This is a genomic window from Epilithonimonas mollis, assembly GCF_900142325.1.
GTDB lineage: Bacteria > Bacteroidota > Bacteroidia > Flavobacteriales > Weeksellaceae > Epilithonimonas > Epilithonimonas mollis.
In genome coordinates this window covers 173,015-288,357 of the sequence record NZ_FRAM01000001.1, presented here as the reverse complement: position 1 = coordinate 288,357, position 115,343 = coordinate 173,015, and the positions used below count along the sequence as shown (strand labels likewise).

General features: G+C 38.7%; 89 protein-coding genes and 2 pseudogenes (1 of these 91 cut by a window edge). 80 read left to right on the top strand and 11 right to left on the bottom strand.

Annotated features, from left to right (window positions below; translation table 11 throughout):
- The 12 genes and pseudogenes from BUA97_RS01215 to BUA97_RS01165 form a co-directional block, all read left to right on the top strand.
- A protein-coding gene (locus BUA97_RS01215) for an AraC family transcriptional regulator (RefSeq protein WP_072996023.1) crosses the window boundary here: on the top strand, positions 1–40 show its final stretch. Its footprint begins 800 nt before the window's first position; the window shows 40 of its 840 coding nt (coding positions 801–840); the start codon falls outside the window, past its left edge; its stop codon occupies positions 38–40.
- A 170-nt stretch (positions 41–210) separates the two neighbouring features.
- Positions 211–327 (top strand): annotated as a pseudogene (locus BUA97_RS17460) (hypothetical protein); the annotation flags it as partial.
- A complete protein-coding gene (locus BUA97_RS01210; protein ID WP_072996021.1) occupies positions 293–763 on the top strand; it encodes a hypothetical protein in 471 nt (156 codons plus the stop codon). The pseudogene BUA97_RS17460 and the gene BUA97_RS01210, both read left to right, overlap by 35 nt.
- Positions 764–914: 151 nt before the next feature.
- On the top strand, positions 915–1,895 hold the full coding sequence (locus BUA97_RS01205; RefSeq protein ID WP_072996019.1) for an L-histidine N(alpha)-methyltransferase: 981 nt from the start codon (positions 915–917) through the stop codon (positions 1,893–1,895).
- Positions 1,896–1,906: 11 nt separating this feature from the next.
- Positions 1,907–3,310, top strand: coding sequence for a mercuric reductase (locus BUA97_RS01200; RefSeq protein WP_072996017.1), 1,404 nt, complete (start codon positions 1,907–1,909; stop codon positions 3,308–3,310).
- Entirely contained in the window at positions 3,307–4,281 is a 975-nt protein-coding gene (locus tag BUA97_RS01195) for an ABC transporter ATP-binding protein (protein ID WP_072996015.1), read from the top strand. The genes BUA97_RS01200 and BUA97_RS01195 overlap by 4 nt, the downstream gene beginning before the upstream one ends.
- The gene (locus tag BUA97_RS01190) at positions 4,278–5,846 is read left to right on the top strand and encodes an ABC transporter permease/substrate-binding protein (protein ID WP_072996013.1); all 1,569 of its coding nucleotides are present in this window, start codon (positions 4,278–4,280) and stop codon (positions 5,844–5,846) included. Before BUA97_RS01195 ends, BUA97_RS01190 begins: the two co-directional genes overlap by 4 nt.
- Positions 5,843–7,015 carry an ergothioneine biosynthesis protein EgtB gene (gene egtB / locus BUA97_RS01185; RefSeq protein WP_072996011.1) on the top strand — a complete coding sequence of 391 codons (1,173 nt, stop codon included), beginning with the start codon at positions 5,843–5,845 and terminating at the stop codon, positions 7,013–7,015. The genes BUA97_RS01190 and egtB overlap by 4 nt, the downstream gene beginning before the upstream one ends.
- Positions 7,016–7,255: 240 nt before the next feature.
- On the top strand, positions 7,256–8,224 hold the full coding sequence (locus BUA97_RS01180; protein ID WP_070562114.1) for a bifunctional methionine sulfoxide reductase B/A protein: 969 nt from the start codon (positions 7,256–7,258) through the stop codon (positions 8,222–8,224).
- Positions 8,225–8,251: 27 nt separating this feature from the next.
- Complete coding sequence (gene trxB, locus BUA97_RS01175; protein WP_072996009.1) at positions 8,252–9,211, top strand: thioredoxin-disulfide reductase; 960 nt, start codon at positions 8,252–8,254, stop codon at positions 9,209–9,211.
- A 40-nt stretch (positions 9,212–9,251) separates the two neighbouring features.
- Entirely contained in the window at positions 9,252–10,904 is a 1,653-nt protein-coding gene (locus tag BUA97_RS01170; RefSeq protein ID WP_072996007.1) for a glutamine--tRNA ligase/YqeY domain fusion protein, read from the top strand.
- Between the two features lie 67 nt (positions 10,905–10,971).
- Positions 10,972–11,265: a GNAT family N-acetyltransferase gene (locus BUA97_RS01165; protein WP_070562108.1), complete on the top strand. Its 294-nt coding sequence runs from the start codon at positions 10,972–10,974 to the stop codon at positions 11,263–11,265.
- 69 nt (positions 11,266–11,334) lie between these two features.
- Here the strand turns inward: BUA97_RS01165 and BUA97_RS17075 are convergent, their stop codons facing one another.
- Positions 11,335–11,511: a hypothetical protein gene (locus BUA97_RS17075; RefSeq protein WP_175546161.1), complete on the bottom strand. Its 177-nt coding sequence runs from the start codon at positions 11,509–11,511 to the stop codon at positions 11,335–11,337.
- A 516-nt stretch (positions 11,512–12,027) separates the two neighbouring features.
- On the opposite strand from BUA97_RS17075, the gene BUA97_RS01155 reads away from it, so the two are divergent.
- From BUA97_RS01155 to BUA97_RS01100, 13 genes and pseudogenes are all read left to right on the top strand, one after another.
- Positions 12,028–12,513: a peptide-methionine (S)-S-oxide reductase gene (locus BUA97_RS01155; protein ID WP_070562102.1), complete on the top strand. Its 486-nt coding sequence runs from the start codon at positions 12,028–12,030 to the stop codon at positions 12,511–12,513.
- 100 nt (positions 12,514–12,613) lie between these two features.
- On the top strand, positions 12,614–12,940 hold the full coding sequence (gene trxA / locus BUA97_RS01150) for a thioredoxin (RefSeq protein ID WP_070562100.1): 327 nt from the start codon (positions 12,614–12,616) through the stop codon (positions 12,938–12,940).
- Positions 12,941–12,961: 21 nt separating this feature from the next.
- Positions 12,962–13,408 (top strand): peptide-methionine (R)-S-oxide reductase MsrB, encoded by a 447-nt coding sequence (gene msrB, locus BUA97_RS01145; protein WP_070562098.1) that lies wholly within the window; start codon positions 12,962–12,964, stop codon positions 13,406–13,408.
- A gap of 63 nt (positions 13,409–13,471) precedes the next feature.
- A complete protein-coding gene (msrA, locus tag BUA97_RS01140) occupies positions 13,472–13,963 on the top strand; it encodes a peptide-methionine (S)-S-oxide reductase MsrA (RefSeq protein ID WP_070562096.1) in 492 nt (163 codons plus the stop codon).
- A 4-nt stretch (positions 13,964–13,967) separates the two neighbouring features.
- Positions 13,968–14,177, top strand: coding sequence for a hypothetical protein (locus BUA97_RS01135; protein WP_070562094.1), 210 nt, complete (start codon positions 13,968–13,970; stop codon positions 14,175–14,177).
- 149 nt (positions 14,178–14,326) lie between these two features.
- Positions 14,327–14,815: pseudogene (msrA, locus tag BUA97_RS01130) on the top strand (peptide-methionine (S)-S-oxide reductase MsrA); the annotation flags it as partial.
- 46 nt (positions 14,816–14,861) lie between these two features.
- On the top strand, positions 14,862–15,857 hold the full coding sequence (locus tag BUA97_RS01125) for a type I glyceraldehyde-3-phosphate dehydrogenase (protein ID WP_070562090.1): 996 nt from the start codon (positions 14,862–14,864) through the stop codon (positions 15,855–15,857).
- A 90-nt stretch (positions 15,858–15,947) separates the two neighbouring features.
- A complete protein-coding gene (locus BUA97_RS01120; RefSeq protein WP_165689906.1) occupies positions 15,948–16,394 on the top strand; it encodes a TlpA disulfide reductase family protein in 447 nt (148 codons plus the stop codon).
- 44 nt (positions 16,395–16,438) lie between these two features.
- Positions 16,439–17,920, top strand: a complete 1,482-nt coding sequence (gene cysS / locus BUA97_RS01115) for a cysteine--tRNA ligase (RefSeq protein ID WP_070562085.1) — start codon at positions 16,439–16,441, stop codon at positions 17,918–17,920.
- A 93-nt stretch (positions 17,921–18,013) separates the two neighbouring features.
- The gene (locus tag BUA97_RS01110; protein ID WP_072996003.1) at positions 18,014–18,835 is read left to right on the top strand and encodes a helix-turn-helix domain-containing protein; all 822 of its coding nucleotides are present in this window, start codon (positions 18,014–18,016) and stop codon (positions 18,833–18,835) included.
- Positions 18,836–19,457: 622 nt separating this feature from the next.
- Positions 19,458–19,796: a HopJ type III effector protein gene (locus BUA97_RS01105; RefSeq protein ID WP_072996001.1), complete on the top strand. Its 339-nt coding sequence runs from the start codon at positions 19,458–19,460 to the stop codon at positions 19,794–19,796.
- 38 nt (positions 19,797–19,834) lie between these two features.
- Positions 19,835–19,957 carry a hypothetical protein gene (locus tag BUA97_RS17380; RefSeq protein ID WP_262494330.1) on the top strand — a complete coding sequence of 41 codons (123 nt, stop codon included), beginning with the start codon at positions 19,835–19,837 and terminating at the stop codon, positions 19,955–19,957.
- A gap of 107 nt (positions 19,958–20,064) precedes the next feature.
- A complete protein-coding gene (locus BUA97_RS01100) occupies positions 20,065–20,229 on the top strand; it encodes a phosphatidate cytidylyltransferase (RefSeq protein ID WP_072995999.1) in 165 nt (54 codons plus the stop codon).
- A 44-nt stretch (positions 20,230–20,273) separates the two neighbouring features.
- Here BUA97_RS01100 and BUA97_RS01095 read toward each other — a convergent pair whose 3' ends face one another.
- Positions 20,274–20,561 (bottom strand): rhodanese-like domain-containing protein, encoded by a 288-nt coding sequence (locus BUA97_RS01095; protein ID WP_072995997.1) that lies wholly within the window; start codon positions 20,559–20,561, stop codon positions 20,274–20,276.
- A gap of 145 nt (positions 20,562–20,706) precedes the next feature.
- Between BUA97_RS01095 and queG the strand changes: the two genes are divergently transcribed.
- Positions 20,707–21,630 carry a tRNA epoxyqueuosine(34) reductase QueG gene (queG, locus tag BUA97_RS01090; protein WP_072995995.1) on the top strand — a complete coding sequence of 308 codons (924 nt, stop codon included), beginning with the start codon at positions 20,707–20,709 and terminating at the stop codon, positions 21,628–21,630.
- A 217-nt stretch (positions 21,631–21,847) separates the two neighbouring features.
- Complete coding sequence (locus BUA97_RS01085; RefSeq protein ID WP_072995993.1) at positions 21,848–22,525, top strand: TIGR02117 family protein; 678 nt, start codon at positions 21,848–21,850, stop codon at positions 22,523–22,525.
- Positions 22,526–22,550: 25 nt separating this feature from the next.
- Here BUA97_RS01085 and BUA97_RS17070 read toward each other — a convergent pair whose 3' ends face one another.
- On the bottom strand, positions 22,551–22,709 hold the full coding sequence (locus BUA97_RS17070; protein WP_175546160.1) for a hypothetical protein: 159 nt from the start codon (positions 22,707–22,709) through the stop codon (positions 22,551–22,553).
- A gap of 67 nt (positions 22,710–22,776) precedes the next feature.
- Here BUA97_RS17070 and alaS point away from each other — a divergent pair, with 67 nt between their 5' ends.
- The gene (gene alaS / locus BUA97_RS01080; RefSeq protein ID WP_072997168.1) at positions 22,777–25,380 is read left to right on the top strand and encodes an alanine--tRNA ligase; all 2,604 of its coding nucleotides are present in this window, start codon (positions 22,777–22,779) and stop codon (positions 25,378–25,380) included.
- A 57-nt stretch (positions 25,381–25,437) separates the two neighbouring features.
- Here the strand turns inward: alaS and BUA97_RS01075 are convergent, their stop codons facing one another.
- Positions 25,438–25,920 carry a SixA phosphatase family protein gene (locus tag BUA97_RS01075; protein WP_072995991.1) on the bottom strand — a complete coding sequence of 161 codons (483 nt, stop codon included), beginning with the start codon at positions 25,918–25,920 and terminating at the stop codon, positions 25,438–25,440.
- Between the two features lie 593 nt (positions 25,921–26,513).
- On the opposite strand from BUA97_RS01075, the gene BUA97_RS01070 reads away from it, so the two are divergent.
- The 34 genes from BUA97_RS01070 (at position 26,514) to BUA97_RS00905 (ending at position 82,912) form a co-directional block, all read left to right on the top strand.
- Complete coding sequence (locus tag BUA97_RS01070; protein WP_072995989.1) at positions 26,514–27,239, top strand: NUDIX hydrolase; 726 nt, start codon at positions 26,514–26,516, stop codon at positions 27,237–27,239.
- A 16-nt stretch (positions 27,240–27,255) separates the two neighbouring features.
- The gene (locus BUA97_RS01065; RefSeq protein ID WP_072995987.1) at positions 27,256–28,740 is read left to right on the top strand and encodes a xylulokinase; all 1,485 of its coding nucleotides are present in this window, start codon (positions 27,256–27,258) and stop codon (positions 28,738–28,740) included.
- A gap of 112 nt (positions 28,741–28,852) precedes the next feature.
- Entirely contained in the window at positions 28,853–30,181 is a 1,329-nt protein-coding gene (gene xylA, locus BUA97_RS01060) for a xylose isomerase (protein ID WP_072995985.1), read from the top strand.
- A gap of 86 nt (positions 30,182–30,267) precedes the next feature.
- Positions 30,268–33,177 carry a SusC/RagA family TonB-linked outer membrane protein gene (locus BUA97_RS01055; protein WP_072995983.1) on the top strand — a complete coding sequence of 970 codons (2,910 nt, stop codon included), beginning with the start codon at positions 30,268–30,270 and terminating at the stop codon, positions 33,175–33,177.
- 12 nt (positions 33,178–33,189) lie between these two features.
- Entirely contained in the window at positions 33,190–35,148 is a 1,959-nt protein-coding gene (locus BUA97_RS01050; RefSeq protein WP_072995982.1) for a RagB/SusD family nutrient uptake outer membrane protein, read from the top strand.
- Between the two features lie 83 nt (positions 35,149–35,231).
- Positions 35,232–36,401, top strand: a complete 1,170-nt coding sequence (gene uxuA / locus BUA97_RS01045; protein WP_072995980.1) for a mannonate dehydratase — start codon at positions 35,232–35,234, stop codon at positions 36,399–36,401.
- A gap of 128 nt (positions 36,402–36,529) precedes the next feature.
- On the top strand, positions 36,530–37,345 hold the full coding sequence (locus tag BUA97_RS01040; protein WP_072995978.1) for an SDR family oxidoreductase: 816 nt from the start codon (positions 36,530–36,532) through the stop codon (positions 37,343–37,345).
- A gap of 110 nt (positions 37,346–37,455) precedes the next feature.
- A complete protein-coding gene (gene uxaC / locus BUA97_RS01035) occupies positions 37,456–38,874 on the top strand; it encodes a glucuronate isomerase (RefSeq protein ID WP_072995976.1) in 1,419 nt (472 codons plus the stop codon).
- A 5-nt stretch (positions 38,875–38,879) separates the two neighbouring features.
- The gene (locus BUA97_RS01030) at positions 38,880–39,881 is read left to right on the top strand and encodes a PfkB family carbohydrate kinase (RefSeq protein ID WP_072995974.1); all 1,002 of its coding nucleotides are present in this window, start codon (positions 38,880–38,882) and stop codon (positions 39,879–39,881) included.
- A complete protein-coding gene (locus tag BUA97_RS01025) occupies positions 39,878–40,513 on the top strand; it encodes a bifunctional 4-hydroxy-2-oxoglutarate aldolase/2-dehydro-3-deoxy-phosphogluconate aldolase (protein WP_072995972.1) in 636 nt (211 codons plus the stop codon). The genes BUA97_RS01030 and BUA97_RS01025 overlap by 4 nt, the downstream gene beginning before the upstream one ends.
- Positions 40,514–41,812: an MFS transporter gene (locus BUA97_RS01020; protein WP_072995970.1), complete on the top strand. Its 1,299-nt coding sequence runs from the start codon at positions 40,514–40,516 to the stop codon at positions 41,810–41,812. It abuts the gene before it with no gap.
- Positions 41,813–41,814: 2 nt separating this feature from the next.
- Positions 41,815–44,277, top strand: coding sequence for a glycoside hydrolase family 95 protein (locus tag BUA97_RS01015; protein ID WP_072995968.1), 2,463 nt, complete (start codon positions 41,815–41,817; stop codon positions 44,275–44,277).
- Positions 44,278–44,587: 310 nt separating this feature from the next.
- Positions 44,588–46,306 carry a glycoside hydrolase family 43 protein gene (locus BUA97_RS01010; RefSeq protein ID WP_072995966.1) on the top strand — a complete coding sequence of 573 codons (1,719 nt, stop codon included), beginning with the start codon at positions 44,588–44,590 and terminating at the stop codon, positions 46,304–46,306.
- A gap of 30 nt (positions 46,307–46,336) precedes the next feature.
- Positions 46,337–47,950: a glycoside hydrolase family 43 protein gene (locus tag BUA97_RS01005; RefSeq protein ID WP_072995964.1), complete on the top strand. Its 1,614-nt coding sequence runs from the start codon at positions 46,337–46,339 to the stop codon at positions 47,948–47,950.
- A gap of 359 nt (positions 47,951–48,309) precedes the next feature.
- On the top strand, positions 48,310–50,235 hold the full coding sequence (locus BUA97_RS01000) for an alpha/beta hydrolase-fold protein (protein WP_072995962.1): 1,926 nt from the start codon (positions 48,310–48,312) through the stop codon (positions 50,233–50,235).
- Positions 50,236–50,287: 52 nt separating this feature from the next.
- Complete coding sequence (locus BUA97_RS00995; protein ID WP_084081231.1) at positions 50,288–52,729, top strand: glycoside hydrolase family 31 protein; 2,442 nt, start codon at positions 50,288–50,290, stop codon at positions 52,727–52,729.
- Between the two features lie 15 nt (positions 52,730–52,744).
- Positions 52,745–54,112 carry a glycoside hydrolase family 43 protein gene (locus BUA97_RS00990; RefSeq protein WP_072995960.1) on the top strand — a complete coding sequence of 456 codons (1,368 nt, stop codon included), beginning with the start codon at positions 52,745–52,747 and terminating at the stop codon, positions 54,110–54,112.
- A 15-nt stretch (positions 54,113–54,127) separates the two neighbouring features.
- Positions 54,128–56,149 carry an NPCBM/NEW2 domain-containing protein gene (locus BUA97_RS00985; RefSeq protein WP_072995958.1) on the top strand — a complete coding sequence of 674 codons (2,022 nt, stop codon included), beginning with the start codon at positions 54,128–54,130 and terminating at the stop codon, positions 56,147–56,149.
- A gap of 27 nt (positions 56,150–56,176) precedes the next feature.
- Positions 56,177–58,132: a glycoside hydrolase family 97 protein gene (locus BUA97_RS00980; RefSeq protein WP_072995956.1), complete on the top strand. Its 1,956-nt coding sequence runs from the start codon at positions 56,177–56,179 to the stop codon at positions 58,130–58,132.
- Between the two features lie 10 nt (positions 58,133–58,142).
- Positions 58,143–60,725, top strand: a complete 2,583-nt coding sequence (locus BUA97_RS00975) for a glycoside hydrolase family 31 protein (protein ID WP_072995954.1) — start codon at positions 58,143–58,145, stop codon at positions 60,723–60,725.
- 10 nt (positions 60,726–60,735) lie between these two features.
- Positions 60,736–62,139: a glycoside hydrolase family 43 protein gene (locus BUA97_RS00970; protein ID WP_072995952.1), complete on the top strand. Its 1,404-nt coding sequence runs from the start codon at positions 60,736–60,738 to the stop codon at positions 62,137–62,139.
- A 6-nt stretch (positions 62,140–62,145) separates the two neighbouring features.
- The gene (locus tag BUA97_RS00965; RefSeq protein WP_072995950.1) at positions 62,146–63,516 is read left to right on the top strand and encodes a glycoside hydrolase family 43 protein; all 1,371 of its coding nucleotides are present in this window, start codon (positions 62,146–62,148) and stop codon (positions 63,514–63,516) included.
- 29 nt (positions 63,517–63,545) lie between these two features.
- Entirely contained in the window at positions 63,546–64,463 is a 918-nt protein-coding gene (locus tag BUA97_RS00960; RefSeq protein ID WP_139258173.1) for an alpha/beta fold hydrolase, read from the top strand.
- Between the two features lie 42 nt (positions 64,464–64,505).
- Positions 64,506–66,449, top strand: coding sequence for a glycoside hydrolase family 97 protein (locus tag BUA97_RS00955; RefSeq protein ID WP_072995946.1), 1,944 nt, complete (start codon positions 64,506–64,508; stop codon positions 66,447–66,449).
- 249 nt (positions 66,450–66,698) lie between these two features.
- Positions 66,699–69,224 (top strand): glycosyl hydrolase 115 family protein, encoded by a 2,526-nt coding sequence (locus BUA97_RS00950; protein WP_072995944.1) that lies wholly within the window; start codon positions 66,699–66,701, stop codon positions 69,222–69,224.
- Between the two features lie 391 nt (positions 69,225–69,615).
- A complete protein-coding gene (locus tag BUA97_RS00945) occupies positions 69,616–72,243 on the top strand; it encodes a glycoside hydrolase family 3 C-terminal domain-containing protein (RefSeq protein WP_139258172.1) in 2,628 nt (875 codons plus the stop codon).
- 102 nt (positions 72,244–72,345) lie between these two features.
- Positions 72,346–74,328: an alpha-L-arabinofuranosidase C-terminal domain-containing protein gene (locus tag BUA97_RS00940; RefSeq protein WP_072995940.1), complete on the top strand. Its 1,983-nt coding sequence runs from the start codon at positions 72,346–72,348 to the stop codon at positions 74,326–74,328.
- Positions 74,329–74,556: 228 nt separating this feature from the next.
- Entirely contained in the window at positions 74,557–76,254 is a 1,698-nt protein-coding gene (locus BUA97_RS00935) for a ribulokinase (RefSeq protein WP_072995938.1), read from the top strand.
- A 363-nt stretch (positions 76,255–76,617) separates the two neighbouring features.
- Positions 76,618–77,316 carry an L-ribulose-5-phosphate 4-epimerase gene (locus BUA97_RS00930; protein ID WP_072995936.1) on the top strand — a complete coding sequence of 233 codons (699 nt, stop codon included), beginning with the start codon at positions 76,618–76,620 and terminating at the stop codon, positions 77,314–77,316.
- Positions 77,317–77,427: 111 nt separating this feature from the next.
- A complete protein-coding gene (gene araA, locus BUA97_RS00925; protein WP_072995934.1) occupies positions 77,428–78,924 on the top strand; it encodes an L-arabinose isomerase in 1,497 nt (498 codons plus the stop codon).
- Positions 78,925–78,945: 21 nt separating this feature from the next.
- Positions 78,946–80,103, top strand: a complete 1,158-nt coding sequence (locus BUA97_RS00920) for an aldose epimerase family protein (RefSeq protein ID WP_072995932.1) — start codon at positions 78,946–78,948, stop codon at positions 80,101–80,103.
- A gap of 3 nt (positions 80,104–80,106) precedes the next feature.
- Positions 80,107–81,834: a sodium:solute symporter family transporter gene (locus BUA97_RS00915; RefSeq protein ID WP_072995930.1), complete on the top strand. Its 1,728-nt coding sequence runs from the start codon at positions 80,107–80,109 to the stop codon at positions 81,832–81,834.
- An 85-nt stretch (positions 81,835–81,919) separates the two neighbouring features.
- Entirely contained in the window at positions 81,920–82,501 is a 582-nt protein-coding gene (locus BUA97_RS00910; protein WP_072995928.1) for a Crp/Fnr family transcriptional regulator, read from the top strand.
- A gap of 57 nt (positions 82,502–82,558) precedes the next feature.
- Positions 82,559–82,912, top strand: coding sequence for a DUF4260 domain-containing protein (locus BUA97_RS00905; protein WP_072995925.1), 354 nt, complete (start codon positions 82,559–82,561; stop codon positions 82,910–82,912).
- Positions 82,913–82,915: 3 nt separating this feature from the next.
- Here the strand turns inward: BUA97_RS00905 and BUA97_RS00900 are convergent, their stop codons facing one another.
- The gene (locus BUA97_RS00900) at positions 82,916–83,602 is read right to left on the bottom strand and encodes an NUDIX hydrolase (protein WP_072995923.1); all 687 of its coding nucleotides are present in this window, start codon (positions 83,600–83,602) and stop codon (positions 82,916–82,918) included.
- Between the two features lie 539 nt (positions 83,603–84,141).
- Here BUA97_RS00900 and BUA97_RS00895 point away from each other — a divergent pair.
- The 13 genes from BUA97_RS00895 to BUA97_RS00835 all read left to right on the top strand — a co-directional run bounded on the left by BUA97_RS00895 (position 84,142) and on the right by BUA97_RS00835 (position 101,960).
- Positions 84,142–86,517, top strand: coding sequence for a glycoside hydrolase family 127 protein (locus tag BUA97_RS00895; RefSeq protein ID WP_072995921.1), 2,376 nt, complete (start codon positions 84,142–84,144; stop codon positions 86,515–86,517).
- Between the two features lie 25 nt (positions 86,518–86,542).
- The gene (locus BUA97_RS00890) at positions 86,543–88,453 is read left to right on the top strand and encodes a sialate O-acetylesterase (RefSeq protein ID WP_084081230.1); all 1,911 of its coding nucleotides are present in this window, start codon (positions 86,543–86,545) and stop codon (positions 88,451–88,453) included.
- A gap of 51 nt (positions 88,454–88,504) precedes the next feature.
- The gene (locus BUA97_RS00885) at positions 88,505–89,959 is read left to right on the top strand and encodes an MFS transporter (RefSeq protein ID WP_072995919.1); all 1,455 of its coding nucleotides are present in this window, start codon (positions 88,505–88,507) and stop codon (positions 89,957–89,959) included.
- A 150-nt stretch (positions 89,960–90,109) separates the two neighbouring features.
- The gene (locus BUA97_RS00880) at positions 90,110–91,231 is read left to right on the top strand and encodes an endo-1,4-beta-xylanase (RefSeq protein ID WP_072995917.1); all 1,122 of its coding nucleotides are present in this window, start codon (positions 90,110–90,112) and stop codon (positions 91,229–91,231) included.
- A gap of 96 nt (positions 91,232–91,327) precedes the next feature.
- Positions 91,328–92,296 (top strand): glycoside hydrolase family 43 protein, encoded by a 969-nt coding sequence (locus BUA97_RS00875; protein ID WP_072995914.1) that lies wholly within the window; start codon positions 91,328–91,330, stop codon positions 92,294–92,296.
- A 140-nt stretch (positions 92,297–92,436) separates the two neighbouring features.
- Positions 92,437–94,467, top strand: coding sequence for an alpha-glucuronidase (locus BUA97_RS00870; protein WP_072995913.1), 2,031 nt, complete (start codon positions 92,437–92,439; stop codon positions 94,465–94,467).
- Between the two features lie 119 nt (positions 94,468–94,586).
- Entirely contained in the window at positions 94,587–95,240 is a 654-nt protein-coding gene (gene fsa / locus BUA97_RS00865) for a fructose-6-phosphate aldolase (protein ID WP_072995911.1), read from the top strand.
- Between the two features lie 2 nt (positions 95,241–95,242).
- A complete protein-coding gene (locus BUA97_RS00860) occupies positions 95,243–96,088 on the top strand; it encodes a transketolase (RefSeq protein WP_221405651.1) in 846 nt (281 codons plus the stop codon).
- Positions 96,089–96,688: 600 nt separating this feature from the next.
- Entirely contained in the window at positions 96,689–97,645 is a 957-nt protein-coding gene (locus BUA97_RS00855) for a transketolase family protein (protein WP_072995907.1), read from the top strand.
- A gap of 153 nt (positions 97,646–97,798) precedes the next feature.
- Positions 97,799–98,809 carry a Gfo/Idh/MocA family protein gene (locus tag BUA97_RS00850; protein WP_072995905.1) on the top strand — a complete coding sequence of 337 codons (1,011 nt, stop codon included), beginning with the start codon at positions 97,799–97,801 and terminating at the stop codon, positions 98,807–98,809.
- Between the two features lie 51 nt (positions 98,810–98,860).
- Positions 98,861–100,048: a galactokinase gene (gene galK / locus BUA97_RS00845; RefSeq protein ID WP_072995903.1), complete on the top strand. Its 1,188-nt coding sequence runs from the start codon at positions 98,861–98,863 to the stop codon at positions 100,046–100,048.
- Complete coding sequence (locus tag BUA97_RS00840; protein WP_072997165.1) at positions 100,032–101,090, top strand: UDP-glucose--hexose-1-phosphate uridylyltransferase; 1,059 nt, start codon at positions 100,032–100,034, stop codon at positions 101,088–101,090. The genes galK and BUA97_RS00840 overlap by 17 nt, the downstream gene beginning before the upstream one ends.
- 63 nt (positions 101,091–101,153) lie before the next feature.
- Positions 101,154–101,960, top strand: a complete 807-nt coding sequence (locus tag BUA97_RS00835; RefSeq protein WP_072995901.1) for a Cof-type HAD-IIB family hydrolase — start codon at positions 101,154–101,156, stop codon at positions 101,958–101,960.
- Between the two features lie 12 nt (positions 101,961–101,972).
- Here BUA97_RS00835 and BUA97_RS00830 read toward each other — a convergent pair whose 3' ends face one another.
- The 3 genes from BUA97_RS00830 to ccoN all read right to left on the bottom strand — a co-directional run bounded on the left by BUA97_RS00830 (position 101,973) and on the right by ccoN (position 107,003).
- Positions 101,973–103,742, bottom strand: a complete 1,770-nt coding sequence (locus BUA97_RS00830) for a hypothetical protein (RefSeq protein WP_072995899.1) — start codon at positions 103,740–103,742, stop codon at positions 101,973–101,975.
- 84 nt (positions 103,743–103,826) lie between these two features.
- Positions 103,827–104,702: a cytochrome c gene (locus BUA97_RS00825; protein WP_072995897.1), complete on the bottom strand. Its 876-nt coding sequence runs from the start codon at positions 104,700–104,702 to the stop codon at positions 103,827–103,829.
- 21 nt (positions 104,703–104,723) lie between these two features.
- Positions 104,724–107,003, bottom strand: coding sequence for a cytochrome-c oxidase, cbb3-type subunit I (ccoN, locus tag BUA97_RS00820; RefSeq protein WP_072995895.1), 2,280 nt, complete (start codon positions 107,001–107,003; stop codon positions 104,724–104,726).
- Between the two features lie 176 nt (positions 107,004–107,179).
- Between ccoN and BUA97_RS00815 the strand changes: the two genes are divergently transcribed.
- Entirely contained in the window at positions 107,180–107,473 is a 294-nt protein-coding gene (locus BUA97_RS00815; RefSeq protein ID WP_072995893.1) for a helix-turn-helix domain-containing protein, read from the top strand.
- A gap of 19 nt (positions 107,474–107,492) precedes the next feature.
- On the opposite strand, the gene BUA97_RS00810 is transcribed toward BUA97_RS00815, so the two are convergent.
- Both BUA97_RS00810 and BUA97_RS00805 read right to left on the bottom strand, forming a co-directional pair.
- On the bottom strand, positions 107,493–107,936 hold the full coding sequence (locus BUA97_RS00810; RefSeq protein WP_072995891.1) for a hypothetical protein: 444 nt from the start codon (positions 107,934–107,936) through the stop codon (positions 107,493–107,495).
- Positions 107,937–108,375: 439 nt separating this feature from the next.
- Complete coding sequence (locus BUA97_RS00805) at positions 108,376–109,971, bottom strand: AraC family transcriptional regulator (RefSeq protein ID WP_084081228.1); 1,596 nt, start codon at positions 109,969–109,971, stop codon at positions 108,376–108,378.
- 521 nt (positions 109,972–110,492) lie between these two features.
- On the opposite strand from BUA97_RS00805, the gene BUA97_RS00800 reads away from it, so the two are divergent.
- Complete coding sequence (locus BUA97_RS00800; RefSeq protein WP_072995889.1) at positions 110,493–111,791, top strand: aminopeptidase P family protein; 1,299 nt, start codon at positions 110,493–110,495, stop codon at positions 111,789–111,791.
- Between the two features lie 85 nt (positions 111,792–111,876).
- Here the strand turns inward: BUA97_RS00800 and BUA97_RS00795 are convergent, their stop codons facing one another.
- Entirely contained in the window at positions 111,877–112,515 is a 639-nt protein-coding gene (locus BUA97_RS00795) for an alpha/beta hydrolase (protein ID WP_072995887.1), read from the bottom strand.
- A 104-nt stretch (positions 112,516–112,619) separates the two neighbouring features.
- Here BUA97_RS00795 and BUA97_RS00790 point away from each other — a divergent pair, with 104 nt between their 5' ends.
- From BUA97_RS00790 to BUA97_RS00780, 3 genes are all read left to right on the top strand, one after another.
- Positions 112,620–113,570, top strand: a complete 951-nt coding sequence (locus BUA97_RS00790) for an isopenicillin N synthase family dioxygenase (protein WP_072995885.1) — start codon at positions 112,620–112,622, stop codon at positions 113,568–113,570.
- A 125-nt stretch (positions 113,571–113,695) separates the two neighbouring features.
- The gene (locus tag BUA97_RS00785; RefSeq protein WP_072997163.1) at positions 113,696–114,094 is read left to right on the top strand and encodes a hypothetical protein; all 399 of its coding nucleotides are present in this window, start codon (positions 113,696–113,698) and stop codon (positions 114,092–114,094) included.
- A gap of 7 nt (positions 114,095–114,101) precedes the next feature.
- Entirely contained in the window at positions 114,102–115,283 is a 1,182-nt protein-coding gene (locus BUA97_RS00780; protein WP_072995882.1) for an acetyl-CoA C-acyltransferase, read from the top strand.
- Positions 115,284–115,343 lie beyond the last annotated feature (60 nt).

Genomic DNA, 115,343 nt, shown 5'->3' with positions numbered 1-115,343 from the left:
CTATACGGGAACAAATATTTCGAAGTTCAGAAGTATCTGATAGAAGCATTTTAATATAATAGAGATGTCAACGATAGATAACAACATGTACCTTCTTAATGCAATGAGTGAGCAGAATAGTAAGTATTTAACCTATTTCAATAGAAAGTTGGGGCGTACACCAAATCTGTTTTTGACGATGATGTATTCTGACAATACGTCGATAATGGAAATGCAGATATCAAGCTCATCATTAAAACATTTGAAAGCATTTTTAATGTTAGTTTGAGAGATTTTTATCATAAAAAACGATATGATTTTTTCGACAAGCATGAACCAAGGGTTTAAAGAAGAAGATGTAATTATTGAAGGGGCATACCAATTTGATGTCACCGAAGACGCCTTCAATACACAATATCTATTCGCTGTTTCGGTGCCGCAATATGAGTTAAGGGGGCTGATCGTTGATCTTTTAGGAATGTACTTCTATATGGAAGAGCAACCAATTACCAAGATACTGAGAGACGCATCTCTGATTAGCTACGTCTTTGACGATCAGGACCCCTATGTAAAATATGGGTTGAAAAAAATTACGCCATCAGATTTTAACGCAGATAACAATCGATACGTGTTGCGGATTGGGTTTCCTGATTACCCTGCATGTCCTGTAGGAACTGATTTTACGATGCTGGGATTTGATGAACAAACACGGCAATACGTATGGCTTTCAACAAGCATACTAAATGATAGTCGCCTTAAAAGAGTCGAGTTTAAGACCCTATAATTTTCGGCAGGAATCAATTTCACAATTGATTTGTGTGATAAATGTCAATGTTTAAAAGATGGCAAGTTTTTAACTTGCCATCTTTATGCTTTGATGATTTTAAGCAATCGGGCGAAATATAAGTTTATCTTTTAAACCCTGTTAAAACAATATGATATCAATAGAGACAGACGAGTACAGATTTGCAACAAAAAATAAAGATTTTTATTTGGACGTTATCCAGAGTCTGAAGGAAACCCCAAAAAGGCTATCCTCAAAATACTTTTACGACAAAAAAGGTGATGGCCTCTTTGAGGCCATTATGATGTCTCCGGATTATTATCTCACCCGGTGTGAAATGGAAATTTTCACTTGTCAAGCCAAACAAATTGTTGAAAGGATAACAGGTCAAAACTCAGATTTTGAATTAATTGAACTGGGACCAGGTAATTGCGCTAAATCAATTCATCTATTAAGTGCCCTTGTTAATGCAAATGTGTCTTTTAATTATGTACCCATCGACATATCTGAAAACGTAATCAGTGAGCTGCAATCATTTCTACCGGAGAACGCTCCGGATTTACAATTTAATGGATTGGTAGGTGACTACTTTGACGCATTAGCCCACCATTGTTTATTGCCAGGGGCGCGAAAAGTTGTGATGTGTTTAGGCGGCAATATCGGGAATATGACAATAGCTGAAGCTAACCGCTTCTGTAAAGCGCTTCGTAGTTATTTACAGCCCGGTGATCAGTGTATCATCGGATTTGATCTTGTAAAACATCCTGCAATTATCAAGCAAGCATACGATGACAGGGATGGCCTGACCCGGGAATTTAATCTAAACCTCTTAGCGAGAATTAACCGTGAATTAGATGCAGATTTTAAGATTGACCAGTTTGACCATTACTGTAGCTATGATCCTTTGACAGGGTCAGCCAAAAGCTATCTCGTCAGTTTAAGCGAAATGTCAGTAAACATATCCGGCGTCAGTATTCCTTTTGAAAAAGACGAATGTATATGGACTGAAATATCCCAAAAATATTCTAGAGATCAGATTCACCAAATAGCGGCAGACAATGGGTTTATCCATGTGGTGGAGTTCGTGGACAGCAAATCTTGGTTTATGGATGCACTTTGGACGGTTGTTTAAATTAAAATAATATGGAAAGATTTGATGCGATAATTATTGGTTCCGGTCAGGCCGGCAATCCCTTAGCAAAGCGATTGACTAGGGAGGGTAAACGTGTGGCTATTGTCGAATCAGTATATATAGGAGGCACTTGTGTTAACTATGGATGCACACCGACAAAAACTTTGGTTGGTCTGGCTAAAAACATTGTCCAAGCACGCAAGGCCTCAGACTATGGCATCATACTAAATAACGATGTTCCGGATTATAAACTAATCAATCAACGCAAGAACGAAGTTGTATCCTATTACCGGGAAGGGCTTGAAAATAGACTAATTGAGGACCCAAATATTACGGTTTATCATGGAAAAGGCAAGTTTTCAGGATATAAGGAAGTCAGTGTACAACAGGCAGATTTGAGCTTTAAATTAATTACGGCGGACTGGGTATTTATTAACACGGGCGCTCGGCCCCGTATTCCGGATATCGATGGGTTGCAATCAGTCAATTTTTTAACCTCGGAAACCATTTTAGACCTTGAATATCTGCCCGAGCATTTGATTATTGCCGGCGGCGGCTACGTGGCACTTGAATTTGCGCAGATTTTTCGTCGGATGGGCAGCCAGGTTACGATCATTGAAAAATCTGCCAGGTTACTGCCAAAAGAAGATGAGGATGTAGGATTAGAAATCACCAGAATTCTTGAGGTCGAAGGTGTGCAGATCGTTATGGATGCATCCATTAAACGTGTTGGTGCCTCGACCGATGGGCGTATCGCCGTAGAAATTCTTTCCACGCAGCAATCATACACGTTAAAGGGCACGGATCTGTTGGTTGCTACCGGTAGAACGCCAAACACGGAAGACTTGGATTTACTAAAAACAGGTATCATGGTTGATGGAAAGGGATTTATTCCTGTTAACGATTATTTGGAAACAACCGAACTAGGTATTTACGCGCTAGGCGATGTAAAAGGCGGGCCTGCATTCACCCATGTATCCTATCATGATTATATTGTGTTAGCTGAAAATCTATTGGATAAAAAAATATCCTCTATCCACAATCGGATAATCCCTTACTGTGTTTTTATTGATCCTGAGTTGGGAAGAATTGGGCTCACTGAAAAGGAAGCCGTTGAAATGGGTCTGGACTTTTCGGTTGCAAAAATGAATACTTCTTCTATTGCCCGGGCAGTAGAGATTGGCGAAACAAGCGGATTTATTAAAGCAATTATTGACAACAAAACAAAGAAGATTTTAGGTGTCGCTGTGATTTGTCCAAACGGTGGCGAATTGATGTCTTTGCTAGAGGTGGCCATGATGGGCGGTCTTACCTATGAACAGTTGCGCGATACCATGTTTGCCCATCCCACATATGCAGAAGCTATCAATAATCTTTTCCACCCGGCACATATAAAACCAAAAGCTAAGTTATGATCAGTATTCGCCAGGTAAGTAAGTCTTTTGGAGCACATTCAGCAATAGAAAACGTCGATCTTAATATTGCTGAGGGCGAACACGCTGTATTGCTTGGACCCAGTGGAAGCGGTAAAACAACATTACTTCGCATGATTAACGGTCTGGTAGTTCCTTCAGCCGGTACAATATCGATCAATGGAAAGGATATCCAGGAGCAGCCTCAGGATGAGCTGCGGCGTCGGATTGGCTATGTACTTCAACGCAATAGTCTTTTTCCACATTATACCGTGGAAGAGAATATTAGTGTGGTGCCCAGTCTGTTAAAATGGAACAAGCAGACGACTGCTCAAAGAGTTAGAGAACTGATGGCAAAGTTACACTTACCTGAAAAATATCTATCTCGCAGACCGGAAGAATTAAGCGGCGGCGAGGCACAACGAGTAAATATCGCGCGGGCTCTTGCTACAGATCCACCGGTATTATTGATGGATGAACCGTTCAGTGCTTTAGATGCCATTACCAGAAAATCCATTCGGGAGGAATTTATGCGCCTAGATGAATTCCGGAAGAAAACGATCATCATGGTTTCTCACGACATCCAGGAAGCATTTTCAATGGCAAATACCGTTGTTTTGCTTCGTCATGGGAAACTGGTTCAGCAAGGAATGCCATCTGAACTATTATACAATCCTGCTAATGATTTCGTAAAAGATTTTCTTTCAAACGACTATTTAAAACTTTCGCTTGGCGTTACATCGATTGATGACCTGTGGAATTACCTGTCGGGAGAAAGCGGTGACGAAGAAGGTCTTTCTGCGGAGCCGGTCGGTGATACCACATTATGGAATGCAATGGAACGGTTTCAGCATAACACTGAAAATTGTCAGTTCATCACCATGCGACACGAATATTACGGTGAATCGAAGCGTATTACATGGAGCGATCTCATGAATGCATATCGATTACATCAAAACGATAATCAAAGATGAACGACAGTATTAATCTTTGGGAGTTTGTTGCCCGCCATTGGGAAAAGTTGCTCGAACAAACCGGGCAACATATCGGGCTTACATTTATGTCCATATCCCTTGCGATAATGGTAGGTGTTCCCGCAGGTATTCTCATCAGCAGACAAAGAAAGTTGTCATCCTCGGTTCTTGGTATCGCCGGAGTGATGCAAACAATTCCAAGCATAGCATTGCTCGGGTTGCTGATTCCTGTATTGGGTATTGGTGCCAAGCCCGCTATTGCAGCATTGTTCTTATACGGCCTGCTTCCTATTGTTCGCAATACCTACACTGGTATTATAAACATTGATCCTGAGATAAAAGAGGCTGCAAGAGGGCTCGGCATGAGCTATAAGCAATCATTACTGAAAGTTGAGCTGCCACTAGCAATGCCTGTAATACTTGCCGGCGTTCGTATCGCGACGATCATCAACGTTGGAGTAGCCACACTTGCCGCATATATAGCGGCCGGTGGATTGGGCGAGTTTATTTTTGGCGGGATTTCGCTGAACAATACAACCATGATGCTTGCAGGTGCAATACCTGCGGCCTTGCTGGCGCTTCTTTTCGATTTTGTTCTTTCGCGTCTACAAAAAACAAGATTTAGGAAGATAGCGGGCCTTTCTTCCATCATGGCAGGATTTGTTTTGCTTTCGGGGTTCTATATCATTCCATCCATAGAACGGAGTAAATTATTAGCGGGGTTTACTCCTGAATTTATGGGACGTGCCGATGGTTACATCGGCCTACAGCAAATATATGGTTTAAAGATACCGACAGTGGTTATCAATGACGCCGTTATGTACAAAGCAATTTATGAGAAAAAGCTTGATGTAGTGAGTGGCTATGGTACCGACGGCCGGATTGATGCTTACCAGTTGGTTAGCCTGGAAGATGACAAGAGAATATTTCCCCCATATTATGCGGCACCGATTATAAAGGAGCAGACACTCCAGCGCTTCCCCGAACTGGAACCTGTACTTAACCTACTTGCAGGTAGGATCAATGATTCGATCATGACTTCCCTTAACTATCAGGCCGACTATCTACACCGTGAACCGGCTACCATTGCCCGTGAGTTTCTTGAAAGCCAACGATTATATAAACCGGCCCGTCCTGTCGGTAAAAGCTCAATCAGGATTGGCTCTAAAGTATTTGACGAGCAATATATTCTTGCAAGCATTTATACACAGCTTATCAGGGGTTATACAGACTTGGATGTTTTACCAAAAACCGGATTAGGCGGCACTAAAATATGCTTTGACGCACTAATGAACGATCAGATTGATCTATATCCGGAATACACAGGAACAGGACTGACGGTCATGTTGCACGCCGATTCGGCAACTGTGCACAGGCTGATAGCAAATAAAGATGCGGTGTATGATTATGTGCAACGGGCGTTTAAACAGCAGTTTCAAATCAAATGGTTAAAGCCTGTAGGATTCAATAACACTTATGCTTTAATGATGCGGAAAGAAGACGTTAAACGACTTAAAATTCGGACAATTAGTGATTTGTCCAATTATCTAAAATTAGAAAAATGATAGCTATTAAAGATAAATACAGTAAAGTCCGCAAACGAAGCGAAGACATCTGTTCGACCTTGGAGAAGGAAGATTATGTGGTACAACCGATAGTAGACGTGAGTCCTCCAAAATGGCACTTAGGACATACATCCTGGTTCTTTGAAACCTTTATCCTGGTATGCTATGTTGAAGATTATTCCAGTTTTAATCCGTCTTATCATTTCGTGTTTAACAGTTATTATGAGAGTTTAGGCGCACGTGTGATACGGACTAACCGTGGTAATTTAAGCCGGCCAACTGTTGACGAGGTCTATGAATATCGCCGTCATGTCGATGTGGCAATGGACAAGTTGCTTAGTCAACCGGTAAGTGAGGAACTACATGCCCTTATTATTCTTGGACTTAATCATGAAGAGCAGCATCAGGAATTATTAGCGACCGATATTAAATATATTTTAGGACACAATCCGCTCTTTCCAACCTATGAGGAAATTTTAAATCCAATAGCCGTAGATACGGCTACCAATGAGTTTATTACCGTTAAAGATTCCATGCACAACATTGGATACGATGGCAATGGATTCTGCTTTGACAATGAACTTGGGCGTCATAAAGTCTTTCTCCCAGCATTTAAAATAGCGAAGAATCTGGTCACAAATGGCGAATATCTCTCCTTCATCAAGGATGACGGGTACAAGAAACATGAATACTGGCATGCCGAGGGTCTTGATTGGGTGAAAAATAATAACATTGATGCGCCACTTTACTGGCATTGGATAGCTGACCAATGGTATTCCTACGGTACGGCTGGAATCCAACCATTGAAAATGGACCAACCGGTTGCTCATGTTAGCTATTACGAAGCATCCGCCTTTGCGGCATGGAAAGGAATGAGATTGCCTACAGAATTTGAGTGGGAAGCAATGTGTAACCAATTTCCTTGGGGTGACCGTTGGGAATGGACCGGCAGCGCATATCTGCCCTATCCCGGATACGTCCGAGCCGCCGGGGCTATCGGAGAGTATAATGGCAAATTTATGGTTAATCAAATGGTACTCCGTGGCGCTTCAATTGTCACGCCGCCGGAACATAGCCGTCCAAGTTACCGCAATTTCTTCCATCCGCATTTAAGATGGCAATATACAGGTATCAGGCTGGCACGGACCGTTAATACTGATGATCTATAAAGCAGTGTTAAAAGTAGTTCCTTTTACAAAAGGTGCGATAGCATTGGTAGAGGGTAAATACTACACTATTGGAATACCTGGATGCCAATTTGACCTTGATAGAAAGCATTTTATTGCCATGTCACCCGAAGCATCCATTTTACCTGGAGCTTATGGGTAAGAAACAAAATGAATCCTTTGTTTTCAACGGTAAAGACTTTACGATTGAATCGATTTTTAAACTTTTAAAATCATACGATTATGCTAAAATGGCTTGATGTAATAAAATATGCCAACAACGGCAACCCTGCTCCTGACAAAAGAGTGGAAAAGACTGAAAAGGAATGGAAAGCACTGCTTACAGAAGAGCAGTTCAATGTTACGCGGCTTAAGGGGACAGAGCATGCATTCAGTTCTGACCTGTGTTCCTATTTTGAGCCGGGAAGATACACCTGCGTTTGCTGTGGTACAGCACTATTTGATTCGGACACTAAGTTTGAAAGTGGGACGGGATGGCCCTCCTTCACGCAGCCGATACAAGAAAATGCAGTTGCCTACCATAAGGATAGCACATTTGGTATGGTGCGTATTGAGGCGCTCTGCAATACCTGTGATGCCCACCTGGGGCATGTCTTTCAGGATGGACCTATGCCGAGCGGTCTTCGCTATTGCATGAATGCCGTTTCGCTAAAAAAGGTAGATGTTAGCGAAAAGAAGGTGGATTTAGGTGGAGGCTGCTTCTGGTGTACCGAAGCGATCTTTCAACGACTGAAAGGGGTAATAAAAGTAGAGAGTGGCTACAGTGGAGGGAAGATCACCAACCCAACCTATCGAGAGGTTTGCAGCGGTGCAACCGGACATGCTGAAATGATTGAAGTTACCTACAATCCAAACGAAATATCATTTGATGATTTACTGCGAATACATCTGAGTACCCACAACCCAACAACCGTGGACGAACAGGGTGCGGATCAGGGTTCCCAATACCGGAGCATCATTTTTTACAGGACTGAAGATGAAAAACAAGCTGCGATGAAGGTTATTGATGAAGTGCAGAAATCATATTTAGATATGATTGTTACTCAAATAGAAATGTTCGAACACTTTTACAAAGCGGAAGATTATCATCAGGATTACTACAACAAGAACCCCGACGGAGGATATTGCCAGGCTATTATCGATCCTAAACTATCTAAATTCAGGGAATTGTATAATGACAAAATAAAATAACGCTAACTTATTAAAACAGAGATACAATTGAATACAGAACAACACGAACGAATAAAATGTCTGATCATCGGATCTGGACCAGCAGGTTACACCGCCGCCATTTATACTGCCCGCGCAGACCTAAAACCTGTACTATATACAGGCTTACTTATCGGCGGGCAGCTTACTAAAACCTCTGATGTCGAAAATTATCCGGGATATCCTGATGGTATAATGGGGCCCGAAATGATGGAAGGTTTTCACAAACAGGCTTCCAGAATGGGCGCAGATCTGCGGATCGGGTTTGCAAGCGATGTCGATTTTTCTGAACGGCCTTATAAAGTTACCATCGATGAAAACAAGGTGTTACTGGCAGATTCCGTGATTATCGCTACAGGAGCAACACCAAAGCTTTTGGGACTTGATTCGGAAGAGCAATATTCGGGTCACGGGGTTTCGGCCTGTGCCACCTGTGATGGGTTCTTCTTTAAGGGCGAGGATGTTGCCATTGTAGGTGCCGGGGATACTGCGGCTGAGGAAGCACTGCACCTATCAAAACTTTGTAGGAAAGTATACATGTTGGTTCGTAAATCCAACTTCAGGGCTTCGAAAACAATGGTTCATCGGGTAGAAAACACGCCTAACATTGAAATCATGTTTAACGTCGAGGTAAAAGAAATCCTCGGAGATGGTGTAAAAGTTAATGGTGCCCGGTTATTCCATAACATTACTTCGGAGGAAACTAAACTAGACGTAACCGGTCTGTTTTTAGCCATCGGCCACCGTCCAAATACCGGTGTATTCAGCCCCTGGATTGATATGGATAATGTAGGATATATTAAAACAAAAAATTGTTCTACAAAAACAAATATCCCGGGCATTTTCTGTTGTGGTGACGCTCAGGACCCGAACTACCGTCAGGCAATTACCGCTGCGGGAAGTGGCTGTATGGCGGCCCTAGATTGCGAACGGTTTCTATCGGCTATGGAACACGGGGCTATTGAATAATGGCTGCCAAATGATTTAACAAATAAAGGAATAACAATGTATGGAGGAATCATTAAATTTTATCGAAGCAATCATTGAGCAAGACATCTGTAATGAGGTTTACAGTGAAGGTATCTCGACGAGGTTCCCTCCAGAGCCTAATGGATATCTGCATCTCGGTCATGCCAAATCCATCTGCTTGAATTTTGGGCTTGCATCAAAATACAAAGGACGGGTTAACCTGAGGTTTGACGATACCAATCCAGAAAGAGAAAACAGCAGTTATATAGATGCCATCAGGAAAGATATTCAGTGGTTGGGATTTGAATGGCATAATGAATTCTATGCTTCCGACTACTTTGAAATCCTCTACGGATTTGCCATAGAATTAATCAAAAGAGACCTCGCTTACGTTGACGATAGCACACCTGAAGAAATTGCCGAGCAGAAAGGTACTCCCCAAGTTACGGGAGTACCTAATCGATACAGAGGACGTTCGATAGATGAAAATCTACTTTTATTCGAAGCGATGAAGGTTGGCAGCTTCAAAGATGGGGCGAAAGTATTGCGTGCTAAGATTGATATGAAGGCCGCTAATATGCACATGAGAGACCCGATCATATATCGCATCAAACACACACCCCATCATCGTACCGGGAGTGCATGGTGTATTTATCCCATGTATGATTTTGCTCATGGACAGTCGGATGCTATTGAATGCATCACGCATTCCACCTGCACCCTTGAGTTTGTTGCACACCGTCCGCTTTATAATTGGTTTATCGAGAAATTGGGCTTATTTCCCTCCAAACAGATTGAATTTGCTCGTTTGAATCTTGCTTTTACAATCATGAGCAAGCGCAAGTTGCAGCAGCTGGTTGAAAAAGGCCTGGTTGATGGATGGGATGATCCGCGACTACCTACGGTAGCGGGTCTGCGCCGAAGGGGATATACCCCAAACGCTATCCGGGAATTTTGTGATCGGATTGGCGTCGCAAAGCGGGACGCCATTACAGATTACAATCTGTTGGAATTTTGTGTCCGCGAGGATCTAAATAAAACGGCACAGCGGAGGATTGCCGTTTTAAAACCGTTGAGAGTTATTATAACGAATTACGGCCAAGAATTTACTGAAAATATAGTTTTAGAGAATTTACCGGGAGAAGAAGCTGAAGGTAGTCGTGAGGTGCCATTTACCCGGGAGTTATGGATCGAGCAGGACGATTTTATGGAGCATCCGACAAAGAATTACTTCAGGTTGACTTTAGGAGGAGCAGTCAGGTTGAAAGGAGCATATATCATCTTATGTGAACATGTTGTAAAAGATGAAGATGGAAACATCTCAGAACTTCATTGTAAATATTTTCCGGAAAGCAAGTCTGGTCACGATCATAGTAACATTAAAGTAAAAAGCACGATCCATTGGTTAAGTATTCCTTTTGCTATCCCGGCCGAAATCCGTCTCTACAATAAACTTTTTGAGATAGAAGATCCTGGTCAAACGGGCGACGAATTCCTAAAACATTTTAACAAAGACAGTATTCAGGTATTGCCAAACGCCTATGTAGAGAATGATCTCATTAATAGAGACGATGTAGGTGTAAATTTTCAATTTGTCAGAATGGGCTATTTTATAAAAGACAGGAACTCAACAGCGGATCATTTTATTTTTAACAGAACCGTCGGTCTGAGAGAAAACTGGAAGAAAACTTAAAAATTCATTTTACAATAACTCATGCTTAAATAACAAACAAATATCAATTATTTAAAAAATACATAAAATGGAAAAGATTGAAATACACAAAGGCCAAAAAGGCATCTCTTTTTTTTCGCTTCATGCAGATGGCCAGGAAGTTGGCAGAATGCTTGTCACCGTTACTCCCGATATATTGGAAGCGGGATATACCAGTGTTGGCTTTGCCCAGCGTAAAAGTGGATATGGCAAGAAACTCGTAGACGCAGTAGTTGACTATGCTCGCCGAAACAACCTGAAAGTAATAGCTAAATGTGGTTTTGTGGCGATGATGTTTAACAAATATCCGGAGACTTACGGAGACATCCGTGCCCGTATGTAAACACAATGATAACCGATCCAGCGTACATAGAATCATATCTTGAAATTCGAAAAGAGATACTCCAAGTTGTTAAGCTTCATTCGTGTTATCTGTTGTTACCCAGACGTCCAAGCCATAAATATTGGTAAAGATAGAAGTTGTCATATATGGAGCGCCAGCTAACAGGAAAGCTAATTGTATTAGATAAAGAATACTGAATTCAAAAGGATTTTTCAAAGGGAACCAAATACTTCTAAGATCGTGCAAATTTAAAAATTATGATACACAAAAAACAAACCGTACGACTCTTCGTAAAGGATATTATGGGTGATATCGTTAAAGACAACCAGGAAAATTACTTTTAACTGGCGAGCAGGACAACTGGTTCTCGATGAACCAGCATTTAATGGTGGTAGTGATATTGGTTCCGATCCGTTTACAACGGTTTTATCTGGTATTGTAGCTGTACATTGACCAATTTACGGATGTATATCAAAAGGAAGGGATGAGATGTTACCGACTACCTGCAAAGCAAATGGATGGAATTTGATGATTTTAATGTGGAAACAAAAATTGAAGCCGAAGCTAAAGTACGGGGTCTGTACGAAGGTAAATTAAAGTTCCCTACCATAATAGTGGGCAACGATTATATTAAGAATCCAACGATATCACAACTCGAAGAATTTTTAGAATGCGCAGCATCTCCGAATAATCTTTAGGAGTTCAATTCATTATTTTAATATAAAAGACGCTAGCTCAGATAATAATTTGTTAATAAGAAATATGAAAAAAATAGGTTTTGGTGGAGGCTGTCATTGGTGTACAGAAGCCATATTTCAGGCTTTAAATGGCGTTGAGTCTGTGGAGCAGGGCTGGATCTCCTCATTGAACCCCTATGATACATTTTCAGAAGCCGTTATTGTCCATTTTAATGAAGGCATCACACTGGATGTGTTAATTGAAGTGCATCTGCTGACGCATAGTAGCGCAAGCGCACACAGTATGCGTTACAAGTATCGTTCGGCAGTGTATTATATTGATCCCAATGATAAAGACACTATCGAAATAATAATCAATAAACTGTCAAAGGAAAATGACACCAAATATATTACACAGACACTGCCCTTGGCAGACTTCAGATTGAATTCGGAGCGTTTCCTCAATTATTATAAAAAAGACAAACAGAAACCTTTCTGCCAAACCAATATAAATCCTAAACTAGCTGCAATACGCAAAACATTCGGTCATCATATTCGAAATGATTTTTAAGATGGGAAGAATTGCCAAAATATCGGGTGATAACGGTAAGAGAAAGGGTATTGCCGTATATTAACTTTGTGGAGTTAGATAACAATTAAAGTTTTTAGTTATGAGAAAAATAGAAAGTAAACAGGAATTTGAAGAAACAATTCAAAAAGAAGCAAGCGTAGTTGTAGATTTTTACGCCGACTGGTGTGGTCCTTGCCAGACGCTATTACCCACATTGGATGACCTGTCCAAAGACTTTGAGGGGAAGGTCAAAATAGTTAAAGTTAATGTTGATAATCAACAGGAACTTGCCCAGCGTTTTGGTGTGCGTAGCATCCCCACATTGATCTTTTTCAAGAACCAAAAAGCTGTGGAGACCATAGTAGGTCTTCGAACCAAGGATGAACTTCAAAAGAAGATATCCGCGTTGGAAATAGGAAATAAATAGTAACATTCAAAATAAATAGTTATGTTAAACTGGAATGATATCATCAAGTTCGTAAACAAAGGTAATCCTGTTCCGACTCGCAGGGTGGAAAAAACAGACGAGGAATGGAAAGAACTGTTAAGCCCCGATTCGTATTTTGTTACCAGGGGGAAGGGTACTGAGCGAGCACATAGTTCGGATATGTGCGGCTTATTTGAACCGGGTAAATATGAATGTATCAGTTGTGGAACACCTTTGTTTGATGCAACTGAAAAATTTAACAGCACTTCTGGCTGGCCTTCTTTCACTCAGCCCATAGCTGTTGAAAATATTGCCTACCATAAGGATGGTGGTTATGGTATGATAAGAGTGGAAACGACCTGCAATGTCTGTGATGCGCATTTGGGCCATGTTTTTCCGGATGGTCCTGCACCAAGTGGTCTTAGATACTGTATCAATGCCGTGGCGCTTAAGAAAGTAGAGGGCTGAGATCTCTCAAGCATTTCAGATCAAAAATTTTAAAGAACTTAAATAAAATAAAAGCTATAAGTAATGGAAAATTTGAAAAAAGCATATTTGGCGGGTGGATGTTTCTGGGGCATGGAAGATCTTTTCAGAGCACGTCCTGGCGTAATTAATACCGAAGTCGGGTACTTAGGGGGACAGAACGATAATCCCACCTACGAGTATCATCCCGGCCATGCAGAGGGTGTTGAAATTACCTATGATCCAAGCAAGACAACTTATAGGGAGTTATTGGATTATTTTTTCAGGGTACATGATCCCAGCACGGTAGATAGGCAGGGCAATGACAGGGGCAAAAGTTACCGCTCGGCACTATTCATTCAGAACGATGAAGAAGGAAATGATGCCGTGGAAATGATCAAATTAGTTGATGATTCGCAACGCTGGCCTGGAAAGGTAGTAACGACATTGGAGCCGTTCACAAAATTTTGGCCTGCCGAAGACTACCATCAAGATTATCTGGTCAAAAATCCGAATGGCTACACCTGCCACTTTGAGCGCTTTGGAACTTTTTTGTAAAGCAATGAACAAAGTAACGGCAGAAATTTACCAGCTGCATCCCGATCGGTATATATTGGTCTCTGGACAGGAGGAAGGCGCACCTACATGCCCTTATGAAAATGTCCAACAATGGGTTGGCTATGATACCTTAACCAAAGAATATATTCGGTTTACAAAGTCGGTATACAAAAAGCTTGTTGAAGAAATGGAAAATAAAAAAATAAAGATATGAATATAGTAGTTTTCTTATCGACCGCACTCGGCTTCTTCGCCATGACAGGTTGTAGCAACAGTATGAGTAACAAAGCCGAGCATAATAAGGGCTTGGAAGAAAAAGTAAGCATTACTGAAATGACAGGCAATAGCGATAGCACGGACGTTATCTATTTTGCCGGAGGATGTTTCTGGGGAACAGAGCATTTTTTTAAACAGGTAGATGGTGTTATCGCTACCGAAGTAGGCTTTGCCAATGGCCGTACCGACAATCCGACATATGAGGATGTAGTACAGAAAAATACGGGCTACGCTGAAACCGTAAAGGTTACATACGATGCTGAAAAATTGGATTTGAATCTGTTACTTGATTTGTATTTCCTTGCTATTGATCCTACGAGCGTAAATAAACAGGGTAATGATATCGGTGATCAGTACCGTACGGGCATTTATTACACCTCAGGCCAGCAGTTACCACTTATAAACCAACGGATAAATAAAGAGGCGGCAAAACATATCAGAGCTATAGCAGTTGAAGTAACCCCCATAAAGAAATATTATAAAGCCGAGGATTACCATCAAGACTACCTGGATAAGAATCCGGGAGGATACTGCCATATTAATCCGGCACTTTTTAAAGTGGCGAAGGAAGCTAATAAGGCAACCAATAAATGATAATATCATCAAAAAACTATAAAAAATCATGAAAAAAGTAGCAATCAACGGATTTGGTCGCATAGGAAGGGCAGCATTAAAACTGATTTTTGAAACCGATGACCTTGAAGTCGTCGCCATAAACGATTTGATGTCGGTAGAAAATGCAGCATATCTGCTTAAATACGACAGTAACTATGGTAAGTATGCTAAAGATGTTAAATTTGAAGGAGACAGCTTATTTGTGGGGGATAAAGAAATCAAGTATTCCAGTCTACGCAACATTTTAGAGTTACCATGGAAAGCACTCAATGTAGACGTTGTTATTGAAAGTACCGGCATATTTACCAACAGTGCCGATGCTGAAGGGCATATTCTGGCTGGTGCTAAAGCAGCTGTAATTTCAGGTCCTACAAAAGACACTCCAACAGTTGTTTATGGCGTAAATACTACAGATGATAAGACATTGGTCTTTTCTTGTGCAAGTTGTACGACCAATAACATCAGCCCTGTAATAGAAATTTTGGGAAGAAGGTTAGGTATAAAAAAAGCAATTCTTAATACCATACATGGATATACTGCTTCACAAAGCCTTGTCGATGCGCCTTCGAAAAAAGAGCCACGCATGGGTAGAGCGGCCGGCTTGAATCTGGCACCGGCTGCTACGGGAGCAGCCATAGCGACTACTAAAGTATTACCTCAGTACGCCGGAAAGTTCGACGGCGTTGCCATTAGAGTTCCCGTCCCTGTTGGCTCCATTTCGGATATTACTTTTATTGCTGAGAGACCTACCACGGTTGAGGAAATCAATCAGATTCTGTCAGAAGAAGCGACCACAGAACGGTATAAAAAAGTGATCGCTGTAACAAATGAACCCCTTGTATCAACTGATATCATAGGAAGTGCTTTCGCTTCTACCGTAGATTTAGAAATGACAAGGGTTGTTGATGGAGACCTAGTGAAAATAATGGCTTGGTATGACAATGAATGGGGATTTACCAATCAGATGATCAGACAGATTCAATCAATATGGCAACCTGAATAAACTGATTTAAGCGCACATGCTTACGTCGATTAACTGCATTCCCCTTCTGAAAAGGATAGGGGAATTTTGATATTTATTGTTATGGAAATTTTGAACAACCAAATCCAACCCTGGCATTTGGAAAGTATCGGACAGAAAGATCTTCCACATTACGATAGCTTCAAAGGAAAACCCTTATTGATCTTGTTTTTCTATTTAGGCTGTCCGGGATGTGTAGGAAGAGCTATCCCATTTGCCAATAAAATGGCGTATGAACACGGGGACAAGATGAACGTATTAGGGATTCATAGCAATTTTGAAGGTCCCGAATATACCAATGATGAAATTATTGAAAATTTAAAGTCATTGCATGTTAGGTTTCCGGTTTTTAGGGATGCCGGTATGGCCACCACTTTTCACGATTACCAAGCCGGGGGGACACCTCACTGGGTTTTGGTAGATAAAAACGGTAAGGTAGTCCGTTCCATATTTGGTTCGGATCCCAATCGAGCATTATTATGGTTAGATTACGCAATTATTGAAGAGTTGGAAAAGTGAATTAGAATTTACCTTCAAAACATTGCAACTTTTGAATATTCAATATGACTATATATAAAGATCATCCACTGAAAATATATAACTCACTTTCGAACGAAAAAGAAATATTCACACCGATTCAAGATGGTCACGTTGGGATGTATGTCTGCGGTCCGACGGTGTACAGTAATGTACATCTTGGTAATGTAAGGACATTCCTCTCGTTCGATATCATCTATCGCTATCTTCTGCATTTAGGCTATAAAGTCCGTTATGTGCGTAATATCACTGATGTAGGACACCTGGTTGATGATGCAGATAGCGGTGAAGATAAAATTGCAAAAAGAGCGCGTTTGGAACAACTTGAACCAATGGAAATTGTTCAACGCTATACCGTTGATTTCCATGATATCCTCCAAAAATTCAACCTTTTGCCGCCAAGCATTGAACCAACGGCGACCGGTCACATGATTGAGCAAATCAATGTCATACAGAACATCATAGATAAGGGCTATGCCTACGAATCGAATGGATCGGTATATTTCGACGTGGCAAAGTATAGTGAGGATTACGATTATGGTGTGCTCAGCCATCGGGACCTGATACACACGCTTGATAACTCCAGACCACTTGACGGCCAGTCTGACAAACGGAATGAACAGGATTTTGCGCTATGGAAGCGTGCTGATCCACACCATATAATGCGCTGGCCTTCGCCGTGGAGCGATGGTTTTCCGGGATGGCATACGGAGTGCACCACAATGAGCACAAAATACCTTGGGCAAAGATTTGACATCCACGGTGGAGGTATGGATCTGAAATTTCCACATCATGAATGTGAAATAGCTCAGGGAGAAGCCTCCACGGGCCATGCACCGGTTAACTACTGGCTGCATGCCAATATGTTAACGCTGAATGGAAAGAAAATGTCCAAATCTAGTGGAAATAATATTCTGCCAGATGAGATTTTGGCTGGCGACAATCCTGTTCTTAGCAAAGCGTTTTCAGCTTCGGTGACGCGTTTTTTTATGTTACAAACGCATTATCGAAGTATTATGGATTTTTCGAATGAGGCGATCCTGGCTGCTGAAAAAGGATACGACCGCCTGATGAAAGCGATAAATAGCTTATCGAAGCTTGAGCCTGGAAATAGATCGACACTCGACATCGCTGGTTGGGAAGCCAAATGTTATGAGGCGTTGGATGACGATTTTAATACGCCGATACTTATCTCACACCTTTTTGAAGGCGTTACGTATATTAATCAACTGAAAGACAAGACTGCCATACTTTCAGCAACCGATCTGGAACATTTCAATAAAGGTATTTCAACCTTTGTTTTTGACGTACTAGGATTGGAAATGAGATCGGGTGTGTATGACAGCTACGCTGAAAAACTCGACGGGACAATCAAATTACTAATTGAAATTAGGAATAAGGTGCGAGCAGATAGAAACTTTACTTTGTCAGATCAGATACGCAACCGACTCGCTGAGTTAGCTATCAAATTGAATGATTCAAAGGAAGAAACAACTTTTAACTATTGATCTGATTTAAAGATTCGCTTTAAATTAAATTGTGTTTTGAGATTATATGTATTTTTGATAATAATATAGAAGTACTTTAAATTGAATATTAATATGATCTATCAAGGAAAGCAGAACGAATACTTTGAGTTGGAGTATGTAGATTGTGACAATTTCAGAAGCTTTAGGCCGATTGTATCTGGGGCTCTGCAGCTACTGTGGTTTCAATCTGACGGAAACAAATTGATCATCGATGGCATTCACCAAACTTTTAATAACAACCAGATTGTTAGTCTCTCTCAATACCATCATGTGCAATATGAGCAGATTAACGCTATGAAAATGCTTCGGTTCAATTCAGAATTCTATTGCATAATTAACCATGATAGCGAAGTCGGCTGTAAAGGTGTATTGTATTATACACCTGCAAAAATACCGGTTGTTTCGGTTCAGGAGCCGCAATTTGCGATAATGAATGATGCCTGGAACCTAACCGATATGGAATTAGAAATGAAAGACGAATTGCAGCTTGAAATGCTGCAAATTGTCCTCAAGCGCATCCTGATACTGTGCACAAGAATATACAAAATGCAAGGTACCTTGTCTTTCATCGACGATAGTCAGCATAATTTAATAAGGGAATTCAATTTTCTGGTTGAACAAAACTTTAAGGAGCAGCATAGCGTCTCTTACTATGCAGGTTTATTACACAAATCACCAAAGACCATTACCAATACCTTTAAGAAGATTGATGAAAAATCACCACTTCAGCTTATCCATGACCGTATTCTGTTAGAGGCTAAAAACTTGCTGCATTATACAAAACGGGATATTTCTGAAATAGCGTACGAACTCGGATTTGAAAACGTGCAGGTATTCAGCCGATTTTTCAAGAGACTCTCAGGTATTTCTCCTACCGAATTTCGACTCAAATAAAAGAAGAGAATTTAGGCGGATTAGGCTTAAAAACATAGCAATTAAAAACGTAGACCTCTTTAAGGGCAGATCTTGAACAGTAGGGTAAATCGATCTTAATAGGTTTCGATTTAATTATTGTGCGACCTGATTGACTGAGTTTTTAATGTCTTGAAAAAAACTCTAACTCAGTAAGGCTGTCATTATGGATATAAAACAGCACCATAGCTTTATGCTCAGTGTTCCTGGTACATGGATAGGTCAAACTACCAGCCTTTGCTTAAGCCATATATCTAAAGCATTCTGTATCTCTCTGTTTGGGTACATATTCTATATACACCTTGCCATGTCTTATACTAAAGCAGGGCTCATACTATTGGGATTACGGTAATGCGCAATTGTAGGAGCACACAAATGAGCAACCTCCGCAATAACTTTGTAAGTCGAAATAAAGGGTAAAGAGCCAATGTACTCTACCCTTTATTTTTTATATTTGCAATATTGATTTACAAGGTAATCAAATGAAAAAGAATGTAATAAGCACCATTACTAAATCGTTACCGATAGAGTTTTCCTCTCTTGTAAACTACTCTTTATTAGTCACTTTGTGCTATATTAATCTTTTTTTGAAAAAAAATTAAATATGATTTTAGAACATCTGAATCAATCGCCGGAGACTATTGATTTTCAAGAAGTGATTTTATATATCGATAAAAATTATAAATTCACACCGACGAAATTTGTAAATGGAAATACTATTAATCAAGCCAATCAGAATAACGGTTCCTGTAAAGTTTTCAGTTTTGCGAAACTAAATAACCTTTCAAAAGATGAAACATTAGCATTATTCGGAGATTTTTACAGAACTGATGTTTTGCAAAATCCGACGGGCGATGACCATCAGAATATCAGGAATTTTATAGAGTTTGGATGGAAAGGGATTTCTTTTGAAGGTGAAGCTTTGAAACTGATTGAATCATAATGGCTCATTTCTTGTAATTATCAAGAAAATTTAAAATTATGAAATCAAGAATCCTAAAGATGGCTTTGACCTGGGCAGCTCCAATTGTAATTGGATATATTGTAAAAAAAGTTGAGGAAAAGCTGGCAAAGAAAGAAACATCAAAAGCTATTAAAGCATAAAAAAAACCGCTGGATTTTCAGCGGTTTTTTTGTGTTTTAATAAACAGATGAAACATTAAATATTATTTTGGCTTAAATTTTGAAACTTTAATAGAAATAAATAAATTATGAAAAGATTTATCAATATTATTCCATTATTCTTAATTTTAGGATTATTGACAAGCTGCGAAGCAGTGGAAACCATTTTTAAAGCCGGTATGTGGTGGGGAATCATTCTTGTAGTCGGTGTCATCGGCTTGGTAATGTGGTTACTATCCAGGGGTAAAAACTAGAAAAGCGGGAATTTTCCCGCTTTATTTTTTTGATTTAAAGTTTCTTACATACTTTCCAGAGCTTGGCTCAGATCATTATAACCACCGCCATTATAAACATCTGTCATGCCTTCGGATTTAAAATAATCCACCGCTTTTCCTGATCTGTTTCCTGATCTGCAAAAGAAAATCTTGGTGCCGCTCAGATTTAATATTTCCTGTTTTCTGTTTTCCAATTCGCCTAGGGGAATATTCTTTGCTTCTTCAATATGTCCGTCCATTTCCAGCTCAAGTGGTTCGCGCACATCAATCAGATGATAATTACCTGCTCTTAAAACATCTTCTAATGCCATAATATTTTATTTTTTTACGTTTTTTTAATAATAACAAAAATACGAATTAGATATTAGTTCGGGGATAAATTGATATTCTTTTTTTCATGTTGTAAAATCAATTTTATGATTGGTGATTTTAAAATCTTAATTTTGCCGTTTCCCAATGAACAACCAAGAAAAATACAGCAGTCTGATAAAATCCAAAGCTTTGACTTTCGGATTTCAGTCTTGTGGTATTTCAAAAGCTGGTTTTTTGGAAGAAGAAGCACCACGTTTGGAAAAATGGTTGAAACAAAACTACAATGGCGAAATGCGTTATATGGAAAATCATTTCGATAAACGTCTTGATCCAAGATTATTAGTAGAAGGTTCAAAATCCGTTATTTCCCTCAGTTATAATTATTTTCCGGAAGAACTTCAGAACAATCAAGATTTTAAATTATCAAAATATGCTTACGGTGAAGATTATCATGATGTGATAAAAGATAAACTGAAGTTGATGATTGCTGAACTTCAGGAACAAATTGGCGCATTTTCTTTTCGAGTCTTTGTAGATTCGGCGCCTGTTTTGGAAAAAGCCTGGGCCAGAAAATCAGGAATCGGATGGGTTGGAAAGAATTCTAATCTTATTACAAAAAAGAACGGGTCGTTTTATTTTCTGGCAGAAATTATTTGTGATTTGGACCTGATAGAAGATTTTCCTGTGACCGATCATTGCGGAAGCTGTAGAAAATGTATCGATGCCTGTCCGACTCAGGCGATTGTTTCTGATAAAATTGTGGATGGAAGCAAATGTATTTCTTATGCTACAATTGAACTGAAGGATCAGATCCCTGATTTTTTCAAAGATAAAATGGAAGACTGGATGTTCGGCTGCGACATCTGTCAGGATGTTTGTCCCTGGAACAGGTTTTCTGCACCAACTCTAGAAGAAAAGTTCAAACCGAATGCTGAAATAAAAAACTTTACAAAACAGGAGTGGAAAGATATTACCCAGGAAGTTTTCTCCTCGGTTTTCAGAAAGTCGGCGGTTAAGCGAACTAAGTTTTCAGGGCTGAAACGTAATCTGGATTTCCTTTCGGAGTAAGCTATCGTTTTTTCTGATATCTTTTTGGTGCTACTTTTACTCTGTTTTTTAATCTTTTGTTGGATTGTCGTTTTTTCGGCATATACTGTGATTTTTCATTAATAAATTTGAGGATATATTTCAATAAATCCAAGAATTATTAAAAAAAATTAACATGATGATTTTATATTGAATTTTTTATTAATTTTATAGTTCGACGCTGTGGCAAAACCATAAAATGAAAAAAACATTATTTCTAATCCTTAAAATAACCGGCTTCTTAATTGGAGTCGTTTTTTTATACATCATCCTGGGCTTATTATTACCCATGATTCCCGTAAAAGCTAAGAAAACAGTTGAGCCGAAAACTGTAGAAATGTATATTTTTACCAATGGCGTTCATACAGATCTCGTAGTTCCGGTAAAAACAAAATATACCGATTGGAGTAAGAAGTTGCCTTTTGGAAACACGAAAGGGGCAGATTCTGATCAGGATTATATTGCATTTGGCTGGGGTGACAAAGGTTTTTATCTCGATACGCCAACTTGGGCAGACCTCAAATTTTCCACTGCTTTCAAAGCCGCTTTCTGGCTCAGTGATTCTGCGATGCACTGCACTTATTACAAAAAGATGAAGGTTGGCAAAGACTGCAAAAAAATAATGCTGACGGAAAAGCAATATCAGGATTTGATAAAATTTATCGATGATAAGTTTGACAAAGATTCTGCCGGGAATTACCACTTGATAAAAACCGATGCCGTTTATGGAAAAGACGATGCATTCTACGATGCCAAAGGCAGCTACAATTTTGCATATACCTGCAACACTTGGGCAAATGACGGACTGAAAGCTGCAGGGCAAAAAGCTGCATTATGGACACCAACGGATTTTGGGATTTTCAGGCATTACAAGTAGAGTTTTTTTTGGTGGACATTTCGGGCTATGCAGGGGTTCCGTCTGGAAAAAATCCAAATTTTTCCCAATGGCGTTTTTTCCAGACCGCTCGCTGCGCTTGCGCCCTTTCTATCCCGGCCGCAGCAGTCAGCAATAATTTCACTTTTACCCATAGAAAAACATGCCCGAAATAACATAATTTCATTAAATTTGCCAACCAAAAGTTGATGGGTGTAATCGCTATCAACTTCAACCAACAACCAACAACTAAAATGACTTCACAAGAAATAAGACAGCAATTTTTAGATTTTTTCAAAAGCAAAGAACACCTGATTGTTCCCTCTGCGCCAATTGTACTGAAAGATGACCCTACACTGATGTTTTCCAACTCCGGAATGACACAGTTCAAAGATTACTTTTTAGGCTACAAAGAACCGAAATCATCCAGGATTGCCGATACGCAAAAATGTCTTAGAGTTTCCGGAAAGCATAATGATTTGGATGATGTTGGCCGAGATACCTATCACCACACGATGTTCGAGATGTTGGGGAACTGGTCTTTTGGCGATTATTTCAAAAAAGAAGCGATTACCTGGGCTTGGGAATTACTGACAGAAGTCTATAAAATTCCGAAAGAAAACCTTTACGTTACCATTTTTGAAGGTGATGAAAAAGAAAGTCTTGAAAGAGATAACGAAGCTTATGATTTGTGGAAACAATTTATTTCCGAAGACAGAATCATCAACGGAAATAAGAAAGACAATTTTTGGGAAATGGGAGCGAGCGGACCTTGCGGACCTTGTTCGGAAATCCATGTGGATCTGAGAAGTGCTGAAGAAAAAGCGAAAGTTTCTGGTTTAGATTTGGTAAACAACGACCATCCTCAGGTCGTGGAAATCTGGAATCTAGTTTTTATGCAATTCAACAGAAAAGCAGACGGAACTTTGGAAAATCTTCCTGCAAAGCATATTGATACAGGAATGGGATTTGAGCGTCTTTGTATGGCGCTTCAACAGAAAGAATCCAATTATGACACGGACGTTTTTACGCCTTTGATTGCTAAGGTCGAAGAACTTTCGGGTAAAAAATATACAGGAATTTTAACCGACGAAAAAGATATTGCCATTCGTGTGGTCGTAGATCACATTAGAGCAGTTTCATTTGCGATTGCTGACGGACAATTGCCTTCCAATGGTGGTGCGGGTTACGTTATCCGTAGAATTTTGAGAAGAGGAATTTCTTATGCTTACAGATTTTTGGACAGAAAAGAACCTTTCCTTTTCGAGTTGGTTGCTGTTCTACAGAATCAAATGGGCAAATTCTTCCCTGAGTTAGAAAAACAAGGAAATTTGGTTGCTGAAGTTATAAAAAGTGAAGAAGAATCTTTCCTAAAAACCATAGAAAACGGATTGTTGAGAGTTGAGAAATTAATCCAGCAGACCATTACTGATGGTAAAAAAGTCTTGCCAAGCGAAGAAGTTTTTGAATTGTACGATACTTATGGTTTCCCAGATGATTTGACGAGAATTATTGCGGAAGAAAAAGGATTAACCATAGACGAAACAGGTTTCGAGGCAGAAATGACAAAGCAAAAGCAACGTTCCAAAAAAGATTCTGCCGCAAAGGTTTACGATTGGGTTATTTTGGAAGAAAAACCTGAAACTTTTGTCGGTTATGATCAACTGGAAACGGAAACTTACATCACACGTTACAGAAAAATAGAAAATAAAGACGGTGAGTTTTATCAAATTGTTTTGAGTAATTCTCCATTCTATCCGGAAGGCGGCGGACAAGTAGGCGACAAAGGTGTTATTGAAAATGCAACAGAAAGTTTCGAAGTTTTGGAAACTAAGAAAGAAAACGGATTGATCATTTCTTTAATCAATGCGCTACCGAAAGATGCTGGCGCCGTTTTTTATGCTAAAGTTAATGCCGCTGACAGAAGAAATTCTCAGGCCAATCATTCTGTAACACATTTGTTGCACGAAGCTTTGAGAGATGTTCTTGGAACACACGTCGAGCAAAAAGGTTCGTATGTTGGACCGGATTATTTAAGATTTGATTTTTCTCATTTTTCAAAAATGACTGAGGAAGAATTGACTTTGGTAGAATCGAAAGTTAATGCTAAAATCAAGGAAAATTTGGCTTTGCAGGAGTTCAGAAATATTCCGATTAAGGAAGCTTTGGAAAAAGGCGCAATGGCTTTGTTTGGCGAGAAATATGGCGATAATGTAAGATTGATACAATTCGGAACATCAAAAGAACTATGTGGGGGAACACACGTGAAATCGACCAGCGAAATTGGTCATTTCAAAATTGTTTCTGAAAGTTCTGCGGCGGCGGGAATCAGAAGAATTGAAGCCATTTCCGGAGATAAGTCAGAAGAATATTTCAAAAATTTAGAAACTCAGTTTACAGAGGTTTCACAATTACTAAAATCAAAAGATCTGATCAAATCAATCGAGAAATTGTTGGAAGAAAATTCGGTTTTAAAAGCTGAAATCGAATTATTCAAAAAAGAAAAGGCAAAAGACGAAATCCAAAACTGGAAAAACGATTTCGAAGAAAAAAACGGAAAGAAATTATTGGTTAAAAAAACGTCTCTGGATGCAGCTTCTATAAAAGATATTGTTTTCCAGCTGAAGAAAGAAAATTCAAATTCTGTCATCATTATAATTTCTGACGCTGGCGATAAACCGATGATTACTGTTGGTGTTTCTACAGATTTGGAATCAACGTATCATGCTGGAAATATCGTAAAAGAATTGGCTAAGGAAATCCAAGGCGGCGGCGGTGGAAACCCAGGTTTTGCAACTGCCGGTGGAAAAAATCTTAAAGGAATCGAGAATGCTTATCAGAAAGCTTTAGAGATTTAATTACTTCACTGTACAAAAATAGAGAAAACTCCCGAATTCGGGAGTTTTTTATTATAATTACTGATTAAAATTCTTCGGAGAGTAAAAGAATAAGAACTTTTTGTTTGCCATTTCAAAATCGCTCCATTGATCACAATCTATTTCATAGGCGACTACACCGGATGTTGGCAGATTGACGATTTCGTCTGCTAGAGAATTTGCGAAATTCGAAATACCGTTATTGTGAGAAAATAATGCTAAGCTGCTGACATTGTTGTCGGTGTCAAATATTACCGAAAGAAAATTTTCTTCAGAAGGTCTGTATAATTTTTCCTGCATTGCATAATTTTTCCCATAAACTTTAGAGAAAAGTTCGCATGTTTCCTTTGCCCGTACTGCAGGACTGGTGACAAAAGCGTCAATATCAATATTTTTCAGCTTCAGGAATTCGGCCATTTTTGGAGCATTTATTTTTCCGACCTCTGTCAGCGGACGTTCAAAATCGTCCATGTTTTCCGGCCAGTCACTTTTGGAATGGCGAACTAATAAAAGTGTTTTCATCTCCAGGTATATTTAATTATTATTTTTATTGATTTTTATAAGACATTCTCTGTTAATCAATAATAATCTAAATTTATACAATTATTACGAAACCTTTAATATAAAAATAAAAAAATTGTAGTAATGTCCTATTTATCAGTTGGTTATTTCTTTCAGAGACATTAAGGATTATAGTTAATAATTTCACATCATTTTACGGACATAATTTCCAGGATTAAGAATATTTTATCTTGTCAGCATTTAAAATGGTAAAGTAAAATATCAGAATTTGGAAATTTATTAGTTTTTAAAGTGTTGTTTTTACACTTTTTAATATTTTTTTTGCGTTAAAAAATTTTTATTCTTATCATAATATTTTCTTAAAAAAAACTTAACTCTTTTTTCATCATTTGTTTTTATAATTAATTGTTAACTCATGCTTTACAAAACAAGTAAGTGTAATTTTAATGATAAGCTTATCATAATTATTATACATATGATATCATAAAAAATCGATATGTAAATTACTGATAAGCAGGTAATAATGTGAATTTTATTTTTTTTATTCAACTGAATTTTTATATTTGTAATGTTACATAAATGTTAACACCTTAATGAGTCCGAATTTTATACATACATATGTATCCGTTGATTGCGTTGTTTTTGGTTTTGATCATGAAAACCGGCTGAATATTTTGTTAGTTCAGCGCCACGTAGACGACGTTCCAGTGGAAATGCAAAGAAAACTGCCCGGCAGTCTTATTTTCAGCGATGAAGATGTGGATGATGCAGCAGAAAGAGTGCTTCATGAGTTAACAGGAATCAAAAAAATGGTTCTCAAACAGTTCAAGTGTTTTGCAGATCCGGAGAGAGCCAATAACATGCATGATATAAAATGGATGGGCGAGGAGTATAAACAGGACATCGACAGGATTATTACCGTGGCTTATCTTTCACTCTGCAAAATCGATCATAAAATCAACAGCAGCAAATATGATACGGTAGACTGGTTTCCTTTTGATGAGATACCAAGTTTGCCTTTTGATCACAATAAAATCATCAAAGAGTCCCTGATAGAGGTAAGGCGATGGATAGAAATGGATTTCTCAATTATTTTTGAATTATTACCGAAGAAATTCACGATAAGACAGCTTTATCAATTGTATTGTGCCCTGAGTGAGAAAAAAATTGATATCAAGAATTTTCATAAAAGAATTTCATCCTTCAATTATATAATCCCAATGGATGAGATAGAAACCAATGTTTCGCACCGTGCTGCAAGGTATTATAAGTTTGATGCCAAGATGTTTAAGAAAAATAATACCAAGCTAATAAAATAAAAACGACAAAGACAATATGTACTTACTAGGTTATGATATCGGCAGTTCTTCTGTTAAAGTTTGTCTCATAGAAGCATCCAGCGGAAAAGTAGTGGCTTCCGAATTTTCTCCAAAAAAAGAGATGAAGATCACTGCTGTCAATCCTGGTTGGGCAGAGCAGAATCCTGTCGATTGGTGGATCAATCTGAAACTGGCGCACGAAGCCGTGATGCAGGAATCCGGGGTACAAGCAGAAGATATCAAAGGAATCGGTATTACATGGCAGATGCACGGGCTGATCATGGTAGATAAGGATCAGAATCTGCTGAGACCATCCATCATCTGGTGTGACAGCCGCGCAGTTCCTTATGGCGAAAAAGCTTTCAAAGATATAGGAGAAGAAAAATGTCTGTCTCATTTACTGAATTCACCGGGCAATTTTACAGCATCAAAATTGGCATGGGTCAAAGACAATGAACCGGCATTATTTGCCAAAATAGATAAAATAATGCTTCCGGGAGACTATATTGCTATGAGACTGTCGGGTGAAATAGGAATCACAATAGAAGGTCTGTCAGAAGGAATTTTCTGGGATTTTAAAAACAATTGCATCTCCGAAGATGTCATCAATTATTATGGAATTCCTAAAAGTTTTTTTCCTGATATTGTTCCGACATTCGGGATTCAGTCCACAGTTTCTGCAGCTGCAGCAAAGGAACTGGGGCTGAAAGAAGGAACACCGATTTCTTACAGAGCCGGTGACCAACCGAACAATGCACTTTCGCTTAATGTTTTCAATCCTGGAGAAATTGCCTCCACAGCCGGAACTTCAGGCGTTGTATATGGCGTTTTGGATGAACTCGATTATGATAAATTATCGCGAGTCAATACGTTTGCGCACGTCAATTATACTGAGGAACTGACAAGGCTCGGTGTTTTACTTTGCATCAACGGAACCGGAATTCTGAACTCTTGGCTGAAGCATAATTTTGCCACCTCATTGTCATCGTATGGTGATATGAACGATATGGCTTCACTCTCACCAATCGGTTCAAAAGGTCTGAGCATTATTCCTTTTGGAAACGGTGCGGAAAGGGTTTTGGAAAATAAGGATACGAGCTGTTCCATGCATGGGATTAATTTCAATATTCATTCCAAAGGCGATATTTTGCGCGCTGCGCAGGAAGGAATTGTTTTTTCTTATGAATACGGAATGGATATCATGAGAAACATCGGAATGGACATCCAGGTGATCCGAGCCGGAAATGCCAATATGTTTTTGAGTTCCATTTTCCGTCAGACTTTGTCAAGTGTCAGCAATGCGACCATCGAACTTTATGATACGGATGGAGCTGTGGGAGCGGCAAGAGCAGCAGGAATGGGAATCGGGTTTTATTCCGATTCTGTAGAGGCCTTTTCTTCATTAGAAAAAATAGCAGTCATAGAGCCGGAATACGAGAAACGGGAACAATATTTAGAAGCCTACACAAGATGGAAAAATCATCTTAGAGACATAATATAATCCAAATAAAAGAACTTTTTCCGAATGAACTTATTGATATAAAAAAATCAATGAGCAGGATGTTTTCATGTCAAAATCTAGAAATCAAAATTAAAATATAAATAAAGAAAGTATGAACACTTTAACAGGTACAAAAGAGTTTTTTAAAAGTATCGACAAAATCAAGTTTGAAGGAAAAGAGAGCAGAAATCCATTGGCATTCCGCTATTATGATGCAGAAAGAATAGTGATGGGCAAACCAATGAAGGACTGGACTCGCTTTGCGATGGCTTGGTGGCATACATTGTGTGCAGACGGGAGTGATCCGTTTGGTGGCGCAACGATACATCATCCATGGAATAAGGGGACAGATGCGGTTAGCCGTGCCATGCACAAGATGGACGCCGGATTCGAATTCATGTCAAAAATGGGATTCAACTTCTATTGCTTCCACGACATAGATCTTGTAGAACCTGCTGATAACTGGAGAGATTATGAAAAAAATCTTCAGGCTATTGTTGATTATGCTAAGCAAAAACAACAGGAAACAGGGATTAAATTGCTTTGGGGAACAGCCAACGTTTTCACTCACGAAAGATACATGAACGGAGCTTCTACGAATCCAAACTTTGATGTGGTGGCTTGCGCAGGAACCCAGGTGAAGAATTCTATCGATGCAACAATTGCGCTGGGCGGAGAAAATTATGTTTTCTGGGGTGGAAGAGAAGGTTACATGAGCCTTTTAAACACCGATATGAAACGTGAAAAAGATCACCTTGCTAAATTCCTTACTATGTCAAGAGACTATGCAAGAAAGCAGGGTTTTGCAGGAACTTTCCTGATCGAGCCAAAACCGATGGAACCTACAAAACATCAGTATGATTATGATGCTGAAACGGTAATTGGATTCCTGAGGCATTATGGGCTTGATAAAGATTTCAAACTGAATCTTGAAGTTAACCACGCAACATTGGCAGGCCATACCTTCGAACACGAATTGCAAGCTGCTGTAGATGCGGGAATGCTGGGCAGTATCGATGCAAACAGAGGTGACTACCAGAATGGCTGGGACACAGATCAGTTCCCGATTGATTATTATGAAATGATCCAGGCTTGGCTTGTTCTTCTTCCGGCTGGCGGATTGGGATCAGGCGGTGTAAACTTCGATGCCAAGATCCGTCGTAATTCTACCGATGCAGAAGATCTTTTCATTGCACACGTTTCCGGAATGGATGCCTTTGCAAAAGGCCTATTGGTAGCGGCAGATATTCTTGAAAATTCTGATTACAGAAAACTTAGAACAGAGCGATATTCATCATTTGATAATGGTAACGGGAAAGCATTCGAAGAAGGCAGACTTACACTGGAAGACCTTCAGAAAATTGCCCACGAATCAGGCGAACCTTTGCCAAAAAGTGGCAAGCAGGAACTGTTCGAAGCCATTGTGAATATGTATATCTAAAAAAATATATAAGAAAGTTGATCCAATCTCAACACTGGGACAACCATGGCTTTCTTATAAAAATTAACACATTAAACATAATAATTATGAATCTATTTCATTTAAGTAAAACCAATAGAGCAGCATTATTTTTTGCTATGACTCTATTACCATCAGGTCTGGTCTACTCGCAGAGTACAAAAGATACTGTTACAAAAGAAAAGCAGATTGAGGAGGTTGTTGTTATTGGATATGGAACTCAAAGAAAGGAATCGGTAACAGGTTCTGTTGCTACGGTGAAGGGAGATGTTTTAAGAGAAGTTCCTACAGCCAATATTACGCAGGCACTGCAAGGTAGAACGGCGGGTGTAGATATTGCCCAAACATCTACAAAACCAGGAGCTACAATGCAAATTCGGATCAGGGGTACTAGATCTTTAACAGGAGATAATAATCCATTAATAGTTTTGGACGGGATTCCTTTTGTGGGTTCATTAGGAGATATCAGTTCGAGTGATATTAAAAGTATCGATATTTTAAAGGATGCTTCTGCAACTGCAATCTATGGATCCAGAGGAGCTAATGGGGTAATATTGGTAACGACTAACAGGGGAACTAAAGGTCAAAAACCAAGATTTAGTTATAATTCTTTTACAGGTGTTCAGACATTGTTTTCAAAGTATCCTATGATGGATGGTCCTCAGTTTGCAAAATTAAGAGCTTATGCAACACCTGCTCCTACGGGTAACCAAACTACGACTTCACCTTTATATGCAACTAATGGTGATGAATCCGCTAGTAATAATACCGATTGGCAAAAACTGTATTATAAACCAGCTATGATAACTAGTCATGATGTAGGTGTATCCGGAGGAACAGAAGGTGGTAATTATAATGTAGGGTTATCATATTTTAAACAAGATGCATTGATTCCTCTACAAAATTATGAGAGATTTGGATTGCGTATGGCTATTGATCAGCAAATAGGAAAAGCTTTTAAGTTCGGGGTGACATCAAATACCAATTTTTCCAATTCTGAAGGAAACGGCGTGAATCCGGGAGCCGTGTTGGGTTACTCACCTATTGCTAACCCTTATAATCCAGATGGCAGCTTCAAAAGAGTAATGACTACAGCTGGAGGAATTGACCAAACATGGATCTATACTCGTAAAACTTTAGACGGTTTAGGAGATAAATATATCGATGAAACAAAGTCTTTTGCATCATATAATAATATATATGGTGAGGTTAATCTTCCTTTAAATGGTCTTAAATACAGATTAAATGTAGGATTAGATTATCGTACATCAAATAGTGGTAATTATACAGGTGTTGGTGTTTTTAATACAAATGCACAAGGTCCATCATCTGCAGGGAGAGAAAATAATCAAACCTACCATTGGGTTTTGGAAAACCTTTTAACTTATGATCGTACATTTGGTAAACATAAGATCAATGCGGTAGGGTTGTATTCTGCAGAAGGTAATAGATATACCAGCTCGTATATGAGCGCAAAAAATGTACCTGCTGATTTTTTCCAGTATTACAATTTAGGACAGTCACCTCAGGCAGATATTACTGTAAAACCTGAAGATCAGGTGTACTGGCAAACGGGTTTGCTTTCAGCAATGGGGAGAGTAATGTATACATTTGATAATAAATATATGATAACAGCGACGCTGCGTGCCGATGGCTCATCGAGACTAGCTCCTGGTAACAAATGGCATACTTACCCTGCCTTATCATTGGGATGGAATGTTACCAATGAATCATTTATGAAAAATATCAGTGCTCTCAATCTTTTGAAGTTTAGAGCCGGATGGGGACAAACATCTAATCAGGCAGTTAATCCTTATTCCACATTAGGAGCACTTACCGTAACTCCATATAATTTTGGAAATACTAATAGTACAGGGGTATATGTTAGTCAGGCACCCAATCCTGATCTAGGATGGGAATATTCTAAAACACAAAATTATGGGATAGATTTTGGGGTTTTAAATAATAGAATCACAGGTAGTGTTGAATATTACAAAACGCACACTTATGATCTTCTGACTCAAAAGAATCTTCCTGCTTCAACAGCTATTGGCTCAATCGTTTCAAACGTAGCAGAAACAGAGAACAAAGGTTTCGAAGTGAGTTTAAATGGAGTTATCATTGATAATCCTGATGGTTTTTCTTGGGATGCTGGAGTTAATTTCTATACTAATAAGAATAAAATATTATCACTTGCTTCAGGAACTCAACGTGATGTTAATAACTTGTGGTTTGTGGGACATAATATTAATTCGCTATATGACTATCAGTATATAGGACTTTGGCAAGCAGGAGATCCTTATCAAAATATTTTGGAGCCAGGCAGTGCAGCAGATGTAGTAGGATCTATAAAAGTTCTTTACACAGGAGGTTATAATCCTGATGGTACACCAGTTAGAGCAATTAATGCAGATGACAGACAAGTTTTTGATACAGCTCCGGATTGGCAGGGTGGCTTTAATATGCGATTTTCTTACAAAAACTTTGAATTAAGCACTGTAGGTGCATTCCAACATGGAGGGATTCTTATCAGTTCTTTATATGGTTCCGCAAGTTATCTTAACAGATTAACAGGTAGAGGTAATAACGTAGACGTTGACTATTGGACTGAAGAAAATACAAATGCATACTTTCCACGTCCTGGAAGACATTTAAGTGGTGATAATCCTAAATACTCATCTACGCTTGCAATGTTTGACGCATCTTATCTTAAACTTCGTACAATTACTTTAGGTTATAATATTAATAAAGAGTTTTTAAATGACTTAAGAATCAATAGTTTAAAAATTTATGTTACTGTTACAAACCCAGTAGTATTATTCTCTCCATATCATAAATTTTCCGGAATGGATCCTGAACCTAATTCTGTTGGAGATCAAAATCAGGCGGTTAGTGGTTACCAAGCAAGACAGCTTATTATAGGAACAAATAATCCTTCTACAAGAAATTATCTAATGGGACTTAATTTAACTTTTTAAAACTGTGCAATCATGATAAATATTAATAAAAAAATGATATTGGGAGCGGTATTTTTGTCGCTAACATTTACAGGATGTAATGAGATTCTTGACGAGCAGCCAAGAGCAGTTTACACTGTTGATTATTTCAGTACTCCGGACGGAATAAATCAAAGCTTTACATCTCTATATAGACAACTCAGAATGCTGTATGGTAATGGATACTTTATGAGCAACTGTCAGAACGGGACTGATGAGTCAACTTGGGCACAAAGTGCTGATGGTAATTTCAAAGAATTAGATATGTCCGGGCAAGGAAATATCAATTCTAATACTTTTCCTACAAGTATGATATGGGGTTCACTTTTTCCATATATCAACACCGCTAACGGAATTATTGAAAAAGGGCCGGGATTTGGTATTGAGGAATCAAAGATTTCTGAAGCAAGATTTTTTAGAGGATTTGATTATTTCATGCTGGTTCAGACTTATGGTGGAGTACCTCTTGATTTAGGAGCTGGAGAATTAAAATTCAATACACTTCCTGTAACAACTTCTACCAGAAATACTGTAACTGAAGTATATACAAAAGCCATCTTTCCGGATCTTTTAAAATCGATCGAAAATCTTCCGACTTCACCTCGTGTGACAGGAGGAGTTACGAAAAATGTTGCCAGGTTATTTTTGGCAAAAGCGTATTTAACTTATGGCTGGTGGCTACAAAATCCAAATAATATTCCTACATATCCTGAAACTCCAAGAACAGATCCAAACGGTCACAATGCACAATGGTATTTTCAACAGGCTTATGATATCTCTTTGACAGCTATTAATAGTCCGGGTACATATTCCCTTCAGCCCACATTCTATGATGTAAATGTTGGTTCTAATGACAGAAATAGTGAATGCATGCTATATGCAGATCATACGGTTTCAAGCACATATTATAATGAAAGTGATCCTGTAGGTTTTGGCTCAGGATGGTCTCCGGATAATTTTGCAGCGTGGATGCAAACTTGGAATTATACGGCTATCAAAAGTAGCAAGACTACAGCTTGGGCTGCTGCCGATGTTGTTAGCTCAGTACAGCGTGAAGCTGCTCAGCCGCTTGGTCGACCTTGGGTTCGTATGTGTCCTACAATCGGGGTTATTAAAAATACTTTTGCAGATAAAACCAATGATTCCCGATACGATGGTACTTTTGTAACGACATACAGAGGTAATTGGCAAAAAAATGGAACAGGACTTACTTCAGTACCAGTGTTGTATAATGCTAATAACTTACCCGTGCAACCAGGCGGTGCCATTCTAACATTTTTAAATGATGATTCGCAAACCGTAACATATCCTACAGGAGCTGTGCAAAGTGGTGTAGGAGCAGGTACATTATCTGGAAGAGCAGATTGGGTAGTTGCACCGAGTGCTATCAATAGAATAATGTATCCTGGACTTTGGAAAATCGGAACTTACCGTACAGATGATCCAAATGGTTTAGGCTATCCTAATGCAGGTCTTACGCGTCCTTTTAATGTTGCTAAATTTTCAGAATTCTATTTTATAGCTGCTGAAGCGATTGTAAAAGGAGCATCTGGATCTATGTCAGCGAGGGATCTAATTAATGTAATAAGAGCACGTGCGGGTAAATGGAAATTTAATAATGCACAAAATTTACCAGTTTCTGCCGATAATAGTGCAGCTATGATAGCTGCAACGCCTTCTGTTATAACGATTGATTACATTTTAGCTGAAAGATCAAGAGAATACTATGGCGAGTTCTATAGATGGTATGATCTAGTTCGTACTCAGAAATGGGAAGAATATGGTGGAACCTATCAAATAGGTGGTGTATCATACAGTGATCACACACCACAAACTGTCAATAGAAATATACAGAAATTCCATTATTTGAGACCAATCCCTCAGAGCCAATTGGATGCAATGGAAGTTTCACCAGAGATTAAAGCAAAATACCAGAACCCTGGTTACAATTAATAATTTTAAGTTCATATCAATCAAGAAACAAAGTAGGTGTAATGCTGCACCTGCTTTGTTTTAATTAAAATTTCTAAAGTATTATGGAAAAAACATGGCGTTGGTTTGGGAAGAAGGATAAAATTAAATTACAAACTCTTCGGCAAATTGGAGTAGAAGGTATTGTTTCTGCACTGCACGATATTCCGAACGGAGAAATCTGGAGTTTGGAGGCTGTTAACGATTATAAAAACTATATAGAAAGTCACGGACTTCGTTGGTCTGTAGTTGAAAGCCTTGCCGTGAGCGAGTCTATCAAATACGGAGGCGAAGACAGAGATCAACTGATAGAAAATTATATCAAAAGTCTTGAAAATCTTGGTAGAGCAGGTATTACAACGGTTTGTTATAACTTTATGCCGGTTCTAGACTGGGCCAGAACAGACCTTTTCCACGAGTGGGAAGACGGCTCATCATCATTATATTTTGATAAAGCCAAATTTGCCTATTTCGAAATTCATATACTCAAAAGAGAGGAAGCAGAAAAGGATTATACGCCGGAAATTATTAAAAAAGTTGAGGAATTAAAAAATACGCTGACTGAAGCGGATAACAATGATTTGATAGATTCTGTGATTGTAAAAACGCAGGGCTTCGTCAATGGAAATATCAAAGAAGGCGATCTGAATCCTGTAGAAAAGTTCAATAATTTATTGGCTTTATATGACGGCATTGATAAAAATCAACTTCGTGAAAACTTAAAATATTTCCTCGAAAAAATAATGCCTGTTTGTGAAGAATGGAATATCCAGATGTGTGTTCACCCGGACGATCCGCCTTTCGCATTGCTTGGTTTGCCAAGAATCGTAACCAATGAAGAAGACATAGACTGGTTCCTGAACGCCGTTGATAATCCTCACAACGGATTGACATTCTGCGCAGGTTCTTTAAGCGCCAATCTTCAGAATGATGTTCCGAAATTAGCTAAGAAATATGCCCACAGAACAAAATTTGTCCATTTAAGAAGCACCAATGTTTTTGAAAGCGGAGATTTTATCGAAGCCCATCATTTAGGTGGAAGAGGAAAGCTGATTGACGTTATCCGAGTTTTTGAAAAAGAAAATCCGGATTTACCGATGAGAATCGACCACGGAAGATTATTGACCGAAGATGTTGACAAAGGTTACAATCCCGGTTATTCTTTCTTAGGAAGAATGTTGGCTTTAGGTCAAATCGACGGTGTGATGGCAGCTGTCAATTCTGAATCAAAATAAAACTGAAAAATCCGAAGGATTCAATATCAGTAGCCGTAGGTACAAGCTATGGGAAAAATCGGATGTAATTCCCAACGAGCCCGAAGGGTTCAATATCATTGATCAATTATAATTATCATTTATTAATAATGAACAACATATTTAGCATAAAAAATAAAGTAGCGGTCATCACTGGCGCTTCCGGCGTTCTGGGCGGAAGTCTGGCGAAAAGTTTCATCGAAGCTGGAGCAAAAATTGTGGCAGTCGGCAGAAATCAGGAAACTCTGGATGCTCGCGTAAAAGAACTGACTGATTTGGGTGGAGACGCTATTGCAGTGGAAGCTAACGTGATGGACATCGAAAGTCTTGAAAATGCGTCCAAAAAAATTATTGAAAATTACGGTAAAATCGACATTTTGCTGAACATTGCCGGAGGAAACATCCCAACAGCAACACTGTCTCCCGAGCAATCTTTTTTCGATATGAATATGAGCGGATGGGATGAGGTGACAAATCTGAATATCAACGGAACCGTTTATCCAAGCTATGTTTTCGGAAAAGTGATGGCAGAACAGCGCAACGGAAGCATTGTTAATATTTCATCAATGGCGGCTTATTCGGCGATTACAAGAGTCGCTGGATATTCTGCGGCGAAATCAGCGATTACCAATTTTACCCAGTGGTTAGCTTCTGATTTAGCGTTGAAATTCGGTGACAAAATTCGTGTAAATGCAGTGGCGCCAGGATTTTTCATAGGGGATCAGAATCGTGCTATTTTGTTGAATCCGGATGGTTCTTTAACAGATAGAAGCAGAAAAGTCATTGCCAAAACTCCAATGCAGAGATTCGGTGAAGTAGAAGAATTGAACGGGGCTGTCCAATTTCTCTGTTCAGACGCAGCTAGTTTTATTACTGGCGCATTATTACCTGTTGACGGCGGTTTCAGCGCTTTCAGCGGCGTTTAGATTAAAGTTAATTTTTTCTCATATTTAGGTAAGACAAGACCTTGATTTTTTAAGGTCTTGTTTTCAAAATTATTTCTTGAATATGATTATTGAATCATTTAAATCAAATAATGACTCATTCTAATAAAAATAAAGAGGTTTTCGGGGAATTATTCTTGCTGGAATCCACAATGGCAGAAAATCTCTATTTCGGTTTTGCGAAAGAGATGCCGGTTATCGATTATCATAATCACCTGGAACCGGATGTTATTTCCAATAATCAGAATTTTCGTTCTCCAACGGCAATCTGGCTGGATGGTGATCATTACAAATGGCGTGCAATGCGGAATTTTGGAATTGATGAGCAATTCATTTCCGGAAATGCCTCAGACTTAGAAAAATTTAAGAAATGGGCAGAAGTTGTGCCCAATACGCTTAGGAATCCATTATTTCACTGGACGCATCTCGAGCTCAAAAATCCCTTCGGAATCAAAGAATATCTTTCACCAAAAAATGCAGAACCTGTTTACAGTCAGATGAATGCAAGTCTGCAGACATCAGAATTTTTACCACAATCTATCATTAAAAATTTTAAAGTAGAAGTGCTTTGCACGACAGACGACCCAGCAGACGATCTGGCTTATCATAAAATTTTAAAAGACATTAGTTTTGATACTTCTGTTTTACCGGCGTTCCGTCCGGATGCTTACATCAATATCATCAATCCCGGACAATATTTATCTGGAATCAAAAAACTTGAAAAAGTCTGCGGAACTGAGATCAATTCAGCTTCTGATTTGCTGAATGCGCTTCAATCAAGAATAAATTATTTTGCAGAAAACGGAGCGAAAGTTTCAGACCACGGCTTCGAATATTTTCCTGACACAACCCTTTGGAATCAAAATCTTGAAACCGAATTTTCAGAATTTTTAAAAGGTAATAAATCCACATTTTCAAATCCTGAAGCGTTGTGCGGTTACTTACTTAAAGAACTTTGCAAAATGTACAGTGAAAAGCACTGGGTTCAGCAGTTTCACGTTGGCGCAACCAGAAATAACAATTCACAAATGCTGAAGAAAATCGGAATCAATGCCGGTTATGATGCGATTGGCGAACAATATTTTGCACAAAAATTAAGCACTCTTTTGGATGAATTGAATTCCTCAGGACAGCTTACCAAAACGATTATTTACAACCTTAATCCCATTTTTAATGAGGTTTTGGTGACCCTTGCCGGAAATTTCAATGAAGGCGGAATTAAGTCCAAAGTACAGTTTGGCGCAGCTTGGTGGTTTCTCGACCAACTTGACGGAATGAAAAAGCAGATGGATACACTTTCCAACATTGGTCTCATCAGCACTTTTGTCGGTATGCTCACCGATTCCAGAAGTTTGTTGTCGTTCTCAAGACACGATTATTTCAGGAGATTGTTGTGCAATATGTTCGGCAGCGAGATAGAAAGAGGACTTCTTCCCAATGACGAAGAATGGGTCGGAAAAATCATTCAGAATATCTGTTATCACAACACGAAAAACTATTTTGAATTTTAAGTAAAATGAATTCCAGTTCTAATAAAATATTGTGTTTCGGAGAATTGCTTCTTCATTTTGCGCCAGATTCTGACGGAAACTGGCTGAATGAACAGGTTATGAAAATCTTCGTTGGAGGCGCAGAATATAATGTCGCTTCCGCACTTGCGCAATGGCAGAATCCGGTTAAATTACTTTCGGCTTTACCGGAAAATTTTGTCGGAGATCAATTGGAAATTCAACTTCAGAATAAAGGAATTAAAGTTTTGGCGGAAAAAAGCAACGGCAGAATCGGAACTTTTTACCTGTCGTCAGATGGCGATATGCAGAATGCTTCGGTGGTCTATGACCGTTTTCCATCGGTTTTTACACAGTCCGACTTTTCTCAGTTTAGTTTTGATGAAATTTTTTCTGAAGTTAAATGGCTTCACATCAGTACAATAACGCCGGCATTGAGTGAAAAAGCTTACAATAAATGTCTTGAGTTGATGAGTGAATCTGCAAAAAGAAATATCACCATTTCTTTGGATTTAAATTACCGTTCAGCGCTTTGGAAAGACAGAAATCCATCAGAATTAGTCAGAAATATGATGCCTTTCGTCAATGTATTGATGGGAAATATCTGGTCGATTCAGCAGTTTTTGGAAATCCCGATTGAATATGAACTGAACGGAAATTTCGATGACGAAAATCTTTTAAAACAAGCCGAAAAATCAGCGTTTGAAGTTCAGAAGCAATTTCCCAATGTAGAAATGATTGCGAACACTTTCAGATTCACAAATGGAGAAAAAGTGAATTATTATGCGACTTTATTCACTGACGAACTTTTGGTTTCAGAACAATATCAATCCGATAAAGTCGAAGAAAGAGTGGGAAGTGGCGATTCGTTCATGGCAGCATTGATTCACGGAAAAATCAAAGGAAATCCTTCACAACAGATTTTAGACGATGCGACAAAAGTGGCTTTCAGAAAACTATTTGTGAAAGGCGACACCATTGATGAATCTATAAATATCGAAAAATTATGAATCCAATCATACAAACAATAAAAGACCAGAAAATCGTTCCGTTGTTCTACAACGAATCTTTTGAGGCTTCAAAAAGTACAGTTAAAGCTCTCTACAACGGCGGAATCCGTGTCATAGAATACACTAACCGTGGTTCTCAGGCTTTGGAAAATTTTATCAGACTTAAAGAAATTTTATCCACCGAATTTCCCGGGCTTTTGTTAGGAATCGGAACTGTGAAAAACACAAATGAGATGGACGATTATGCCAATGCAAAAGCCGATTTCATCATTACGCCAGTTATTAGCAGGAAACTTATCAAACATTCCATAAAGAAAAATGTACTGCTGATTCCGGGTTGTTTTACGCCATCAGATGTCAATTTAGCTTTTCAGAGCGGACTTAATTTGGTTAAAATATTTCCGGCTGATGCATTAGGTAAAAAATATATCAAATCCATCCAACCCGTTTTTCAGGGAATGAATTTTATGCCTACTGGCGGCGTGAATGCCGATGTCGAGGACATCAATGAATGGTTCAGAGGCGGTGCAATAGCCGTTGGATTGGGAAGTTCTTTGGTTATATCAGACTTAACTGAAGAGCAACTTACCGAAAAAGTGAGAAATTTATTACAACAACTTAATAAAAACTAAATGCAGGCTCCTAAAAATCACAATATCAGATGGTTTATGCTGTCTTTGGTCTTTCTGGCAACAACCATCAATTATCTCGACCGTCAGGTAATGGGTTTGCTGAAACCCGTTCTTGAAAAAGAATTCAGTTGGGACGAGAAGGATTACAGCTATATTGTAATGGCTTTTACAACGACTTACGCTATTGGATATCTAGCGATGGGAAGGTTCATTGACAGGGTTGGAACTAAAATTGGATATGCTGTTTCTTTGATTGTCTGGAGTTTAGCATCTATTGGTCACGGTTTTGTGAAAAGTACAGTTGGGTTTTTAATCGCAAGAAGTACTTTGGGAATCAGTGAAGCTGGAAATTTTCCGGCAGCGATAAAATCGGTCGCCGAATGGTTTCCGAAAAAAGAACGAGCTTTAGCAACCGGGATCTTCAACTCTGGCGCAACAGTCGGAGCTATTTTAGCACCACTTCTGGTTCCTTTTATTCTGGGACATTATGGCTGGAGAGAAACTTTTGTCTGGATTGGTGCATTGGGTCTATTATGGATTGTTCTTTGGTGGAGATTTTATAATATTCCGGAAAAAACAAAGAAATTAAGCCAGGAAGAACTTCAATACATCAAAAGCGACCAGATTGGACAGACAGAAGAACAGTCCAAAGTTCCGCTTTCAGAATTATTAAAATATAAGGTAACATGGTCTTTTACCATCGGAAAAATCCTTACCGACCCGATTTGGTATTTCTTTATGTTCTGGCTTCCTGCTTATTTTGCAGACGTTTTTAAAATGGATTTAACCAAACCTTCCATCCCGTTGATTATCATTTACAGCGGAACTACGATTGGAAGTATCGGCGGTGGCTATCTGTCTTCATTATTAATTAAAAAAGGCTGGGCAATCGGTAGAGCGAGAAGTTTTACAATGTTACTATTTGCTTTGATGGTCGTTCCTGTAATGTTTTCAAAATACGTTGACAATATGTGGATGATTACTATTATCATTGCTTTGGCAACCGCTGCACATCAGGGTTGGGGAGCAAATCTGATGACAACGGTCGGAGACAAATTACCCAATAATTATGTGAGTTCGGTCATAGGTTTTGGCGGAATGCTGGGTTCCGCAGCCGGAATTCTTTTTCCACTTTTCATCGGGATTGTTTTGGACACATTCAAAAAAGCGGGAAATATCAACGGCGGCTATAGCATTATATTTTTCATTGCCGGCGTTTCATATATTGCCGCATGGGGAATTATTTGGCTGATTAATAGAAATTCAACCGGAAATTCGGTTTCAGAAACGAAAATTTAAAAATGAACTTCAAGCTTTCCATATTAACCTTCTGTCTTTTTCTTAGCGGATTTTCCTTTGCTCAAAAAGGAGGGAAGAACAAGCTTTGGTATGACAAACCCGCCAAACAGTGGGTGGAAGCGCTACCTATTGGAAACGGAAGATTGGCATCAATGGTTTTTGGCGACCCTTCTCGGGAAAAACTTCAGCTGAACGAAGCGACTTTTTGGTCTGGCGGACCTTCCCGAAACGACAATCCCGATGGTCCGAAAGTTTTGGATTCTATCCGATATTATTTATTCAACGGAAATTATAAAAGAGCGCAAATCCTTGCTGATAAAGATTTAACGGCTAAAACTCTTCACGGTTCAGCGTTTCAGAATATTGGTGATTTGATTCTTGATTTTAAAAATAACAATGATGTTAAAAATTATTACAGAGAATTAGACCTTGAAAAAGCAATTACGACCACGACTTTTTCATCTAACGGAATCAATTTCAAAAGAGAAGTTTTCGCTTCAATTCCGGATAATGTGATTGTGATTAAGTTAAGTTCAGACAAAAAAAATGCACTGAGTTTCACCGCAAATTTCAACAGCGAACTCAAAAAAAACAGCAAAGCTCTTGATTCCAATACCTTGAAAATGGACGGTTTGTCTTCAACTTTAGACGGCGTTCAGGGTCAGGTTAGATTCAATGCCATCGCAAAAATCCTCAACAAAGGTGGCGAAACAGAACTTTCAGAAAACGGAATTTCGGTAAACAACGCCAATGAAGTCACAATTCTGATTTCCATTGCAACCAACTTTACAGATTACAAAACTTTAGACACAGACGAAGTTTCAAAAAGCAAAAAATATATTGTAGCATCAGAACAAAAAACTTTCAATACGTTACTGAAAAACCATCTGGTGTCGTACCAAAAATATTTCAAAAGAGTCGATTTGGATTTAGGAACTTCCGAAGCTTCCAAAAATCCAACCGACGTTCGGATTAAAAATTTTGCAACCAGTTACGACCCGGAACTTGTGGCTTTGTATTACCAGTTCGGTCGCTATCTTTTGATTTCGTCTTCGCAACCTGGCGGTCAGCCAGCTAATCTTCAGGGAATCTGGAATAATTCCAACAAACCAGCGTGGGACAGCAAATATACCATCAATATCAATACGGAAATGAACTATTGGCCGGCGGAAAAAACCAATCTTTCCGAGATGCACGAACCGCTGATTCAGATGGTAAAAGACCTAAGCGAATCCGGAAAGGAAACTGCAAAAGTGATGTACAACAGTCGTGGATGGGTCGCCCATCACAACACCGATATCTGGAGAATCACAGGCGTTGTAGATTTTGCTAACGCTGGAATGTGGCCAATGGGTGGCGCTTGGCTGTCTCAGCATCTTTGGGAAAAATATCTGTACACAGGCGACAAAAATTATCTGAAATCCATCTATCCGATTCTGAAATCTGCCACTCAGTTTTACGAAGATTTTTTAATTGAAGAACCAACGCACCAATGGCTGGTCGTAAGTCCGTCAATGTCTCCCGAGAATATTCCAAACGGACATCAGGGAAGTGCTTTGGTAAGTGGAACAACGATGGATAATCAATTGATGTTTGACCTGTTTACCAAGACCAAAAAAGTAGCCGAAATCCTTAGTATAGATTCAGATAAAATACAAATTTGGGACAAAATCATCTCCAAATTATCGCCGATGAAAATCGGAAAATACGGACAGTTGCAGGAATGGGCAGAAGATTTGGACAACCCGAAAGACAATCACAGACACGTTTCGCATCTTTACGGATTGTTTCCGTCCAACCAAATCAATCCTTTTACAACACCCGAATTGCTGGATGCTTCCAAAACCGTTTTACTGCACCGTGGCGATGTTTCCACAGGCTGGAGCATGGGCTGGAAAGTCAATCTTTGGGCGAAATTATTAGACGGAAACCACGCTAACAAATTAATCAAAGACCAATTAACTTTGGTAGAAAAAGACGGTTGGGGCAACAAAGGAGGAACATATCCGAATCTTTTTGATGCACATCCGCCGTTTCAGATTGATGGCAATTTTGGCTGTACGTCCGGAATTACCGAGATGCTTTTGCAGACCCAAAACGGTTTCATAGACATTCTTCCGGCACTTCCCGACAGCTGGAAAAACGGGAAAATATCAGGTCTGAAAACCTACGGCGATTTTGAAATCAGCATTGTTTGGGAGAATAATAAAGTGAAGGAAATCACCATAAAATCCAATTTAGGCGGAAACTGCAGACTCAGAATCCCCAACGAAATGGAATTAACAGGAAAATCAAAACTCAAAAAAGCAGAAGGCAAAAACCCGAATCCTTTTTTTGAAATACCAGAAATTAAAAAACCAATGATTTCAAGTGAAGCCAAATTAAATCCTGTCGAAATAAAAGAATCTGTGATGTATGATTTCCCAACAGAAGCAGGAAAAACTTATATTTTAAAAATGAAATAAAAAATAATTTGACTCCGTCGAACCACTTTGTTAGGTTTGGGCAGCTTAATCCGCCCTCCGTTCCCGCTTTTTTGCCTCCGCTTCGCTGCGGCAAAAAGAGCTCCGTTCAAGCCGGGTTGCGAGAGATTCAACGGATAATTATGTAGAAAGATTTAAAGATGCTAGTAACAAGAAAAATAATTAAAACTCCATAGGAGTGACCTGTTAATAGAAATAAAGTTAATTGAAATCAAAGCCTCATAGAGACGACCTGTTAAAAAACCAAGAACCCAAAGGGTTCAACAACTAATCAAATAAATTAAATTAACATATGAAAAAGATAACAATGAATCCCAATTTCCTGAAAAACAAAACCAGCATTTTTGCTACGTTGGCACTACTTTCTGTAACCAGTTTATCAGCACAGACTTTCACCGATTTTCAATACAAAGGAAATGATAAAATCTACAATGATAATCCTTTAAAATCTGACGAATTCTATTCTCCGATTCTCCAAGGTTGCTATCCCGACCCGAGTATCACCAAAAAAGGAGAGGATTATTATTTGGTAAACTCTTCATTTTCAATGTTTCCAGGCGTGCCGATTTTCACTTCGAAAGATTTGGTGAATTGGAAACAGGTGGGTCATGTTCTCGACAGACCTTCCCAGCTTAAAGTAGAAAAAGGCGGAGTTTCACATGGAATCTATGCACCGGATATCAAATACAACAAGTTTAACGATACTTTTTATATGATTACCACGCAGATTGCGGGCGGAGTCGGAAATATGGTCGTGAAAACCAAAGACCCGGCAAAAGGCTGGAGCGAAGTTCAAAAACTGAATTTTGACGGAATTGACCCTGCTATTTTCTTCGATGATGACGGAAAAGCTTACATCGTTCACAACGATGCGCCACCAAAAGGAACCGAGCAATATCAAGGTCACCGTGTGATCAAAATGTGGGATTATGATCTGGAAAAAGACCAGGTTATTGCAGGCTCTGATAAAATTATCGTAAATGGTGGCGTTGACCTTTCTCAAAAGCCTATTTGGATTGAGGGTCCACATATCTATAAATACAAAGGAAAATATTATCTGATGTGTGCTGAAGGTGGAACAGGAGGCAACCACAGCGAGGTTATTTTTATGGCTGATTCGATGAAAGGACCATTTGTTCCCGCTAAAAATAATCCGATTTTGACGCAGAGATATTTTCCGAGAGACAGAAAGGAAAAAGTAGATTGGGCAGGTCATGCCGATTTGGTGGAAGGCCCGAACGGAGAATGGTACGGCGTATTTTTGGCCATTCGTCCGAATGTCAACAACCGCGTTACAAAAGGTCGAGAGACTTTCATTCTTCCTGTTGACTGGAGCGGAACATATCCTGTTTTCCAAAATGGTTTGGTTCCGATGAAGCCTAAATTGAAAATGCCGGAAGGTGTCCAAAATCAAAATGGACAAAACGGCTTTTTCCCGAATGGAAATTTTACATATAGCGATAAACTGACTGATAAAAACCTTGATTTCCGCTGGATTGCTATGCGTGGTCCTCGCGAAAGCTTTATTACGGTTACAAAAACGGGTGTAAAAGTAAACCCAATGGAAACAAACATCAAAGCATTGGCTCCCATTTCTTCATTATTCCACAGATTACAACACGAAGATTTTGAAACTTCCGTAACCTTGGATTACAAACCAAAATCTGAAAAAGAATTATCTGGAATCTCGCTTTATCAAAGTGAAACATTTAATTATGTTTTCGGAATTACGAAGAAAGATAAAGACTTCTATATCGTTTTGGAAAGAACTGAAAAAGGAAGTTCAAAACTGATTGCCAGCGAAAAAATTTCATTTGGTAAAACGATCAAATTCCAGGCTGTTGGTGAGAAAGATAACATCAGTTTTAATTATTCCTTGGACGGCAAAAACTTCAAAAATCTGGGTGGAAAGGTTTCCGGCGATATTCTTTCAACGGATGTTGCAGGCGGTTTTACCGGAAGTTTAATAGGTCTTTACAGTACCTCTTCGAATGATATTGTGCCGAATTAAAAATTAACACCAAACCAAAATATCAAAACTGTGAAAATTAATCAACCATTCTATATAGTTTCTCTTTTCGGATTTATCGGGCTGAATCTCTTTTCAGCTCAGGTAAATCCTGTAAAAAAATCTCAAACGACGGAATTCAGAAACCCGATAATCTGGGCAGATGCACCGGATTTGTCCATCACGAGAAACAGCGACGATTTTTACCTGATAAGCACGACAATGCACCTGATGCCAGGCGCTCCGGTGATGCATTCCAAAGATTTGGTCAACTGGGAAATGTCGAGCTATGTTTTTGACAGATTAACGGACAATTCTAAATATGATTTAATTAACGGAAGCGTTTACGGACGCGGACAATGGGCATCATCCATCCGTTTTCACAAAGGCAAATATTACGTTCTTTTTTCCCCGAATGATGAACCTTTCAGATCTTATTTTTACGTTTCCGAAAATCCCGAAAAAGGCAACTGGAAATTGCTGACAAGAACCAGACATTTTCACGATGCTTCTTTGCTTTTTGACGATGACGACAGAGTTTATGTGTACACTTCCAATAAAGTTTTTGAGCTAAGCCCGGATTTTAAAACCATTATCGGAGATCAGGATGGAACAGAAGTTTTTCAGAAAGATGCTTCGGAAACCGGATTGTTGGAAGGCAATCAGATTATTAAAAAAGACGGAAAATATTACATGATGATGATTTCCTGGCCGAGAGGCGGAAAACGCCGTCAGGAAGTATACAGAGCTGATAAAGCAACCGGACCTTTCGAGAAAAAAGTCATTCTTGAGGACAATTTTCTTGGGTTTTCCTACGCCGGACAAGGTGCTTTGATTGACGACAAAAACGGAAATTGGTACTCACTTATTTTCCAGGACAGAAATGGAGTGGGGCGTGTACCGATTTTGATTCCTGTGAAATGGGAAAACGCTTGGCCGGTTTTGGGCGATAACGGAAAAGTTCCTCTGACAGGTGAAGTTCCGCTTCCTACCTTCAAACCGAAAAATCATTTGGTAGAAAGCGACGAATTTTCCGGCAAAAAAATGAAAATCCAATGGCAGTGGAATCATAATCCAGTCAACGAAGCTTGGTCTTTGTCCGACAGAAAAGGTTTTTTAAGACTGAAAACCAGTCGAGTAGTCGACAATCTTTATCTCGCTCCAAACACATTGACCCAACGAATGGAAGGTCCGAAATCAACTGCGATTGTTGCTCTGGATGTGAAAGGAATGAAAGATGGTGATGTCACAGGCTTCAGCGCATTCAACGGTGATTCCGGGATTTTATCGGTAGTGATGGAAGGCAATAAAAAGTTTGTCGTTTTTGCAACCAACGAAGTCAGTTTAGATAACAAAACCAAAGCGGTTACGGGCGTTAAAACAGATGAAAAGAAGAGACTTCCATTGAATTCAGATAAAGTTTATTTTAAAATTGACGCCGATTTCAACCTTGGAAAAGATTTGGCCGATTTTTCATACAGCACCGATCAAAAAAGCTGGACAGAAATGGCAAAAGATTACAAAATGATTTTCGATTACCGAAGACTGTTCATGGGTTCCAAGTTTGCGGTTTTCAATTACGCCACCAAAAATCTGGGCGGTTTTGTGGATGTCGATTCTTTCAGAGTAAATAAAAGTACGGAATAACAATATTGGAATTATTTTTTTGGTAGCTAATCCGCCTTCCGCTCCCAAATCTAACGAAGTGGTTCGACGTAGTCAATCTTTTTTGCAGGAGATGTCAGCCTAAGTACAACTGTTGTAAAAGCAAAAAAGGATTTGCGCTCAAGTCGGGCTACGAAAGATTCGCTGTTTAAGAAGAAAATCAATGCTCTGAAGGAGCAATCTGTTAATAGCAAAAAGTGCGTCATCAAAGCAAAGCCTCGTAGAGGCGACCTGTTAATCACAAAAAATAATTAACATTAATAAATTAAAAAAATATAAACCCTTGCCGGTATTATTTTTTTGTCTAAATTAATAAGTGTAAAAATTACAAATAAAAATATATGATAAAATTACAGATATTTACTTTAGCTTTTTTGGTTTCGGGACTATTTGTTTCCGCTCAAAATACTGACAGACAGGCACCAGAAGGTTTTGACGTTGAGAAAAAAGATATTCCACGCGGAAAAATTGATTCCATTCAATATGTATCAAAAACGGTCGGAACCACAAGAAAAGCCTTGATTTACACACCGCCGGGATATAAAAAGGGAAATAAATATCCGGTTTTATACCTGCTTCACGGCATTGGTGGCGACGAAAAAGAATGGTACAAAAACGGAACGCCTCAAATCATTTTAGACAATCTATACGCACAAGGAAAACTCACGCCGATGATTGTTGTTTTGCCCAACGGAAGAGCAATGAAAGACGACCGCGCTACCGGAAATATTATGGCAAAAGATAAAGTTGACGCTTTTGCAACCTTCGAAAAAGATTTGCTGAACGACTTGATTCCAGCGGTAGAAAAAAAATATCCGGTTAAAAAAGACAGAGAAAACCGCGCTATTGCAGGACTCTCAATGGGAGGCGGACAAACCCTGAATTTCGGTCTGGGAAATATCAACAAATTCGCTTGGGTGGGTGCTTTTTCATCTGCTCCGAATACGAAAGAACCGCAACAATTACTTCCAAATCCACAAAAAGCGAAAGAATTGAAATTGCTTTTCATTTCGTGTGGCGACCAGGACGGTTTGATGCCGTTCAGCAAAAGAACCAGCGATTATTTGACGGCCAATAAAATTCCTCATATCTTTTACATAGAACCGGGCGGACACGATTTCAAAGTCTGGAAAAATGATTTGTACATCTTTTCTCAGTTGATTTTCAAGCCTGTTGACCAATCTAATTTTTCAGAATTTACCGTTTTTGGAACACCCGCTGAATCCAATATCAGAAATGCTCAGTTTCCGCAGATTCTTCGCAATGGAAAAGCGATATTCAAAGTGAAAGCACCGGAAGCACAAAAAGTTCAGATTGATTTAGGAAAGAAATATGACCTTAAAAAGGAATCAGACGGTTCATGGAAGGCGATCACAGATTCTTTGAGCGAAGGTTTTCATTATTATTCGTTATTGATTGATAATGTTGCCGTTGCGGACCCATCAAGCAAATCATTTTACGGAATGGGAAGATACGCTAGCGGAATCGAAGTTCCGTTTGCAGGTGATGGTTATTATGCAATGAAAGATGTTCCTCATGGTGACATCAGAATCCAGAATTTCTTTTCAAAAGTGACCAATTCATGGAGAAGAATTTTCATCTATACGCCGCCTGGTTACGACAAAAATTTGAATGAAAATTATCCTGCTCTCTACATTCTGCATGGTGGTGGCGAGGACGAAAGCGGTTGGGCAACTCAGGGGAAAGCCAATTTAATTCTTGATAATCTGATTGCAGAAGGGAAAGCAAAATCAATGATTTTAATTATGCCGGACGCAAATATCGGTCCTGCTGGTTTTGGAAATTTTGGAATCAGAAATCTTCAGATGTTGGAAAAAGAAATAAAAGAATCAGTCATTCCATTTGCAGAATCGAACTTCAGAATTAAAAAAGATGCCCCGAACCGTGCGATGGCAGGTCTTTCTATGGGCGGAATTTATACGCTTTACACGGGAATTCAGAATTCTGAAATGTTCTCTTCTCTTGGCGTTTTCAGTTCGGGTTGGATGTTGCCTGCGCTTCAGAAAGTGGCGGATGACGAGTACAAATTTTTAGCGGATAACAAATCTAAATTCAATTCAAACATTAAAAATTTCTGGATTGCGATGGGCGGGAAAAATGATATAGCATACCAAAATAATCAGATTATGATGAAAAAATTGGATGAATTAGGCGTCAAATATACTTATTCCGAATATCCTGGCGGACATACCTGGCCGGTTTGGAGAAATAATTTGTACCAGTTTGCACAACTAATTTTTAAGTAAAGAAATTTAAATCAAAAAGACTGTCAGTTTTCTAATTCAAAATCATATACCAATGAATTTCAACAGAATAAAAATCAAAACACTCATTATTACTGTTATTATAGTATCCGGAAATATCTATTCGCAGTCTTATCAGAAAACAGATTCAGGATTGAAATTTTCTGCCGGTAATCTGAATTTTGAATTGAAACTGTATGGCGAAAATATGGTTAGAATTATCAAATATCCAGTTGGAAAATCATTCGAGAAAAACAGTCTGTCAGTTATTAAAAAAGAACAGAAAACTAAATTTTCAGTTTCAGAAAGCAAGAATATTATTTCATTAAGAACGAATGATTTAAATATTTTAATTGATGCTAAAAGTGGTAAGATTACTTACAAATCGTCCTCAGGAAAAGAACTTTTAAAGGAAGTTGAAAGCAATTTCAAACCTTTTAATGACGCCGGAAATCAGACTTATTCTGTTTCTCAGTCGTTTCAACTGGAAAAAGATGAACCAATCTACGGCTTAGGAATTCTGCAAAACGGAAAAATGTCTCAGCGGAATACGGACGTGAAAATGATACAAAATAATACCTGGGATTTTGTACCGTTTTTTCAGTCTGTGAAGGGCTACGGAATCTTTTGGGATAACTATTCGCCGACACAATTTACCGATAAACCCGACAAAACATCATTCTCTTCGGAAGTTGGGGAAAGTGTGGATTATTATTTTATCTACGGAAAAAATGCCGATGGTGTAGTTGCCGGAATGCGAAATCTGACAGGAAAAGTACCGATGATTCCTTTGTGGACTTATGGTTTTTGGCAAAGCAAAGAACGCTACAAAAGTCAGGACGAACTGGTAGATGTTGTTAAAAAATACCGTGATTTGAAAGTTCCTTTGGATGGAATTATCCAGGATTGGCAATATTGGGGAAACAATTATCAATGGAATGCGATGGATTTTATCAGCCCTGATTTTCCTGATGCCAAGAAAATGATTCAGAACATCCACGATATGAATGCGCATCTTTCCGTTTCTATTTGGTCGTCTTTCGGTCCGATGACGAATCCTTACCGTGAAATGGACAAAAAAGGAATGCTTTTCAATTTCAAAACCTGGCCGGAATCTGGCAGAGAAGTGTGGCCTCCCGATATGAATTATCCTTCCGGTGTGCGTGTTTACGATGCCTACAATCCTGAAGCCAGGGATATTTACTGGAAATATCTGAACAAAGGAGTTTTCAGTTTGGGCGTCGATACCTGGTGGATGGATTCTACGGAACCCGACCATCTCAGCCAAAGACCGGAAGATTTGGATACCAAAACCTACCTCGGTTCATTCCGAAAAGTGAGAAATGCGTATCCGTTGGTCGCAGTTGGCGGCGTTTATGACCATCAGCGTGAAACCACGAGCGACAAAAGGGTTTTTATTTTGACAAGGTCGGCTTTTGCCGGTCAGCAACGATATGGAGCCAATACGTGGTCGGGTGATATCAATTCTTCGTGGGAGTCACTGAGAAATCAGGTTCCAGCGGGATTGAATTTCAGCTTAACAGGAAACCCGAATTTCAATTCAGATATCGGTGGATTTTTCGGTGGCGTTTACAAAAGAAACGGTGGTCCGCAAAACAAAATGTTTCAGGAACTGTACGTGCGTTGGTTGCAATACGGAACTTTTACGCCGATGATGCGTTCGCACGGAACCGATGTGCCAAGAGAAATTTATCAGTTCGGACAAAAAGGCGATGTGGTTTATGATGTGATTGAGAAATTCATCAAATTGCGTTACAGTTTATTGCCCTACATTTATTCGGCTTCATGGGATGTTTCTAAAAATAATTCGAGTTTTCTGAGAGCATTGTCAATGGATTTTTCATCAGACCGAAAAACCTGGGATATTAATAATGAATATCTTTTCGGAAAATCATTCTTGGTGGCACCGATTCTCAACCCTCAATACACGCCTGAAAAATTCATTAAAACAGATGAAAATCAAGGTTGGGACAAAAAAGAGGAAAGCAAAGAAAGCTCATTGTCAAACATAGATTTTACACAAAATAAAACCGTAAAAGTTTATCTTCCTTCTGGCGCAGACTGGTTTGATTTCTGGACGAATGAAAAATTTAATGGCGGTCAGGAAATCGATAAAACAGTTAATCTTCAAAGCATTCCATTGTATGTGAAAGCGGGAAGCATCATTCCGTTTGGTCCGGATGTACAGTTTGCAACAGAGAAAAAATGGGATAATATGACGGTGAAGATTTATCCCGGAGCCGATTCAGATTTTGTCTTGTACGAAGATGAATTTGATAATTACAACTACGAAAAAGGTGATTACACCGAAATCCCTTTTCATTGGAACGAAAAATCAAAAACCTTGACGATAGATTCCCGAAAAGGAAATTATAAAGGAATGATTGAGAAAAGAAATTTCAACCTGATTCTTCCGAATGATCAAGAGAAATCAGTGAGTTATTCAGGAAAGAAAGTGACTGTTAATTTTAAATAATCTTAAAACCAGACTATGAAATTTTTAAGTTTAATAACCATTTTAGGTTTTTTCCAGGTTGCTATCGCCCAAAATCCAATTATCCAGACCAAATTCACTGCCGATCCTGCACCAATGGTTTATAAAGACACGGTTTTTCTGTACACCAGTCACGATGAGGACGACGCGTTCGGATTCAAGATGAAAAACTGGTTGCTTTACACTTCCACAGATATGGTCAATTGGACAGACCACGGAATTGTAGCTTCCCTGAAAGATTTCAAATGGACCGACCCAGAAAACGGAGCTTGGGCACCACAAGTTATAGAAAGAAATAGTAAATTTTATATGTACTGCCCTATGCCGGGACAGAGAGGAATCGGGGTTTTGGTTGCCGACAGTCCGTATGGTCCGTTCAAAGACCCGATTGGAAAACCTTTGGTGAAAAATTCCAGCGATGATATTGACCCGACCGTTTTTATTGATGATGACGGACAAGCTTATCTTTATTGGGGAAACCCCAATCTTTGGTACGTAAAACTGAATGAAGATATGATTTCTGTAAATGGCAACGTCATAAAAGACACGTCGATTGCCAAAGTGAAGGGTTCGCCAGACCCGTTTCATTATCAGGAAGGACCTTGGGTATGGAAAAAGAACGGAAATTATTATCTGGCTTATGCGTCCACTTGCTGTCCGGAAGGAATGGGCTATGCGATGGGAAAATCGGCAACGGGACCTTGGGAATTCAAAGGAATGATTATGGACAGCGACAAACGTTCCAACGGAAATCATCCCGGAATCATTGATTATAAAGGAAAATCTTATGTTTTCGGATTCAATTATAACATTGGAAAACAGACAATGAGCAAACATTACGAACGCCGTTCGGTTTGTGTCAGCGAAATGAAATACAACGCGGATGGAACGATCCAGAAACTGCCTTTTTGGAATAAGGAAGGTGTCAAAAGAATCGCAACGCTCAATCCATACAATAGAGTAGAAGCCGAAACAATTGCTTTTAGTGAAGGTTTGAAAACCGAAAAAATGACAGAGTGGGAAAGAAATAATCCTTACGATACAGGCAAAAAAATTACAGACAGAATCGTTGTTTCATCCATCAACAACGGCGATTATCTCAAAGTTCAGGGTGTCGATTTTTCTGGAGGAACGAAGTCAATTGAAGTTTCAGTAGCATCAATGAATGGCGGAACGATTGAAATCCATTCCGATTCTTTGGATGGACAACTTTTAGGAACTGTAAAAGTGACCGGAAAAGCGGAAGGTGATATTTTTAAAACTATCACGACCCCTGTGAATAATATCAAAGGTGTTCACGATTTGTATTTTGTATTCAAAGGAGAGAAAGACCTTTTCTATTTTGACTGGTGGAAGTTTAATTAAAATTTAAAGAAGAAAATGTTGAAGCATCAATTACTTTTAATAGCACTTTCATTGGCATTGTCGTCGAATGTTTATAAAGCGCAATCAACGGTTTGGCTGGATCAATTAGATTTAAGCGTCGCCACACAGGGAAACGGAAAACCCGGCATCAATACTTCGGTGGACGGAAAACCTTTGACGATTGCAAACGAAGTTTTCAAAAGAGGTTTTGGAACGCATGCTGAAAGTTCTTTGTTGATTAAGCTAAATGGAAAAGTCAAAAAATTCTCAGCTTTGGTAGGATTGGACGACGAAATGAAAGGACAAAATCCCGCTGCCGAATTTGAAATTTACGGCGATAATAAAAAACTCTGGTCCAGCGGAATAATGAAACTGGGCGACAAAGCAAAACCTGTTTCCATTTCGCTGGAAGGCATCAAACAATTAGAATTAGTCGTTACTGATGGCGGAAACGGTCCTTATTATGACCACGCAGATTGGGCAGATGCCAAGTTTGAAACTTCAGACGGTGCAAAACTGATAACATTTAATCCAATTGCTTCAGAACCTTACATTTTAACGCCAAAACCCGCTCCGGCGCCAAAAATTAATTCAGCAGGTGTTTTTGGCGCTCGACCCGGTTCGCCTTTTCTTTTCAGAATTCCAGCGACAGGCGACAGACCGATCACTTTTTCAGCTAAAAATCTTCCAAAAGGTTTAACATTAGATTCTCAAACAGGGATTATCACTGGAAAAGTTGATACAGAAGGAACTTACGAAGTTGTTTTAAATGCTAAAAATACAAAAGGTTCAGCTTCAAAAAAATTAAAGATAAAAATTGGCGACAGAATCGCACTGACGCCAACAATGGGTTGGAACAGCTGGAATTGTTTCGGGCACGAAGTTTCTGCTGATAAAGTGAAACGGGCAAGTGATGCTTTGATTAAATCCGGCCTGGTGAATCACGGTTGGAATTACATCAATGTCGATGATTCCTGGCAATTTAACAGAGACGGAAAAGACCCGTCTTTCAAAGGGAAAATGCGTGATGAAGACGGTTATATTCTGACCAATTCCAAATTTCCGGATATGAAAAACCTTGCCGATTACATTCACGGAAACGGTTTGAAAATGGGAATCTATTCTTCGCCCGGGCCGTGGACTTGCGGTGGATGCGCAGGAAGTTATGGCTATGAAAAACAGGACGCCGAAAGCTACGCCAAATGGGGAATTGATTATATAAAATACGATTGGTGCAGTTACGGTGGTGTGATTGACGGTTTGCCAGATAACGATCCGAACAAAGTTTCCTCATTGGCTTTCAACGGCGGTGGTGATTTGGATAAAGGTGTAAAACCATTCAAATTGATGGGGAACCTTCTGAAACAGCAACCGAGAGATATCGTCTATAACCTTTGTCAGTACGGGATGGGCGATGTCTGGAAATGGGGCGATGACGTCGATGCGCAATCGTGGCGCACCACCAATGACATTACCGATACCTGGGCGAGCGTCAAAAATATTGCCTTGGCGCAGGATAAAGCATCCGCGTTTGCAAAACCCGGCAACTGGAACGACCCGGATATGTTGGTTGTAGGTATTGTAGGTTGGGGAAATCCGCACCAGAGCCGTTTGAAACCCGATGAGCAATATCTGCATATTAGTCTTTGGAGTATTTTTTCCGCACCATTGCTGATTGGTTGCGACCTTGAAAAGCTGGATGATTTTACCTTAAATCTTTTAACGAATGACGAAGTGATTGCCGTAAACCAAGACGTTTTGGGAAAACAGGGCGTTTGTCTGCAGACAATTGGCGAATTGAAAATCTACGTAAAAGACCTTGAAGACGGTGCAAAAGCGGTGGTTTTTGCCAATTTCGGAAGAGAAAAAGTGAAGATGTCTTACAGAGATTTTAAAGCACTGGGAATTTCAGGAAATCAGATCGTGAGAGATATCTGGAGACAGAAGGATATTTTGAAACTTAATACAGTTAAGGGAAATCTGGTGTTGGATATTCCGGCGCACGGGGTCGCTTTTTACAAATTCATTTCAAAATAATTCAGTTAGAAATTCCAAATCAGAAAAATGAATATCATCAAAAATCATATCGTTAAAAATATATTTTCAAAAGCAATTTTGATGATGCTTTTGCTGAGTTTTTCTTGTTGGATTTCAGCGAATAATTTGGTTGTAAAATCTCCGAATGATAAAATTATCGTTGGTGTTTTCAATTCAAATAATACCGAAAATGGAAAATGGTTTTTGAATGTGAAATTTAATAATAACGGAAAAATCACTGAAGCTATTTCAAAAATCGATTTGGGATTGATTCTTTCCGAAGGCGTTTCTTTTGATGAAATGAAATTAATTAAAACTTCAAAACCACTTTTAATAAAGGAAAATTACGTAATGCCTCACGGAAAATCTTCTCAGAGACACAATGAAGGTAATGAAGTGGTTTTTACTTTTGAAAATAAAGAAAAGAAGAAATTAAATATTATTGTTCGGGTTTATAATGACGGCATTGCTTTCAGATATTCTCTTTCAGAAAAGGGAAATTTTACGGTTCAGGATGAATTGACTTCCTATTTAATCGATCCGGAAACCACGCGCTGGACAGAAAAATGGAATCCCGCGAATGAAGGACTGTATGCTTCGATGGTTAGTGATAAAATTCAGCAGGAAGAATGGTGTTATCCGGCGTTGTTTCAGACCAAAGACAATTGCTGGTTTTTACTGCACGAATCGGCTGTTGACGGGACTTACTGTGGTTCTAAATTAAGCAATAAATCAGATAAAAATCAATATAAAATCACGTTTCCAGACCCGAAGGACGGTCGCGGAAAAGGAGAAGCTTTACCAAAAATTACTTTACCCTGGAAATCGCCCTGGAGAGCAATCATCATTGGAAATCTGAATGATATCGTCGCTTCTACTTTGGTGGATGATGTTGCACCGCCGTCAGTTATTAAAAATATGGATTGGATAAAACCGGGCGCAGTTTCCTGGAATTATTGGTCGAGTAACCACGGAACCAAAGATTTCAAAACGGTTTGTGAATTTGCAGATTTGGCGCTTGCGATGGATTGGCCGTACACTTTGCTCGACTGGGAATGGGACTCGATGGGAAATGGCGGAAAACTTGAAGATGCGCTGAAATACATCCATTCCAAGGGCATCAAACCTTTGATGTGGTACAACTCTGGTGGCGACCATACTTGGGTTTCGTCCACACCGAAAGACCGAATGCTGACTCACGAAAACCGTGTGGCAGAATTTACCAAGCTTAAAAAACTGGGCGTTGCAGGCGTAAAAGTAGATTTTTTCGAAAGTGAAAAGCAGGAGATGATTCAATATTACATTGATATTCTGGAGGATGCTTCTCAATTTGAAATGATGGTTTATTTTCACGGTTGTCTGGTTCCGAGAGGCTGGTCGAGAACCTATCCGAATCTGATGACCTACGAAGCGGTTCGGGGTGCAGAATGGTACAACAACGGCCCGGAATTTACAACAACTGGACCTGTTCACAATACCATTTTGCCTTTCACCAGAAACGTGGTCGGTTCTATGGATTATACGCCGGTAACCTTCACCAATTCACAGTTTCCGCATTTGACTTCTTACGGTCACGAGCTCGCGTTAAGCGTTTTGTTTGAATCTGCGCTCCAGCATTTCGCCGACAGACCCGAAGGTTATTATGAATTGCCGGATGAACCTAAGAAATTTTTAAGAGAAGTGCCGACGAGTTGGGATAAGACTATTTTATTGCAAGGCTTTCCCGGGAAAGATGTTGTGATGGCAAGAAACAAAAGTATGAACTGGTACATCGGCGGAATCAATGGTGAGAATACTGAAAAAACGCTCAAAATTAAGCTTGATTTTCTGGATAAAAATAAAAAATACAAACTAAGAGTAATCAAAGACGGAAAACACGATAAAAAGCTTGTAACCGATGATTCTGTCGTAGGAAGTACAGATTCTGTGGACGTAAAATTGTTGAGACGTGGCGGTTTTGTCGCTGTGATTTCTCCTTTGTAAAAGTTTAATTATGAGATTCAAAATAATAATATATTGGCTCACTATTCTTCCCATTTTAGTTTTTGGGCAACACTATGTATCCTATAGCAAAAATGCTCAAGAGGTTTCCGCGAAGCTCTCTGACGGATATTTAGTCTTAAGACCAATGAACGAAAATGCGGTAAGAATACAATTTATAAAAGATATAAAACCGGAAGAAAATCAGTTTGTTTTCGTCAATGAAAATAGTTTTTCAGATTTTAAATTCGAAGAAAATGCTTCTTCTTTAAAACTGAAAACTAAAAAGTATGCTATTTTGTTCAATAAAAAAACGGCTCAGCTTACCTTTCTGGATGGCAATGGTAAAGTTATACTTTCAGAAGTTGTAAATAGCCGAAAGCTTACAGAAAGTACAGTATCTTCTCAGCCATGTTACATTACAGAACAAAGTTTTGTCAACGATAAAGATGAGCAACTTTTGGGATTAGGTCAGTTTCAGGATGGTCATTACAATTTGAAAAATATCAGCAGAAAACTGATTCAGGTTAACAGTCAGATTGCTTTGCCTTTTTTGTATTCTTCAAAAGGTTATGGAATTTTGTGGAATCAGTTTGGGTTAACCTGGTATAATCCGGCAGATGAATCGGTTCCTCTGGAAAAAGAAGCAGTCACTGATGGGGCAGAAAAAGAAGTAACAGGAACTTCGGGAACAGTAAAAGTTTCTCAGCAACAAGCTTTGCATACAGGTAAGATTTTAATTAAAAAAGATGGTGAATATACTTTTATGCTGGATTTGGGTAATATGGATAACCGTCATTTTCTTACCATTGACGGAAAACCAGTAATCGACCAGTCCAATCTTTGGCTTCCTCCTGCTGTGAGTACTAAAGTTTTTCTTACGAAAGGAGAACATCATTTTCAAGTAATTTGTAAAGCGACGAACACGCCTTCATTACAGTATAAATTAGCGGAGGACATCATTACATTCCGTTCACCGAACAGTAAGTCATTAGATTATATTTTGTTTGTAGGAAATAATGCAGATGAGGTTATTTCGTCTTACCGGGAGGTTACGGGTAAGGTGCCGATGTTGCCCAAATGGGCTTTCGGATATTGGCAATGCAGAGAGCGATATACTTCTGCACAACACTTGGTAAAGACCATAGAAGAATTTAGAAACCGTAATTTGCCGGTAGATGTCATTGTTCAGGATTGGCAATATTGGGGAAAATATGGTTGGGGCGTTCCTAAATTTGATGAGCAAAACTATCCTGAACCCGAAAAATTTATTGAAAGATTGCATCAGCTTCATTCCAAATTTTCAGTATCCGTTTGGGAAAATTTAGATAAAAAATCTGAGGTTGCCAAAGATTATGTTGGATTATACATTCCTGACAGTCCGTGGATTGATGTTTTTAATCCGAAAACACAAAAAACACATTGGAATGCCTTAAACAAAAATCTTTTTCAGAATGGAGTTGATTCCTGGTGGATGGATGCCACAGAACCGGAAAATGATGCATTGGTAGGTAAAAATACTTTCTTGGGAATTGGTGAATTTTACAGATTAACATATCCATTTTTTGTAAGCAAAGCAGTTTATGAAGGACAGAGAGCAACTGATCCTGATAAAAGAGCAGTCATTTTAACCAGGTCTGCGTTTCCCGGGCAACAGCGGTTCGGAACTATCAATTGGTCCGGTGATATTGGCTGGGATTGGGATGCTTACAGAAGGCAAATTGTGGCCGGACTCAATTATTCCATCTCCGGAATGCCTTATTGGACAACCGACATTGGGGGATTTTTCCGACCCGGTTCTTCCCAATATTCTGATCCGAAATACCACGATATTCTGATGAGATGGTTTCAGTGGGGTGTTTTTTGTCCGATTTTCAGGATGCACGGTTACCAGACCGAAACAGAACCTTGGAAATACGGAGAAAAAATAGAAAGTAATATGCGCGATTTGATGAATCTCAGATATAAATTATTGCCTTACATCTATTCTCAATCCTGGGAAATTTCAAAAAATAATTCTACCATTATGCGACCGATGGTAATGGATTTTCAAGGGGATAAAAAAGCTATTGAACAGTCTTATCAGTATATGTTTGGAAAATCTATATTGGTTGCTCCTGTGATTAAACCCAATATTGAAAATTGGAATGTTTATCTTCCAAAAGGATATTTCTGGTATGATTTCTATACCAATCAAAAAAATAAGGGCGGAAAAGCCATTTTAGCCGATACTTCGCACAATAAGATTCCGTTTTTTATAAAATCAGGTTCAATTATACCTGTTGGTGAAGTAATGCAATATGCTTCCGAAAAATCTAATCAGGAACTTAGCATAAAAATATATGCAGGCAATGATGGAAATTTTATGCTCTATGAAGATGAAGGTGATAATTATAACTATGAAAACGGAAAGTATACCCTGATTTCTTTCAAATGGAATGATAAAGCGAAAGAATTACAAATTGATAAACGTGTGGGAACTTACGCCGGACAAAACAACCACAGGATTTTTAATCTGGAAATCATAGGAATCAATAAGGAAGTTGTCACACAAAAAGTTTCTTATGAAGGGAATCAATTAAACATTAAATTTTAAAAACTATGCAATGAAAAATATAAAAATAATAATAGGTCTTCTTTTTTGCGGGTTGAGTTCAGGGATTTCTGCTCAGAATCCAGTGATTCAGACTCATTTTACGCCAGACCCTGCGCCGATGGTTTACAAAAATAAGCTTTACGCTTACACGGGAGACGACCAGCCGGGATTTGATTTTTATACAATGACTAAATGGCGTGTTTATTCAACAGAAGATATGGTGAACTGGACAGACCATGGTTCCCCGATTTCGCTGGAATCTTTTAGCTGGGCTCGTGACAGAGCGTGGGCGGCACAATGTGTAGAACACGATGGTAAATTTTACTGGTACATCTGCGCTCAGACGGTTGATAACAATATGGCAATCGGTGTGGCGGTTTCAGACAGTCCGACCGGACCTTTCAAAGATGCTTTGGGAAGACCTTTGGTGACAACGGGAACCTGGGATAATATCGACCCGACGGTTTTTATTGATGATGACGGACAGGCCTATCTTTATTGGGGAAACAGCAAATTATTTTATGTGAAACTCAATAAAAATATGACGACGTATGATGGTGAAATTATAGAAATTCCTCAATCTGTTGAAGCTTTTGGCGGATTAAGACGCCCCGGAAAAAGTGAGGATGTTTTGCAGAAGCAGGAAAAATTTGAAGATGTTTATGTGGAAGGACCTTGGCTTTACAAGCGTAAAAATCAATATTATATGATGTATGCCGGAATGACAAACCGCACAGAATGTCTTTCGTACGCAACAAGTTATTCGCCAACAGGTCCTTGGAAATATCAGGGAAAAATAATGACCGACCAGCCAACTAACAGTTTCACCAACCACGGCGGAATTGTCGATTACAAAGGAAAATCTTACCTTTTTTATCACACTGCATTATTGCCGAACGGCGGAAGTTACGGTCGTTCGACGGCGATTGAAGAATTTGAATACAAAGCCGACGGAAGTATTCCCAAAATTACAATGACCAAAGAAGGCGTTAATCCTGTCGGAACATTAAATCCTTACCAAAGAAACGAAGCCGAAACAATGGCGTGGTCGGAGAAATGCTCTACGTCCGAAAACAAGAGAACCGGCGTCTTTGTATCTGACATCAGAGTCGGAGGTTACATCAAAGTTCGTGCGGTCGATTTCGGAAATGGAGCGTCTGAATTTTCAGCTTCAATAGGAGCAGGAATCGATGGCGGAATTTTAGAAGTCAGACTCGATAAATTAGATGGGAATAAAATTGCAGAAATCGAAGTTCCGAGAACTGGAGGTTGGGAAGAATTTAAAACCTTCAACTCAAAAATAACCGAATCAATTTCCGGTATTCACGATGTGTATTTTTTATTTAAAGGAAAAAATATCACGGCAGGAAGAAAGCTATTCAATTTTGACCACTGGAGTTTCAAGAAAAAATAATTCAATATGAAAAAAAGAATAAAATCAATCATAAATATTTGTCTCATGGGTGCTCCAGGAATGTTGTTTTCCCAGAATCCCATTATTCAAACTAATTATACCGCAGATCCTGCGCCAATGGTTTACAACGACCGGCTTTACGTCTACACCACGCACGATGAAGACGATTCAACTTGGTTTACGATGAACGACTGGAAAGTGTATTCCACCAACGATATGGTAAACTGGACAGATCACGGAACTATTCTTTCTTACAAAGATTTCGACTGGGCAAAGCGTGATGCTTGGGCAGCCCAATGTGTGGAAAGGAACGGCAAATTTTTCATGTACGTTCCTATGTGGTCTAAAACCAACAACAAAGGAGCGATCGGTGTTGCAGTGGGCGACAGTCCTTTTGGGCCGTTTCATGACCCGCTTGGAAAACCTCTTGTTCAAAGTGAATGGGGTGATATAGACCCGACCATCTTCGTTGATGATGACGGACAAGCACATATGTACTGGGGAAATCCCAAATTGAAATATGTCAAACTTAATGAGGATATGATTTCCTATTCAGGCGATATTGTTGAAATTCCAATGACCTTAGAATCGTTCGGAAAAAGAGACGGAAAAGAAAATCCTGAAAGACCTACAAAATACGAGGAAGGACCTTGGCTGTACAAACGCAAAAACCTGTATTACCTGTTCTGGCCAGGCGGTCCACTTCCTGAATTTATCGGATATTCCACAAGTAAAAGTCCGCAAGGTCCGTGGAAATATGGCGGAATCATAATGCCGACTGAAGGAAAATCATTCACCAACCATCCTGGTGTGATTGATTTTAAAGGGAAAACATATTTTTTCTACCACAACGGCGCGTTGCCGGGCGGAAGCGGATTTACCCGTTCGGTAAGCGTTCAGGAAATGGAATTCAACAAAGACGGTTCTATTTCGCCTTTCAAAATGACCAATAATATTACAAAAGCTATCGCGACGGTCAATCCCTATGCTTTCAATCAGGCGGAAATGATTGCGTGGTCGGAAAATGTGAAATCGTATCAGAATAAGGAGGCTGGTGTATTCATCAAAGCTAAAAAGAACGGTGCTTACACGAGTGTCAAAAACCTTGATTTTGGTAAGGATGGGGCAAAAGGTTTTTTAGCAAGAGTTGGAACAACTCACAACAGCGATGTGACAATGGATGTTTATTTGGACAATCTTAGCGGACCAATTGTAACCTCAATAAAAATTCCGCTAACAGGTGGAGATGATCGTTGGGAAACTGTAAAAGCTGAATTAAAAGAAAAAATCACAGGCGTTCACGACATTTATTTTGTATTTAGAGGAAAGGCACAAAAAGACATAATGTACTTTGATTATTGGCTGTTTTCAAAGTAATATCGGAATTGAATGAAAATACACTAAATATGAAAACTTCAAAATTATTATTTTTCGTAGTCATTTTTTTAGCAACATTTTCTAAAGCTCAGGAAAGAGTGATTGTTACTTCTGACGGTGTGAAATTGTACGTTAATGTGAAAGGAAAAGGTACACCTTGTTTATATCTTCACGGAGGGCCGGGATCCGGAAGTTACTGGCTAGAAAAATTCTATGGAAGCGAATTAGAGAAAAACTTTCAAATGATTTATTTGGATCAGAGAGGTGTAAGCAGATCATCATCTCCGGATGATAAAAACTATTCTTTGGATAGAATGATTCAGGATTTTGAAGAAGTAAGAAACGCTCTGGGGATAAAAGAATGGCTGACCATCGGACATTCTTTTGGCGGAATACTTCAGATGGGTTATGTGGAAAAGCATCCTGAGGTAATCATGGGGATGATTATGATCAATTGTACCCTTAGTATGAAAGATAGTTTTTCCAGGAGTTGGATATCGAAAGCATACGAATTGACATATGAAAAGCAGGATCCGCTACCCGAAAATACATCGTCAGAAATGTTATTAAAAAAAATGATGGAAGTGGGCAAAAAGATGGATGATAAAAAAGTACGCTGGAAAATGGCATTTGCATCACAGGAAAGTGATAATCTGATGAACTCGAGTTACCGTGAAATTCCAAACTGGAATAATAATTTTAGCAGTGTTGCTCTCTCCATCGACGATTATTGGAAGGACTTCACAAAAGATGCTGGCGATGTAAAAGTTCCAGTGCTCTTTTTCTATGGTAAAAGCGATTGGATGGTTGGCCCCGATCATTATAAAAAAATAAAGTTTCCTAATATGATGTTGTGGGGATCTGATGTCGGGCACATGCCTTTTTTAGAAAACCAAAAAGATCTGAATAAAGCGATAAAAGCATATATCAAAAAATATAAATTCTAGCACGAGTAAAGTAATATCAATACAATTAGAATAAAAGTAATAATGAAAAAGTTTATAAAGTTTACAAGGTTCAGTTTCTTACTAGGGTTTACAAGTTTCGTTTACGGACAAGATGCAGTCGTTGTAAGTCCGGATGAAAAATTAAAAGTGGAGCTAACGAATAATTTGGGAGTTCCTTCATATTCAGTAGTTTATGAAGGGAAAACGATGCTGGAAAAATCGCCGCTTGGTTTCAAATCCAATGTTGAGGATTTTACGAAAGGAATGAAATTTATCAACTCAAAAAAAGATAAAATCAGTAAAAAATATTCTAACGAAAAAATCAAAAGATCTCAGGTACAATACAATGCGAATGTTGTGATTTGTTCTTATGAAACAACTTCCGGAAAAAAGCTGGACATCGAGTTTCAGGTTAGCAATAACAATGTTGCTTTCAGATATTTGATTCCAAATCAGGGAGAAACATTGAGTATGGTAATTACTGACGAAGCTACAGGCTATCGTTTTCCATCTCAAACCACAACTTTCCTTTCGCCAATGATGAAACCGATGACAGGTTTTGCCCGAACTGCACCAAGTTACGAAAGCGGTTACAAAGCTGATGCGGAATTAGGAACAAAAGCCGATTATGGTTACGTTTTTCCAAGTCTGTTTCGCGTTGGAAATGACGGCTGGATTTTATTGTCTGAAACTGGCGTGAACAGTCTTTATTGCGCTTCTCATCTCGACACTACTTCAGAAAAAAATCTTTATAAAGTCGCTTATCCAAATATGGCTGAAAACAATGGTTTCGGAAGTACAGGAGCAGCAATTTCGCTTCCGGGGAAAACGCCCTGGAGGACAATTACGATTGGCGATTCTCTTAAACCAATTGTTGAAACTACGATTCCTTTTGACGTGGTTGAGCCAATGTATGAACCTTCGCAGAAATATACTTTCGGAAAATCAACGTGGAGCTGGATTCTTTGGCAGGACAACAGTATGAATTACGAAGACCAAAGTCTCTTTATCGATTTAGCATCAAAACTCGGTTATGAATACATTCTGATGGATGCTCTTTGGGACAAAAATATCGGAAAAGATAGGATGAAAAATCTCATTCAATACGCAAAATCTAAGAATGTCAATGTTCTTTTATGGTACAATTCCAACGGTTCTGCAAATGATGCTCCGATGGGACCTAGAAACAAAATGAGTTCAGCGGTTGAGCGGAAAAAAGAAATGAAATGGCTGAAGGAAGTCGGTGTGAAAGGTCTGAAAGTCGATTTCTTCGGTGGCGACAAGCAGGAAACGATGCGTTTGTATGAAGATATTCTGTCGGATGCCAATGATTTTGGTTTGACCATCATTTTCCACGGGGCGACTTTGCCGAGAGGCTGGGAAGTGATGTACCCGAATTATGCAGGAAGCGAAGCGGTTTTAGCGTCGGAAATGCTGTATTTTTCGGAAGATGTACGCAAGCAGGAAGCGTTTTTTGCGACTTTGCATCCGTTCATCAGAAACACGGTGGGAAGTATGGAATTTGGCGGAACTTTTCTTAATAAATACCTGACAAAATCCAATAAAGAAAAGAATAAAAGACACACAACAGACAGTTTTCAGTTGGCAACAGCGGTTTTGTTTCAAAACCCGGTTCAGATGTTTGCCGTCATGCCGAATAATCTGGAAGATGCTCCGAAATTCCAGCTCGATTTTATGAAAGAAATCCCGACACTTTGGGACGAAACTATTTTCATCGACGGTTATCCCGGGAAATATTCTGTGATTGCAAGAAGACATCAGAATCAATGGTTTGTGGCGGGAATTAATGCAGAAAAAACGGTTAAAAAATTGAAAATCAATCTCCCGATGTTTGCGGGAAAAAAGGTGAAATTCATTAATGACGATGCTCAGGGAAATTCATCCGAAAAAGAAGTGAAAGTCAATACAAAAGGAGATTTCAATGTAGAAATTCAGCCGAATGGTGGTTTTGTTTTGAGGAATTAAGATTTTTTTGGGCAGCTTAATCCGTCTTCCACTCCCAATCTTTTTTGCCATGGCTTTTCCCAATGCAAAAAAGGATTTCCGTTCAAGCCGGGCTGCGAGAGATTTGATGCAATAAAAGAATCCACAGGATTCAATATCAATAGCCGTAGGTGCAACCTATGGAAAACATAAAGTAAATAAGATCTGAACCCTGAAAGGGTTCAATAACATAACATAGCAAGATTTCATTATCAATAAAATTAAAAGATTATGACTCGTATAAAAATATTTCTTCTCGTCACATTGTTCGGATGTTGTTTGCAGATTAATGCAACAGAACCGTTTATCAACACTGAAAAAAAATCAGAGAACATTGTTTTAAAAGAAAAATCTGTCAGTCTTTCCATTTTCACGAATACAGAAATCGACAATGGAATTTTGAGAGCCGTAAAAAATTTGCAATCCGATTTTCAGAAAGTAACGGGAACAAAACCAGCGATTTTGAATCAGATTTCAGGGATGAATTCCCCTCTGATTATCATCGGAACGGTCGGAACAAAATCTGTGATTGATGATTTAATCAAACAAAAGAAAATTGACGGGAAATTATTAATCGGAAAAAACGAAAAATACATCATTCAAAATATTACCAATCCGTTTCCGGGGGTTTCGGAAGCGATTGTAATTGCAGGAAGTGACAAACGTGGAACGATTTACGGCATTTACGAAATGTCTCAGCAGATTGGCGTTTCACCATGGTACTATTGGGCGGATGTTCCGGTTTCCGCGAAGGAAAATTTGTACTTCAAAAAAGGAATTTATACCGATGGAGAGCCTGCTGTGGAATATCGTGGAATTTTCCTGAATGATGAAGAACCTTCTTTGGGAGGTTGGGCAAGAGCGACTTTCGGCGGAATCAATTCTAAATTTTATGAGAAAGTTTTTGAACTGATTTTAAGAATGAAAGGCAACTACATCTGGCCTGCTATGTGGGGAAAAGCGTTTTATGACGACGATGCTTTGAGCGGACCTTTGGCCAACGAAATGGGAATCGTGATGGGAACTTCGCACCACGAACCGATGGCTTTGGCGCAGACCGATTGGCATCGCTACATCAAGAAAAATAATCTCCCGAATGTCTGGGATTATTCTAAGAATGAAAAAGTTTTGAAAGAATTCTGGAAATCAGGATTGGAAAGAAGTAAAAACTGGGAAAAACTAGTGACTGTGGGGATGCGTGGTGACGGCGACGAAGCGATGGGAGAGGGAACCAACATTTCGCTTCTCGAAAAAGTGGTGAATGACCAGCGTAAAATCATTGCTGATGTGACAGGAAAAAGAGCCGATAAAACACCGCAGGTTTGGGCTTTGTACAAAGAAGTTCAGGATTATTACGACAAAGGAATGCGCGTTCCGGATGATGTGATTTTGCTGTTTTGTGATGACAACTGGGGCAATGTGAGAAAACTTCCGGACCTTTCCAAGCCTTTGCACAAAGGCGGTTACGGAATGTACTACCATTTTGACTATGTGGGCGGACCGAGAAATTCGAAGTGGATTAACATCAACCCGATTCAGAGAGTTTGGGAGCAGATGAATCTTTCTTACGAACATAAAGTAGATAAGGTTTGGGTCGTAAATGTGGGTGACTTGAAACCGATGGAATTCCCGATCAGCTTTTTCCTTGAAATGGCCTGGAATCCGAAACAGTTTAACTCCAAAAACCTTTTGCAATACACCGAAAAATGGTCAGCTGAACAATTTGGAGAAAAACACGCTAAAGAAATTGCAAGAATGATTAATGTTTATGCTAAATACAACCGCCGTGTAACTCCGGAAACGCTGGACGGCAAAACTTTCAGCCTGGAAAATTATAATGAATTTGAAACAATTCTGAATGATTACAGAGCGTTGGCCTTGGAAGCTTTACGCTTAAAAGAAAAAATTCCTGCAGAGTATCAGGATGCATATTATCAATTGGTTTTGTATCCGATTGACGCGTGCAGTAATTTGTACGAAATGTATTACGCCGTTGCCAAAAACCGAGAATTGGCTGCCAAATATGATTTGAAAGCCAATTATTATGCGGATAAAGTGAAAGAATATTTTGACAGAAATGCCTATTTGGATAATCAATACAACAATGTAATTGCCGGCGGAAAGTGGCAACATATGATGGACCAGATGAAAATTGGTTACAAAACCTGGGCGGACGGAAAACAAAATATTATGCCCGAAGTGACCTATATTTATGATGATAATGCATCCAAAGACAAAGTGTTTCAGGAAAAGAACGGTTACGTTTCCATTGAAGCCGAGAATTTTGCCAGAAAAAGTGATTCGGACCGAATTCATTGGGAAGTGATTCCTGATTTCGGAAAAACAAAATCCGGTGTGACGACTTTTCCACAAAATGCGTATCCGAAAACTAATGAAAATGTCTATTTGGAATACGATATGAATTTTGAATCAAAAGGTGAGTTTGAAGTCCAGTTATTATTAGCTCCGACTTTAAATTATAATCATAATAAAGGATTACGTTATGAAATTTCTTTCAACGGACAAACCCCTCAAATCGTCAATTTTAACGGTCATTACAAAGGTGAATTGGGAAGATGGCAGTCGGAACACATCATCAAATCAATGACAAAACATCAGATTACACAACTAGGAAAACACACGTTACGTTTCAGAGTTATGGAACCGGGAATTGTTTTGGAGAAAATTCTCATCAATACCGGCGGACTGAAGCCGAGTTATCTGGGAGCGCCGGAAAGTGATTATAAAACGGAATAAATTGTTGATATGCGATATTACCTGATAAATATTTATTTTGATAATCAATCGATTACGCAGAATCATTCGACTGATTTTATATTGAGCAAAGACGAAATACCCACGAAAACATCTCAATTCCAATCGCTTAATCATCAACATTGTCAGGCTGAGCGGAGTCGAAGCCTTAGATGAAGAAACAGGTCGCCAATATGAATTTTAAACCATCAGATTTCTGATGGTTTTTTTTGATTAAATAATTTGATATCAAATATTAAAATTAATTTCAATTAAATAAGTGTTAATTATACATTTATTAAAAATAGAATCTTATATTTGTTATCAACCGAATATCGAATTTCAATTATTTGAATTGATTTGATATTCCAGTGATATTTTTAAATAAATTATAATGAAAAAAGTTCTGTTTTCCTTATCAATCTTCATTTGCGCTTTCTCATCGGCGCAAACTTTCAAATATCCATTCCAAAACCCTAAACTTCCGGTCGAAAAAAGAATCGAAAATCTCCTGGAATTACTAACCGTTGATGAAAAAATCGGAATGATGATGGACCAGTCTAAAGCAGTTCCACGTTTGGAAATTCCCGCTTACGGCTGGTGGAACGAGGCGCTTCACGGCGTGGCAAGAGCAGGAACAGCGACGGTTTTTCCTCAAGCCATCGGAATGGCGGCAACTTGGGACGTTGCGGAACATCTCAAAACTTTTGAAATGATTTCTGATGAAGCCAGGGCAAAATACAATAAATATTTCGATGAATCCAACAAAACCGGACGTTACGAAGGTTTGACTTTCTGGACACCCAACATCAATATTTTCCGCGACCCGAGATGGGGAAGAGGTCAGGAAACTTATGGCGAAGATCCTTTTTTAACATCAGTTTTAGGCGTTGCTGCCGTAAAAGGTTTGCAGGGAAACGACTCTAAATATTTCAAAACGCACGCCTGCGCAAAGCACTTCGCCGTTCACAGCGGCCCGGAATGGAACCGACATTCCTACAACGCAGAAATTTCAAAACGAGATTTGTATGAAACCTATCTTCCGGCCTTCAAAGCCTTGGTTTTGGAAGGAAATGTGAGAGAAGTGATGTGTGCTTACAACGCTTTCGACGGTCAGCCTTGTTGTGCCAACAATACTTTACTGACGGAAATTCTTCGTGGAAAATGGAATTATAACGGAATGGTGGTTTCCGACTGTTGGGCTTTGGCAGATTTCTACCAGAAACAGTACCACGGAACACATCCCGATGAAAAAAGTACGGCTGCAGATGCACTGAAACATTCAACAGATTTGGAATGTGGCGATACCTATAATAATTTAAACAAATCTCTGGCGAGCGGTTTAATTACTGAAAAGGATTTGGATGTTTCGATGAGAAGAATCCTGAAAGGCTGGTTTGAATTGGGAATGCTTGACCCAAAATCTTCCGTTCACTGGAACGCCATTCCATATTCTGTGGTGGATTCTGACGAACATAAAAAACAGGCTCTGACAATGGCGCAAAAATCAATTGTGCTGATGAAGAACGAAAAGAATGTTTTGCCATTAAATAAAAACATTAAAAAAATTGCAGTTGTCGGTCCAAACGCTGATGACGGATTGATGCAATTAGGGAATTACAACGGTACGCCTTCGTCTATCGTCACCATTTTAGATGGAATTAAAGCTAAACTTCCAAACTCCGAAATCATTTATGAAAAAGGAACTGAAGTAGCAGATCCATCATCAAAAAGTTCATTATATCAAAATTTCATAAGCCAAAAAAATGGCGAAAAAGGAATGAAGGTTGAGTTTTTTAACAACATTGAATTCAAAGGAAAATCTGCCAATATTTCTGTCAACAAAAGCGGAATCAACTACAATAGTTTTGGCGGAACTCAGCTTGCTCCGAATGTGGGAAGAGAAAATACTTCGGCAATTATCTCGGGAATTTTCAAAAGTACTTACACCGGAGATGTAATTCTTTCGCCATCTACATCAGATGTTTACACGCTTTTTGTGGACGGAAAAGAAATCGCCACCAGAAAAGGTCCCGATGCAAGACACCCTTCAGAATTTTCCGTGAAAATGGAAAAAGGAAAGGAATATAATATTGAACTTCGTCACAGTCAAAAAGGTAAATATGTGAGCATCACTTTCGATGTGTACCGAAAAGATCCTGTGAATTTTGTTGCCGTTAAAGAAAAAGTGAAAGATGCTGATGTTATTATTTTCGCCGGCGGACTGTCACCAAGTCTGGAAGGTGAAGAAATGTTGGTGAACGCAGAAGGTTTCAAGGGTGGCGATAAAACGTCTATCGATCTTCCAAAAGTTCAGCGTGACTTGTTGGCAGAATTAAGAAAAACAGGAAAGCCTGTCGTTTTCGTACTTTGTACAGGAAGTTCGCTAGGTTTGGAGCAGGACGAAAAAAATTATGATGCTTTGCTGAACGCTTGGTACGGCGGACAATCCGGCGGAACGGCTGTGGCAGATGTTTTGGCAGGCGACTATAATCCATCTGGAAAATTACCGCTTACTTTTTATAAAAATCTGGCACAATTAGACAACAATCTTTCTAAAACCAGTAAACACCAAGGTTTCGAAAACTACGATATGGTCGGAAGAACGTACCGTTATATGACCGAAAAACCGCTCTATGCTTTCGGGCACGGGTTGAGTTATTCAAAATTTAATTATGGTGATGCTAAATTGAACAAAAATACAATTAGTACAACTGAAAATCTGACGATTACCATTCCTGTTAAAAACACTTCGAAACGTGACGGCGAAGAAGTGGTTGAGGTTTATGTGAAAAGAAATAAAGATGCATCTGCGCCTGTAAAGACTTTGAGAGCATTTGAAAGAGTATTCATCAAAGCAGGCGAAACCAAAAACGTTGAGCTTACAGTTTCCAATGATTCTTTCAAGTTTTATGATGAAAAAGTAGATGACTTAGCTTCAAAAACAGGAAATTATACCATTTTCTATGGCGGAACTTCTGATGAGTCGGGTTTGAAAAGTATTCCATTAAAAGTAAATTAAACTCTTACAATTGAAATTTACATATAAAGTCAGTTTAAAAATATAGTATTAGAGATGTCACACTGAGCGCAGTCGAAGTGTCTCTGCGATAAAAACCAATCAATGAAAACTAAATCCAAAATATTCGCCACCACATTTTCTTTAAGCGTAGCCTTCTTTTCTGCTCAAAATGAAAATGTAAATAAACACTTTCTCGATTTAGACGGAACTTCCACCAACATCAAAATTCAGCCCACGATGTACGGAATTTTCTTCGAAGACATCAACTTTGCGGCAGACGGCGGATTGTACGCAGAACTCATCAAAAACCGCAGTTTTGAGTTTGATGAACCTTTAACCGGCTGGAAACAACCCAACACAAAAACACTGTCTCCAAATCTGGATTCTGGCTTTCTGACGATTATTACCGACAAGTCTAAAACCAATAAAAACTACGCAAGAATCACGGTTTGGAATGATAAAAACTATTCGCTGGAAAATGAAGGTTTCCGGGGAATCGGGCTTCATCAGGGTGAAAAATATGATTTCAGTTTTAATTTAGAAAACATTTCAGGCAACATTTCTGCGGTCAACGCAAGTCTTGTCGAGGAAAACGGGAAAGTAATTTCAGCAGTTTCAACAATTATTAAAGGTGGCGGCTGGCAAAAATACAGTTTGGTTTTCGCTCCAAAATCAACGGTTGAAAAAGCAAAATTACAACTCACTTTTACAGGAAAAGGCGTGGTGAATATGGATATGATTTCGCTTTTCCCGCAAGACACCTGGAAAGGAAGAAAAGGCGGAATGCGGAAAGATCTGGTTCAGAAATTATATGATCTGCAACCCGGATTTTTACGTTTTCCCGGCGGATGTATAGTTGAAGGTCGGACTTTGGCAGAGCGTTATCAATGGAAAAAAACAATCGGAAAAGTAGAGGACAGAGAAAATCTCATCAACAAGTGGAACAACGGATTTGCACACCGTTTAACACCGGATTATTGGCAGTCTTTCGGACTTGGTTTTTTCGAATATTTCCAGCTTTCGGAAGACTTAGGCGCAGAACCGCTTCCTATTTTAAGTTGCGGAATGGCTTGTCAGTTCAATACCGCAGAATTGGTCAAAATGGAAGATTTAAATCCTTATGTCCAGGATGCTTTGGATCTCATTGAATTTGCAAACGGCGATTCCAATACGAAATGGGGAAAAATCCGAACTGAAATGGGACATCCGAAACCATTTAATATGAAATACATAGGTGTTGGAAATGAGCAATGGGGCGAAGATTATATCGAACGATATAAGGTTTTTGAAACGGCGATTCATGATAAATATCCAAACATCCAAATCATCTCTGGAAGCGGACCATCCCCGGACGGAGAATTTTTCGATTATGGCTGGAAAGAACTGAAAAAGCTGAATGCACAAATAGTGGATGAACATTACTACAATTCGCCGGATTGGTTTTTAAAAAACGCCGACCGATACGATAAATACGACCGAAGAGGACCTAAAGTTTTTGCTGGAGAATACGCCGCGCAATCAGTCGGTGTTGTAAAACCGGATAACAAAAATAATTGGCAGACCGCACTTTCCGAAGCTGCGTTTATGACTGGACTGGAAAGGAATGCAGATGTCGTGACGATGACTTCCTACGCGCCGCTTCTGGCGCACGCAGATGGTTGGCAATGGACGCCAGATTTAATTTGGTTTAATAATCTGAAATCTTATGCTACTCCGAATTATTATGTTCAGAAATTATTTTCGAACAACAAAGGAACTGATTTAATTAAAATCTTCGAAAACGGAAAGGTTCTGACAGGTCAGAATAATCTTTACGCATCTGCAGTGAAGGACAGTAAAAATGGCGAAACCATAATCAAAATTGTCAATTCAAACGCAGTGCAAACTTCGGTTGAAATCAATCCGAAAAATATAAAACCGGGCAATAAGATGACCAAAATTATCCTGACTTCTTCTGGTCTTTCCGATGAAAATAATTTCCAGACTGAAAATATTAAACCTGTTGAGGAAACGCAGGTATTGAAAAAAGGAAAAATTTCAGTGGATATTCCGGCGAATTCTTTGATTATTTTGAAGATTAAATAACCTTGAAGTACCATCAATAAAGGAGGAAATAAAATTAAGTGTAAATATTACATTTATTTAAAATAGAATCTTATATTTGTTTTAACTCTGATTAAGAACTGAACTCAATTTTTCATACAGAAAGGCTTCGACAAGCTCAGCCTGACAATGGTAAATATATTAGGGTTGTCATCCTGAACTTGTCGAAGGATTTTGTAAAATAACTTATAAAATTAATTATCCACGTTAATGAAAAAATACGTTATCGGCTTAGACTACGGAACAGATTCCGTTCGTGCCGTTTTGATTGATACAGAAAACGGCGCAGAACTCGCCACTTCCGTAAGTTACTACCAAAGGTGGAAAGACGGAAAATTCTGTAAACCGGAAATCAATCAGTTTCGCCAGCATCCGTTGGACCATATTGAAGGTTTGGAAGAAACCATTTCCACTGTCGTAAAAGAAAGTGGAGTAGCACCGGAACATATCGTCAGCATTTGCATCGATACCACTGGCTCATCACCACTTCCTGTCAATAAAGACGGAATTGCCTTGTCATTTTTGCCTGAATTTTCAGAAAATCCCAACGCAATGATGGTTTTATGGAAAGACCACACTTCCATCAACGAAGCTGAAGAAATCAATCACTTAGCGAGAAACTGGGGAGGCGAAGATTACACAAAATTCGAAGGTGGCATCTATTCTTCCGAATGGTTTTGGGCTAAAATTCTTCACATCAACAGAGATGACGAAAAAGTGAAAAATGAAGCGTACAGCTGGATGGAGCATTGTGATTACATCACATTTCTCCTTTCCGACCATCAGGATTTGACAACTTTCAAAAGAAGCCGTTGCGCCGCTGGTCACAAAGCTATGTGGCACGAGTCGTGGGACGGACTGCCTTCCAAAGATTTTCTCGGTCAGTTGGATCCATCTTTGGCAGAGCTTAGTGACAGATTATACGACAAAACCTACACTTCTGATGAAGTTGCAGGAAACTTGAATGAAGAATGGGCTGAAAAATTAGGCTTGACAACCAACACCGTAATTGCAGTCGGAACTTTCGATGCACATTCCGGAGCGGTAGGCGCAAAAGTCGAGGAGAATACGCTGATTAGAATTATGGGAACATCAACCTGTGATATTATGGTGGCTCCCAACGAACTAATCGGTGACAAAACTGTGAAAGGAATTTGCGGGCAGGTCGATGGTTCAGTGATTCCGGGATTAGTGGGACTGGAAGCTGGTCAGTCTGCTTTCGGCGACGTTCTGGCTTGGTTCAAAGACATTTTGATGTGGCCGACTCAAAATATTCTGATGAATTCCCACATCATTGATGACAAGCAAAAACAGTTATTAAAAGAAGAATTAGAAAACAATTTGATTAGAAGTCTGACGCAGGAAGCAGAAAAAATTCCATTGTCAGAATCAGTTCCTATCGCTTTGGACTGGATCAACGGACGAAGAACGCCCGATGCCAATCAGGAACTGAAAATGGCGATTAATAACCTTTCGTTGGGAACAAAAGCACCACATATTTTCAAAGCTTTGGTCAATGCGATTTGTTTCGGTTCCAAAAAAATTGTAGACCGTTTTGAAGAAGAAGGCGTGAAAATCGAAAAAGTAATCGGAATTGGTGGTGTTGCCAGAAAATCGCCGTTCATTATGCAAACCTTAGCGAACGTTCTTAATATGCCGATTATCGTGGCAGAATCAGACCAGGCTCCTGCTTTGGGTGCAGCCGTTTATGCTGCCGTTTCCGCTGGAATATACCCAAGTGTTCAGGAAGCAAGCCGTAAAATGGGTTCCGATTTCGAAGCCGAATATTTCCCGCAAACCGAACACGTAGAAAAATACGCAGAACTGATGAACCAATATCAGATTCTCGCAGATTTCACCGAAAATAATATCAAATCTAAAAAGAAGTTTATAGTTGACAGTTTATAGTTGATAGAAGTTAAAACAAAAAAGCTCCGTAGGAGCGAACTGTTAATAGCATTTTTGGCAATTGTCATTAAGATATAGAAAAGCTCCGTAGGAGCGCTCTGTTAATAGCAAACCAATAGATACGCAACCCAAGCCTCGTAGAGGCGACCTGTTAAATATTTACATTAATGAAAAAAACATCAACCAACAACCAACAACTAAAATAATTATGGCAGCTTAATCCGTCTTCCACTCCCGCTTTTTTACTCGTCGTTCCTCCTCACAAAAAGAGCTCCGTTCAAGCCGGGCTGCGAGCAATTCGCTGAAAAAAATATGCTAACAAATAATTTTTTAATCATTTAATCCTTCAATCTTTTAATAAAAATGAGCATCTATAAAGAACTGAAAAGAGAATGTTACGAAGCCAATATGCAGCTCGATGCCTTGAAGCTGGTCGTTTACACTTTCGGAAATGTCAGCGCCGTTGACCGTGACAAAGGCATTTTCGCCATCAAACCAAGCGGCGTTCCATACGAATTACTGAAACCGGAAGATATTGTGATTTTAGATTACGATGCCAATGTTATCGAAGGAAATTTAAGACCGTCTTCCGACACCAAAACCCACGCTTATCTTTATAAAAACTGGAAAAATATCGGCGGAATTTCGCACACGCACGCTATCTATTCCGTAGCCTGGGCACAGGCACAAATGGACATTCCGATTTTCGGGACAACGCACGCAGACCATTTAACGTCAGATATTCCCTGCGCACCGCCAATGCGCGATGATTTAATCGAGGGCAATTACGAATTCAATACCGGAATCCAGATTCTGGAATGCTTTGAAGATAAAAATCTTTCCTACGAAGAAGTGGAAATGGTGCTCATCGGAAATCACGGTCCATTCACTTGGGGAAAAAATGCTGATAAAGCCGTTTATAACAGCAAAGTCTTGGAAACCATTGCAGAAATGGCATATCGAACAAGACAAATCAATCCAGATGCGGCGAGATTAAAAGATTCATTAATCAAAAAACATTACGAACGTAAACACGGCAAAAACGCTTATTACGGACAATAATTTCTGAAAAAGTAAAAAGTAAAAAGTAAAAAAGTACATTGTACATCATACTTTTTACAATTATCCATTAACTATCAACCAACAACAATCAACAACAATCAACTAAAAAATATGCTAACACCTCTCAATACCAAAGAAATCTGGTTCATTACCGGAAGCCAGCATTTATACGGCCCTGAAACATTGGCTCAGGTTGCAGAACATTCAGCGAAAATCGTGGAAGCTTTAAATGCTTCTTCACAGATTCCCGTAAAAGTGGTATTAAAACCAACGGTAAAAACAACGGAAGAAATTTTCGAAACTTTAACTGCTGCCAATTTCGCAAAAGATTGCATCGGAATTGTAACCTGGATGCACACGTTTTCACCCGCAAAAATGTGGATTCGTGGACTGACCGCTTTGCAAAAACCAATGTTGCATCTGCATACGCAGTTCAATCAGGATATTCCGTGGTCTACAATGGATATGGATTTTATGAACCTGAACCAGGCTGCTCACGGTGACCGTGAATTTGGTTTTATGGTGAGCCGTCTCCGCAAAAACAGAAAAGTGGTGGTTGGACATTGGACTGAAGAAAGGGTTCAGAAACAAATTGGCGATTGGAGTAGAGTTGCCGCAGGTTGGGACGATTGGCAAGGTGCGAAGTTCGCACGTTTCGGAGACAATATGAGATATGTTGCCGTGACCGATGGCGACAAAGTGGAAGCGGAAACCAAGTTTGGTTTTTCGGTAAACACCTGGGGAATCGGGGATTTGGTAAGCATTGTCAATTCAATTGGCAATGGCGAAATCAAATCGTTGATGGAAGAATATGAGTCGTCATACAAAATGGCAGAATCTCTTCTTTCCGGCGGTTCAAACAGAAAATCGCTTGAAGCGGCAGCAAGAATTGAATTAGGCTTGGAAAAATTCCTGAAAGACGGAAATTTCAAAGGTTTCTCTGATACTTTCGAAGATCTTCACGGCTTGGAACAACTTCCCGGAATTGCCGTTCAGAGACTAATGCAAAAAGGTTACGGTTTTGCCGGCGAAGGCGACTGGAAAACGGCTGCCTTAGTTCGTGCAATGAAAACAATGGGACAAGGTCTGGAAGGTGGAAACGCTTTTATGGAAGATTATACCTACCATTTAAATCCATCAAATCCATCCGTTCTAGGTTCGCACATGTTGGAAGTCGACCCAGTTTTAGCAGTAGATAAACCATCTTGTGAAATTCATCCGTTGGGAATTGGCGGTAAAGCTGATCCGGTTCGTTTAGTATTTAATTCAAGAGGAAATATTAATTCCTTAAATGCCGCTTTGATGGATTTCGGAAATCATTTCAGACTGCTGATCAACAAAACAAGAGCGTTGGAAATCACCGAAGAATTACCGAAACTTCCTGTTGCGAGAGTCCTTTGGAAACCACTTCCGGATTTATATACTGCTGCTGAAGCCTGGATTTTGGCAGGTGGAGCACATCACACATGCTACAGTGAGAACATCAGCACAGAACAATTGGAAGATTTTGCAGAGCTTGCAGGTATTGAATCTCTGGTGATCGATGAAGACACGAAAATCCGTGATTTTAAGAATACACTTCGTTGGAATGAGATTTATTATCGCTAAACTTGCAAAATCATTTAAATTATGAAAAAAATCACTTATAACCTGATTATTGTTGCGTTTTTGAGTATTTTCGGATGCAATAAAAAAGAAAACAATAATCAGCCTCAAAAAGAACAAATGGAAAATATACAGGTTTCAGACTATGGTGTGACAGCAAAAGGCGATTCTATAAGGAAATTTACGCTCACCAACAAGAACGGGATGAAGATGGAAGTCATTAATTTTGGCGGAATCATCACTTCACTTACCGCTCCCGACAAAAACGGAAAATATGAAGATGTGGTTTTGGGTTTTACAAAACCTGAAGATTATTTCAATGGAAATCCTTATTACTTTGGAGCATTGATTGGCCGTTATGGAAACAGAATTGCAAACGCCAAATTCACTTTGGAAGGGAAAACCTATGACATCGATAAAAACGACGGCCCAAACAGTCTTCACGGTGGGAAACAAGGTTTTCATACCAAATTCTGGAATATCGAACCGGTGAAAGATGCTAAATTCCCGACTTTGAAACTGACTTATACCAGCGCAGATGGTGAAGAAGGTTATCCTGGAAAATTGTCGACAATCGTTTTGTATACTTTGACGGACGACAATGCGCTTGAAATTTCTTACGAAGCAGAAACCGACAAGCCGACTGTTGTGAATTTAACGCAACATTCGTATTTCAATCTTTCAGGGAACTTCTCAAAAACTATTCTTGACCACGAATTACAGATTAACGGAGATAAATTCACACCGGTGAATGAAACTTTGATCCCGACTGGAGAACAGAATGCGGTGAAAGGAACTCCATTTGATTTTACAGCTTCAAAAGCAATCGGGAAAGATATCAATGCAGAAGATGACCAACTTAAAAAAGGAAAAGGGTATGACCATAACTGGATTCTGAACGGAAGCGGTTTGAGAAGCATTGCGAAAGTTTTTCATCCTGAATCTGGAAGAATGATGGAAGTTTTGACTGATGAACCTGGCGTCCAGTTCTATTCTGGTAACTTTCTGGATGGAAAATTTGAAAATAAGACAGGTGGAAAAAATGAATTCAGAACAGGTTTCTGTCTGGAAACACAACATTTCCCGAACTCTCCGAATCAGGCTTCTTTCCCTTCTACAGAATTAAAGCCGGGACAAAAATATCAGTCTAAAACAATTTATAAATTCTCAGTTAAAAAATAAAGTATGGGAAATTTAGCAACAATAGATATCATCATATTTTTAGTGTATTTTGTGGTGGTAGCCGGTTACGGAATCTGGATTTACAGAAAGAAAAAATCGGCAGCCACAGGCAGTAAAGATTATTTCCTGGCAGAAGGTTCATTGACATGGTGGGCGATCGGAGCAAGTTTGATTGCTTCCAATATTTCAGCGGAACAGTTCATCGGAATGTCCGGTGAAGGATTTTTCGTGGGTGTTGCAGTTGCAGCTTACGAATGGATTGCCGCCATTGCATTGATTATCATCGCAGTTTGGTTCATCCCGATCTATCTTAAAAACAAGATTTACACGATGCCCCAATTCCTGGAAACCCGTTACAATAAATCGGTTTCCCTGATTATGGCAGTGTTCTGGCTGTTTTTATATGTGATTGTTAATCTTACTTCAATCCTTTATTTAGGAGCTTTGGCAATTGATACCTTATTGGGTGGCGACAATCTTCATATCATAATGATTGGATTGCTTCTGATGGCTTTATTAATCGGTCTTGGAGGAATGAAAGTAATCGGTTATACTGACGTTATTCAGGTCGCTGTTTTGATTATCGGAGGATTTGCCACGGTTTACATGGCGCTTCAGATTGTTGACCAAAGAATCAACGGAGCCGCTGTAGGAAATGCTTTTGCAGGTTTCCAGACTTTGATGAACGAAGCGCCTCAACATTTTAAATTAATGTTGGAAAAGCCTGTAAAGACAACCACAACTTTGGCAATGCCTGAAAACTTGGACGTTCAGAAATATGTGGTTTTACCGGGATTGGCGATGTATTTTGCAGGACAGTGGATTGTAAACCTGAATTATTGGGGGTGTAATCAGTACATTACGCAAAGAGCATTGGGAGCAGATTTGAAAACGGCAAGAACAGGGATTTTGTTCGCAGGATTTTTAAAATTATTTATGCCAATCATCGTGATGCTGCCTGGAATTGCTGCTTACGTGCTTTATCAAAAAGGACATTTGCCAGGTTTCAATGGTGTGAAAGATGGTGCCTATTCTGCTATTTTAGGATTCTTACCAACTGGTCTGAAAGGTCTTGCTGTAGCGGCTTTGACAGCAGCAATTGTGGCGTCATTGGCCGGAAAAGTGAATAGTATTTCTACGATTTTCACTTTAGATATTTATAAAAAATATTTGAAAGCTGATGCCACTGAAATCCAGATGGTAAGAACCGGACGTTGGGCGATTATTATTGCAATGTTTGTCGCTTTAGCATTTACGTGGACGGATGTTTTAGGAATCGGCGGAGAAGGCGGATTTACTTTCATCCAGAAATATACAGGATTTATAAGTCCGGGTGTTTTTGCGATGTTTCTTCTGGGAATGTTCTGGAAAAGAACAACCGGAACGGCAGCTTTGGTCGGCGTGATTTTAGGATTCGTTCTGGCGATTTTTTTCAACAGTTTTGCTGTGGATATTTTCGGCAAAGAAACCTGGTTGTACACAGCTTTCACCTATGAAAAACTGGAAAAAGGCGTAGTTCATACGATTACAGAAATCCCGTTTTTGATTAATATGGGATGGTCTTTCTTCATCACAATCGTAGTAATGATTTTGATAAGTCTCACCGGACCGAAAGTCAATCCGAAAGCCTTCGCAATTGATTCTACAATGTTCAAAGTGGATAACAGAACTTTAGTTTTGATTGTTGTGACTTTACTTTTATTAACGGCCTTGTATGTGAGGTTCTGGTAAAATTTGAGCCATAATAAAATGAATGCAGGATGCCAATTTGGTATCCTGTTTTGTTTAATTTTGATTAAAATTTAGATAGACTTTAATGAAAAATTTCGACGAACTGATTCAACAATATGTTGGGTGTCTGACTTCTGAAGAACTGTCGGTTATTCAATCTTATTTTAAAGAAGAGAAATTAAATAAGAATAAAATATTCACCAATTCCGGTGAAATGTGCGACAAATTAAGTGTTGTAAAGTCTGGAATTCTCCGTGTTTTTGCTTTAACGGAAGATGGAAAAGAAATTACGCAATGGCTTTCTACAAAAGATTTTTTCATAACCGAAGTGATGGGTTTTTTCTTTAATCAACCCAACCGATGGACTATTCAGGCTTTTACCGAAGTCGAATTATTGTCTATTTCCAAAACAGATTATCTCAAACTTTGTCAGAAATTTCCAAAATGGATTGAGATTGAAAAACAGTTTATAATCAAATGTTTTGCGATGATGGAAAATCGAGTTTTTTCGCATCTTTCGATGACTGCGGAAGAGCGGTATAATCAATATTTTGAGCAGAACAGAGAACTATTTAATCAGGTTCCGTTGCAATATATTGCGTCAGTTTTGGGAATGACGCCCGAAACTTTCAGCAGAATCAGAAAAAGACAGGCAGAAAATTCTTGATTTTTGTCAAGAGGAAGTTGTATGAATTTTCAGACATTTGTACCATAAATCAAGACAATGAAAAATCTGTTACAGCTCGAAGAAGTGGGACAATTCGGTTTCGCCATTTTTCTTTTTACTCAGTTGGAATTCCAATGGTGGCTTTTCCCGCTTTGCCTTTTGCTTCCGGACGTTTCGATGTTGGGTTACTTAATCAATCCAAAAATCGGAGCTTGGATGTACAATTTTTTTCATCACAAATTGCTTGCAGTTCTTGTATTGATTCTAGGTTTTTGCCTGAAAATTACGATTGCGGAGTTTGCCGGAATTATTTTATGGGCGCATTCTTCGATGGACAGAATTTTCGGATACGGATTGAAATTTGAAGACAGTTTCAAACATACGCATCTAGGCTCGATGGGAAAAAAGTAACTTTTAGATCTTAAACATAAACCCCTCCGCCAGTTTTTTCTGATATTTAGCTTCATCAAAACGGTAAAGAAAAGATCCTTTTTTGGATGACGTCATATCTTTTTCCTCGGTTTTTATAAGAATATCGAGTGCATTAAATTTACTGATAAAATTCCGTTTGTCATATTGTTCATTGAAAATCGCTTCATACAAACTTTGCAAATCCTTCATCGTGAATTTTTCCGGCAAAAGTTCAAAACCGATAGGTCTTGTGGAAGCTCTTCTTCTCAGTCGCAGGATTGCATCTTTTACCATTTCATTGTGATCAAAAATAAGGCTTGGAAAATTCTGAAAATCAAACCATTTCGCACTGTATTTTTTATTGATCCGAATATTCTTTTCAATATTAATCAAAGCGTAATAAGAAATCGACATAATTCTGGCAGTCGGTTCACGGTCAATTTTTGTATATGAATTGAGTTGCTCCAGGTATATGTTTTCCAGTCCGGTAAGTGTATTCAGGACGCGGTGTGCAGCTTCATCAGACGTTTCTTCATTGCCGATAAAACCACCCATAAGCGACCATTCTCCCATTTTTGGTTCAAAATTTCTCTGCACAAGAAGAATCTTAAGATTTTCGCCGTCAAATCCGAAAATAATGCAGTCGACAGCTACCAAATGGCGTGGATATTGAGAATAGTCTTGAGTCATTGATTTATTTTGTACAAAGTTATAGTATTTATGCTTTCATTTTATGATGTTATGGCATTTAAATGTGTTTTTTACACTTTATTTTATAATAAATTTAATCCGAAATAATAAATTTCCTTTCTGAAGCAGGATTTCGGTAACAAAAAAAGTTCACATTGCTTTCATATTCTTTATAAAACACATTAAATACCAATGAATGGAATGTTAAAAATATGTTAAATATTTTTTTACTTATCATCTAATATCACAGAAAATTATTGCTGAAGCTTAGTCTTAAAATTACGATAAGTCTTTTGGTGTAATTTTTCAAAAGATTATTTTTTCCCTGCATTCATTTTTTATAATGGAGATTTCAATGTATATAGATGATAAGCACTGTTTTTAATAATCTTATTTTTTATGATAAGCCTTTGTTTTTTTTTCTTTCTTACAGAACTTTAAAATAACTATTTTTTTGTTTTCACAAGTCATTTTCACAAAATTCTTTGTTATATAGATTCTTTACTTTATTTTTAGAAATGTTGAATAAACATTTATTAATGACTAAAAAATCGCTGATATTATTTTTGAGTTTTGGAACACTTGCTTTTGGACAAGTGAAGAAAAATGTCAGCTACTTTCCACTCAACAAAGTTCATTTGTCGGAAAGCGTTTTCAGCAAAGCGATGCAGACCGACGAGAATTACATCATGTCGCTGGATGCAGACCGTTTGCTTGCGCCTTATTTGAAAGAAGCAGGCCTCAATCCTAAAAAAGAAAATTATCCCAACTGGGAAAACACTGGTTTGGACGGTCATATCGGTGGACATTATATTTCTGCGTTGGCGCTGCTGTATGCTTCCACAGGTGATGCAAAAATAAAGCAGCGACTCGATTATATGATAGACGAGCTGGAACGTTGCCAAAATCTTTCCGGAAACGGCTACATTTCAGGCGTTCCGAACGGCAAAAAAATCTGGAAAGAAATTGCAGGCGGAAATATCCGTGCGGCGACTTTTGGGTTGAATGACCGTTGGGTTCCGTTATACAATATTCACAAGACCTATTCGGGTTTACGAGACGCATTTTGGTACGCAGGAAGTGATAAAGCAAAAAAAATGCTCATCAAACTGACGGATTGGATGACTAATGAAGTTTCCCAACTTTCCGATGAGCAGATTCAGGAAATGTTGAAAAGCGAACACGGCGGGCTGAACGAAGTTTTTGCCGATGTTTATGACATCACCAAAAATGAAAAATATCTCAAGCTGGCGCACCGTTTTTCGCATCAGGCAATTTTAAATCCATTGTTAGTTCACGAAGATAAACTCACAGGAATCCACGCTAATACTCAGATTCCAAAAGTAATCGGTTTCAAAAGAATTGCCGATATTGAACAGAATAAAGAATGGAGCAGTGCTGCAGATTTTTTCTGGACGAATGTTACTCAAAAACGTTCCGCAATTATCGGCGGAAACAGTGTGAGCGAACATTTTAATTCTATCAATGATTTCAGTGGAATGATAAAAAGTATCGAAGGTCCCGAAACCTGCAATACCTACAATATGCTGAAGCTTACCAAAGAACTTTTCGCCACCAATCCGAAGTCATCGTATCTGGATTATTACGAAAGAGCGTTGTACAACCATATTTTGTCCACGCAAAATCCTGACAAAGGCGGTTTTGTCTATTTCACACCGATGCGTCCCGGTCATTACAGAGTGTATTCTCAGCCGGAAACCAGTTTTTGGTGTTGTGTAGGTTCCGGAATGGAAAATCACGCCAAATATGGTGAAATGATTTATGCAAAATCAGGTAATGATTTGTATGTCAATCTCTTTATTCCTTCGATTCTAAAATGGTCTGAAAAGAAATTGGTACTGAGACAGGAAAATAATTTTCCTCAAACGCCTTCTACAAAATTAATTTTTGACCTCGCTCCAAATGCTGAAATAAATCTGAAATTGAGAATCCCAGAGTGGACAAATGCTAATCAAATAACAGTTTCTGTTAATTCAAAAAATATCAATATTCCTGTCGATCCCGAAGGTTATATCAATATCAAAAGAAAATGGAAAAAAGGAGATGTGGTCGAAATGAAAATGCCGATGCACCTTTCCGCCGAGCAACTTCCGGACAAATCTGATTATTATGCTTTTAAATATGGTCCAATTGTTTTGGCTGCAACTTACGGAACAGAAAATCAGGACGGATTGTTTGCCGATGACAGCCGTGGCGGACATATTGCGCGCGGACCACAGATTCCACTGAATGATATTCCGACGATTTTAGGAAGTTCAGATGCGGTGATTAATCATCTGGAAGCTGTGAATGGTGAAGATTTGACATTTAAACTGAAAGGTCTATATCCTCAGAATAAATTTGCTGAAGGATTGAAACTGGTTCCTTTCTACAAAATTCACGAGCAACGATACATCATTTATTTTCCGCAGGCGACTCAGGATAAAATCGAAATGATTCAGAAACAAAAAGCGAAAGAAGAAGCGGAAATCCGAAAACTGGATAATATTACGACGGATAAAATCCAACTAGGCGAGCAACAGCCGGAATCTGACCACTTTTTCGACAGCAAAGATTCCAGCACCGGATATATGGAAGACCGTCATTTTCGAGAGGCAAAAGGCTGGTTCAGTTATCAGATGAAAAATAAGGAGAAGAATGCAAAATTCCTTTACATCACATACTTTGACGCCAATAATAACCGTACTTTGAATGCGGAAATTAATGGAATTAAAACCTATTCTAAAAATTTCGAAGGAAAAATGGGCGGTTCTCCACAGACTTTACTCATTCCGCTTCCTGAATCTGAAAACCGTAAAGAAATCCTGAACATCAAATTTAATTCAGGTGAAAAATCATTAACACCGAAAATCATCGAAGTGAGATTGCTGAATCAAACGCCAGATAAAAACTAAACATTACTGCAATATCAAATTTGCTATGAAAAATAAACTCTTTTTTAAAATATTAATTCTACTCGTCGGCTCGCTTTGCATTTCGTTGAATGCAAAAATCAAGCTTCCAGCCTTAGTTTCAGACGGAATGGTTTTGCAGAGAAATCAAAAACTGAACATCTGGGGAAAAGCTGACGCCAACGAAAATGTGGAAGTGAAATTCCTAAATAAAAATTATAAAACCTCGGCAGACCAGAACGGAAACTGGAAAATCGTTCTTCCGGAACAAAAAGCGGGAGGACCATACACAATGACCATCAACGAAATCACGCTGAAAGACATTATGATTGGCGAAGTTTGGCTGGCTTCCGGACAATCCAATATGGAATTACCGATGCGAAGACTGACGCCGCTGTATGCTAACGAAATCAAGAATGCAAACAACCAAAATATTCGTTTTTTCACGGTTCCTCAGAAATATAATTTCAAATCACCACAAACCGAACTGGATGGCGGAAAATGGGAAGCTACAAATCCTCAAACGATTCTTAATTTCTCAGGTGTTGCTTATTTTTTCGCTAAAGATGTCAGTGAAAAAGAAAAAGTGGCGGTTGGAATTATCCACTCAAGCTTAGGCGGTTCTCCGATTCAGGCCTGGATGGATGAAAATTCGCTGAAAAAATATCCTGAATATTTGGATGAAGCAAAAAAATGGCAAAATGATGATTTAATCAAATCAACTGAGTCCAGCGAACAGGCTCTCAGTAAAGCTTGGTACACAGAATTGGACCAGAGCGATATCGGACTCAATCAACATTGGGAAAAATTTGATTTGAATGATTCTGACTGGAAAACAATGCAAATTCCAGGTTCTTGGGAAGATAAAGAAGGTTCTTTCGATGGTTCTGTTTGGTTCAGAAAAGAAATTATTTTAACAAAAAATCAGGCTGGAAAATCTGCTTTTTTAAATCTTGGAAGAATCAAAGATGCGGATGTAACGTACATCAACGGAACAAAAGTAGGAAATGTCACTTACGAATATCCACCAAGATGGTATGACATTCCTGCGGGAGTTTTGAAAGAAGGTAAAAACGTAATTGCAGTGAGAGTTTCCAACGGAAGCGGAAAAGGGCAGTTTATTGCGGACAAACCTTATTACCTTGAAATAGACGGACAAAAAATCGATTTAAAATCTGAATGGAAATATAAAATCGGAACAAAAGTCGACAGAATGGCTCCTGGGCAGACCTTCATCCGTTGGAAGCCTACTGGTTTGTACAACGCAATGATTAATCCTTTGATTAATTACAGAATCAAAGGAGCACTTTGGTATCAGGGCGAAAGCAATACAGGGAAACCGAAAGAATACGGCGATTTGCTGACCACAATGATTGCAGACTGGAGAAGCAAGTGGAACCAAAACGATATGCCGTTTTTCACGGTTCAGTTGGCCAATTTTATGGAAGCAAAATCTCAGCCGGTTGAAAGCAATTGGGCAGAACTCAGAGACCAGCAACGTCAGGTTTCGCTAAAAGTTCCGAACGCAGGATTAGCTGTAATCATCGACATTGGAGAGTGGAATGACATTCATCCTTTAAACAAAAAAACAGTAGGCGACCGATTGGCTTTGCAGGCAATGAAAATCGCTTATGGAAAAAACATTGTTGCAGACGGACCTGTTTATGAGTCAATGAAAATCGACGGCAATAAAATCAGACTTTCTTTCAAAAACGGAACCGATGACTTGGAACCAGTTTCAGAATTGAAAGGTTTCGCCATCAAAGATCGGGACGGAAAATGGGTTTGGGCAACCGCAAAAATTGAAGGTAAAAGTATTGTAGTCTGGAATGATTCGGTAAAAAACCCTGTTGCAGTCCGCTACGACTGGGCGGACAATCCCGATGGAAACCTGAAAAACAAAACCGGACTTCCCGCATCGTCTTTCACAACGGAATAAATAGCCATATATCTGTCTTCATCTATTATCTAAAAATAATCATAACACTATATGAATAACTCATCTCAAAAAATATCTGTTGTTGAAAAAATCGGCTACAGTTTAGGAGATTTAGCCGCCAACTTGGTTTTCCAGACGCTTGTTACCTATTTGGCGTATTTCTACACCGATATTTATGGTCTTAAAGCAGAAGACGCGTCCATCATTACTTTAACAGTTGGTTTGATTGCCGGTTTTGGTTTCAACCCGCTTGTTGGTGCATTGGCTGACAGAACGCGTACCAAATGGGGCAAATTTCGTCCATGGATTTTGATTACTGCGGTTCCACTTGGGGCGGCGGCACTTTTTGCATTCAGTACACCAGATTTTTCATACAAAGGAAAAATGATTTATGCAGCAGCAACTTACACTGTATTATTGTTGTTATATGCAGCCAACAATCTTCCGTATGCTGCTCTAAGTGGTGTTATTACAGGAAATATGAGTGAGCGGAACAGCATTTCTTCTTACCGTTTCGTGGCAGTAATGTTTGCACAGTTTTTCGTTCAGGTTTTTATGTTGCCGATTATTTTGTCTGTCGGGCAAGGTGACAAAGCGGCGGGAATAGAAGTTGTAATGACCTGGCTTGCTATAATAGGAACGGTGATGTTGCTGATTACTTTTTTCACAACCAAAGAAAGAGTAATTCCAAAACCTGAGCAGGAATCTACACTTAGCGCTGATTTACAGGATTTGAAAAAAAACAAACCGTGGATAATCATGCTGTCTGTTACAGCTTTGATATTCATTACTTTAGCTATGAAAGGTGGTTCGTATGTTTATTATTTCAATAACTATGTCGATGAAAATTCACTTAAAAACTTCATAGCTCCGATTACAGGATTTTTTAATTCGATCGGAATGAATTTCTTTGGAGAAGATCCACGTTCTGCAGGCTTCGGATTGTTCAATGCGGGCGGGATCATCATGATGATTGTCGGAATAACGGCCTCGAAAAAATTTGCTGATAAATATGGGAAAAGAGATGCATTCATCGCTTCTTTATTTATATCGACATTATTCGTATTAGCATTCGTATTTTATCCACCAAAATCTGTAGGCTTAATGTTTTTGTCACAGATTTTACACGGTTTTTTTTACGGCATTGGAACACCTTTACTTTGGGCAATGATTGCCGATGTAGCCGATTACTCCGAGTGGAAAAACAACCGTAGAGCAACAGCTATTATTTTCTCTGCAATGATGGTCGGTCTGAAAGTAGGTTTGAGCATAGGAAGTTCGTTGGTAGCATACATCATCGGTCAGTACGGTTACATCTCATCTCAGGGCGCAGAAACAGTACTTCAGCCGGAAACCGTTTCAGCAGGAGCTAAAATGCTGGTGAGCATATTCCCGTCAATACCTTTCTTTTTGGCCTGTGTGCTTTTGATGTTCTATGAAATTAACAAAAAAATGGAAATCAAAATAGAGAGTGAACTCAAAAAAAGAAGAAAATCGGAGGATTAGTATTTTTTGATTTGGGCAGCTTTATCCGCACTCCGTTCCCGCTTTTTGTAGTTTTGCCGGCACTTTATCCACCACGAAAACTACAAAAGAGCTCCACTCAGGTCGGGCTGCAGCAATTCGGGATTAACCGCAATTAGAAAATTAAAGCTTATGAAAAAAATAGCAATATTATTAGGAGTGTTAACTTTAGCTGTCTCTTGCAAGACATCCAGCACAGTTTCTTCCAAAGGTTCTTTAAAAGATTCGTACAAGAATAATTTCTATATCGGAACAGCGATGAGCCTTCCGCAAATTCACGGAACCGATGCTAAATCCGATGACATTATCAAAAAACAGTTCAGTTCCATCGTAGCAGAAAACTGTATGAAAAGTATGTTTCTTCAACCTCAGGAAGGACAGTTTTTCTTTGATGATAGTGATAAATTTGTAGAATTTGGCGAGAAAAACAAAATGTTCATTATTGGTCATACATTAATTTGGCATTCACAATTACCGAAATGGTTTTTCACAGATAAAGATGGGAAAGATGTCTTGGCAGAAGTTCTGAAAGAAAGAATGAAAAACCATATCAGTGCTGTTGTCACAAGGTACAAAGGCAGAGTAAAAGGTTGGGATGTCGTGAATGAAGCCATCATGGAAGATGGTTCTTACCGGAAAAGTAAATTCTATGAAATCCTTGGCGAAGAATTTATTCCACTAGCGTTTCAGTATGCTCACGATGCAGATCCTGAAGCAGAGCTTTATTACAATGACTATAATGAATGGCATACGGGAAAAATAAAAACGGTTAGTAAAATTGTCCAGACTCTGAAATCTCGGGGTATCCGTATTGATGGTGTTGGTATGCAGGCTCATGTAGATTTGAAATCACCGTCCATTGAAGAATATGAAAAAGCGATTCTGGAATATACTTCAAACGATGTGAAAGTGAATATTACAGAATTGGAAGTCAGTGTGCTGCCTTCACCTTGGGGAACTTCTGCAAACATTGCGGACAGAGTAGAATATGACGCCAAAATGAATCCCTACACCAAAGGTCTTCCTGAATATGTAAAAACAGAATGGGAAAATCGTTATTTGGATTTCTTTAAATTATTTTTAAAACATCAGGATAAAATCCGAAGAGTAACTCTTTGGGGCGTAACTGACAATCAATCCTGGAAAAACGATTTCCCTGTAAAAGGCAGAACGGATTACCCACTGCCATTTGACAGAAACTATCAGGCAAAACCAATTGTCAAAAAATTAATTCAGTTAACAGAAGAAAAATAAATAATATACTTCAAAAGATATATTTTTTTAAAAAATCAGCTTTTTTTAGTTATGAAATCTATTATATATCAGTCTATCTAAAATCTAAACCATAAAATGAACAAAGCAAAATATCTCTTTCCAAGCGATTATATGGCAGATCCTTCCGTACACGTTTTCGAAGGCAAATTATATATTTATCCGTCACACGACCGTGAAAGCGGAATCGAAGAAAATGATAACGGTGACCATTTCGATATGAATGATTATCACGTTTTTTCTTTGGACGATGTAGAAAATGGCGAAGTGACAGACCACGGCGTTGTGCTTTCTGTAAAAGATATTCCCTGGTCTGGAAGACAGCTTTGGGATTGCGATGTAGCGCACAAAGACGGCAAATATTATATGTATTTTCCTTTAAAAGATAAAAATGACATTTTCAGAATTGGCGTTGCAGTAAGCGACAAACCTTCCGGACCTTTCATTCCGGAAAAGCATCCGATGTTGGGAAGCTATAGCATTGACCCTTGTCTTTTTGAGGATGACGGAAAACATTATATGTATTTTGGTGGAATCTGGGGCGGACAATTACAACGTTACAGAAACAACAAAGCTTTAGAATCGGCTATTCTTCCTAGCGATAATGAACCAGCTATTGCTTCAAAAGTAGCGGTATTAAGCGATGATATGCTGGAATTTGGTGAAGAACCAAAGGACCTTATAATTCTCGACGAAAACGGAAATCCTCTGCTTCACGGCGACAAACACCGTTTTTTCGAAGCTTCTTGGATGCACAAATACAACGGGAAATATTACTTTTCTTATTCAACGGGAGACACACATTTGATTTGTTATGCAATCGGAGATAATCCTTACGGACCATTTACGTTTCAGGGAGAAATTTTAACACCTGTTGTGGGATGGACAACGCATCACAGCATTGTAGAACTTAAAGATAAGTGGTATCTTTTCTTCCATGACTCTGTACCGAGCGAAGGAAAAACCTGGCTGAGAAGTATGAAAGTTATTGAACTTGAATACGATGAAGATGGAAAGATAAAAACCATCGAAGGTCTTGAAGAATAATCTATAAAAAGTCTCAGAGGTCCGATTTAACTAAGAATAGGATAAAATCCTATTATCATTGGAAGGGGCTTTAGCCTGTTTTTAGAAGACGATATACAATTTGGCTTTAGCCAAAACTTAAATAATTTAAAAATTTAAGAATGAAAAATTTCCGACATTATATATTACTTTTTTTAATCCTTCCATTCATAGCTTTTGCCGAAGACGGAAGTCAGTTATGGCTGCGATATCCGGTCAATTCAAAGCCAAGAAACATTGTAAATTCCAACAGCAAAAGTCCGACGCTGGAAATCGCCAAAAAAGAACTGAACAATCATTGGAGCGGGCAACCAATCGATTTGAAAATTGATAAGTTTCCGGATAGTTTCAAGGATGGTTATAAAATCATTTCAACCCCGAAAAAGATTACGGTTTTGGCTAAAACAGATTTAGGATTGTTGTACGGAAGTTACCATCTCTTGAATCTGCAACAGCAGAAAGGCAGTTTTTCTAATCTGAATATAGAAGAAAAACCGTCTTACGATATCAGAATTCTGAATCATTGGGATAATCTGGACGGCACCATTGAACGCGGTTATGCCGGTCATTCGCTTTGGAAATGGGAAGACTTACCCAATAAAATTTCACCTAGATGTGAAGAATATGCGAGAGCTAACGCCTCAGTCGGAATCAATGCGACAGTTCTGAATAATGTCAACGCTTCGCCAAATATGCTTCGTGAAGACTATTTGAAAAAAGTAAAAGTTCTCGCAGATATTTTCAGACCTTATGGCATCAAAGTTTACCTTGCTGTCAATTTTTCATCGCCGAAAGTATTGGGAAATACGAAAGATTCTGACCCGTTAAATAAAGACGTTCAGAAATGGTGGAAAGACAAAGCTTCAGAAATTTATAAATTAATTCCCGATTTTGGAGGGTTTTTGGTGAAAGCCAATTCCGAAGGAGAACCGGGACCGCAGGATTATGGAAGAACGCACGCCGACGGTGCCAATATGATGGCCGATGTTCTGAAACCTTATGGTGGAATCGTGATGTGGAGAGCATTCGTTTATAGTCCGAGTTCAGATGACCGTGCCAAGCAAGCTTATCTGGAATTTATGCCTTTGGATGGGAAATTCAGAGATAATGTGATTATTCAGATTAAAAACGGTCCGGTAGATTTTCAGCCTCGCGAGCCATTTCACCCATTGTTTGGGGCGATGAAAAAAACGCCTCAGATGGTTGAATTTCAGATTACCCAAGAATATTTGGGACATTCTAACCATTTGGTTTATTTAGCACCGCTTTTTAAAGAAAATCTTGATAGCGATACCTATTCAGACGGAAAAGGTTCTACAATTGCAAAGATTACAGATGGTACATTGAGATCGGCAAAATTTACAGCCATTTCTGCGGTAGCAAACATCGGTGAAGATACGAACTGGACAGGTCATCATTTTGCACAATCCAACTGGTTTGCATTTGGAAGATTAGCCTGGAATAACGATTTGACTTCGGAACAGATTGCCGATGAATGGATTAAAATGACTTTTACGAATGATGATAAATTTGTTACTCCTGTAAAAGAAATGATGCTCACTTCCCGAGAAACGGCTGTGGATTATATGATGCCATTGGGTTTGCATCATATTTTTGCAGGCGGACATCACTACGGACCTGAACCTTGGGGTGATTACAAAGGAACTCGAGCCGATTGGTCGCCAGTTTATTATCACAGAGCAGATGCGCAAGGTTTAGGTTTTGACAGAAGCAAAACCGGAAGCGATGCTGTTTCGCAATATTTTCCCCCTCTGAATGAGATTTATGGAAATATCAAAACGACCCCGGAAAATCTGATTCTTTGGTTTCATCACGTTCCTTGGGATTACAGAATGAAGGACGGAAAAACAATGTGGGAAGAATTGTGTTACAAATACGATTTGGGTGTTCACGAAGTGAGAGATTATCAGAAATTATGGAACAAAATGCTGCCTTATATCGATGAACAAAGATTTTCGGAGGTTAAGGATAAATTAAAAATTCAGGCTGAAGATGCCGTTTGGTGGAAAGATGCTTGTCTGCTGTATTTCCAGACCTATTCCAACAGGCCAATTCCTGATAACATCGAAAAACCTGTTCACAAGTTGGAAGATTTGAAGAAAATCAAACTTCCGATGGGTCATCACAATTAAATAAAAATTCAATCAACAACTTTCTGAATCTTTTTTAAGACAGCAAGTTGTTTTTTTAATCAATTAAGTGTAAATTTAACACTTAAAGAAAACTCAATAATAAAAATAAAAATCAACATATGAAATTTTTTATAGACACTGCCAACCTGGAGCAGATAAGAGAAGCCAACGACTTGGGAATTTTGGACGGCGTAACCACCAATCCATCGCTAATGGCAAAAGAAGGAATCAGCGGGAAAGAGGCGATTCTAAAACATTACAAAGATATCTGCGACATTGTTGATGGCGATATTTCGGCAGAAGTTCTTTCGACAACATACGAAGAAATGATTGCTGAAGGCGATATTTTAGCACAAATCCATCCAAACATCGTGGTGAAAATACCAATGATAAAAGACGGAATCAAAGCTTTAAAATATTTTTCAGACAAAGGAATCAAAACCAACTGTACTTTGATTTTCTCAGCAGGACAAGCACTTTTAGCAGCAAAAGCCGGAGCAACCTACGTTTCTCCATTTTTAGGAAGACTCGATGATATTTCCACAGACAGCTTGAATTTAATTGAAGAAATCAGATTGATTTTTGATAATTACGGTTTTGAAACTGAAATTCTGGCCGCTTCGGTTCGTCATTCAATGCACATCATCAACTGCGCAAAAATCGGTGCCGATGTCGTGACTTGCCCGATTCAGCCGATACTTTCGTTACTGAAACATCCTTTAACAGATTCAGGTTTGGAGCAGTTCATCAAAGATTCACAAAAAATGCAATAATGATGCACGATATTAAACAATTAAATCAAATCGCTTCTCAGGTCAGAAGAGATATTGTAAGAATGGTTCACGCCTGTCAGTCAGGTCATCCGGGTGGTTCGCTCGGTTGCGCTGATTTTCTTGTCGCTCTGTATTTTGACAAGATGAAAAGAAATGACGGCTTTGATATGAAAGGAAAAGGCGAAGACGTTTTCTATCTTTCCAACGGTCACATTTCGCCGGTTTTTTACAGCGTTTTGGCGCACACAGGTTATTTCGATAAATCTGAACTGGCCACTTTCAGAAAACTGAATTCCAGACTTCAGGGCCATCCAACCACGCACGAAGGTTTGCCCGGAATCCGCATTGCATCGGGTTCTTTGGGTCAGGGAATGTCTGTTGCCATCGGTCACGCCGTCGGAAAAAAATTAGATAAAGACGAAAATCTGGTGTTCACCCTTCACGGCGATGGCGAATTGCAGGAAGGCCAAAACTGGGAAGCCATAATGTACGCCTCTCACAACAGGGTCGATAATCTCATCGCAACCATCGATTACAACGGTCAGCAGATTGACGGACCAACTTCAAAAGTTCTTTCTTTAGGAAATCTGAAAACCAAATTCGAAGCCTTTGACTGGAAAGTTCTGGAAGTGGAAAACGGAAATGATATGCAGGAAATTCTGAACGTTCTGGACGAAGCAAAATCCTTAACCGGAAAAGGTCAGCCGATTTGTATTCTCCTCAAAACAGGGATGGGTCACGGCGTAGATTATATGATGGGAAGCCACGCGTGGCACGGCAAAGCGCCGAATGACGAGCAACTGCAAACCGCATTAAACCAACTCGAAGAAACTTTAGGCGATTATTAATTTGAGAATAATTTGGGCAGCTTAATCCGTCTTCCGTTCCCGCTTTTTTGAAAATTTACCAACGCTTTTTCCAACACCAAAATTTGCAAAAAGAGCTCCACTCAAGCGGGGCTGCGAGAAATCGAGGAACGAGATTCATCTATTCAAAATAAAAATAATAAAGTGGAGATAGATTCGCTGTTCAAAACCAATCAATGAACAAAGCATTCAAGAGAAAAAGTTTTCTTGAAGAACAATGGAATTTATTGTGATGTTTAATTTACAGGTCGCTCCTACGGAGCTGGATTCTGCAGAATTAATTTTCTATTAACAGTTCGCCACACTGGGGCTCTATCTTAATAGGCTTTATAATATAAAAAGCTCCATAGGAGCAAACTGATAATAGATTAAAATAATTATGCATCATAAAAACTTGTAGAGGTGACCTGTAAAGCCTTCAATATTGATTATAAACAATAACAAAATACCGTAAAAAACACAAAACAAAACATTAAATATAATTCCTTAGGTGAGCGAAGCGCCTTTGCGAACGAAAAATTCTCAATAAGATAAAAAATCTTTACGCTCTTTGCGTTTAAAACCATCAACAAACTAAATCAAATGAAAAAATATACCTACACAGAAAAAAAAGACACCCGAAGCGGTTTCGGAGCCGGAATGGCAGAGTTGGCCGATAAAAACCCAGAAGTGGTCGGACTTTGTGCTGACCTGATTGGCTCTTTAAAATTTGAAAAATTCATTGAAAAAGCACCGGAAAGATTCTTCCAGATCGGAATATCAGAAGCCAATATGATTGGAATGGCTGCCGGTTTGGCAACAGAAGGGAAAATTCCGTTCACAGGAACTTTCGCCAACTTTTCTACGGGAAGAGTGTACGACCAGATCCGTCAGTCGGTTGCATATTCAGGGAAAAATGTGAAAATCTGTGCTTCCCACGCAGGTTTGACTTTGGGTGAAGACGGCGCAACACACCAGATTCTGGAAGATATCGGATTGATGAAAATGCTTCCTGGAATGACCGTCATCAACACCTGCGATTACAATCAGACCAAAGCTGCGACCATCGCTATTGCAGATTACGAAGGTCCGGTTTACCTACGTTTTGGACGTCCGGTGATTCCGGTTTTCACAGATGAAAATCAAACTTTCGAAATTGGAAAAGCGTGGATGGTGAACGAAGGAAAAGATGTGACTATTGTGGCGACCGGACATTTGGTTTGGGAAGCCATCAAAGCCGGAGAAATTCTTGAGGAACAGGGAATTGATGCGGAAATCATCAATATTCACACCATCAAACCATTGGATTCTGAAGCGATTTTAAAATCTGTAAAGAAAACAGGTTGCGTGGTTACTGCTGAAGAACACAACAGACTTGGCGGTTTGGGCGACAGCGTTGCACAGCTTTTGATTACGGAACATTTGGCGCCTCAGGAATATGTTGCGGTAAACGACAGTTTCGGAGAAAGCGGAACACCGGACCAACTAATGGAGAAATACGGATTGACTGCGAATGACATCGTTGAAGCGGTGAAAAAAGTGATGAAAAGAAAATCATAAAGTTCGAAATATTTCATTTTTAGAAAATGCGATATTTTAAACCACAAAGGACACAAGGTTTTTCACAAAGGACACAAGTTTCGTGCTCTTCGTGAATCCCTTTGTATTCTTTGTGGTTAAATTACTTCGTCTTTAAGCTAACTGAAAATCAATATGAAAAAAATACGCTGGGGAATTCTGGGAACAGGAACAATTGCGCATAAGTTTGCATCAGATCTAAGATTTGTCGAAAATGCTGAACTAGTAGCGGTCGGTTCGCGTTCTGTTGAAAGTGCCAAAGCTTTTGCTTATGAATTTGGTATTCCAATAAGTTTTGGAAGCTATGAAGAACTCGCAAAATCTAACGAAATTGACATCGTTTATATTGCGACGCCCAACAATCTCCATCATCCGAACACTTTACTTTGCCTGAATAATGCGAAAGCCGTTCTCTGCGAAAAACCATTTGCATTGAATGAAAATCAGGCTTTGGAAATGATAGATTTAGCGCGAAATAAAAATCTATTTTTGATGGATGCGTTGTGGACGAAATTTCTTCCGCATTATCAGAAAATAATAGAAATCGTTAAAAGAGGAAGTCTGGGTGACATCAAAGTGGTTTTGGCGAATTTTGGTTTTCAGGCTAATGCAGAACCAAATTCCCGTTTGTTAAATCCTGAATTAGGTGGCGGTTCACTGATGGATATTGGGATTTACAACATATTTACAACGCTGGACATTTTAGGAAAACCGGATGATATTAATGTCAGCGTTAATTCAACAGAAAAAAGAATTGACGAGCAATGTGCCGTTATTTTTAAATATAATAACGGCGCAATGGCAAGTCTGTTTTCTTCAATTTCAGCCAATTTAGGAACAGAATTTGAAATTTCCGGAACGCTTGGAAGATTAAAACTAACAACACCTTTTTACGCTTCAACTTCGATTTTAGAATATTATGTTGATGGAGAAAAGCGAGTTATCGAAACAGAAAAAGAAGAAGGTCTCGGTTATCAGTATGAAGCCCGTCACGCAACAAACTGTCTTCTGAATGGATTGACTGAAAGTTCGGTTGTTCCACACTCCGACAGTATTTTGCTGATGCGGACTTTAGACCAAATCAGAACTCTTGCAGGAATTGTTTTTCCGACTGAGCAGGATAGTCACCTGAACAGAAAAGCGTAACTTTAGTCAATATTTTAAACTTTCCATACAGAATATAATTTGCAGATTTTTATGCAGGAGAATTTAATCAATTACACAAAAGAGGCTTTTCGGTCGGCTTTTGAATCGGAGCCGGAACGGATTTTTCTCGCTCCGGGGAGAATCAATATCATTGGTGAACACGTAGATTACAGCGACGGATTTGTACTTCCTGCCGCCATCGACAAACATATTTGTTTTGCAGTGAAAAAGTTACATGATTCTGAAATATGTACTTTTTTCGCCAAAGATTTCAATGATTCTTTCAGTTTTAATGTGACTGAAAACCAAACACCGGTTTCGCAGACCTGGGTGAATTATTTGCTTGGCGTTTTCAATGCGATTCAGGAATTCGGAAAAGAAATCGGGGGCTTGGAAATTGCTTTCAGCAGTACAATTCCGATGGGTTCAGGTTTGTCATCTTCGGCTGCTTTGGAATGTGGTTTTGCTTATATTCTCAATGAACTTTTTGATTTAAATTTATCTAAAAAAGAATTGGCGTTGATCGGACAAAAATCCGAACATACTTTTGTCGGTGTCAAATGTGGCATTATGGACCAGTTTTCTTCGGTTTTTGGAAAAGAAAATCAGGTGATAATGCTCGATTGTAACTCTCTGGAGCATCAGTATTTTGAAGCCAATATTGAAGGTTACAGTTTGGTTCTGTTCGATAGTTGTGTGAAACATACGCACCTAACTTCTGGCTACAACGACCGACGAAATGATGTCGACAACGGCAAGAAAATATTGTGGCAAAAGTTTCCTGAAGTCCAGAAATTTAGGGATTTTAGTTTTGAAATGCTAGACGAGGCAAGAGCGGAAATGGGCGAAACTTCCTATAAAAGATGCCTTTATCTTCTCAAAGAAATCAAACGTGTTGAAAAAGCAGCAAAAGCTTTGTCAGAAGGCGATGCGGAATATTTGGGGGAACTTTTAAATGAAACACATTCAGGACTTTCTACTGAATTTGAAGTGAGCTGTGATGAACTCGATTTTATGGTCGAAGAAACTTTAAAAGAAACCGGCGTTTTAGGCGCAAGAATTATGGGCGGAGGTTTTGGCGGATGCAGTATCAATCTGATTAAAGATGAAAATGTGGATGTTGTCATCGAAAATATCACTGCGAAATATAAAACGGCTTTCAACATCGAAATGAAAGTTTACCGAGTAAAAATATCGGATGGAATTAATGAATACAAAGAAAATGAATTCGTCATTTGATCAAAAAAAACATCCGCACAGAAGATACAATCCGCTTTTGGACGAGTGGATTTTGGTGTCTCCGCAACGCGCCAACCGGCCTTGGCAGGGACAAACCGAGAAAAGGGCAGAAGAGAGGCTTCCTGCTCACGATGAAAACTGCTATCTGTGTTCAGGAAATACGCGTGTTAACGGTGATAAAAATCCGGATTATAAAGGTGTTTTTGTGTTTGAAAATGACTTCGGTTCCCTGATGAAAGATGAAGTGGAATTTGCTGAAGAAACTTCCGGTTTTTTTTCATTACAACCGGAAAGAGGCATCAACCGCGTCATCTGTTTTTCTGAAAATCACAGTTTGACTTTGCCTGAAATGGAAGTGGATGACATCAAAAAAGTGGTTGACGTTTGGCAAAATCAATACAGGGAACTGGGTAATCTGGATTACATCAATCATGTGCAGATTTTTGAAAACAAAGGTCAGATAATGGGTTGCAGCAATCCGCATCCTCACGGACAAATCTGGGCGCAGTCATCAATTCCGTCTATTGTTTTGAAAACTCAGGATAATCTGAAAAGATATTTTGATAAAAGCGGAAATTCGCTTCTGGAAGATTACGTCAAAAAAGAACTTGAAGCAGATGAGAGAATCATTTTAGAAAATGAAGATTTCATTGCAATAGTTCCGTTCTGGGCAGTTTGGCCTTATGAAACAATGATTGTCAGCAAAAGAAAAATTGAAAATGTTCTTGATTTTTATGATCGGGAAAAACTTTCTTTAGCCTCAATTCTTAAAGATTTAACTACAAAATATGACAATCTTTTCGAAATGTCTTTCCCATATTCAGCAGGAATTCATCAATCGCCAACAGACGGCAATTCTCATACTGAATGGCATTTTCATATGCATTTTTATCCACCATTACTGCGAAGCGCAGAAGTGAAAAAATTTATGGTTGGATACGAAATGCTCGCTGAACCGCAACGTGATATAACACCGGAACAAAGTGCGGAAATCTTGAAAAATCTTTCAAATATTCATTATAAAAAACAAATAAAAAGATAGTTTTATCTTTGCAAAACATTTAACAATAAAGAAATCTCCCGATTTTTTTATAAAATTAAATTTATGAACGACATTAAACTGATTGTCACTGATATGGATGGGACTTTTCTTAATTCTGAATATGAAATGAGTCCGGATTTTCCAGCCATCTACGAAGAATTAAAAAAAAGAAATATACTTTTTGTGCCTGCAAGCGGAAGACAAATGCCCGGAATTACCCAATATTTTACGGAAATTGAAAGCGAGATCGGTTTTATTGCGGAAAACGGTGGTTATGTGGTTTATAAAAATGAGGAATTGTTTGCAGACAAATTAGAGCATCAGTTTGTTATCGATATTATTAAAACAATTCGGAGAATTCCCGGGGCAAGAGCAGTGCTTTCTGCCAAGAAAAAAGCTTATTATGAAAGTGACGATGAAACATTTGTCAATTATTTCACCAGATATTACACAGAAAATCAGAAAGTTGATGACCTGACTTTGGAAGTTGATGATGACGCTTTTAAGATTGCTGTTTACCATCCGGAAGGTTCGGAAAAAAATATCTATCCCTATCTTAAACATTTTGAAGATGAGAATCTTGAGGTTGTCGTTTCCGGAAAATATTGGGTTGATGTTATGAACAGGAATATCAATAAAGGAAAAGCTCTGGAAATTATTCAAAAAAAGCTGAATATCCTTCCTTCACAAACAATGGCTTTCGGCGATTATATGAATGATATCGAAATGCTTAAAAATTCCAAATTCTCATACGCGATGGAAAATGCCCATCCGTCCGTAAAAAAAGCGGCTAATTTTCTAGCCGCTAATAATGATGAATTTGGTGTTTTGGAAGTAATTGAAGAATATCTTAATCCTGTCATCCGATAATTTAATCCGGTTTTATTGCACCAGTAAGAGTTTATATTTTTGAAGCTCCTGTTCAATATCTTTAATTTCTTTTTGGAAAAAAGACGTATTTTTAAATAGATTCTGATAATAATCGATACCTTCCAAAAGATTTTTTCTGAATGTATTCCACTTTTTTTCGTTTTCAGAAAAAGATTCCTGCATTCCTTTTTTCAGAAAGTCAACATACATTTTCAATTCGTTGATAAACATATTCGGGCGGTAAGAATCTCGAAGAACATTGGTGTTCCCATAGATATGCTGTATCATTTTCGATAAGGAAATTTCTTTATCAAAGTAGGCCAGATTAGGACCTGGACAAACTACCACACCTTGATTTTCACCTTTCATTTCAATATCATTTTCTATATAAGCGGCATTCACAAGACCAACACAAAGACAAGCTTTTTCTGTGATCTTCTTTTTCCTGTTAGCAATCTGTTCAGAATTCATCTCTGATTTCTGTTTTTCTAATTCTTCCAGTTTCAGAGTCTGGTATTTTCTCGACGCTGTACAGATTCCTTCCGGCGAATATTCTTTGCTGAGCGCCAAAAGTTTTTTCGGACAAGAACTGCCGTATTTGTTTTTGATTGCTTTTGATTGTCTTACATAATCATTTGTAGTTCCTTTTACAGTATTGAAGAGTACGCCCAATGGAGACAGGTTGCTGAGATAAAAGTCATCTTCTTTAGCATTGGCAAGAAGTTTTCTGGTTTCGTGATCGACAGATGTCGCTTCCGGAACGAGTAAGAATGGCGATCCCCAGCCAACACTGTCTACACTATAATTGGACAGAAGAAATTGGTGCTCATCAGCTGTCCCGACGCCGCCCTGGACTGTTATTTTGGTTTCAAGCGGTGTAGACGGAAAATGTCTTGATTTGGTTTGTAATGCATTGATCATCAGGGAATGTGCTGTTTCTGTCAATTCATCTTTTCGTTGTTTGAATTCTTCCAGAATCGGTCCTAAAAGCAAACCATCCGTTGCAAACGCATGTCCGCCACAGTTCAGCCCTGATTCGATTCTGTATTCTGAAACCCACAGGCCTTTTTTTGCCAAAAAGTTTCCCTGTATCATTGCGGAACGAAAATCGCTGACTTTCAGGATGATTTTTTTTCTGATTTGATTATTCGTGTCCGGGTAAAAATCTTCAAACTGTTCTATGTAACTGTATAATCTTGGATTCATCCCTGCAGAAAGAACCATGGATGCAGACAGTTTACTCTTTGCAAATCCCCTCAAAGATGCATGTGCATCATTGTAGATCAAGGGCAGCTGTTCATTTTTCTTAAAATTGTCCTTATCTACTTTTGTCATGATGTTGACATCGATACTGCCTGGCGACAGATGAGTGTCCACGAAATTTTTCAGAGTAGAATATATGTTTTTCTGATTCAGGAAAGTCTGCAGATTTTTTTTAATGCCTGAAGTGTTGGGAAGCATATCGACAAAATCTTTCAAAACTTCTTTTTTATGAATCAGATCGTCTTTGAAAGCCCGGAATTTTTCTTCCACTATATGATCCACCATGTTCAGGTAGGCTGTAATTCTTTTTGAGCGATAATCTTCCGCTTTTATTGTAATAGCCGAATAATCCAGATTAAATTTCTGACTGTAGAAGTTTCGCATTTTTTCCGTGATCTCATCATCAATTATTGAAATCACGGATGATATTCCAAATTGTGCTACACGTATCGGCGAATCTATAGTGTAGGCAAGTCCCATTACAGGAATGTGAAAGCTGTGTAAAGGTTTTTTAATCATTATTTATAAATAAAATTGGAACCAACGATCTGTATAACAAACCGCCGGATCCAAAAATTAGCAATGTTGTATGTAATGGATATATTATTCCTGCCAGTGCGCCTCATCTCCTTGCGGAGCAGCACCGCCCTGTGCTTCAGTAATTGGTGTTTTTTCCTGATTGATGTGATAGATATAGGCCGCAACTTTTTCAGCATCTCTTCCTGTGATGATACCTTCTTTTATAAAAGCGCGCATTGCAGGATTATTTGGCGATCCGTTTTCCAGCATCCAGAAAACATTTTTGAAAAGACTTTTCTGTTTGATGTTGATCCATTTGTTATCAGTAAGATTCGGACCGATACCGCCCTTTCCACCATCCGAATGGCAGGAGATACAGTTGGTCTTGAAAATCTGTTCACCTTCTGCAATATTATCGGCACTGTAAACGGCATTTTCCATATTGACAGAAGGTGCTGTTTTTTCATACTCTTTAATAGAGGCCAGCTGCGTTTTGGCTTCATCCAGGTATTCTACGTCGGGATGGGCATAATCAGTAAAGGAAAAAGCTACAAGGTAGACGACACAATAAATAATGGTTACATAAAATAATCCTGTCCACCATTTTGGCAATGCATTGTCAAGCTCCGTGATGCCATCGAAACCGTGATCGATAAGGATCTTATTTTCATCGACCTTGGACTGTTTTTTAGTAAATGAATTCCATATCTTCTGATAATAAGGCATTGCTTTTTCTTTTAAATACTGCTGCTTTTCCTCATCAGACAAGAGTTTGAAATTTGCATTTTCAACCAGATCTCCGATAGAATTAGCAATTAAGAAAAGGAAAATAAGAATTACAAGAAGTCCCCAGAAAGATGAAGTAGTCATGTAACCTTTGCTGTCAGATAATTCAAATATCAAAAAGTTGATGCAAATTGTGACAGCAATGCCAACTGAAATCGGAGTTCTAGTTTTCATTATATTAAAATTTCAGGGTTATTATTTGATACTTGCAGTTTTGATATCAGCAGTTTTGATATCAGTTCCCAGTCTTTGCAAATAAGCGATCATTGCGATGATTTCTCTTTTTTCGAGTGGAATGAATTCTGATCCTTTTGCCATTCTTTCTTTTTCTATCTGGACTTTCAAATCTGCAGATTCGGAGAATATCCTTTTTACGATGGCTTTTGACTGGTTGTCAGCCCATTGGTCTGCAGAATCAATTTCTGCTTTTGTATAAGGAATATCGAAGCTGTTCTTCATTAATTTTAGCTTATCTGTCATCTGGGAACGATCCAGCTTATTGGTTATGAGCCAAGGAAAACGAGGCATGATAGATCCGGCAGAAGTAATCCTTGGATTATACATATGCTTGAAATGCCATGAGTCCGGGTTTCTTTGACCCTCTCGCTGAAGATCGGGACCAGTTCTTTTGGAGCCCCAAAGGAATGGCCTGTCATAAACGAATTCTCCAGCTTTCGAATACTGTCCGTTTTTTCCATCGAATCTCATCACTTCATCCCGGAAGGGTCTGATCATCTGTGAGTGACAGGAGTTACAACCTTCCCGAATGTAAAGATCTCTGCCTTCCAGCTCGAGTGGCGAATATGGTTTTACGGCCGATATCTGTGGAACATTACTGCTCATGGTAAGCGTTGGTATAATTTCAACTATTCCGCCGATTGCTATGGCTACGAATGCTAAAATGGATAATAAAAGCGGTGTTCTCTCCAGCCAGAGGTGGAAGCCTTCGCCCTGTTTTCTTGCTCCGTTGACGTTTGCCAAAGCTGGTGCTTCCGCAGGAACATTCTTTTGAAACGAACCGGCTCGGATTGTCTTATAAACATTAACTATCATAAGAATCGCCCCGCCGAGATAAAGTATGCCACCTAAAAATCTCATTTTGAAATATGGCAATATCGCTGTAACTGTATCCAGCCAGTTTTTATAGACCAATGTTCCGTCCGGATTAAACTGTTTCCACATCAATCCCTGCGTAAATCCGGAGATGTATAATGGCACTGCGTAGAAAATAATTCCCAGAGTACCCAGCCAGAAGTGCCAGTTTGCCATTTTTTTGGACCAGAGTTCTGTCCTCCACATAACAGGAACCAGATAATATACTACACCAAAAGCCATGAATCCGTTCCATCCAAGTGCACCTAAGTGAACGTGTCCGATTACCCAATCTGTATAATGTCCTATCTTATTTAAAGATTTGGTTGCCAGAAGAGGTCCCTCAAACGTAGCCATACCATAACAGGTGACAGCGACTACAAAGAATTTGAGTATAGGGTTTTCTCTTACCTTATCCCATGCACCTCTCAATGTTAAAAGGCCATTCAGCATCCCGCCCCACGATGGCGCAATCAGCATCACCGAAAAACCTGTACCTACAGCCTGTGCCCAAGCTGGCAAAGCTGTATACTGTAAATGATGAGGGCCTGCCCATAGATAAACAAAAATCAGTGACCAGAAGTGAATTATTGATAGTTTATAAGAAAATACAGGTCGGTTAGCAGCTTTGGGAAGGAAATAATACATCAATCCCAAAACCGGCGTAGTTAATACAAAGGCAACTGCATTATGTCCGTACCACCATTGTACCAGGGCATCTTTTACACCTGCATAAGCAGAATATGATTTCCAGCTTGTGAAAGATAAAGGAACTTCCAGGTTATTGAAAATGTGAAGCATTGCAACTGCAATCCAGGTTCCAATATAAAACCAAATCGCAACATAAAGATGTCTTACTCTTCTTTTTATAATCGTTCCGAACATATTAATTCCGAAAATCACCCATGATATTGTTATCAAGATATCAATAGGCCACTCGTGTTCGGCGTATTCTTTCGAGGTATTTATTCCCATTAAAAAAGTAATAACCACAGCAATGATCATCAGCTGCCATGTCCAAAAATGAATCCATGATAATGTATCACTGAACATCCGGGTTTTTAGCAGTCTCTGCATGCTGTAATAGGAACCACAGAAAAAAGAGTTGCATACAAAGGCAAAGATAACAGCACTCGTATGAAGCATCCTGATCCTTCCGAATCCCAAAGCCCCCTGCGAATTAATCAATCCCTGAATATTGCCGCTTCTTAAACTCTGGATAGTTGTATCATCCGTCCCGAATAAGAATTCGGGCAATTCCGGATAAAATAGCATCAGTGCTGCTGTAAGTCCTAAAATAAAACCGATAATTCCAAATGTAACTGTAGCATAGAGAAATGCTCTGACAATACTATTGTCATAATGAAATTTTTGTGTCTCCATATTTACGTTTTGAGGTCAAGAATAATATTATTCATAAAAAGCCTTTTCAATGCTGGATTTTTATAGAATAAATATCATAGCCCAGTTTTTATATTTTCACAAAGGTATTTTGTAGCTTTGTGTCTTACTAATAGATTTACTTCTAAATTATACTAAAAACTACTAAAATACAGACGATGAAATTTTGCGGTGAAAACATCAGGAAAATAAGAAGAAACAACGACTATACTCAAGAATATATGGCTTTTGAAATGGGAATTTCTCAAAAATCGTATTCGGATATCGAGAATTCCAAGGTCAGGATCAATCTTGAGATTTTAACTAAAATATCTGCAATATTGAATATTAAGCCTTCGGAAATTTGCAGTATTTCTGATCAATGTGGAGGAGGTCATTATGAAAGAAAATATAATGATCTGGTTGAGTTCATGAAAAAGAATGATATTTCTGTGCCGGAAGATCTTTTATGAGAATAAAGTCCAGAAAAATCTAATTACTTTGATCGCCTTGCAATGAAGACACTATAAGTGTTTTCATATCTTTTTTAAAGCCCGAAAGATTAACTTTAAAGAGATTGGTTTTATTAGATTCTGATTCGTTATTGATAATGCTTAGATAGAGAATATCTGATTTTACATTGGAATCCTTCAGTAATTCCAGCGGAAATTCCAAGATCGGAAAAACAAAATCATTTACTTTGAGGAGATGTCTTTTCCTGATAGATACAACAAGCCCTGAATTCTCGAATTCCACAAAATGAAGATTGCATATCTTGATTAGTAAAATAACAAATGCTACAAGGAAAACAATAATAAACCAGTCATACTTTTGAAATATCAGCCAAATCGAGGCTATGATCAGTAAGTCAATTACTGCCAGAAACAATAATATTACTCCTAATTTCTCAATGTTCTTTTGATTGCTGATTTTCATTTATATAAAAAATGTCAGAAAAAACTTCTGTTAAGATTTTTATTATTGACTAAAGCTACATACATTTTAAGTCGGATGAGAATTATCCCCAAATCGGACATGCTTGGATTTTCTATGAAGGAGATTAGAATATATAAGAAAGTATAGATTGCCTTTCACCCCGAAAAAACTCGTTTATGCCTTAAAAATACTCTTCCCGATAAGTATCGGGAAAAGCAATTTAGATCTTTCATCATTTGTATCCTGTTTTTCAGGAGTTGAAAAAATCTGCTGCAAAATACAGGCTCTTAAATTTGTCTGGCAAGTAAAAGAACGTCCATAATCAGGAAAATGAATGATGACTATTACTTTTAATCAATCATTTTAATATTAAATCATTAATTTATAAAAATGAAAGATTTAACTCTGTGTAAAATTTATTTGTCTTATTTTCAGTGATTTACGGTTGTGATTTGAGGTGTTCAAGAAATTCTGAAGGTGAAATTCCCGTAACTTTTCGAAATGCTGCGGCAAATTTACTCTGAGAAGAAAAACCGGTTTCCTCGGCTAGGGTAGATATCTTATATTTTTGATATTGACTATCATTTTTGAGTTTATAGATCACATTCTTCACCCGAAGTTCATTGATGTAATTTTTAAAATCTTTTTTTTTGTAATGATTCACTATATAGGAAAGATATTTTGTATTAGTATTACAATATGATGCAACATAAGATAATGAAACATTATTTCTGTTAAATAATTCCGACTGTTCAAATTTTTCCAGTTTCAACAAGATTTTTTTCTCAGTTTCAGGAGTCATCATAGGTTGTGTATCAATCTGCGCTACTAATGGAATATCAGTACTGTGCTGTTCTTCATTGTCTTCTTTATAATTTTCAACAGAGGGTGACGGCTCCATTTCTTCAATAATCCGCTGGATCTTATCAAATTTCCTTTGTTGGCGTTTTCTGTAAATAACAAAATAAATAGCTCCGCAAAGCATTATAAGAAAAGCAATAATAATAGTTGTGTTTTTATGCTCCGAAGTCTTTGCGATGTTCTCATTACTTTTTTTGAGGTCTGTATAAGAGTCGTTTATAAATGCAGATGAATTATTCGTGATTTTCTCCGCAACAGCTTCCTGTTTTTTTTTGCTCTCTTCGAGTTTTTCAATATCTTTTGTCAAAGAATAATATTGCTGGGAACTTTGATAGATTTCATTTTTCAGGCTGAGAAAAGGGGATTCTTCTGCCAGTATTTGCGCTTTATCGATTAAAGGTTTTGCTGATACGGGATCTTTTTTTGCCAAATATATATTAGCCATTCCATTCAAGACTAAGGCTTTCAGGAAGTTGTCCGGCATCTTTTCGAGTTTTTCCAGAGATTTTTCATAATAGTCCAGAGACTTTTTGTAATTACCAAGATTAAAATACCCCAGACCTAAAAGTTGCTCGTTACTAGCAGTAATAAAAGGGTTGCTCTGTCCACTGAGCTCAAAATATTTTATGGCGTCATTAACCATTTTTATAGATTGTTGGTAGTTTTTATGCTCCATTTCATAGTAAGCCTTCTCTTGCATCACAAAGCCCATTGTCTGGTTTACCAACCGCTGATCATCGATTTTTTTAATGGTTTCCGTAGTTTCATCAATATACTTTTTTGACTGGTCAAAAAGTTTCAGATGCCGGTATTGCGATGCAAGAAACCCTGATACTTTGGCTTTCCAGACAAACTCGTCTGTGTTTTTTAAAATTTCTCCGGCTTTGACAGCAAAACCCACCGCTTTTTTGATGTCTCCAGACTGTTGTAAAAGGGAAGCGGAAAGCATCAGGCTTTTTGCCTTGAAACGTGGCGTTTCAGAAATGCTGTAAAGCGAGTCTGCTATTTTCAGAGCTCTGGGAAAATCCTTTTGTGAAATATCAAGATAGGTTTTAGTATAGATATCGTTATAGGCTTTTTGATCCTGAGCAGTAAGATTAGTAACAAGAAAAGCTGTTAATAAAAAAATAAACTTAAAATAAATTTTTCTTCTGTGATATGAGTTCTTCGACATAAATAGGCTATTCAGTATTCAAATTTAACATAATAAAGTTTAGATACCATATATACACTCGTTTTCATAGGTATGAATCAATTTAATAATGAAAATGGCTCATTCCTATTGCCTCAATTCAGACTATATTGCAGTATCTTTCATTTTTGTATTTCATTGATATTAGTGATAAACTAGCGTTTTTTACTAATTTTTGTAAATACTAGATAAACAGTTAAATATAAAAATTAAACCATCGTTTAAATATAAGGTAATTATTATTTGAAAAATCAAAAACTTTAGATTAAATCAGATAATTATTTAAAAGTTTTTGCAACATGCTTTACGCTTCAAGTCATGATCATTCCTTATCTTTAGAAAAGTTGAGTAAATTTCGTACCAAAATTATTTAATATTTTCTTTGTGAAATTTTAGGATTTAATTCCATTTAATCTTTACAGGTTTTGTAAATTTGGGGACACTTTGGATGTCATCATTTTTTTCAATCCGACATCTAAGGTTTAATCCAACATCTATTTTAAATGACAACAAAATACGAACAAATTCCGGGCTCTCTTTTTATTAAAAACAGAAAAAAGTTCGCGGAAAAATTACTTCCGAAATCTCTTGCAGTTTTTAATTCTAATGATATCTATCCTATCAGTGCAGACTCTACAATGCCTTTTCAGCAACATCGTGATATTTTTTATCTCAGTGGCGTGGATCAGGAAGAAAGCATTTTGGTGATTTTTCCGGATGCATATCTGGAGGAAAACAGGGAAATTTTGTTCCTGAGAGAAACCAATGAGCATATTGCAGTCTGGGAAGGCGAAAAACTGTCCAAAGATCAGGCTTATGAAGTATCGGGAATCAAAACGGTTTATTGGCTAAGCGATTTTGAAAAAGTTTTCAAATCGTTGATGTATGAAGCAGAAAATGTATACCTTAATAGGAACGAGCATTACAGAAACGCTGTGGAAACCGAGCTGAGAGAAGACCGGTTCATCAGAAAAGTACAGGCAGATTTTCCAATGCATAATTATAAAAGAAGCAATCCGATTCTCCAGCGTCTGAGAAGTATCAAAGAACCTGAGGAGTTAGCTTTGATTCAAAATGCTTGTAATATCACGGAAAAAGGAATCAGAAGATTGCTGAGCTTCATCAAAACAAACGTTTGGGAATACGAAATCGAAGCAGAACTTATCCACGAATTTATAAAGAACAGAAGCAAAGGATTTGCTTATACTCCAATCATTGCAAGCGGGAATAATGCCAATGTCCTTCATTATATCGCCAATAATCAGCAATGCAAAGACGGTGATGTGATTCTTCTGGATGTTGGTGCTGAGTATGCAAATTATTCGAGTGATTTAACAAGAACTATTCCTGTAAACGGAAGATATTCTGCAAGACAAAAGGAAATCTACAATGCTGTTTTAAGATGTAAGATGGAAGCGGAAGACCGTTTGGTTGCAGGGAATAACTGGTACAGATTCCACAAGGAAATGGGCGAGGTTTACACAGCGGAACTTTTACAACTGGGCTTGATTGATAAAGCTGATGTCCAGAATGAAGATCCGAAATGGCCGGCTTATAAAAAATATATGATGCACGGAACTTCCCACCATATGGGATTGGATACGCACGATTATGGAATCCTGACCGATGATTTTGTAGAGAACATGGTTTTTACCAATGAGCCCGGTTTTTATATCCCGGCAGAAGGATTGGGTGTGAGGATTGAAGATGACTATGTGATTCAGGCTTCTGGGAAACCTTTCAATATGATGTCAAACATTCCGATTACTGTGGAAGAAATTGAAGATGTGATGAATTATTAAAAAAAATTATGTTATTTTAATAATTATTATAAAAATCCCAAATATCAATTGATGTTTGGGATTTTTTATTTTGAATTGTATGTTGTTATTTCTTGAAAAACTCCATCAGATCCAGATAATTTTTCTGATTCACACCATGGCCGCTCATATATTCTCGGAAAGAAAAATAAGCACTCAGATCATACAAAATTTCAGCCGCTTTCCTTCCCCAATCAATAGGAATCACAGCATCATCCATCCCGTGAGAGATAAAGAAACGCAGATTTTCATATTTCTTTTTGTCCTTTACCAAATTTTTCAGCATTTTTTCTTCGGGATAAGAGCTGAGGCAGGCAACTTTTGAAAACAAATCAGGATATTGTAAAGCCAGCGAATAAACAATTATTCCACCCTGACTGAATCCGCAGAGATGTGTAGGATTATTCGTTAGCCCATATCGGTTAGTAACAGACATTATATTTTCCATTACGGTTTTCACGGCTTCATTCCCATCCATTTCATCAATGAAATTTTCTGCACTATTGAAGTCAATATCAAACCAGGCAAAACCGCCATAGTTTGAATTTTTAGGTGCCCGGAAACTTATAACCAGCCAGTCTTCCGGCAGAGTAGGCACAAAGCTGAAAAGGTCTTCTTCATTACTTCCGTAGCCGTGAAGCATAAATAAAATTGGCGTTTCCGGATTGATATGCTGAGGTTCCCGTACGAGATATTGTAATTCCATAGACTGCAAATCTAATGGTTTTTTGCCGATATTAAATTATCAGGGTCAACTTTGTTACAAGATAAAAATCTGTATTTTTACAGCACAAAAATTTCTATTTATCAATGGACAAAATACCTAGTGTAGATCTGCGTGATTTCCTTTCGGACAACCCGGAACGCAAACAGAAATTTGTAAATGAAATCGGAAAAGCTTACGAAGAAATTGGATTTGTAGCACTCAAAGGCCATTTTCTTGATGACCAGTTAGTCGATGAGCTGTATGGAGAAGTGAAGAATTTCTTCGAATTGCCGGAAGAAACCAAGCTCAAGTACGAAATTCCCGGAATCGGTGGCCAGCGCGGTTATGTGGGATTCGGGAAAGAAACCGCAAAAGGCTTCAAAAAAGGAGATTTGAAAGAGTTCTGGCATTTTGGACAATATCTTTCTGAAGGCTCGAAGTACAAAGAAGTCTATCCTGATAATGTGATCGTGGACGAACTTCCGAAATTCAATACGGTGGGAAAGGAAACGTACCAGATGCTGGAGAAAACAGGGAAATATGTTTTGAGAGCTTTGGCTTTATATCTTGGTCTGGATGAGTTTTATTTTGATGATAAAATTGCGGAAGGAAACTCGATCCTGAGACCGATTCATTATCCGCCAATTACTGAAGAACCTGATGATGCGGTGAGATCTGCTGCGCACGGAGACATCAATTTGATTACACTTCTGATGGGTTCTCAGGGAAAAGGTCTTCAGGTTCAGAATCATAATGGCGACTGGATCGATGCAATAGCAGAACAGGATGAACTGATGATCAACGTTGGTGATATGTTGTCAAGACATACAAACAATAAACTGAAATCTACCATCCACAGAGTGGTGAATCCGCCAAGAGAACTTTGGGGAACTTCCAGATATTCCATTCCGTTTTTTATGCATCCGATCAGCGAGATGTCGCTCAATGCTTTAGAAAACTGCATTGATGAAAATAATCTAAAACTCTATCAGGATACAACCGCAGGAGAATTCCTCAGAGAACGACTGATAGAATTGGGATTGATTAAAATTTAATTTGTATCAGCTAAGATTAAAATCACATTTCGGAAGAGATGTGATTTTTATTTTGACTAAGAATGATTGTAATACATTTTTTGCAGGACAGGAATTTTTATTACATTGGCAAACAAGAATTAAAAATGAAAAATTTACAGTTAATCGGTTTGTTTTTGGTTGTGGCAGGCAGTTTTTTGCCATTGGTTCATATCCCCATTGCCGGAAACTGGAACTATTGGAAAGTCGATAACACCCTTGCGATGGCAGTTTGGGGATTTTCTTTACTCACACTGGTTTTCATTCTAATCGACAAAACTAAATTCGTGAGAATAATGGCATTTTTAATGATATTGCTTTTTGTTTTCACAATTATTGCCATTAAGCTGAAATCTTTGGATTATTTCAGTTTTTTACCGTTCAGATCCTGGCAGTCCACATTTGCCGGAATTGTCAAATTATCCTGGGGATGGTTCATCGAATTTTTAGGTGCAGTCATTATTTTAATCACATCAAGAAAAAATATCAATACAATAAAAAATTAAAAATAGCATGAAAGAAGTATTCATTGTATCAGCGGTCAGAACACCCATGGGAAGTTTTATGGGAAGCCTTTCGGGCGTTCCTGCTACACAATTGGGCGTTGCTGCTGTAAAAGGAGCTTTAGAAAAAATCAGTCTTGACCCGGGTTTGGTTGAGGAAATTTATATGGGTAATGTTTTGCAGGCCAATCTTGGACAAGCGCCGGCAAGACAAGTCGCTTTAGGAGCAGGTTTGTCCAATCATACACCTTCTACAACTATCAATAAAGTTTGTGCTTCCGGAATGAAAGCGGTTACAATGGCAGCACAGGCGATCAAAGCTGGAGATGTAAATGTTATCGTTGCCGGCGGCATGGAAAATATGTCCAGCGTTCCACATTATCTTGACGGAAGAAACGGTGTGAAACTGGGCGAGATCAAAATGCAGGACGGGCTTCTGAAAGATGGTTTGACCGATGTTTATAATAAACAGCATATGGGCGTTTGCGCAGAATTATGCGCAAAGGAAAACAATATTACACGAGAAGAGCAGGATGCTTTCGCCATCCAATCTTATAAAAGATCAGCTGCAGCTTGGGAAGCAGGGAAATTTGCCGATGAGGTTGTTCCGGTTACTATTCCACAAAGAAAAGGAGACCCTGTTATTTTCTCAGAAGATGAAGAATATAAAGCGGTAAAATTCGATAAAATCCCAACTTTGCCAACGGTTTTCCAGAAAGAAAACGGAACAGTTACAGCTGCGAATGCTTCAACCTTGAATGACGGTGCTTCTGCTTTGATCCTGATGTCAAAAGAAAAAATGGAAGAGTCAGGTTTGAAACCTTTAGCCAGGATTATTTCTTACGCTGATGCAGCGATTGAGCCGGAAAGATTCACAACTGCGCCTTCCAAAGCTTTACCTATTGCCCTGAAAAAGGCTAATCTGACAACAGACGATATCGATTTCTTTGAATTTAATGAAGCGTTTTCTGTCGTTGGTTTGGCGAATAACAAAATCCTGGGTTTAGACCCTTCAAAAGTAAATGTCAATGGTGGTGCAGTATCGCTGGGGCATCCGCTGGGAAGTTCCGGCTCCAGAATCATTGTGACACTGATTAATGTTCTGAAGCAGAATAACGGAAAATATGGCGCAGCTACAATCTGTAACGGTGGCGGCGGTGCAACTGCAATTGTTATAGAGAATCTGCAATAGATTTTAATTTTTTAAACTTAATCTTAGTGGTTAATATGCAGGACGAAAATTATTAATTTA

What these genes read in the sequence shown, in the direction of transcription:
- BUA97_RS01210 (WP_072996021.1), top strand. Translation starts at nt 293, where the DNA reads ATGATTTTTTCGACAAGCATGAACCAAGGGTTTAAAGAAGAAGATGTA.
- BUA97_RS01205 (WP_072996019.1), top strand. Translation starts at nt 915, where the DNA reads ATGATATCAATAGAGACAGACGAGTACAGATTTGCAACAAAAAATAAA.
- BUA97_RS01200 (WP_072996017.1), top strand. Translation starts at nt 1,907, where the DNA reads ATGGAAAGATTTGATGCGATAATTATTGGTTCCGGTCAGGCCGGCAAT.
- BUA97_RS01195 (WP_072996015.1), top strand. Translation starts at nt 3,307, where the DNA reads ATGATCAGTATTCGCCAGGTAAGTAAGTCTTTTGGAGCACATTCAGCA.
- BUA97_RS01190 (WP_072996013.1), top strand. Translation starts at nt 4,278, where the DNA reads ATGAACGACAGTATTAATCTTTGGGAGTTTGTTGCCCGCCATTGGGAA.
- egtB (WP_072996011.1), top strand. Translation starts at nt 5,843, where the DNA reads ATGATAGCTATTAAAGATAAATACAGTAAAGTCCGCAAACGAAGCGAA.
- BUA97_RS01180 (WP_070562114.1), top strand. Translation starts at nt 7,256, where the DNA reads ATGCTAAAATGGCTTGATGTAATAAAATATGCCAACAACGGCAACCCT.
- BUA97_RS01170 (WP_072996007.1), top strand. Translation starts at nt 9,252, where the DNA reads ATGGAGGAATCATTAAATTTTATCGAAGCAATCATTGAGCAAGACATC.
- BUA97_RS01165 (WP_070562108.1), top strand. Translation starts at nt 10,972, where the DNA reads ATGGAAAAGATTGAAATACACAAAGGCCAAAAAGGCATCTCTTTTTTT.
- BUA97_RS01155 (WP_070562102.1), top strand. Translation starts at nt 12,028, where the DNA reads ATGAAAAAAATAGGTTTTGGTGGAGGCTGTCATTGGTGTACAGAAGCC.
- trxA (WP_070562100.1), top strand. Translation starts at nt 12,614, where the DNA reads ATGAGAAAAATAGAAAGTAAACAGGAATTTGAAGAAACAATTCAAAAA.
- msrB (WP_070562098.1), top strand. Translation starts at nt 12,962, where the DNA reads ATGTTAAACTGGAATGATATCATCAAGTTCGTAAACAAAGGTAATCCT.
- msrA (WP_070562096.1), top strand. Translation starts at nt 13,472, where the DNA reads ATGGAAAATTTGAAAAAAGCATATTTGGCGGGTGGATGTTTCTGGGGC.
- BUA97_RS01135 (WP_070562094.1), top strand. Translation starts at nt 13,968, where the DNA reads ATGAACAAAGTAACGGCAGAAATTTACCAGCTGCATCCCGATCGGTAT.
- BUA97_RS01125 (WP_070562090.1), top strand. Translation starts at nt 14,862, where the DNA reads ATGAAAAAAGTAGCAATCAACGGATTTGGTCGCATAGGAAGGGCAGCA.
- cysS (WP_070562085.1), top strand. Translation starts at nt 16,439, where the DNA reads ATGACTATATATAAAGATCATCCACTGAAAATATATAACTCACTTTCG.
- BUA97_RS01110 (WP_072996003.1), top strand. Translation starts at nt 18,014, where the DNA reads ATGATCTATCAAGGAAAGCAGAACGAATACTTTGAGTTGGAGTATGTA.
- BUA97_RS01105 (WP_072996001.1), top strand. Translation starts at nt 19,458, where the DNA reads ATGATTTTAGAACATCTGAATCAATCGCCGGAGACTATTGATTTTCAA.
- BUA97_RS17380 (WP_262494330.1), top strand. Translation starts at nt 19,835, where the DNA reads ATGAAATCAAGAATCCTAAAGATGGCTTTGACCTGGGCAGCTCCAATT.
- BUA97_RS01100 (WP_072995999.1), top strand. Translation starts at nt 20,065, where the DNA reads ATGAAAAGATTTATCAATATTATTCCATTATTCTTAATTTTAGGATTA.
- BUA97_RS01095 (WP_072995997.1), bottom strand. Translation starts at nt 20,561, where the DNA reads ATGGCATTAGAAGATGTTTTAAGAGCAGGTAATTATCATCTGATTGAT.
- queG (WP_072995995.1), top strand. Translation starts at nt 20,707, where the DNA reads ATGAACAACCAAGAAAAATACAGCAGTCTGATAAAATCCAAAGCTTTG.
- BUA97_RS01085 (WP_072995993.1), top strand. Translation starts at nt 21,848, where the DNA reads ATGAAAAAAACATTATTTCTAATCCTTAAAATAACCGGCTTCTTAATT.
- BUA97_RS17070 (WP_175546160.1), bottom strand. Translation starts at nt 22,709, where the DNA reads ATGAAATTATGTTATTTCGGGCATGTTTTTCTATGGGTAAAAGTGAAA.
- alaS (WP_072997168.1), top strand. Translation starts at nt 22,777, where the DNA reads ATGACTTCACAAGAAATAAGACAGCAATTTTTAGATTTTTTCAAAAGC.
- BUA97_RS01075 (WP_072995991.1), bottom strand. Translation starts at nt 25,920, where the DNA reads ATGAAAACACTTTTATTAGTTCGCCATTCCAAAAGTGACTGGCCGGAA.
- BUA97_RS01070 (WP_072995989.1), top strand. Translation starts at nt 26,514, where the DNA reads ATGAGTCCGAATTTTATACATACATATGTATCCGTTGATTGCGTTGTT.
- BUA97_RS01065 (WP_072995987.1), top strand. Translation starts at nt 27,256, where the DNA reads ATGTACTTACTAGGTTATGATATCGGCAGTTCTTCTGTTAAAGTTTGT.
- xylA (WP_072995985.1), top strand. Translation starts at nt 28,853, where the DNA reads ATGAACACTTTAACAGGTACAAAAGAGTTTTTTAAAAGTATCGACAAA.
- BUA97_RS01055 (WP_072995983.1), top strand. Translation starts at nt 30,268, where the DNA reads ATGAATCTATTTCATTTAAGTAAAACCAATAGAGCAGCATTATTTTTT.
- BUA97_RS01050 (WP_072995982.1), top strand. Translation starts at nt 33,190, where the DNA reads ATGATAAATATTAATAAAAAAATGATATTGGGAGCGGTATTTTTGTCG.
- uxuA (WP_072995980.1), top strand. Translation starts at nt 35,232, where the DNA reads ATGGAAAAAACATGGCGTTGGTTTGGGAAGAAGGATAAAATTAAATTA.
- BUA97_RS01040 (WP_072995978.1), top strand. Translation starts at nt 36,530, where the DNA reads ATGAACAACATATTTAGCATAAAAAATAAAGTAGCGGTCATCACTGGC.
- uxaC (WP_072995976.1), top strand. Translation starts at nt 37,456, where the DNA reads ATGACTCATTCTAATAAAAATAAAGAGGTTTTCGGGGAATTATTCTTG.
- BUA97_RS01030 (WP_072995974.1), top strand. Translation starts at nt 38,880, where the DNA reads ATGAATTCCAGTTCTAATAAAATATTGTGTTTCGGAGAATTGCTTCTT.
- BUA97_RS01025 (WP_072995972.1), top strand. Translation starts at nt 39,878, where the DNA reads ATGAATCCAATCATACAAACAATAAAAGACCAGAAAATCGTTCCGTTG.
- BUA97_RS01020 (WP_072995970.1), top strand. Translation starts at nt 40,514, where the DNA reads ATGCAGGCTCCTAAAAATCACAATATCAGATGGTTTATGCTGTCTTTG.
- BUA97_RS01015 (WP_072995968.1), top strand. Translation starts at nt 41,815, where the DNA reads ATGAACTTCAAGCTTTCCATATTAACCTTCTGTCTTTTTCTTAGCGGA.
- BUA97_RS01010 (WP_072995966.1), top strand. Translation starts at nt 44,588, where the DNA reads ATGAAAAAGATAACAATGAATCCCAATTTCCTGAAAAACAAAACCAGC.
- BUA97_RS01000 (WP_072995962.1), top strand. Translation starts at nt 48,310, where the DNA reads ATGATAAAATTACAGATATTTACTTTAGCTTTTTTGGTTTCGGGACTA.
- BUA97_RS00995 (WP_084081231.1), top strand. Translation starts at nt 50,288, where the DNA reads ATGAATTTCAACAGAATAAAAATCAAAACACTCATTATTACTGTTATT.
- BUA97_RS00990 (WP_072995960.1), top strand. Translation starts at nt 52,745, where the DNA reads ATGAAATTTTTAAGTTTAATAACCATTTTAGGTTTTTTCCAGGTTGCT.
- BUA97_RS00985 (WP_072995958.1), top strand. Translation starts at nt 54,128, where the DNA reads ATGTTGAAGCATCAATTACTTTTAATAGCACTTTCATTGGCATTGTCG.
- BUA97_RS00980 (WP_072995956.1), top strand. Translation starts at nt 56,177, where the DNA reads ATGAATATCATCAAAAATCATATCGTTAAAAATATATTTTCAAAAGCA.
- BUA97_RS00975 (WP_072995954.1), top strand. Translation starts at nt 58,143, where the DNA reads ATGAGATTCAAAATAATAATATATTGGCTCACTATTCTTCCCATTTTA.
- BUA97_RS00970 (WP_072995952.1), top strand. Translation starts at nt 60,736, where the DNA reads ATGAAAAATATAAAAATAATAATAGGTCTTCTTTTTTGCGGGTTGAGT.
- BUA97_RS00965 (WP_072995950.1), top strand. Translation starts at nt 62,146, where the DNA reads ATGAAAAAAAGAATAAAATCAATCATAAATATTTGTCTCATGGGTGCT.
- BUA97_RS00960 (WP_139258173.1), top strand. Translation starts at nt 63,546, where the DNA reads ATGAAAACTTCAAAATTATTATTTTTCGTAGTCATTTTTTTAGCAACA.
- BUA97_RS00955 (WP_072995946.1), top strand. Translation starts at nt 64,506, where the DNA reads ATGAAAAAGTTTATAAAGTTTACAAGGTTCAGTTTCTTACTAGGGTTT.
- BUA97_RS00950 (WP_072995944.1), top strand. Translation starts at nt 66,699, where the DNA reads ATGACTCGTATAAAAATATTTCTTCTCGTCACATTGTTCGGATGTTGT.
- BUA97_RS00945 (WP_139258172.1), top strand. Translation starts at nt 69,616, where the DNA reads ATGAAAAAAGTTCTGTTTTCCTTATCAATCTTCATTTGCGCTTTCTCA.
- BUA97_RS00940 (WP_072995940.1), top strand. Translation starts at nt 72,346, where the DNA reads ATGAAAACTAAATCCAAAATATTCGCCACCACATTTTCTTTAAGCGTA.
- BUA97_RS00935 (WP_072995938.1), top strand. Translation starts at nt 74,557, where the DNA reads ATGAAAAAATACGTTATCGGCTTAGACTACGGAACAGATTCCGTTCGT.
- BUA97_RS00930 (WP_072995936.1), top strand. Translation starts at nt 76,618, where the DNA reads ATGAGCATCTATAAAGAACTGAAAAGAGAATGTTACGAAGCCAATATG.
- araA (WP_072995934.1), top strand. Translation starts at nt 77,428, where the DNA reads ATGCTAACACCTCTCAATACCAAAGAAATCTGGTTCATTACCGGAAGC.
- BUA97_RS00920 (WP_072995932.1), top strand. Translation starts at nt 78,946, where the DNA reads ATGAAAAAAATCACTTATAACCTGATTATTGTTGCGTTTTTGAGTATT.
- BUA97_RS00915 (WP_072995930.1), top strand. Translation starts at nt 80,107, where the DNA reads ATGGGAAATTTAGCAACAATAGATATCATCATATTTTTAGTGTATTTT.
- BUA97_RS00910 (WP_072995928.1), top strand. Translation starts at nt 81,920, where the DNA reads ATGAAAAATTTCGACGAACTGATTCAACAATATGTTGGGTGTCTGACT.
- BUA97_RS00905 (WP_072995925.1), top strand. Translation starts at nt 82,559, where the DNA reads ATGAAAAATCTGTTACAGCTCGAAGAAGTGGGACAATTCGGTTTCGCC.
- BUA97_RS00900 (WP_072995923.1), bottom strand. Translation starts at nt 83,602, where the DNA reads ATGACTCAAGACTATTCTCAATATCCACGCCATTTGGTAGCTGTCGAC.
- BUA97_RS00895 (WP_072995921.1), top strand. Translation starts at nt 84,142, where the DNA reads ATGACTAAAAAATCGCTGATATTATTTTTGAGTTTTGGAACACTTGCT.
- BUA97_RS00890 (WP_084081230.1), top strand. Translation starts at nt 86,543, where the DNA reads ATGAAAAATAAACTCTTTTTTAAAATATTAATTCTACTCGTCGGCTCG.
- BUA97_RS00885 (WP_072995919.1), top strand. Translation starts at nt 88,505, where the DNA reads ATGAATAACTCATCTCAAAAAATATCTGTTGTTGAAAAAATCGGCTAC.
- BUA97_RS00880 (WP_072995917.1), top strand. Translation starts at nt 90,110, where the DNA reads ATGAAAAAAATAGCAATATTATTAGGAGTGTTAACTTTAGCTGTCTCT.
- BUA97_RS00875 (WP_072995914.1), top strand. Translation starts at nt 91,328, where the DNA reads ATGAACAAAGCAAAATATCTCTTTCCAAGCGATTATATGGCAGATCCT.
- BUA97_RS00870 (WP_072995913.1), top strand. Translation starts at nt 92,437, where the DNA reads ATGAAAAATTTCCGACATTATATATTACTTTTTTTAATCCTTCCATTC.
- fsa (WP_072995911.1), top strand. Translation starts at nt 94,587, where the DNA reads ATGAAATTTTTTATAGACACTGCCAACCTGGAGCAGATAAGAGAAGCC.
- BUA97_RS00860 (WP_221405651.1), top strand. Translation starts at nt 95,243, where the DNA reads ATGCACGATATTAAACAATTAAATCAAATCGCTTCTCAGGTCAGAAGA.
- BUA97_RS00855 (WP_072995907.1), top strand. Translation starts at nt 96,689, where the DNA reads ATGAAAAAATATACCTACACAGAAAAAAAAGACACCCGAAGCGGTTTC.
- BUA97_RS00850 (WP_072995905.1), top strand. Translation starts at nt 97,799, where the DNA reads ATGAAAAAAATACGCTGGGGAATTCTGGGAACAGGAACAATTGCGCAT.
- galK (WP_072995903.1), top strand. Translation starts at nt 98,861, where the DNA reads ATGCAGGAGAATTTAATCAATTACACAAAAGAGGCTTTTCGGTCGGCT.
- BUA97_RS00840 (WP_072997165.1), top strand. Translation starts at nt 100,032, where the DNA reads ATGAATTCGTCATTTGATCAAAAAAAACATCCGCACAGAAGATACAAT.
- BUA97_RS00835 (WP_072995901.1), top strand. Translation starts at nt 101,154, where the DNA reads ATGAACGACATTAAACTGATTGTCACTGATATGGATGGGACTTTTCTT.
- BUA97_RS00830 (WP_072995899.1), bottom strand. Translation starts at nt 103,742, where the DNA reads ATGATTAAAAAACCTTTACACAGCTTTCACATTCCTGTAATGGGACTT.
- BUA97_RS00825 (WP_072995897.1), bottom strand. Translation starts at nt 104,702, where the DNA reads ATGAAAACTAGAACTCCGATTTCAGTTGGCATTGCTGTCACAATTTGC.
- ccoN (WP_072995895.1), bottom strand. Translation starts at nt 107,003, where the DNA reads ATGGAGACACAAAAATTTCATTATGACAATAGTATTGTCAGAGCATTT.
- BUA97_RS00815 (WP_072995893.1), top strand. Translation starts at nt 107,180, where the DNA reads ATGAAATTTTGCGGTGAAAACATCAGGAAAATAAGAAGAAACAACGAC.
- BUA97_RS00810 (WP_072995891.1), bottom strand. Translation starts at nt 107,936, where the DNA reads ATGAAAATCAGCAATCAAAAGAACATTGAGAAATTAGGAGTAATATTA.
- BUA97_RS00805 (WP_084081228.1), bottom strand. Translation starts at nt 109,971, where the DNA reads ATGTCGAAGAACTCATATCACAGAAGAAAAATTTATTTTAAGTTTATT.
- BUA97_RS00800 (WP_072995889.1), top strand. Translation starts at nt 110,493, where the DNA reads ATGACAACAAAATACGAACAAATTCCGGGCTCTCTTTTTATTAAAAAC.
- BUA97_RS00795 (WP_072995887.1), bottom strand. Translation starts at nt 112,515, where the DNA reads ATGGAATTACAATATCTCGTACGGGAACCTCAGCATATCAATCCGGAA.
- BUA97_RS00790 (WP_072995885.1), top strand. Translation starts at nt 112,620, where the DNA reads ATGGACAAAATACCTAGTGTAGATCTGCGTGATTTCCTTTCGGACAAC.
- BUA97_RS00785 (WP_072997163.1), top strand. Translation starts at nt 113,696, where the DNA reads ATGAAAAATTTACAGTTAATCGGTTTGTTTTTGGTTGTGGCAGGCAGT.
- BUA97_RS00780 (WP_072995882.1), top strand. Translation starts at nt 114,102, where the DNA reads ATGAAAGAAGTATTCATTGTATCAGCGGTCAGAACACCCATGGGAAGT.